This window comes from Paenibacillus sp. SAFN-054, assembly GCF_051966755.1.
Lineage (GTDB): Bacteria > Bacillota > Bacilli > Paenibacillales > Paenibacillaceae > Paenibacillus_AQ.
On record NZ_JBQCKS010000001.1, the window covers coordinates 516,268 to 631,610 of the forward strand.

General features: G+C 51.5%; 111 protein-coding genes and 2 pseudogenes. 98 read left to right on the plus strand and 15 right to left on the minus strand.

What is annotated here, in order from left to right:
- Window positions 1-16 precede the first annotated feature (16 nt).
- From ACTHPM_RS02525 to ACTHPM_RS02630, 22 genes and pseudogenes are all read left to right on the plus strand, one after another.
- Entirely contained in the window at window positions 17-451 is a 435-nt protein-coding gene (locus tag ACTHPM_RS02525) for a GNAT family N-acetyltransferase (protein WP_440393605.1), read from the plus strand.
- A gap of 52 nt (window positions 452-503) precedes the next feature.
- Complete coding sequence (locus ACTHPM_RS02530; protein ID WP_440393606.1) at window positions 504-995, plus strand: hypothetical protein; 492 nt, start codon at window positions 504-506, stop codon at window positions 993-995.
- A gap of 271 nt (window positions 996-1,266) precedes the next feature.
- Complete coding sequence (locus tag ACTHPM_RS02535) at window positions 1,267-2,292, plus strand: LacI family DNA-binding transcriptional regulator (RefSeq protein ID WP_440393607.1); 1,026 nt, start codon at window positions 1,267-1,269, stop codon at window positions 2,290-2,292.
- Window positions 2,293-2,657: 365 nt separating this feature from the next.
- Window positions 2,658-3,632, plus strand: a complete 975-nt coding sequence (locus tag ACTHPM_RS02540) for a serine hydrolase domain-containing protein (RefSeq protein WP_440421418.1) — start codon at window positions 2,658-2,660, stop codon at window positions 3,630-3,632.
- Window positions 3,633-3,935: 303 nt separating this feature from the next.
- On the plus strand, window positions 3,936-4,190 hold the full coding sequence (locus ACTHPM_RS02545; protein ID WP_440393610.1) for a DUF2164 domain-containing protein: 255 nt from the start codon (window positions 3,936-3,938) through the stop codon (window positions 4,188-4,190).
- A 52-nt stretch (window positions 4,191-4,242) separates the two neighbouring features.
- Complete coding sequence (locus tag ACTHPM_RS02550; RefSeq protein WP_440393611.1) at window positions 4,243-4,701, plus strand: VanZ family protein; 459 nt, start codon at window positions 4,243-4,245, stop codon at window positions 4,699-4,701.
- Window positions 4,698-5,438: a class I SAM-dependent DNA methyltransferase gene (locus ACTHPM_RS02555; RefSeq protein ID WP_440393612.1), complete on the plus strand. Its 741-nt coding sequence runs from the start codon at window positions 4,698-4,700 to the stop codon at window positions 5,436-5,438. The genes ACTHPM_RS02550 and ACTHPM_RS02555 overlap by 4 nt, the downstream gene beginning before the upstream one ends.
- A gap of 36 nt (window positions 5,439-5,474) precedes the next feature.
- Window positions 5,475-5,831 (plus strand): YrdB family protein, encoded by a 357-nt coding sequence (locus ACTHPM_RS02560; protein ID WP_440421420.1) that lies wholly within the window; start codon window positions 5,475-5,477, stop codon window positions 5,829-5,831.
- A gap of 237 nt (window positions 5,832-6,068) precedes the next feature.
- Window positions 6,069-6,545: a GNAT family N-acetyltransferase gene (locus ACTHPM_RS02565; RefSeq protein ID WP_440393613.1), complete on the plus strand. Its 477-nt coding sequence runs from the start codon at window positions 6,069-6,071 to the stop codon at window positions 6,543-6,545.
- Window positions 6,546-6,769: 224 nt separating this feature from the next.
- Window positions 6,770-7,333: a nucleotidyltransferase domain-containing protein gene (locus ACTHPM_RS02570; protein WP_440393614.1), complete on the plus strand. Its 564-nt coding sequence runs from the start codon at window positions 6,770-6,772 to the stop codon at window positions 7,331-7,333.
- A gap of 57 nt (window positions 7,334-7,390) precedes the next feature.
- A complete protein-coding gene (locus ACTHPM_RS02575; protein WP_440393615.1) occupies window positions 7,391-7,786 on the plus strand; it encodes a VOC family protein in 396 nt (131 codons plus the stop codon).
- 37 nt (window positions 7,787-7,823) lie between these two features.
- Entirely contained in the window at window positions 7,824-8,351 is a 528-nt protein-coding gene (locus ACTHPM_RS02580; protein WP_440393616.1) for a GNAT family N-acetyltransferase, read from the plus strand.
- Window positions 8,348-8,923: a GNAT family N-acetyltransferase gene (locus ACTHPM_RS02585; RefSeq protein ID WP_440393617.1), complete on the plus strand. Its 576-nt coding sequence runs from the start codon at window positions 8,348-8,350 to the stop codon at window positions 8,921-8,923. Before ACTHPM_RS02580 ends, ACTHPM_RS02585 begins: the two co-directional genes overlap by 4 nt.
- Before the next feature lie 10 nt (window positions 8,924-8,933).
- Window positions 8,934-9,458, plus strand: a complete 525-nt coding sequence (locus ACTHPM_RS02590; RefSeq protein ID WP_440393618.1) for a GNAT family N-acetyltransferase — start codon at window positions 8,934-8,936, stop codon at window positions 9,456-9,458.
- 26 nt (window positions 9,459-9,484) lie between these two features.
- Window positions 9,485-9,769: pseudogene (locus ACTHPM_RS02595) on the plus strand (antibiotic biosynthesis monooxygenase family protein); the annotation flags it as partial.
- Between the two features lie 250 nt (window positions 9,770-10,019).
- The gene (locus ACTHPM_RS02600) at window positions 10,020-10,376 is read left to right on the plus strand and encodes a hypothetical protein (RefSeq protein ID WP_440393619.1); all 357 of its coding nucleotides are present in this window, start codon (window positions 10,020-10,022) and stop codon (window positions 10,374-10,376) included.
- A 36-nt stretch (window positions 10,377-10,412) separates the two neighbouring features.
- Window positions 10,413-11,027 (plus strand): HAD family hydrolase, encoded by a 615-nt coding sequence (locus ACTHPM_RS02605; RefSeq protein ID WP_440421422.1) that lies wholly within the window; start codon window positions 10,413-10,415, stop codon window positions 11,025-11,027.
- Window positions 11,024-11,509, plus strand: a complete 486-nt coding sequence (locus ACTHPM_RS02610) for a hypothetical protein (protein WP_440393621.1) — start codon at window positions 11,024-11,026, stop codon at window positions 11,507-11,509. Before ACTHPM_RS02605 ends, ACTHPM_RS02610 begins: the two co-directional genes overlap by 4 nt.
- Window positions 11,510-11,523: 14 nt before the next feature.
- Entirely contained in the window at window positions 11,524-12,042 is a 519-nt protein-coding gene (locus tag ACTHPM_RS02615; RefSeq protein ID WP_440393622.1) for a DUF6886 family protein, read from the plus strand.
- A gap of 24 nt (window positions 12,043-12,066) precedes the next feature.
- Window positions 12,067-13,074: a C45 family autoproteolytic acyltransferase/hydolase gene (locus ACTHPM_RS02620; protein WP_440393623.1), complete on the plus strand. Its 1,008-nt coding sequence runs from the start codon at window positions 12,067-12,069 to the stop codon at window positions 13,072-13,074.
- A gap of 380 nt (window positions 13,075-13,454) precedes the next feature.
- Entirely contained in the window at window positions 13,455-17,543 is a 4,089-nt protein-coding gene (locus tag ACTHPM_RS02625; protein ID WP_440393624.1) for a glycosyl hydrolase family 8, read from the plus strand.
- A 219-nt stretch (window positions 17,544-17,762) separates the two neighbouring features.
- Window positions 17,763-18,158 (plus strand): hypothetical protein, encoded by a 396-nt coding sequence (locus ACTHPM_RS02630; RefSeq protein ID WP_440393625.1) that lies wholly within the window; start codon window positions 17,763-17,765, stop codon window positions 18,156-18,158.
- Here the strand turns inward: ACTHPM_RS02630 and ACTHPM_RS02635 are convergent.
- Window positions 18,155-19,645, minus strand: a complete 1,491-nt coding sequence (locus ACTHPM_RS02635; protein WP_440421424.1) for an ATP-binding protein — start codon at window positions 19,643-19,645, stop codon at window positions 18,155-18,157. The two genes, ACTHPM_RS02630 and ACTHPM_RS02635, sit on opposite strands and share 4 nt — an antisense overlap.
- 198 nt (window positions 19,646-19,843) lie before the next feature.
- Here ACTHPM_RS02635 and ACTHPM_RS02640 point away from each other — a divergent pair, with 198 nt between their 5' ends.
- The 11 genes from ACTHPM_RS02640 to ACTHPM_RS02690 all read left to right on the plus strand — a co-directional run bounded on the left by ACTHPM_RS02640 (window position 19,844) and on the right by ACTHPM_RS02690 (window position 31,016).
- Window positions 19,844-20,302 (plus strand): RidA family protein, encoded by a 459-nt coding sequence (locus ACTHPM_RS02640; protein WP_440393627.1) that lies wholly within the window; start codon window positions 19,844-19,846, stop codon window positions 20,300-20,302.
- A gap of 117 nt (window positions 20,303-20,419) precedes the next feature.
- Complete coding sequence (locus ACTHPM_RS02645; protein ID WP_440393628.1) at window positions 20,420-21,031, plus strand: histidine phosphatase family protein; 612 nt, start codon at window positions 20,420-20,422, stop codon at window positions 21,029-21,031.
- Complete coding sequence (locus ACTHPM_RS02650; protein ID WP_440393629.1) at window positions 21,028-21,174, plus strand: hypothetical protein; 147 nt, start codon at window positions 21,028-21,030, stop codon at window positions 21,172-21,174. Before ACTHPM_RS02645 ends, ACTHPM_RS02650 begins: the two co-directional genes overlap by 4 nt.
- Window positions 21,175-21,377: 203 nt before the next feature.
- Complete coding sequence (locus tag ACTHPM_RS02655) at window positions 21,378-23,666, plus strand: AraC family transcriptional regulator (RefSeq protein WP_440421426.1); 2,289 nt, start codon at window positions 21,378-21,380, stop codon at window positions 23,664-23,666.
- A gap of 259 nt (window positions 23,667-23,925) precedes the next feature.
- Window positions 23,926-24,798 carry an ABC transporter permease gene (locus tag ACTHPM_RS02660; RefSeq protein ID WP_440395330.1) on the plus strand — a complete coding sequence of 291 codons (873 nt, stop codon included), beginning with the start codon at window positions 23,926-23,928 and terminating at the stop codon, window positions 24,796-24,798.
- Between the two features lie 31 nt (window positions 24,799-24,829).
- On the plus strand, window positions 24,830-25,711 hold the full coding sequence (locus ACTHPM_RS02665) for a carbohydrate ABC transporter permease (RefSeq protein WP_440393631.1): 882 nt from the start codon (window positions 24,830-24,832) through the stop codon (window positions 25,709-25,711).
- Between the two features lie 53 nt (window positions 25,712-25,764).
- On the plus strand, window positions 25,765-27,444 hold the full coding sequence (locus ACTHPM_RS02670; protein WP_440393632.1) for an ABC transporter substrate-binding protein: 1,680 nt from the start codon (window positions 25,765-25,767) through the stop codon (window positions 27,442-27,444).
- 27 nt (window positions 27,445-27,471) lie between these two features.
- Window positions 27,472-28,752, plus strand: a complete 1,281-nt coding sequence (locus ACTHPM_RS02675; RefSeq protein WP_440393633.1) for an alpha-L-fucosidase — start codon at window positions 27,472-27,474, stop codon at window positions 28,750-28,752.
- 283 nt (window positions 28,753-29,035) lie between these two features.
- The gene (locus ACTHPM_RS02680) at window positions 29,036-29,410 is read left to right on the plus strand and encodes a MerR family transcriptional regulator (protein WP_440393634.1); all 375 of its coding nucleotides are present in this window, start codon (window positions 29,036-29,038) and stop codon (window positions 29,408-29,410) included.
- 14 nt (window positions 29,411-29,424) lie between these two features.
- Complete coding sequence (locus ACTHPM_RS02685; protein WP_440393635.1) at window positions 29,425-30,243, plus strand: SDR family oxidoreductase; 819 nt, start codon at window positions 29,425-29,427, stop codon at window positions 30,241-30,243.
- A gap of 119 nt (window positions 30,244-30,362) precedes the next feature.
- On the plus strand, window positions 30,363-31,016 hold the full coding sequence (locus ACTHPM_RS02690; RefSeq protein WP_440393636.1) for an HAD hydrolase-like protein: 654 nt from the start codon (window positions 30,363-30,365) through the stop codon (window positions 31,014-31,016).
- Between the two features lie 64 nt (window positions 31,017-31,080).
- Here the strand turns inward: ACTHPM_RS02690 and ACTHPM_RS02695 are convergent, their stop codons facing one another.
- Window positions 31,081-32,352: an MFS transporter gene (locus tag ACTHPM_RS02695; RefSeq protein ID WP_440393637.1), complete on the minus strand. Its 1,272-nt coding sequence runs from the start codon at window positions 32,350-32,352 to the stop codon at window positions 31,081-31,083.
- Window positions 32,353-32,569: 217 nt separating this feature from the next.
- On the opposite strand from ACTHPM_RS02695, the gene ACTHPM_RS02700 reads away from it, so the two are divergent.
- The 9 genes from ACTHPM_RS02700 (at window position 32,570) to ACTHPM_RS02740 (ending at window position 38,263) form a co-directional block, all read left to right on the plus strand.
- Window positions 32,570-33,025, plus strand: coding sequence for an AraC family transcriptional regulator (locus ACTHPM_RS02700; RefSeq protein ID WP_440393638.1), 456 nt, complete (start codon window positions 32,570-32,572; stop codon window positions 33,023-33,025).
- A 69-nt stretch (window positions 33,026-33,094) separates the two neighbouring features.
- Window positions 33,095-33,604 carry an N-acetyltransferase family protein gene (locus ACTHPM_RS02705; RefSeq protein ID WP_440393639.1) on the plus strand — a complete coding sequence of 170 codons (510 nt, stop codon included), beginning with the start codon at window positions 33,095-33,097 and terminating at the stop codon, window positions 33,602-33,604.
- A gap of 182 nt (window positions 33,605-33,786) precedes the next feature.
- Window positions 33,787-34,548, plus strand: a complete 762-nt coding sequence (locus ACTHPM_RS02710) for an enhanced serine sensitivity protein SseB C-terminal domain-containing protein (RefSeq protein ID WP_440395331.1) — start codon at window positions 33,787-33,789, stop codon at window positions 34,546-34,548.
- Between the two features lie 15 nt (window positions 34,549-34,563).
- On the plus strand, window positions 34,564-35,133 hold the full coding sequence (locus ACTHPM_RS02715; RefSeq protein WP_440393640.1) for a putative glycolipid-binding domain-containing protein: 570 nt from the start codon (window positions 34,564-34,566) through the stop codon (window positions 35,131-35,133).
- Window positions 35,134-35,305: 172 nt separating this feature from the next.
- A complete protein-coding gene (locus ACTHPM_RS02720; protein ID WP_440393641.1) occupies window positions 35,306-35,590 on the plus strand; it encodes a hypothetical protein in 285 nt (94 codons plus the stop codon).
- Window positions 35,591-35,829: 239 nt separating this feature from the next.
- Window positions 35,830-36,240 carry a GNAT family N-acetyltransferase gene (locus ACTHPM_RS02725; RefSeq protein WP_440393642.1) on the plus strand — a complete coding sequence of 137 codons (411 nt, stop codon included), beginning with the start codon at window positions 35,830-35,832 and terminating at the stop codon, window positions 36,238-36,240.
- A 247-nt stretch (window positions 36,241-36,487) separates the two neighbouring features.
- On the plus strand, window positions 36,488-36,982 hold the full coding sequence (locus tag ACTHPM_RS02730; protein WP_440393643.1) for a hypothetical protein: 495 nt from the start codon (window positions 36,488-36,490) through the stop codon (window positions 36,980-36,982).
- Window positions 36,983-37,155: 173 nt separating this feature from the next.
- Complete coding sequence (locus ACTHPM_RS02735; RefSeq protein WP_440393644.1) at window positions 37,156-37,656, plus strand: DUF6141 family protein; 501 nt, start codon at window positions 37,156-37,158, stop codon at window positions 37,654-37,656.
- Between the two features lie 232 nt (window positions 37,657-37,888).
- Entirely contained in the window at window positions 37,889-38,263 is a 375-nt protein-coding gene (locus ACTHPM_RS02740) for a hypothetical protein (RefSeq protein ID WP_440393645.1), read from the plus strand.
- Window positions 38,264-38,351: 88 nt separating this feature from the next.
- Here the strand turns inward: ACTHPM_RS02740 and ACTHPM_RS02745 are convergent, their stop codons facing one another.
- The gene (locus ACTHPM_RS02745) at window positions 38,352-40,718 is read right to left on the minus strand and encodes a X2-like carbohydrate binding domain-containing protein (RefSeq protein WP_440393646.1); all 2,367 of its coding nucleotides are present in this window, start codon (window positions 40,716-40,718) and stop codon (window positions 38,352-38,354) included.
- A gap of 79 nt (window positions 40,719-40,797) precedes the next feature.
- A complete protein-coding gene (locus ACTHPM_RS02750; protein WP_440393647.1) occupies window positions 40,798-41,646 on the minus strand; it encodes a helix-turn-helix domain-containing protein in 849 nt (282 codons plus the stop codon).
- A 245-nt stretch (window positions 41,647-41,891) separates the two neighbouring features.
- On the opposite strand from ACTHPM_RS02750, the gene ACTHPM_RS02755 reads away from it, so the two are divergent.
- From ACTHPM_RS02755 to ACTHPM_RS02770, 4 genes are all read left to right on the plus strand, one after another.
- A complete protein-coding gene (locus ACTHPM_RS02755) occupies window positions 41,892-42,440 on the plus strand; it encodes an O-acetyl-ADP-ribose deacetylase (RefSeq protein ID WP_440393648.1) in 549 nt (182 codons plus the stop codon).
- Window positions 42,441-42,553: 113 nt separating this feature from the next.
- Window positions 42,554-43,312 (plus strand): threonine/serine exporter family protein, encoded by a 759-nt coding sequence (locus tag ACTHPM_RS02760; protein WP_440393649.1) that lies wholly within the window; start codon window positions 42,554-42,556, stop codon window positions 43,310-43,312.
- Between the two features lie 12 nt (window positions 43,313-43,324).
- Window positions 43,325-43,768: a threonine/serine exporter family protein gene (locus tag ACTHPM_RS02765; RefSeq protein WP_440393650.1), complete on the plus strand. Its 444-nt coding sequence runs from the start codon at window positions 43,325-43,327 to the stop codon at window positions 43,766-43,768.
- A 115-nt stretch (window positions 43,769-43,883) separates the two neighbouring features.
- Window positions 43,884-45,032, plus strand: coding sequence for a glycerate kinase (locus tag ACTHPM_RS02770; RefSeq protein WP_440393651.1), 1,149 nt, complete (start codon window positions 43,884-43,886; stop codon window positions 45,030-45,032).
- 130 nt (window positions 45,033-45,162) lie between these two features.
- Here the strand turns inward: ACTHPM_RS02770 and ACTHPM_RS02775 are convergent, their stop codons facing one another.
- Both ACTHPM_RS02775 and pepT read right to left on the minus strand, forming a co-directional pair.
- Window positions 45,163-45,999 carry a class I SAM-dependent methyltransferase gene (locus tag ACTHPM_RS02775; protein WP_440393652.1) on the minus strand — a complete coding sequence of 279 codons (837 nt, stop codon included), beginning with the start codon at window positions 45,997-45,999 and terminating at the stop codon, window positions 45,163-45,165.
- Window positions 45,996-47,231 carry a peptidase T gene (gene pepT, locus ACTHPM_RS02780; RefSeq protein WP_440393653.1) on the minus strand — a complete coding sequence of 412 codons (1,236 nt, stop codon included), beginning with the start codon at window positions 47,229-47,231 and terminating at the stop codon, window positions 45,996-45,998. The genes ACTHPM_RS02775 and pepT overlap by 4 nt, the downstream gene beginning before the upstream one ends.
- A gap of 329 nt (window positions 47,232-47,560) precedes the next feature.
- Between pepT and ACTHPM_RS02785 the strand changes: the two genes are divergently transcribed.
- From ACTHPM_RS02785 to murI, 6 genes are all read left to right on the plus strand, one after another.
- Window positions 47,561-48,094, plus strand: coding sequence for a GNAT family N-acetyltransferase (locus ACTHPM_RS02785; protein WP_440393654.1), 534 nt, complete (start codon window positions 47,561-47,563; stop codon window positions 48,092-48,094).
- A 210-nt stretch (window positions 48,095-48,304) separates the two neighbouring features.
- Complete coding sequence (locus tag ACTHPM_RS02790) at window positions 48,305-49,042, plus strand: MerR family transcriptional regulator (protein ID WP_440393655.1); 738 nt, start codon at window positions 48,305-48,307, stop codon at window positions 49,040-49,042.
- 111 nt (window positions 49,043-49,153) lie between these two features.
- Window positions 49,154-49,783: a pyridoxamine 5'-phosphate oxidase family protein gene (locus tag ACTHPM_RS02795; RefSeq protein WP_440393656.1), complete on the plus strand. Its 630-nt coding sequence runs from the start codon at window positions 49,154-49,156 to the stop codon at window positions 49,781-49,783.
- A gap of 497 nt (window positions 49,784-50,280) precedes the next feature.
- Window positions 50,281-50,781, plus strand: coding sequence for a DinB family protein (locus ACTHPM_RS02800; protein WP_440393657.1), 501 nt, complete (start codon window positions 50,281-50,283; stop codon window positions 50,779-50,781).
- 23 nt (window positions 50,782-50,804) lie between these two features.
- Window positions 50,805-51,311: a GNAT family N-acetyltransferase gene (locus tag ACTHPM_RS02805; protein WP_440393658.1), complete on the plus strand. Its 507-nt coding sequence runs from the start codon at window positions 50,805-50,807 to the stop codon at window positions 51,309-51,311.
- A gap of 169 nt (window positions 51,312-51,480) precedes the next feature.
- Window positions 51,481-52,296: a glutamate racemase gene (gene murI / locus ACTHPM_RS02810; RefSeq protein ID WP_440393659.1), complete on the plus strand. Its 816-nt coding sequence runs from the start codon at window positions 51,481-51,483 to the stop codon at window positions 52,294-52,296.
- A 13-nt stretch (window positions 52,297-52,309) separates the two neighbouring features.
- Here the strand turns inward: murI and ACTHPM_RS02815 are convergent, their stop codons facing one another.
- Together ACTHPM_RS02815 and ACTHPM_RS02820 are read right to left on the minus strand one after the other, a co-directional pair.
- Entirely contained in the window at window positions 52,310-53,074 is a 765-nt protein-coding gene (locus ACTHPM_RS02815) for an MBL fold metallo-hydrolase (RefSeq protein WP_440393660.1), read from the minus strand.
- Between the two features lie 296 nt (window positions 53,075-53,370).
- Entirely contained in the window at window positions 53,371-54,420 is a 1,050-nt protein-coding gene (locus ACTHPM_RS02820) for a 2,3-butanediol dehydrogenase (protein ID WP_440393661.1), read from the minus strand.
- A 297-nt stretch (window positions 54,421-54,717) separates the two neighbouring features.
- Between ACTHPM_RS02820 and ACTHPM_RS02825 the strand changes: the two genes are divergently transcribed.
- The 12 genes and pseudogenes from ACTHPM_RS02825 to ACTHPM_RS02880 all read left to right on the plus strand — a co-directional run bounded on the left by ACTHPM_RS02825 (window position 54,718) and on the right by ACTHPM_RS02880 (window position 66,676).
- On the plus strand, window positions 54,718-55,749 hold the full coding sequence (locus ACTHPM_RS02825) for a LacI family DNA-binding transcriptional regulator (RefSeq protein ID WP_440393662.1): 1,032 nt from the start codon (window positions 54,718-54,720) through the stop codon (window positions 55,747-55,749).
- Between the two features lie 47 nt (window positions 55,750-55,796).
- Window positions 55,797-56,015, plus strand: a pseudogene (locus tag ACTHPM_RS02830) (VOC family protein); the annotation flags it as partial.
- Window positions 56,016-56,031: 16 nt separating this feature from the next.
- A complete protein-coding gene (locus tag ACTHPM_RS02835) occupies window positions 56,032-56,616 on the plus strand; it encodes a histidine phosphatase family protein (protein WP_440393663.1) in 585 nt (194 codons plus the stop codon).
- A gap of 336 nt (window positions 56,617-56,952) precedes the next feature.
- Window positions 56,953-57,885 carry a 1-phosphofructokinase gene (gene pfkB, locus ACTHPM_RS02840; protein ID WP_440393664.1) on the plus strand — a complete coding sequence of 311 codons (933 nt, stop codon included), beginning with the start codon at window positions 56,953-56,955 and terminating at the stop codon, window positions 57,883-57,885.
- Window positions 57,886-58,025: 140 nt separating this feature from the next.
- On the plus strand, window positions 58,026-58,439 hold the full coding sequence (locus ACTHPM_RS02845; protein ID WP_440393665.1) for a GNAT family N-acetyltransferase: 414 nt from the start codon (window positions 58,026-58,028) through the stop codon (window positions 58,437-58,439).
- On the plus strand, window positions 58,369-59,169 hold the full coding sequence (locus ACTHPM_RS02850) for an HAD family hydrolase (protein WP_440421428.1): 801 nt from the start codon (window positions 58,369-58,371) through the stop codon (window positions 59,167-59,169). The genes ACTHPM_RS02845 and ACTHPM_RS02850 overlap by 71 nt, the downstream gene beginning before the upstream one ends.
- Before the next feature lie 210 nt (window positions 59,170-59,379).
- A complete protein-coding gene (locus tag ACTHPM_RS02855) occupies window positions 59,380-60,429 on the plus strand; it encodes an ABC transporter substrate-binding protein (RefSeq protein ID WP_440393667.1) in 1,050 nt (349 codons plus the stop codon).
- A 71-nt stretch (window positions 60,430-60,500) separates the two neighbouring features.
- Window positions 60,501-61,418 carry an ABC transporter permease gene (locus tag ACTHPM_RS02860; protein WP_440393668.1) on the plus strand — a complete coding sequence of 306 codons (918 nt, stop codon included), beginning with the start codon at window positions 60,501-60,503 and terminating at the stop codon, window positions 61,416-61,418.
- Complete coding sequence (locus ACTHPM_RS02865) at window positions 61,411-62,205, plus strand: ABC transporter ATP-binding protein (protein ID WP_440393669.1); 795 nt, start codon at window positions 61,411-61,413, stop codon at window positions 62,203-62,205. The genes ACTHPM_RS02860 and ACTHPM_RS02865 overlap by 8 nt, the downstream gene beginning before the upstream one ends.
- 114 nt (window positions 62,206-62,319) lie before the next feature.
- Entirely contained in the window at window positions 62,320-63,084 is a 765-nt protein-coding gene (locus tag ACTHPM_RS02870; protein WP_440393670.1) for a class I SAM-dependent methyltransferase, read from the plus strand.
- A gap of 144 nt (window positions 63,085-63,228) precedes the next feature.
- Window positions 63,229-66,009: a CHASE3 domain-containing protein gene (locus tag ACTHPM_RS02875; RefSeq protein ID WP_440393671.1), complete on the plus strand. Its 2,781-nt coding sequence runs from the start codon at window positions 63,229-63,231 to the stop codon at window positions 66,007-66,009.
- Between the two features lie 142 nt (window positions 66,010-66,151).
- A complete protein-coding gene (locus ACTHPM_RS02880) occupies window positions 66,152-66,676 on the plus strand; it encodes a PadR family transcriptional regulator (RefSeq protein WP_440393672.1) in 525 nt (174 codons plus the stop codon).
- Window positions 66,677-66,759: 83 nt separating this feature from the next.
- On the opposite strand, the gene ACTHPM_RS02885 is transcribed toward ACTHPM_RS02880, so the two are convergent.
- On the minus strand, window positions 66,760-68,904 hold the full coding sequence (locus ACTHPM_RS02885; RefSeq protein WP_440393673.1) for a YhgE/Pip family protein: 2,145 nt from the start codon (window positions 68,902-68,904) through the stop codon (window positions 66,760-66,762).
- A gap of 127 nt (window positions 68,905-69,031) precedes the next feature.
- Entirely contained in the window at window positions 69,032-69,559 is a 528-nt protein-coding gene (locus tag ACTHPM_RS02890; protein WP_440393674.1) for a YfiT family bacillithiol transferase, read from the minus strand.
- Between the two features lie 242 nt (window positions 69,560-69,801).
- Here ACTHPM_RS02890 and ACTHPM_RS02895 point away from each other — a divergent pair, with 242 nt between their 5' ends.
- Entirely contained in the window at window positions 69,802-71,073 is a 1,272-nt protein-coding gene (locus ACTHPM_RS02895) for an oligosaccharide MFS transporter (protein WP_440393675.1), read from the plus strand.
- On the opposite strand, the gene ACTHPM_RS02900 is transcribed toward ACTHPM_RS02895, so the two are convergent.
- Complete coding sequence (locus ACTHPM_RS02900; RefSeq protein ID WP_440393676.1) at window positions 71,025-71,771, minus strand: polysaccharide deacetylase family protein; 747 nt, start codon at window positions 71,769-71,771, stop codon at window positions 71,025-71,027. The genes ACTHPM_RS02895 and ACTHPM_RS02900 overlap by 49 nt on opposite strands.
- Before the next feature lie 169 nt (window positions 71,772-71,940).
- Here ACTHPM_RS02900 and ACTHPM_RS02905 point away from each other — a divergent pair, with 169 nt between their 5' ends.
- From ACTHPM_RS02905 to ACTHPM_RS02930, 6 genes are all read left to right on the plus strand, one after another.
- Entirely contained in the window at window positions 71,941-72,777 is an 837-nt protein-coding gene (locus tag ACTHPM_RS02905) for a sensor histidine kinase (RefSeq protein WP_440393677.1), read from the plus strand.
- 2 nt (window positions 72,778-72,779) lie between these two features.
- Window positions 72,780-73,457 (plus strand): response regulator, encoded by a 678-nt coding sequence (locus tag ACTHPM_RS02910; RefSeq protein WP_440393678.1) that lies wholly within the window; start codon window positions 72,780-72,782, stop codon window positions 73,455-73,457.
- 158 nt (window positions 73,458-73,615) lie between these two features.
- Window positions 73,616-75,310, plus strand: coding sequence for a spore germination protein (locus tag ACTHPM_RS02915; RefSeq protein WP_440393679.1), 1,695 nt, complete (start codon window positions 73,616-73,618; stop codon window positions 75,308-75,310).
- Between the two features lie 6 nt (window positions 75,311-75,316).
- Window positions 75,317-76,525 carry a Ger(x)C family spore germination protein gene (locus ACTHPM_RS02920; protein WP_440393680.1) on the plus strand — a complete coding sequence of 403 codons (1,209 nt, stop codon included), beginning with the start codon at window positions 75,317-75,319 and terminating at the stop codon, window positions 76,523-76,525.
- Window positions 76,526-76,630: 105 nt separating this feature from the next.
- Window positions 76,631-76,882 (plus strand): hypothetical protein, encoded by a 252-nt coding sequence (locus ACTHPM_RS02925; protein ID WP_440393681.1) that lies wholly within the window; start codon window positions 76,631-76,633, stop codon window positions 76,880-76,882.
- A complete protein-coding gene (locus ACTHPM_RS02930; protein WP_440393682.1) occupies window positions 76,875-78,032 on the plus strand; it encodes a GerAB/ArcD/ProY family transporter in 1,158 nt (385 codons plus the stop codon). The genes ACTHPM_RS02925 and ACTHPM_RS02930 overlap by 8 nt, the downstream gene beginning before the upstream one ends.
- A 27-nt stretch (window positions 78,033-78,059) precedes the next feature.
- Here the strand turns inward: ACTHPM_RS02930 and ACTHPM_RS02935 are convergent, their stop codons facing one another.
- Complete coding sequence (locus ACTHPM_RS02935; protein WP_440393683.1) at window positions 78,060-79,370, minus strand: TrkH family potassium uptake protein; 1,311 nt, start codon at window positions 79,368-79,370, stop codon at window positions 78,060-78,062.
- Window positions 79,371-79,465: 95 nt separating this feature from the next.
- Entirely contained in the window at window positions 79,466-80,476 is a 1,011-nt protein-coding gene (locus ACTHPM_RS02940; RefSeq protein ID WP_440393684.1) for a LacI family DNA-binding transcriptional regulator, read from the minus strand.
- A gap of 412 nt (window positions 80,477-80,888) precedes the next feature.
- Here ACTHPM_RS02940 and ACTHPM_RS02945 point away from each other — a divergent pair, with 412 nt between their 5' ends.
- The 11 genes from ACTHPM_RS02945 to ACTHPM_RS02995 all read left to right on the plus strand — a co-directional run bounded on the left by ACTHPM_RS02945 (window position 80,889) and on the right by ACTHPM_RS02995 (window position 94,456).
- Window positions 80,889-82,679, plus strand: a complete 1,791-nt coding sequence (locus ACTHPM_RS02945) for an L-fucose isomerase (protein WP_440393685.1) — start codon at window positions 80,889-80,891, stop codon at window positions 82,677-82,679.
- A 30-nt stretch (window positions 82,680-82,709) separates the two neighbouring features.
- The gene (locus ACTHPM_RS02950; RefSeq protein WP_440393686.1) at window positions 82,710-84,209 is read left to right on the plus strand and encodes a rhamnulokinase; all 1,500 of its coding nucleotides are present in this window, start codon (window positions 82,710-82,712) and stop codon (window positions 84,207-84,209) included.
- Window positions 84,210-84,267: 58 nt separating this feature from the next.
- Window positions 84,268-84,936: a class II aldolase/adducin family protein gene (locus tag ACTHPM_RS02955; protein ID WP_440393687.1), complete on the plus strand. Its 669-nt coding sequence runs from the start codon at window positions 84,268-84,270 to the stop codon at window positions 84,934-84,936.
- Window positions 84,937-85,024: 88 nt separating this feature from the next.
- Window positions 85,025-85,156 carry a hypothetical protein gene (locus tag ACTHPM_RS02960; RefSeq protein WP_440421429.1) on the plus strand — a complete coding sequence of 44 codons (132 nt, stop codon included), beginning with the start codon at window positions 85,025-85,027 and terminating at the stop codon, window positions 85,154-85,156.
- Between the two features lie 373 nt (window positions 85,157-85,529).
- Window positions 85,530-86,636, plus strand: coding sequence for a sugar ABC transporter substrate-binding protein (locus ACTHPM_RS02965; protein ID WP_440393688.1), 1,107 nt, complete (start codon window positions 85,530-85,532; stop codon window positions 86,634-86,636).
- Between the two features lie 106 nt (window positions 86,637-86,742).
- Window positions 86,743-88,257: a sugar ABC transporter ATP-binding protein gene (locus ACTHPM_RS02970; protein WP_440395332.1), complete on the plus strand. Its 1,515-nt coding sequence runs from the start codon at window positions 86,743-86,745 to the stop codon at window positions 88,255-88,257.
- A 2-nt stretch (window positions 88,258-88,259) separates the two neighbouring features.
- On the plus strand, window positions 88,260-89,258 hold the full coding sequence (locus ACTHPM_RS02975) for an ABC transporter permease (protein WP_440393689.1): 999 nt from the start codon (window positions 88,260-88,262) through the stop codon (window positions 89,256-89,258).
- Window positions 89,259-89,276: 18 nt separating this feature from the next.
- Window positions 89,277-90,506: an S-methyl-5-thioribose kinase gene (gene mtnK, locus ACTHPM_RS02980; RefSeq protein ID WP_440393690.1), complete on the plus strand. Its 1,230-nt coding sequence runs from the start codon at window positions 89,277-89,279 to the stop codon at window positions 90,504-90,506.
- A 65-nt stretch (window positions 90,507-90,571) separates the two neighbouring features.
- Window positions 90,572-91,639, plus strand: a complete 1,068-nt coding sequence (gene mtnA, locus ACTHPM_RS02985) for an S-methyl-5-thioribose-1-phosphate isomerase (RefSeq protein ID WP_440393691.1) — start codon at window positions 90,572-90,574, stop codon at window positions 91,637-91,639.
- Between the two features lie 485 nt (window positions 91,640-92,124).
- On the plus strand, window positions 92,125-93,843 hold the full coding sequence (locus tag ACTHPM_RS02990; protein ID WP_440393692.1) for a proline--tRNA ligase: 1,719 nt from the start codon (window positions 92,125-92,127) through the stop codon (window positions 93,841-93,843).
- 52 nt (window positions 93,844-93,895) lie between these two features.
- Window positions 93,896-94,456 carry a GNAT family N-acetyltransferase gene (locus ACTHPM_RS02995; protein ID WP_440393693.1) on the plus strand — a complete coding sequence of 187 codons (561 nt, stop codon included), beginning with the start codon at window positions 93,896-93,898 and terminating at the stop codon, window positions 94,454-94,456.
- Between the two features lie 103 nt (window positions 94,457-94,559).
- Here ACTHPM_RS02995 and ACTHPM_RS03000 read toward each other — a convergent pair whose 3' ends face one another.
- The gene (locus ACTHPM_RS03000) at window positions 94,560-95,117 is read right to left on the minus strand and encodes a GNAT family N-acetyltransferase (protein ID WP_440393694.1); all 558 of its coding nucleotides are present in this window, start codon (window positions 95,115-95,117) and stop codon (window positions 94,560-94,562) included.
- Between the two features lie 215 nt (window positions 95,118-95,332).
- Between ACTHPM_RS03000 and ACTHPM_RS03005 the strand changes: the two genes are divergently transcribed.
- The 16 genes from ACTHPM_RS03005 to ACTHPM_RS03080 all read left to right on the plus strand — a co-directional run bounded on the left by ACTHPM_RS03005 (window position 95,333) and on the right by ACTHPM_RS03080 (window position 114,436).
- Entirely contained in the window at window positions 95,333-96,940 is a 1,608-nt protein-coding gene (locus ACTHPM_RS03005; protein ID WP_440393695.1) for an S-layer homology domain-containing protein, read from the plus strand.
- Window positions 96,941-97,099: 159 nt separating this feature from the next.
- Window positions 97,100-98,155: an ArsR/SmtB family transcription factor gene (locus ACTHPM_RS03010; RefSeq protein WP_440393696.1), complete on the plus strand. Its 1,056-nt coding sequence runs from the start codon at window positions 97,100-97,102 to the stop codon at window positions 98,153-98,155.
- Window positions 98,152-99,399, plus strand: a complete 1,248-nt coding sequence (locus tag ACTHPM_RS03015; RefSeq protein ID WP_440393697.1) for an MFS transporter — start codon at window positions 98,152-98,154, stop codon at window positions 99,397-99,399. Before ACTHPM_RS03010 ends, ACTHPM_RS03015 begins: the two co-directional genes overlap by 4 nt.
- A 290-nt stretch (window positions 99,400-99,689) precedes the next feature.
- Window positions 99,690-100,553 (plus strand): MBL fold metallo-hydrolase, encoded by an 864-nt coding sequence (locus ACTHPM_RS03020; protein WP_440393698.1) that lies wholly within the window; start codon window positions 99,690-99,692, stop codon window positions 100,551-100,553.
- Window positions 100,554-100,705: 152 nt separating this feature from the next.
- Window positions 100,706-101,632 (plus strand): DMT family transporter, encoded by a 927-nt coding sequence (locus tag ACTHPM_RS03025; RefSeq protein ID WP_440393699.1) that lies wholly within the window; start codon window positions 100,706-100,708, stop codon window positions 101,630-101,632.
- Between the two features lie 284 nt (window positions 101,633-101,916).
- On the plus strand, window positions 101,917-102,561 hold the full coding sequence (locus tag ACTHPM_RS03030) for a metal ABC transporter ATP-binding protein (RefSeq protein WP_440393700.1): 645 nt from the start codon (window positions 101,917-101,919) through the stop codon (window positions 102,559-102,561).
- Entirely contained in the window at window positions 102,542-103,426 is an 885-nt protein-coding gene (locus ACTHPM_RS03035; RefSeq protein WP_440393701.1) for a metal ABC transporter permease, read from the plus strand. Before ACTHPM_RS03030 ends, ACTHPM_RS03035 begins: the two co-directional genes overlap by 20 nt.
- The gene (locus tag ACTHPM_RS03040) at window positions 103,423-104,481 is read left to right on the plus strand and encodes a metal ABC transporter substrate-binding protein (RefSeq protein ID WP_440393702.1); all 1,059 of its coding nucleotides are present in this window, start codon (window positions 103,423-103,425) and stop codon (window positions 104,479-104,481) included. Before ACTHPM_RS03035 ends, ACTHPM_RS03040 begins: the two co-directional genes overlap by 4 nt.
- Window positions 104,482-104,625: 144 nt before the next feature.
- Window positions 104,626-104,877, plus strand: coding sequence for a YolD-like family protein (locus ACTHPM_RS03045; protein WP_440393703.1), 252 nt, complete (start codon window positions 104,626-104,628; stop codon window positions 104,875-104,877).
- Window positions 104,878-104,989: 112 nt separating this feature from the next.
- Window positions 104,990-106,126, plus strand: a complete 1,137-nt coding sequence (locus tag ACTHPM_RS03050) for a zinc-dependent alcohol dehydrogenase (RefSeq protein WP_440393704.1) — start codon at window positions 104,990-104,992, stop codon at window positions 106,124-106,126.
- A 208-nt stretch (window positions 106,127-106,334) separates the two neighbouring features.
- On the plus strand, window positions 106,335-107,837 hold the full coding sequence (locus ACTHPM_RS03055; RefSeq protein WP_440393705.1) for a sugar ABC transporter ATP-binding protein: 1,503 nt from the start codon (window positions 106,335-106,337) through the stop codon (window positions 107,835-107,837).
- An 83-nt stretch (window positions 107,838-107,920) separates the two neighbouring features.
- Window positions 107,921-108,868, plus strand: a complete 948-nt coding sequence (locus ACTHPM_RS03060) for an ABC transporter permease (protein WP_440395333.1) — start codon at window positions 107,921-107,923, stop codon at window positions 108,866-108,868.
- A gap of 88 nt (window positions 108,869-108,956) precedes the next feature.
- Entirely contained in the window at window positions 108,957-109,931 is a 975-nt protein-coding gene (locus ACTHPM_RS03065) for an ABC transporter substrate-binding protein (protein WP_440393706.1), read from the plus strand.
- Window positions 109,932-110,062: 131 nt separating this feature from the next.
- Window positions 110,063-111,667, plus strand: coding sequence for a response regulator (locus ACTHPM_RS03070; RefSeq protein WP_440393707.1), 1,605 nt, complete (start codon window positions 110,063-110,065; stop codon window positions 111,665-111,667).
- Window positions 111,664-113,466: a cache domain-containing sensor histidine kinase gene (locus ACTHPM_RS03075; protein WP_440393708.1), complete on the plus strand. Its 1,803-nt coding sequence runs from the start codon at window positions 111,664-111,666 to the stop codon at window positions 113,464-113,466. The genes ACTHPM_RS03070 and ACTHPM_RS03075 overlap by 4 nt, the downstream gene beginning before the upstream one ends.
- Complete coding sequence (locus ACTHPM_RS03080; RefSeq protein ID WP_440393709.1) at window positions 113,435-114,436, plus strand: substrate-binding domain-containing protein; 1,002 nt, start codon at window positions 113,435-113,437, stop codon at window positions 114,434-114,436. Before ACTHPM_RS03075 ends, ACTHPM_RS03080 begins: the two co-directional genes overlap by 32 nt.
- Window positions 114,437-114,479: 43 nt before the next feature.
- Here ACTHPM_RS03080 and ACTHPM_RS03085 read toward each other — a convergent pair whose 3' ends face one another.
- Window positions 114,480-115,259: a class I SAM-dependent methyltransferase gene (locus ACTHPM_RS03085; protein ID WP_440393710.1), complete on the minus strand. Its 780-nt coding sequence runs from the start codon at window positions 115,257-115,259 to the stop codon at window positions 114,480-114,482.
- Window positions 115,260-115,343: the final 84 nt, after the last annotated feature.

Genomic DNA, 115,343 nt, shown 5'->3' on the forward strand with positions numbered 1-115,343 from the left:
ATAGAGAGGGGATATGATGATTCACATTAAACCGATTATAGAACAAGATCTTCCGGCGCTAAGCCGTCTTTACGAGGAATTAATGGGCATGCCGACGGACGAAGAACGGATGACAGAAGTCTTTCAGTCTGCGAAAAAGCTTGGCAGCTACCACATCCTGGGCGCCTTTCACGAAGGGGAATTGGCTGGATCCGTTATGGGCATTATCTGCTTGGATTTGGTGGGCCGTTGCAAGCCATTTATGGTTATCGAGAACGTGATCGTATCCGACCGGATCCGCAGACAGGGCATCGGGAAGAAGCTGATGGCCGAAATCGAACGAATCGCAATCGAAAAGGACTGCGCCTACATGATTTTGGTATCCGGAGAGAAACGCAAAGAGGCACATGTTTTTTACGAGAAGCTGGGCTTCAGGGATGAGCAGGTCGAAGGTTACCGCAAGCATTTATAAATGGGCGTAATTCCGTCAATCTTTTATCCTACATTACATAAGGGGATTAACAATGAACACACTCACTTTATATCGCTTTAATGGCACAGAGCAGTACCGCCTTTCCGAAGCATCAGCTTACGCAGCTCTGGTAGGCGAAGGGCAAGAGCGCAGCGTCATGCTCTGGTTTGAAACCGAGACGGACACGGAACCTGTGGTGCGTTTACCGGATCCGGATGAAATATATAACAACCCGAGCGCTGAAGTGACCGTATACATGGATGTCCTGAATCTGAATGAGCCCGGCGTACGGGAATTCAGCTTTGAGTCGGGTTACAACAAAGACGGAAGCAGCCTGGATGCAAGACTTTATTATTTTGAGCATCAAGAGGTATGTCACAATCAGGTTCGGTTGGAATACAAGGGAGAAGGCATATTTCATGTCTGGTGGAGCGGAACGACGATGGACGTAAATTATTATGATGGCAGCAAGCCGGATACCCGCATCGAAGTGGAAGGCGAATTCTTTTTCGCCGAATATAAGACATGGCAGGCTGAAACGTGATGAGTGAAGAATGCGAAGCATTGGAATTCATAGAACCGTGGGAAGCGGAAGGATTGGACCGATTGCTGCATGATGCCCGATCTTAGGGCGTATGCCGACGACTAAGATGGAATCATAGAAGAGAAAGGGCCCGCCGATGACGGCAGGGTCTTTTTGTCGTCTTAACACAAACTTTTCGTTCCTTTGACGCAGCGAAAACACTCATTGTCTAAGATGAAATCAGAATGGAACGGAAACGTTTTTGGATAGTATTCTAAAGGAGCGATGCATGATGACCAACATTAAAGATATAGCCAAATATTTAGGCATATCCGTTTCGACCGTTTCACGGGCTTTGAATCATTATCCGGACGTGAGTCCGATCACCAAGATCCAAGTCATGGATGCTGTCCAGCATTTAAATTATCGGCCGAATGCCGTTGCCAAGGGCTTGATTCAGAAAAAGACGTTTACGGTTGGGCTCATGCTCCCCGATATTTCGGAGCCGATATGCTCGCAGCTCGCCGCTTCCGTGGAAAGAACGTTCTTGGATCAAGGTTATCAGGTGGTGTACAGCAGTATGTATGGGGAACCGGACAGAGAAAAGCAGTTTATCCTGAATGCGATGTCCCGGCAGTTCGACGGTCTGATCGTAAGCCCCGATGTTCTGGACGATGAAATGATATCGCTGCTATCGGATGTGCGGATCCCGATTGTTTTCCTCCGGCGAAGAACGCCTGAGGGGCTGCCATATCCATATATTGATATAGACCATTATCACGCAGCCTCGGCAGCGGTGAGACATTTGATTCTACGGGGTCACCGGCATATCGGAATGATCCATTGGCCCGCAGGTTCGTTGGCAGAGTCCGAACGGGAGCGAGGATATCTGGATGCGATGTCGGCTTACGGGCTAATGCCCGAGACGATAGGGGAGTTAGGGGGAAATACCCGTGAACAGGGAAGGGCAGCGATGGAGGAGCTTTACCGCCGATGCCCGGACCTGACGGCTGTGTTGGCCGGTAATGACATGCTGGGCCTCGGCGCACTGGAATGGCTGCATCAGCATCAGATCCATGTCCCGGGGCGGATTTCCGTCATCGGATTTGATCATTTGGCTTGGGCAGCTCTTCCCTGGCTTCAATTAACCACCATGGAGCAGCCGACTGCGGACTTGGGAAGAAGGAGCGCACTAACCCTGCTCCGAATGATGAGGGATCCCAAATTACTGCCGGTCTCGGAGCTTATGGAAGCGAAGCTGGTGGAGCGCGGCTCGGTGCTTAACCTGAATGTCGTTCCAGCCCAACCATTGAATTGATGAGAGCCTTGAACAAAAGGTATAAGAACATCCTTGGTGACAAAGGGTGTTTTTTGGCGTGAAGGAATCTTGGGGAATATCCCCTACAGCATATACAAAAAGCATAATATATGGAATAATCCGGGTAGGTATTCGGGAGGAAAGAAGACGGATGGAAACCAAGGATTCTTGGTACCGGCTGTTTGCTTTAAACGAATGGGGATTCAAAATCCTCGGCATGTTGATTATACTTGTTATTGTAATCGGTATCATTGCGATGCTTAAAAGATTAATCCGATCCAAGCCGGACCAACCCGGCATCTATCATTCATACAATCTTAGAGAAAGCGGTGACCGTAGTGAAAGGAATCGAACGAATTCATCAATTGATCGAAAGCTGGGTGGAGGCCGGGAAAATCCCCGGCGCAGTGATCGGCATTCAGGCAGGCCATCGGCACAAATGGCAGGCGGCTTACGGAAGCGCCTCGCTCGATACGATTTTTGATGCCGCGTCCTTAACGAAAGTCGTGGTTACGCTGCCGGCTATCATGCAGCTCGTCCAAACCGGTAGACTGTCTCTGCAGGATTCCATTCAGCAATATATTCCGGAGTTTCGTCACTCCGAAGTCACCATCGAGCACTGCCTTAGACATGTATCGGGCTTGCCCTCGGTCCTGCCGGATTTCCGGGAGCGCTACAGCCCGATCGACATTCAGCAAATCTTTGCCCTGGAGCTTGAATTCAGCCCAGGTGAGCGCGTCCAGTACAGTGACATCGGGATGGTCCTTGTCGGATGGATTGTTTCGAGGTTGACACAGCAATCTTTGGATGAATTCGCGCATGAATCTATTTTTCAGCCGCTTGGCATGACGGATAGTTATTTTAACCCGCCTGCCGCGCTGCGTGAGCGGATTGCTCCCACCGAGTGGGATGGCGAGAAGTATCTGCTTGGCGAGGTGCATGATGAGACTTGCTATCGTCTTGGCGGTGTGGCGGGCAGCGCCGGTCTATTCACTACGGTGGAGGACCTTGCCAAGTATGCGAAGGCGTGGCTGGACCCCGAAGGCAATCCCTTGTTAAGCAAATCCATCATGGATGCCTGCACCCATTCCGTGTACAATGGGCGCGGGATTGGCTGGCAGGTGCAGGAGGGTCCGGAATCAATGCTATCCTGCGGTCCCCACTGGCCGATCGGCAGCTTTGGGCATACTGGCTACACGGGAACGAGCCTGTGGATTGACCCGGTACATGATCTGAGTGTCGTCTTTTTGACGAATGCGGTGCACTTGGGAAGAGACAATGAAATGCGCGAGATGCGTCCGATTTTGCATGAGACGGTTAGAGCCGTTTTCGCGAAATAGGGGAGGCACAAAGATGGGAATCGACGAATTGATCTCCGTGGGTCCATATCATGAACAGTGGACCAACAATTAGATGAATCGCGACTACTTGCGAGCTCATCCCGAAGAAGCACAGAAGGATGCGGAGCATTAAGCAGAAGAACGTGCAAAAGGGAGTTACCATATTGCTTGCCTATTCCGTTGCGAAGGCTGCATTTATGCAGAACTTATTGGAGCGGGCCAAAGAGTACAACAGACGATGATGAGGCCCTGATGTATGGATTGTGTTGTAAGAAATATTCAGAACACCTAGGAGGTATGGCAATGTTGTCCATCAAACTGCCGAAAGAACAAAAGGAAGAAATAGTCCGAAGCGTGCAGACTTATTTTGAGGAAGAGCGATCCGAAAGCATCGGACAGCTGGCCGCGGAACAGTTGATCGATTTAATGATCGGCGAGCTTGGACCCTACATATACAACAAGGCGATCGAGGATACGAGAATGATGATTACCGGAAAAATGGCTCAGATCGATGATGAACTCTACGCACTTGAAAAACCGCTTCGGAATCGCAGGTAGATCGATTGGCCAGGATTGCGGGTCAAGACGGTAGCGGAAGGGGTGATGGCATTTGCGCGAGCATCATTCGGTAATTGTGAAGGTTCTGGCCTGGGCATGCCTGATCGGATACGGCGCGTGTTTGTTGTTCTGGATGTTCCGCGGTTTCGGCCGGACCATGCATACGGAATACAGGTATAACCTGATCCCCCTGCATACCATTCTCGGGTATATGGCGAATGCGAATTCACATAACATGAAAACGACGGTCATCAATTTGGCCGGAAATATCGGTGTTTTTGTGCCATTCGGGGTACTGATTCCGATTCTATTCGATGGATTGAAAAGATTCGGCCGTTTTATTGGGTGGTTTACCGCATCCGTGATCGTCTTGGAGCTCCTGCAAACGTTTCTCAGAGTGGGAACCGGGGACGTGGATGACGTGATTTTAAATGGGATCGGCGCTTCTTGCGGCTATGTGCTATACAGAAGATTCGCGCCCGAACATCGGAATGGGGGAGGCGTACGATGAAACCAAGAGGCTCGGATTTTTATGATGATCCATCTATCTTTCGTTCTTATCAGGACAGAAGGAGCTGGAATGAAAATGCCAACGATACGATCGAAAAGCCGATTATTATGCAGCTGCTCGGGGATGTAGCCGGTAAGCGGGTGCTGGACCTGGGCTGCGGGGAAGCCGTGATCGGTAATGAACTTCTCGCGGCGGGGGCGGCATGGTACGCAGGAATCGACGGCTCGGCGAATATGATCGAGGCGGCAAGGCAAAGGCTTAACGGCACGGACACGGAAATTATACATACATCCCTTGAGGATTGGGAGGCTCCGACCGCTCAGTATGACATCGTGCTCTCCAGGCTGGTGCTGCATTATATTGAGGACATCGAAGCGGTGTTCAACAAAGTTAACCAAGCGCTGGTTGGCGGGGGAAGTTTTATTTTCTCGGTCGAGCATCCTGTCATCACATCCTCTTACGGGCTGCCGAGGGGGGAGGGCGCGAAGAAGGACTGGACCGTTGACAACTACTTTCATACGGGTGCCCGTAATCAGGAATGGCTTGGCGGCAGGGTAGTCAAATATCACCGCACGCTTGAGGACATCTATTCGTCTCTTCTAACATCGGGCTTTCGGATCATGAGCCTAAAAGAATCCAAACCAGAAGAAGGAAACTTCCTGAACCGGGAGACCTACCTGCGGCGAATGAGAATCCCTCTGTTTTTGCTGATGAAAGCCGAGAAACCGCTTGAATAACTGACTCGTTAACCTCAGTACCCATTGAAAGTGAGCGTGATTGCGACGATAAAAGGATCCAATCTTTTGCTGCGGTTTATTCTCGAGCTTGTCCTGCTGTTTGCTTTAAGCTACTGGGGATTTCATGTTCCTTCCGGCTTGTTAGTGCAGATTCTGCTCGGAATAGGCCTGCCGCTGCTTGCGGCAATCGTGTGGGGAATATACATATCGCCCAAAGCTCCGGTCAAGCTGCCTCTTCCCGCGGTGCTGCTCATAGAGGCGTTATTATTTGCTGCAGCCACCATGTGCCTGATCCTTTCGGGCTTCGCAATCTTTGCCGTCATCTTCGCCTGCGCGGCAGCGATCAATCGGTTTATCATTTTGAGATGGAAGCACCAGGATTTCAATATATAGCGGGTCGTGTAAACAAAAAGATCGATCCCCTCTAAAGAAAATACAGATGAAATGTTGCTGAACGCCTGTAAAAAAGCAAAATTCACGACTGTAATTGAGATTAGAAATGAAGTATTTTATAAATATGTCTTACTTCACGATCGGGGCAGGTTAGTGAAAAGATCTATAATTCTAATTCTTGGTTTTGTTTAAAAATATGAGCTAATATCATAGTATGAGTTTATGGAGGAATAACAAATGAATAATACGGATTCTTTAGAGTTAGTACACTTCTCGAATGAGCATATGGATATTTTAGATTCTTTTGAACTTCCTAAAGAGCAAGCTCAATTCACATCGTTGCCAAGCAACTATAAAGAAGTAGTGGAAGGTCAGCATCGAATTATTATACTTAATGATAGGGAACCCGTTGGATTCTTCTTATTACACACAACTGACAGGGTGAAAGATTATTCCGACAACCCACAGGCTATGTTACTAACAGCATTATCAATTAATCAAGTTAAACAAGGAAAAGGTTATGCTAAGAAAGCTATGTTATTACTAAGCAAATTTGTTGCTGATGAATTCCCTGACTGTAATGAAGTTGTTTTAGCTGTTAATCACAAAAATATAGCTGCTCAAAAACTGTATCAAAAAGTTGGATTCCGAGATACAGGACTTAGAAAAATAGGTATAATTGGTGAGCAGTACATCATGAATTTAATGATATAAAATACATATTAAATAGTTCAGTTTCAACTAACGGAAGCATTTGTTCAATGGAGACAGCCAAAAAAAGAGCTGTCTCTATTTTATTAAGGTATTAGCAACAGTCTTTACGAACAAAGCCTTTTTTTATTGCAATCGTGCAGAAGACAAGCGATATATCCTACACAGGTTCCTTGATGTTGGCATTAAAGGTATAATCAAGAAAATGGAAGGGGATTAAGAACTGCATGAACTTGCGTAAACATATGAACCCGGCCGCTAACCCGGCCGCGATAACGGATACTCAGACGCAGGAGCAGCTGGATATACTTCTTGAATTGAACCGGATCTTTACGCGCATCGAAGGGCAATTTTGGCTTCGTGGCGGATGGGCTATCGATTTTTTGCTGGGGGAAATCACGAGACCGCATGAAGATCTGGACCTTGTCACTTGGATCGATCAACGGGAGGCGCTTGAAAAGTCACTGCTGGATGCAGGCTACGAGCGATTTCCGGTCAGCGGCAGGCAGACGGATTTCAAGAAGGGAAACGTCGATATCCAGTTCCTTTATTTGACGCATTCGGAGGATGGACATTTGATTCCTAACGGCCTTCCGGAATGGGTGTGGCGTCCCGACGCTTTGCAGTCCGAACGGCATCATCTCGGCGGCATGGAAATCCGTGTTCTGAGTCCGGAGCAGTTACTGGAAGAGAAGGAAGTCTATGAGCAGATCGGAAGAACGCCTCGTCCGAAAGATCTGAACAGCAAAGAGATATTGAAGAGAATCATAGAACGTCGGCAGGTGAAATGAAAATCATGCAACAAGGATCATTCAACAAATCAATAGGCTAAGGGGAGGGGGAGCTTTATGGCAGAAGGGCGTATTTTAGGCATTGCGTACAATGTGATTCCCGTTCAAGACGTGGAGCAGGCGGCAGCTTGGTATGTGAAGCATTTCGGCTTCAATATCCGGCATCGCAGGGATGGCTATTTGAGTTTGTTTCGTGATAACCGGCCGATTTTGGATTTGATCCAAAGCGACCATGACTCGCGCGCCACCTTTGAAGTGAATCATCGCAAACGGTGGGTGATCACCTTGTTTACCGATCATATGGAATCCCTGCATGCTTACTTGGCATCGGAACAGGTGAAGGTAGGGAATATCGCCGATGAAGGTCAATACGGCAAGTTTTTTGTTCTTGAGGACCCTGACGGTAATCTGTTCGATGTGTGGGAGCATCATGACTGCGAACTTATCTATTAAACCTGGTTGGATTTATAGCAATGGGGGAGGGGTTTCGGTGATCATTCGTTTATGCGGGCAGGAAGATCAGCACATGATTTACGAGATTATCAATGATGCAGCTCAGGCTTACAAGGGTACGATTCCGGAAGATCGATATCATGAGCCCTATATGACGGCAGAAGAGCTGAGAAATGAAATGGAAGACGGCGTCGTATTTTGGGGAATGGAGATCGAAGGTCGACTCGTCGGCGTCATGGGGATACAGGACAAGGGCGACGTGTCCCTGATCAGGCATGCCTATGTCAGAACGATGCAGCGTAGTGGCGGGATCGGAACGAAACTGCTGGATCATCTGATCTCGCTCACGGATCGGCCTGTTCTGATCGGAACCTGGAGTGCGGCGGATTGGGCGATACGGTTTTACGAGAAAAATGGCTTTCGCCGCGTAACCACCGCGGAAAAAGAAGAGCTTCTTCGGCAGTACTGGAACGTTCCTGAACGCCAGATCGAGACGTCCGTCGTTTTGTGCGATAGCAGATGGACTGCTCGCAGCGAATCCAACGAAACGAGTGTCGGCACATGACCTTTCCTCAATTATTCGAACATCCGCCTGTATTCGAGACACCCCGTTTAATATTGCGTCGATTGCATATGGAGGATGCAGAAGATTACTTTGCCATGGCTTCCAATCCGCTGGTATCCAAGCATACGGTTTGGGATACTCACCAATCTGTTCAGGATTCCATTGCGTATTTGTCTATGCTTCAGAAGAAAATGGATTCGAATCAGTGCTTCCACTGGGGAATGATTGATAAGGAGAGCCATAGATGGATCGGTAGGGTCGGGTGGATACATCTGGAGCCTTTTCACGGACTTGCCGAGGTCGGATTTGCACTTCATTGCGGCTGGTGGGGGCAGGGAATCATGTCGGAAGCGGCAGGTGCCGTGATCAGGTACGGATTTGAGGATTTGGATTTAAACCGGATTGAGGGACGATGCAACGTCGGCAATGGGGGTTCGGAACGTGTGCTTCAGAAGCTGGGCATGTCTTTTGAAGGCATTTTGCGGAAACAGCTGAGAATCAAAGGGTATCATACGGATCAAAAAATGTATGCAATTCTCAAAAGTGACTTTCAGAATCAACAGGAAGCTTAGGTGATGAGCTATGTCTACAACGCGCATTCGAACAGAAACACCAGCAGACTATGATCAGGTTGCCGCCATGCTTTTTCATGCTTTTGGAAACCGGGCGGATGAAGCCGAACTGGTGAGAAGAATTCGGGAAACAGAAGGCTTTGTACCTGAACTGTCCGTTGTTGCGGAACAGGATGGGGTCGTTGTCGGACACCTTTTATTAAGCAAAGCATGGATTGTGAACGGTAAATCCCGCCAGGATGTACTCGTGCTCGCACCGCTCGCCGTCAGTCCAGACTGCCAACAGCAGGGCATCGGCAAGCTATTAATGCGAGAGGGCTTGAAAAGGTGTCAGAAATCCGGCTATGCACTGGTCTTATTAATAGGCCATCCGGAATATTATCCTAAATTCGGGTTTACACCCGCCCGTGCCTATGGATTGGAGCTGAAGCAATTCGATGTGCCGGACGATGTCTTCATGGTATGCGAGCTGCAGGAAGGAGCGCTGGGCCGGATAACAGGCGAGTTGGTTTATCCGCAAGTCTTTGTCGAATAAGCAAGTCTACAAGGAGGACCGAAAAAATGATACTTGAAGCTGCCATGTTACAAGTGAAGCCGGGCATGAAAGCGGATTTTGAAAAGAGCTTTGTTCGGGCATCTGCAATCATCTCCCGCATGAAGGGCTATATCCAGCATGAATTGCAAAGGTGCTTGGAGGAAGAAGGGAAATATATTCTGCTGGTGAAATGGGAGACGCTTGAAGATCATACGATCGGGTTCAGGGGCTCGGACGAGTACCAGGAATGGAAGGCGCTTTTGCATCATTATTATGATCCATTTCCGACCGTGGAGCATTTTGAGACGGTATATGAAAATAAAGGGAATGAAATAAGCCTTCGGAATAGGCGTTTTGACGATGCTTATGAACCGAGAAGGCGCAGCAATTCCGGAAGGTTTGTCGCTGTGTTCTTCGTTGTTGTGCTTGTCCTGCTTGCTCTCATCGGGGTAATTCAGTTTGTGTCTGCTGGCTGATGCCTATCTGTCATTGGGGATATGGAAGCTATGCTTCTCGGAGGTAGAAGCCAAGCCAATACTATAGAACCGAGGGTGATCAAGCATGAAACGGTCTTTATTTAAAAAAATTCATAGTGAGGGAAACGCAGGGACATGGCGAACCAAGTCTAGTGCTGGCTTTTCGTATGCACTCATCTTATTCGGATACCTCTTTAGTGTGAATATGACACGGGAGTTTTGCTTAGGTGACCAAATCATTGAATCCATGGGGCTGGCAGCATGGAGCAGCAAAACAGGACTTCATGTATCCGTTTTTTATGGAGTCGGCTTTATGATTTGGGGCTGGCTGCTGGCAAGATGGACGATGAAACAGCATCATCCGCAGCTCTTTAAATCCATTCCTTATGTCATCCTTTTCCTTTTACTGGCGGGCCCCTTGATATTTCGTATGGCTTTTTAAAGCAGAAGTAATTCGCGAAATGTGAGGTTTACAGAAATGAAAAGCAGGAAAACACAATTGGTTTTGGATGCGGCCGGGGTTCTGATCGGAAATCTTACGCCCCTATTTTGGGAGGCTGTTGCTGTCCGCTCAAAGATCGATGCAAGAGGTATAAAGCATCGTTTCAAGCTGGAAATGAGACAGGAACTATGGACGGGGCAGGCCCGGGAAGAAGATTTTTGGGTTTGGATGGAGAACTCATTTCCCGGTTCGGACAGAAACGAACTGCTGCCGGTACTGCAAAGAGCTATACAACCGCTGCCTGCATGGTACCGTCTGGAGGATTGGAGCCAAGTGACAGACCTTCATCTGCTGAGCAATCATCGCTGGGAGTGGCTTGCTCCCATGCTGGAGCCGATGGAACCCTTTATACGGAGCGTTACGATTTCCAGTCGAACGGGATATTGCAAACCCGACCCGGCTATCTTTCGAATCGTAGAAACATACTTTCCTTCGGGAGCACAAGTCATCTATGTGGATGATCAGAATAAGAATTTAGAAGCAGCGCGCAGCATGGGATGGGAAACGATACTAGCCGATTCCGGGCAGCACTGGCTTAACTCAATCGAAGAATTATGCACTGCTAAACAGAAAACATCGGAGGATTCATGACTAATCAGAGAGTTCGGATGGACAAATACCTGATTCGTAAAATCATCGCCGCATTGCTGTCTGCCGTCGTATTTTGTGGTTTCCTGGCAGCTTACTATTGGATTTCTCGTCCGTCGTCGGCATCCGCTCCGAGCACGTACTCGTATCGCTTCAGGGAATTGTTTGTGATTTATATGATGTATGCGGTGCCTGTCTATCTCGTATTTGGTACGGGAGTATCGATGCTGGTGGACGTGTGGCGCAGCCGGTGGATTCGGAGACATGAAGGCCGGAGACTTGGTCTTGCCGTTGCCGTGCTGCTGCATGCAGCAGCAGGCGCGCTTTTATTTATACTGTTCATTGGCTATGCTGACACGGGTTCTGTGTCAGGGCTAGGTCTGGTAACGATACTGAGGTCGGGGCTTTTCGGTGCCGCTGCCGCTGTGATTTACTGGGCGCTGGATGCATTGCTGGCGGCCTTTTTTCGAACAAGAAGGCGTTAGCCCAAGGAGGCAGTATGAAGTTATATCATTTCAGTGAAGAGGCGGATATAGAAGTGTTTCATCCGCGGGTCAAAGCCAACCGCACCGATATGCCACCCGTCGTATGGGCGATCGACGAGATGCATGCGTTCACGTTTTTCGCCCCGAGAAATTGTCCGCGCATCGTGTATGCCAGGCATGAAGGACTGCATGAGGATGACGAAAAGCGGTTTTTCGGCCATACGTCCTCCAAAACGGTGATCGTCTTTGAGAATCGCTGGTACAACCGTATCCTTGTAACAACCTTGTTCCGTTATGAGCTTCCACCCGAAACCTTTGAGCTTTTTGATGCAACGGCTGGATATTTTATTTCCAGGGAAATGGTAAAACCTGTCGAAAAAACAGAGATTAGCGACCCTCTTTCGAGGTTGATGCGCATGGGCATTGATGTGCGATTTACGCCTGATCTGTACCCGCTGCGGGATGCCGTTCTGAACTCGTCGCTAACCCAGTTTGGCATTCACCGGTTTGAACATGCGTTACCGATACTTTGAGATCTAATGTCAAGGAGGGCTATGATGGAGCAAAATTGGCGTGAAGAGAAAGCCGCTGATTACCAGGTGTATACAGCCGAAGGCAGTCATGAAGAGATTGGCCGAAGCACGGCTTTGCGCGGGAAGTTCGCGATTCACCCGCAAGAGGAATGGAATGCCGAACAGAAGGCGTATGCTTTGAAATGCCGGGATGTCGTACAGGACATCTATCCCGAAATCATTGAAGAATTTGAGGGCTACGCCAAGGCACTCGACCTATCGGAAGAACAGTGCTTATGGCATTTCACCTTGGGCGTGCAGGGCGGCTGCAGCGCGATTGCGCTGCGGACGGGGGAAGGCATGATGGTGGGACGCAATTATGATTATTATTACTTTGAGAATCGCCGTCATCTGATTCATACCAAGCCAAACAAAGGATTATCCCACATCGGTATGCATGAAGGCTTGATCGGCGGGCGTTTCGACGGGCTGAATGAGAAAGGATTGTTCGTCAGTTTTAACGGGGCGGGACCCCATCCCGATCCGGCACCGCCGGGGATGGCTTTCCATCTCATCGTCCGTTACTTGCTGGAAACCTGCAGCAGCGCGGTGGAGGCGCTTGAGAAGCTGATGAAGCTGCCGGTCAAAGAGCCGAAAAGTTATTTGCTGGCGGACTCGAATACCGCGTTTGCGGCGGAAATCCACATCGACCGCAGGGAGCACAGAGAGATGACGGATGAGGATATCCTTGTGGTCACCAACCATTTTGTGCATCCCGAAATGCGTCCGTACCAGCCGGAGTGGCCGAATTCCGCGAGCCGATACCGGAGGCTGAGCGAGCAAGGGAGGGGGTTATTAACCGCAGCGAACCCGTCAGTGCAAGCCCTGCAATCGTTAATGGCCGATCATGAAGCTCCCGTTTGCGGACATACGGAAGGCTTGGCGACATTCTGGTCCTGTACGGCATTGCCGGGAAAGCGTCAAATTCAATACAGTCTTGGAGCCCCGTGCCGAAACGAGTATACCTCCCCATTGGATATGAGCTTAGCTTGATTGCTCCTTGGACAGCGGCATAAAGCCGCTGTTTTTGCTGTTTCTCCAAAATAACAACAATAAACGTAGAAAAGTTCCGTAATTGAAACGGATATATCGAGAAACGAATGAAATCTTGAGCTATATTAAGCAGTAACGGGACCTGAGTGTCCCAATCGGAAAGGAGCGTGGCTGCTATATAGATGGAGGGATTTTGCCGGTCCGAAAGTTAAAGCGCTTTAACTATTGCCAGGGGAAGGGGTAAAACGATGAGGACGAGGAATAAAAGCAGGACCCTATGGAACAAAGCGGCCTTACTTACCGTAGCTATAGCGCTGCTCGCATGGCCATTCCACCAGAATGTTGATGCGAGCGATGTTGGCAGTGCTTCAAAGGAACCCTTGAACAAGAAAGCCGTAATGCTGGCCGAGTGGAAATTCAAGGATCAGGGGAAACAGGGGATGCACCCGGCAACGGGGGGAGTATATCAACCTGCGTCCACCCTGCAGCAGGCCGGAGGCACATTTGAGAATTATGATGAAGAGTCGCAAGATATCAGCTATCAGGGATGGGATGAGGCGAAGACGCCGAAATACTGGCTGGCGACGCTCTCTACTGCAGGCTACGGCAGCATCAAGCTTTCTTCCGAACAGAGCTCATCCGGTTCCGGGCCGAGCGAATTCAGGCTGCAGATCAGCACGGACTTGACGAATTGGTCCAATGTGCCGAATGGAACTGTAAAGATTCCCACCGTATCAAGCTACGATTGCCCGAAACAATCCTGTATGCTGAAGAACATCTCCCTGCCTCAAGCCGGCGACAAGGAAATTCTATATATTCGCTGGCTGGTCCAAGCCAACAAGGCAGTGGATAGGAAGGAGAATCCGTCCGGCATTGGCGGAGGCGGCTCCAGCCGGATTCGTAACATCGTGGTAACAGGCGAGCCTTTAACGGGAAAGGCGCCCGTGCAGCCGACGCTGGATGTCACCCGTTCTCCTCTCCATCAGGCTGAGAATGTGCCTGCTGCCGATCCGCTGTCCGTTCGGTTCAGCAAAGAGGTGACGTTATCGGATGAAAATGCGATCCGGGTCACGGACGAACAAGGACACCCGGCGGCAGGCTTCCATGCAGAAATTGTGCAAGGGCATACCCTGCAAATTCAGCATGATCCGTTCGGATACAGCAAGCAATATAAGGTTTCTATCGGCAAATCGGCCATCCAAGGAAAGGACGGGGTTCCGCTTGCCCGCAGCGTATCCTGGAGCTTTGCTGTTCAGGATTCGCCCACGATGCCAAAGCTGATGAATATGACGTTTCATGGAGATCCGCGAACGAGCCTTTCTTTTGCCTGGTATACGGAGTCCAAGACCGGAACGAAAGTTCAGGTGATTGAAGCGACCCGCGTGAAGGGAGATAATTTTCCGGAGAAATCAGCCCATGAATATTACGGCACGGCCGATGAGGTTGCAACCTTCATGGATGGAAAAGACAGAGAAACCGGCCATAAAAGCAAGTTCTACAGCCACAAGGTAACGGCAGATCAGCTGAAACCGGGCACGACGTATAAGTTCCGCGCCGGAGATGGAACGGAGTGGAGTCCGGTAGGCTCTTTCACCACGGATTCCGAAACGCCGCAGCCCTATCACTTTATCGTAGGCTCGGACTCCCAGGCTTCGAATCAGGCCGAATTCGAACCTTGGGCGGATACGTTCCGCAAAGCAATCAAGCACATTGGCAGCCCTAAATTCCTCATCAACGCAGGCGATCTGGTCGATAACGGCGATCTGGAGCAGCAATGGCAGTGGCTGCTGGGCACCGCGAAGGATTCGCTGCTGAACGTGCCTTTCGTCCCTGTGCTCGGCGGCCATGAGGTCAACGACTGGGATGGGGATGAAACCACGCCGAATAACAACTTCTACAATCATTTCAATCTTCCGCGTAACGTTGTGAAAGCGACCCATGACGGCTCTGTGTATTCCTTCGAATACGGCGACGCCTTATTCATGGTTTTCAATTCGGAGTTTGACGGGAAGCTGAAGGCAGACGGCTCCGTCAACTGGGATGACGACAAGCACGAGCAATTCTGGAACCAAGTGGACTGGATGCGCAGTACCGTTGCCAAGAGCGACGCCAAATGGAAGTTCGTCACCTTCCATAAATCGCCGTACGCTGCCGGAGACAATTCAGCCCAGTGGGAAGATCAGCGCGTGAATTTTTACAAGGACCATCTGATTCCCGTATTTGACGAGCTTGGCATCGATATGGTGTTCGAAGCCCATGACCATATGTATATGAGATCCTTCCAGATGTACGATGACAAGATCGTTGATCCTGAGGATTTGCAAAAGGACGGGGAAGGCAACGTCATCGATCCGAAAGGGACAGTCTATCTGATGTCCAATGCGCTTGGGAATAAGTTTTATTACAAAAACAACCAGTACAAAATAGGCGCGGACGGTGAGCCGGAGGAAAAGATCGGACCGGACGGCAAACCCGTTCCCTATGACGATTATTTTGCCGCGATTGACGAGCAGCCGGAGAAGAAGATGTTCACCGATGTTTCCGTCTCGGATAAAATACTCAAATTTGATGCGATGACGGCGGCGGTAGAGGATGAAGGCAAGCCTGGCTTCACTCCAGAAGGGCTCGGCGTGTATGATCAGTACGGCATCAAACGTACGGACACGAAACCGAATCCGGTCGAACAGGCAGCAGTCGTGATGAAGGACGGGCAAGCGGTCATCTCGTGGAAAATGCCGTCGTCAGGGGAAACGGTAAGGGGATTCCGTATTTATGAAAAAGACGATAAGATCGGCCGTTACTGGAGCAAATATGTGCCGGTTGAACCGAACAAGGAACAGTACAGTCTCATGCTTGGCGAATTGGACCCTGCGATACAGTATCACATCGTGATCCGGGCCGTGGGAGCCCGCAACAATTCTGCCAAAGTGGAGTTAACCACGCTAAAAGGCCTTTCGGGATATGAACCGCCATCCGCGCCATCTCAACCGGAAGGTCAAGGAACGTCACCATATCGGATTCAATTGTCCTGGGATTCCCCGAGCGGACCGCCGCCTTCAGGATATCGTGTGTACCGAGACGGCAAGCTGGCGGGGACGAGTGAAGGCACCGCCTACGAAGACAACGGTCTGGAACCGGATACGGTGTATGAATACACGATTAGGGCGATCAGCGAGCATGGGGCTGAATCGCTTCCTGCGGCAGCCATCGCCGTCAAGACCCAGTCGTATCTCAGCGGAGCATTAAGACCGTTTCCGCAGCACACGGAATATGCGGCAGGATCCATTACGCCAAACCATGTGAGCAAGGTACGAATCGATATGACCGTAACGCGGCTTTATGACGAATGGAAAAAGAAGTACTTGAAATCCAATCCCTATATCAAAGCTTCCGACCCTGCTCAGTACTATGTGTGGTACGCCGATGGAGACTGGTTCGAAAAAGAGCATGATGATGCGCTGAATCTCGATTACGACGCCATCACCGTTTCGGAGGCCCATGGATACGGCATGCTGATCACGGCCTATATGGCAGGTCATGATCCGCAGGCCAAAGCATACTTCGACGGGCTATACCGATACTTCCGGGCCCATCCCAGCAGTATTAACCCGGATCTGATGGCCTGGAAGCAGGGGGATACCGGAAAGTCGATCGTAGATGTGGATGGCGTGGATTCCGCGACCGACGGCGATATGGATATTGCTTACGCGCTTCTGCTGGCGGATCGCCAGTGGGGGAGCGGCGGGAAGATCCATTATTTGGCCGAAGCCAAAAAGGTCATCCAGGCGATCATGAAGAATGACGTGAATCACGCGGAATGGACGTTAAAGCTGGCGGATTGGGCGGATGACAACGACGCCAAGTACGGCAAAGCGACTCGCCCGTCCGATTTTATGCTGCAGCATATGAAGGATTTTCAGCGGGTGACCGGAGATCCAGCATGGGGCAAGGTCGTCGATAAGACGTACGCCGTGAGCAGGGAACTGTTCACCAAGTACAGCCCGCAAGCCGGAATGCTTCCCGATTTTGCCGTGAAAAAAGGGGCCGGTTACGCCCCGGCTGAACCGGAATTCCTGGAAGGGGTGACCGACGGGAATTACAGCTACAATTCGTCACGCACGCCATGGAGAATCGGCACGGATGCTCTGATGACAGGTGATGAGAGAGCGAAGGAACAGCTGAACACGTTTACAAGATGGATCCGCATGACCGTCAATGATGACCCATCAAAGGTGCTTGCAGGCTACAAGCTCGATGGTTCGGCGCCGCTAGAGGATTACCCGGATTTAACCTTTACGGCTCCCATGATGGTCGGTGCCATGCTGGATGCCTCGAACCAAAGCTGGCTAAACCGCCTATGGGACCATAACGCCTCGATATCCACGGAGGAAGACGTTTATTTCGGGAATACGCTCCGGCTGCTCAGCATGATCGTGGTTTCAGGAAACTGGTGGTCGCCGGGTGCTTAACCCGGAAATAGCAGGTTTTTCCCGATTGACCGACCTCTTGCCAGCCTTCTGAAGCCGGATGAGCGGATGAGAAACAAAAAGACCTTGGCGCAGCCAAGGTTTTTTTGTTCTGTTTTGAAGAATATGCTTGGAATATATAGAGTAAGAGTCCTAAGTGGCTTATAATAAAAATATGTAAAAGGTTACAAGTGCCGGTGACAATGAGGAGGTTCGGGTCTGATGATTCAAAAGTCTCCTGGTGGATCGTATTATCCATACGGCTACAAGGGTGGGGAACTCCACTGTCTGAAGTATGGAAGCTACTATGCGGATGCAGCAGCACTTCTGCAGACGATGCGTGCGGAAGAAGCATTCGTTTTATCCAAAAAACGGATTCTGCCGTTCTGGGTCGATCTGTATCACACCCGCTGGACGGAAAATGCATTAGAGGAACTGCTGGTAAGTCTGGAAAGGATTCAACATCGTATTTCCAAATTGGCTCTTGTCGGACTGCGTTATCGTGATCGGATACGTCTGAAGAGAATCCAAAAACGGCTCGGGATAAAGCTTGTTCTCCAGGTGCATTTTTTTCGGGATCCGGAGGTTGCCAAATCCTGGCTCGTAGGTGAAGCCTAAGCCTGCACTTCCTCAGGGGAAGGGGTCATAGGCAGCTTAACCGTGAATGTCGTTCCCTGATCCGGAACACTTTCGACCTGGATGGATCCCCCATGGTTATGAATAATATTCTGGGTGATCATGAAACCGAGCCCGGTGCCGGTATCTTTGGTCGTAAAAAAAGGCTCGCCCAGCCGCTCAATCTGCTCCGCTGTCATCCCCCGGCCCTCGTCCTTCACATTGATCAGCGCCTCTTGATCGCCTGAGCGGGCGGAAACACGGATGGTCCCGGCAGCATCCATGGCGTCCATGCCATTTTTGAGTAAATTAATGAATACCTGCTTTAATTGATTGGTTTCCCCGATGATCCATAGGGAAGATTCCGGACGTTCCAGTTCAATTTCGATATTTTTGAGCGCGGACTGAACCCTCATTAACGTGATGACCTGGTCCAGGACGGGCAGGATATCAATGGGTTTGCTGTGGTGTTGGCCTTGAGGCTTGGACAGTGCAAGGAGTTCATTAACGATCAGCTCGATTCGTTTAAGCTCGGATTCGATAATGTCATAATAGGTCTCGGAGCTTTGCTTGGAAGACCGCATCAGCTTCATGAAGCCGTTGATAGAGGTGAGGGGATTTCGGATTTCATGAGCAATGCCCGCTGCCAGCTGTCCGGCCATCGTAAGCTTTTCGGACTGCATCATATATTCCTCTTTTTGCCGTTGTTCCGTTATATCCTTAAAAACGCCTACCGCTGCAGGCTCGCCTTCATAGCTGATGATCAGCGTAAAGCCGTCCACGAATTTCTGCTGTCCATCCAAACTGTTGATGAGATACGTGATGGTGGGCAGGGCTTGAGATTCTGCGAATTTCTTGCGGCGTTCCGATAACGCGACATGATAGGAATTATCCACGACGTCAGAAGTGGGGATTCCGATGACTTCGCTTGAATCCTTCGCATGAATCAGACGCAGTCCAGCCGGATTGACATATTGGATAATACCTTTTTTTGTAATCAGCACGGCAAGGGGCATCTTTTCCAATAGTTGGTGATAGGAATGCTGCGTGTCTTGCAACAGCGTTTCGGTCGCACGGATCCGGCTTTCGATATCCATCCAAGGGGTTCGATCCTCGAATTGCGCCAAATAGTGGAGAGGGTCTCCATCCTCCTGAAGAATGAGATGCAAGTGAATCTTAATCTGCAGAAGCCTGCCGGCCAGATGCTGCATAGGCTGTTCCAACGTACCCGAAAGAAGCTGTCCGGATCGGAGCGTTTGACCGAATTCCTTGATCGCAGTTAACACGTCCGAGTAGGCATCGTCCAGGTGGGAAATAGAGTGAAGTTCATGCCGAGGATGTCCCAGAAGATCACAAAAGGCCGAGTTGATTTGTAAAAAGGTTCCGTGAAGCGAAATAAGAGCCATACCTATAGCAGCATGCTGAAAGGCAGGATCAAGACGCTTAAAATGATCACGAAGCGGCACTGTAAATCCCCTCTCTTTTTCCATTTGTCTGTCGGATTTTTAAACATATTATAATCATGTTCCGTCGTCCTCTTCAATGAAAGAATCAAAGTTTACTGCCGTTATTCGGTCCGGATAGAAGATTAGAATCAGATTGCATCATTTCCAAGAGAGGGTTTTATTGGAATATTGGCGAATGAACAACATATAACCTTGTCAGAACACAATAAAGGAGTGAATACCATGACATTAGGCAACACGGAGTCCAGACTTGAATCGCTGGGCATTGTGCTACCGGAATCAAGCACACCTGCGGGGAAATACGTCAATTGTGTCATGATAAACGGTTTGATGTTCGTGTCTGGAAAAGGTCCGTCCGGCCACCCGAGCGGCAAATTGGGAAGCGATTACTCGACAGAGGAAGGATACCGCTTTGCCAGGAGTACCGGTATTGAAATTTTGGCTGCCGTGAAGTCTGAGCTTGGCTCGCTTGATCTAGTGAAGCGTGTAGTGAAGCTGCAGGGCTTTGTAAATGCACAGCCTTTTTTTGAAGAGCATCACAAGGTGCTGAACGGCTGCTCGGATCTGATGATCGAGGTGTTCGGCGAGCGGGGCAGCCATGCCAGATCCGTGTTCGGGGCCGTGTCCGTCAGGGACAATCTGCCGATTATCATCGATTCGATTTTTGAAGTGGAAGCGTAATGCAGAGCCGATGAAGGCAGGGAATACATATAGGTTCACGTCCGGTTCACGAAAGTGAGGACGATGCATGAGTCGCCTATTGCTGAAGCTGGAACACACGAATAAGGAGATGAACGGATGCAGACAATTCTTTACCTGGTGAGGCATGCAGATTCGGCTTATACGCCTGGACGGGAAAGGGAGCGAGGGTTGTCGGATCAGGGATTTGAAGATGTGCATAGAGTCCAAGAGCTTTTGCGGAATGAAGAAATGGATGCTTTCTATTCCAGCCCGTACCGAAGAGCGGTGCAAACCGTGAACGAAGCCGCCCTTGCAGCGGGCAAACAGCTTGTTCTCGTGGAGGATTTGAGGGAAAGATCCTTGGCAGAAGAACATTTTTGCGTCAAAGGCGAGCATTTTCAGGACATGAAAAAGCGGCTTTACGATAATTTTGATGATGCATATCCCGGGGGAGAATCGAGTGCTGAGGCACAGCGCAGGGGAGTGCAGGCTATACTCGGTATATTGGACCGTCATGCCGGCCACCAAGTGGTGGTCGGCACTCATGGCGACATCATGACGCTCATCTTGAATCATTTTGACCGGTCCTATGGTTACGACTTTTGGAGATCGACTTCTATGCCTGACATTTACAAACTGGAGTTTGAAGCACAGCAGTTAAAGCGTGTCACCCGATGCTGGGACAGTGGAAAGCCATATGATCTGAACACAGAGGTGCTGTCCGGATGACCGCGGCTGCGATGATTGTGCTGCTGCTCCTGAACCTGGCCGTTCTGCTGCATATCAATCATAAAATACCAAAGCGAAATTATGCCAAGGAGGCCTTGGAGTGGGATCGGCAGCAGAGCGAAGGCAGGAATGAAGATGCCTGAACCAAGAACCTTTCACGCAGGTTGGCCTTCCGAATCGTACAAGAAGCTGTGACGGATGATGCATCCCGTCCGGCTTCTTTTTTTTGCCTTTGAACCTATCGATGTAAGGACGGCGAAACGCAACTCTGCTATATTGAGATTATTATAATTGCAAACATTGCTAAAGGGTGGGAATTGTTGTGAGGAATGCTTCCGTCGCTACATTGATTTTTCGCTTTTTCGTGCCTTATGCCCTGATCTTGCTCGGATCGCTGCTTGTCGGCTGGTTCGCATACCACAAGACATCGGCTCTTGTGGAGTCGGAGACGATGAAGAGCAACGGGGCGGCCTTGGGGCAGATCAGGGAAGCGCTGGACCGGCGTTTTGCCGAAGTGGAGACCATTGCCGAGCAGATGTCCAGCGAATCCAAGATCCAATCCTTTCAATTCGTCAAGGCTCCCTACCGGGACACGAATCCATACCGCTTGTGGGATTTGGAAAAGAGCTTGTTCGATTACCGGATGTCCAACCATTTCATCGTCGATTACTACATCGCCTACAAAAACAGCGGCATGTTTATTTCCCCCCGCAAAGTATACAATGCGCGCCAGTTTTACAGTCTGCAGCTCCATTACGACGATATGACATATGAGGACTGGTATAACCAGCTGTTCGGTACTTATTACTACAAAACCTACAAGCCGGGAATGCCGGTTACATATGAAGGCAAGCCGTACTCGGTTGTGAGCTACATGCAGTCCTTCGGAACGAAAGACAGCGGCGGCGTGATCACCGTCCTGATCAACAACAAGCAAATTCAGGAAATGCTGCAGAATATCGACTCAGAACAGGGGGGATTCGCTTATGTGGCGGACCAGAACGGGAACCTGATCAGCCAGGTGGGGATGGAACCGGAGTCCAACCAATTGAAAGCGCTTCCTGTACGGGAAGGGTTTTCGCAAATCCAATGGAACGGACAAAGAATGTTGATCACGCGAACAACTTCCGGCTATAACGGATGGTCCTATGTATCCGCTCAGCCGGAATCCGTCGTTCTCGAAAAAGCGAACTATATCAAGGAGCTTACGCTCACCGTGTTCATTCTGGCTTTGGTCGCAGGCTTGTTCGTGGCGGCTCTGCTCGCCTACCGGAGCAGCAGGCCGGTGTTCAAAATGCTGCAGCTGCTGCCGCTCATGCCCGGCGCCAACAGGAAGCGCCCGCCGCTCGGCAATTTGATGGACGATATCCGCAGCTCCGTGTCGGCGCTTGTGGAAAGCCATGACGCTTTGAACAGCCGCTTGGATGCACAGCTGCCGCTGCTGCGGAGCGTTTTTTTCGATAGGCTGCTGCAGGGAGGATTTACGTCCAAGGAAGAGGCCGAGGCGGCAATGGAGCATTCCCGGATCGAGATATCAGGGGATCTGCTTACTGCCGCCGTGATTCAGCTGCGAGGTTACCATGCCCCCTACAATGAGGCGATGCTGATGGAGCTGGACATCGTCAAGCTGAGGATCCGGGACGTCATTTCGGCGATCGGACCCGAGGAATGCGGGTGCGTTCAGATCCACGACTTGAGGGAAAACAAGCTGGCGCTCCTGTTCCACGGCGAAGGACGGTCCCGTGTCCATTTTATGGAGGCTGTGAAGCAGCTGCTTAACAAGCTATACGGAAGCCTAAGGGAAGCCAGTAATGCGGGGCTGCTGATCGCCGTCGGCACCTGCCAGACGAGATTGACGGAAGTGTACCGTTCCCATGGCGAAGCAGAGTTTCTGCTGCTTCATGCCGCCTGGAGCGATCAGCAGCCGATCCTGTATTACGATGACGCCGAAGTGCCTGTTCCGGCTTATTTTTATCCGTTCGATGTGGAGCAGCGCTTGATTCAGCTCGTAAGATCGGGGAACAAGCCGGAAACGGCGCGCCTCATCGGCCAGATCCGGGAGAAGAACGGGGGAGCAGCCCGGGCGGCCGTCGTCCAGCGGCTGCTGGCCCAGGAGCTGTGCGGTACGCTGATGAAATGCTGCGAGCCGTCCGGCACCGGAGAGGATGCTCTGAATGAAGAGGTAGAGGTGGTTCTCAAGGCTTCCGACCCGGCACTGCCGCCTCCCGAGGCGCTTCACATGCTGTTTCAAGCAATGCTCGACCTTTGCCAGAAGCAGGAGGATCGCAAGCGGAGCCATAATGATTCCCTGGCGGGCAGGTTGATCGAATATATCGACCGAAATTACTCGGATCCCGATTTGAGCCTCTCCGTCCTGGCCGGCGAAGCCGGGAATTCGGAAGCTTACGTCTCGTATTTTTTCAAGGAGCAGACGGGCATGAATTTTTCGGATTATCTGGAGCATGTGCGGATGGGAGAGGCAAAGCGCCTGTTGCAGCATGGCGGCATGCCGGTCAGCGAAATTGCTGCCCTTACCGGCTACCTGTCGCTGAATACGTTCAGCCGGGCTTTTAAAAGGGCAAACGGGATCAGCGCGACGGAGTTCCGCAAGCAGCAGCAAGTCCGGGAAGCTTGATGGGGGCTTGAAGAAAATCCGCAGCGGGCAGGCTTGTAAAACAGCTGACTGCCTGTGCGAATCACCTGCTATCTAAATAAATGAATAACGTCTGAAACCGGAATAATCCCTATTCTAAAGCAGGGCATATCGCTAAAAACATGCAGATTTACCCCGGTCTTGGGCAGCGTCTATACTTCAGTCACCGGCCGGAAATGCAAATTAGAATTAGGGGGTGACCGGGCTGAATCTTTGGAAGGACATCACGCGCAAATGGCAGCTGTACGCGCTGTTTGCTTTGCCGCTGCTCTACATCATTATATTCAAGTACGTGCCGATGTACGGCGCACAGATTGCGTTCAAGGAATTCAACGTAACCAAAGGCATCGGAGGCAGTCCATGGGTAGGGTTTGCGCAGTTTGAACGTTTTTTTCATTCGCACGAATTTTGGAGACTGCTGCGGAACACGCTGGTGATCAGTTTTTATGCCCTGCTGGCGAGCTTCCCGTTTCCCATTATTCTGGCGCTCGGTCTCAACTATGTGAAGAATCGGCGCTTCAAGAACACGGTTCAAATGATTACGTATGCGCCGTACTTCATATCGCTCGTCGTGCTCGTGGGACTTCTGCTGCAGTTTCTCGATCCGCGTACCGGACTGATCAACTCGATGCTCGGCTGGTTCGGCATCGGGCCGCTCCATTTCATGGCGCAGGCCTCCTGGTTCAAGTCGATCTACGTCTGGTCGCATGTATGGCAGAATACGGGCTTTGCCTGCATCATTTATTTGGCGGCGCTATCCGGCATCGATCCGGCTTTGCATGAAGCAGCCGTGATGGACGGTGCGACCAAGGTACAGCGGATGCGCCATATCGACATCCCGGGTATTCTGCCGATTGCGGTCATCCTGCTGATCCTGAATACGGGGCAGATGCTGGAAACGGGCTTTGAAAAAATACTGCTCATGCAAAATGCGCTGAACCTGCGCTCATCCGAAGTCATCGATACGTACGTGTATAAGGTTGGACTCGTCTCGCAGGCGATGAATTTCTCTTATGCGACGGCCATCGGATTGTTCAAGGCGGTGATCGGCTTCATTCTGCTGATTATCGTGAACCAGACAGCCAAACAATTAAAGCAGGAAAGCTTATGGTAGAAAGGCGGCGGAAACCTTGCACAAAGCGAAAATGAAAGAAGCCGGCTCTGACCGTCTGTTTACGATCGTGAATTACTTCGTGCTGACCCTCATCATGATTATCGTGCTTTATCCGCTTGTATATGTTGTAAGCGCTTCATTCAGCTCGAGCAGCGCGGTTCTGTCGGGACGCGTATGGCTATGGCCCGTCGAACCGACGCTGGACGGTTACAAAGCCGTATTCAAGAACGGCATGGTGGTCCGGGGCTTCATGAACACCCTGTTCTATACGGTGGCCGGGACGGGCATTAATCTGCTGTTTACGGTTCTCGCGGCCTACCCGCTGTCCCGAAGGGACTTCCGCGGTCGCAGCATGTTCATGCTGTTGTTCGTGTTCACCATGATGTTTAACGGCGGGCTCATCCCGACCTATCTGCTGGTCAAAAATCTCGGCATGATCGACACTGTCTGGTCGATGCTGATTCCGTCGGCCTTGTCGGTCTGGAACGTTATCATCATGCGGACGTATTTCCAAACCACGATTCCGGGCGAGCTGCTGGAAGCTTCCCAGCTGGACGGATGCACCGACTTCCGGTTCCTGCTTCGCATCGTGCTGCCCCTGTCGGGGCCGATCCTCGCCGTTATTGCCCTGTTCTATGCGGTGGGGCACTGGAATCAATATTTTAACGCGATGATCTTCTTGAAGCGGGCGGATCTGTATCCGCTGCAGCTCATCCTGAGGGATATTCTCGTGCAGAATGAGATCAACATCGACATGCTTGGAGACGCCAAAACGGCAGCGGCGCGCCAAGGGCTCCGGGAGCTGCTGAAGTACTCGCTGATCGTTGTCACGTCGGTGCCGCTGCTCGTGGTTTATCCGTTCGTGCAGAAGTTTTTCGTGAAAGGCGTCATGATCGGCTCGCTGAAAGGCTAAAGACAGTCGAAGAGTTCATTAACATTGAAAATTCATGGAGGGTTGTTATGTTCATGTTCAACAAAGCCAGCAAAATCACGGGTTTGGTTCTCGCTGTCAGCCTGCTGCTCGCAGGATGCTCCGGCGGCACGAAGGAGGGAAGCGGGGAAAAGACAGAGACCCAAGACCCCGCTGCCAAAACGATTGAGTTATCTGCGCCGGGCACGTACCCGCTCGTCAAAGAGAAAACGACGCTGAAGATCATGGTGCGCGGCAACCCGCTCGTAGAAAATTTCGAAACGAACGAATTCACCAAATGGTACGAGGAAAAAACGAACGTCCATATCGAATGGGAGGTCGTTCCCGAACAAAGCATGCAGGAAAAGCTGAACCTGGTGCTGGCAAGCGAGGACTATCCGGATGTCATCATGGGATTGAACGTATCGCCGACACAGCAAATGATCTACGGCTCGCAGGGCGCGTTCCTGCCGCTGAACGATCTGATCGAAAAGGAAGGCACGCAAACGAAAAAAATGTTCCAGGACAATCCGGAAATCAAGGATTCGGTGACTGCGATCGACGGCAACATTTATGCGCTGCCCGAGGTGAACGACTGCTATCACTGTTCGATGAGCCAGAAAATGTGGATTTACGAGCCTTGGCTCAAAAAGCTTGGCCTTGAAATGCCAAAAACGACGGATGAGCTGTACAACGTGCTGAAAGCCTTCAAGGAGCAGGATCCGAACGGCAACGGCAAAAAGGACGAAGTGCCGCTATCGATCACGCAAAAATCATGGCGCTCCACGATCGACTCGTTCCTGATGAACTCCTTCATCTATAATCCGGTGTACGGATCCAGCAGCAAGCATATGTACATCAAGGACGGCAAGCTGGACGTCGCATATAACAAACCGGAATGGCGCGAAGGGTTGCGCTATCTTAACAAGCTCTATAAAGATGGTCTTATCGCGCCCGAATCCTTTACGCAGGACGAGAATCAGCTGATCCAGCAGGGCGAAAATCCCGGCACAGTCATCCTCGGGGCATCCACTGGCGGTCATGAAGGCGTATTTACGCAGCTGATGGGCGAAAGCGGGCGCTGGAAAGAGTATAAAGCCGTTCCTCCGCTGAAAGGGCCGGGAGGCGTGCAGTATGCCGCCGTCGACACCACCGCACTCACGCCGGGCTCCTTCATCATCACGAAAAAAGCCAAGAATCCGGAGCTTGCACTCCGCTGGGCAGACGGGTTATACGAGAAGGAAATGACGCTCCGCAGCGTCTACGGACGTCCCGATCAGGAATGGCGCGATGCCAAGGAAGGCGAGATCGGCATTAACGGCAAGCCGGCGGTGTGGTCTGAGCTGAAGTCGTTCGGCACCGTTCAGAACGTCAACTGGGCTCAAACCGGCCCGGCCCTCCGTTCCAACGATTTCCGCCTGTCGGCCGTAGCTAAAGGCGACGACGATTTAGAGGTGATCCTGTACAACGAGACGAAGAATAAATATGAGCCGTATAAGCCGACAGATGTCAGCACGGTGCCGCCGTTGTTCCTGACGAACGAGCAGGCGTCCGAAGTGGCCGACCTGGCGAAGACGATCAATGACTACGTGGATGAGATGATCGCACGCTTCGTCATTGGCGACGCCAGCCTGGATGCGGAGTGGGACAGCTACGTGAGCCAGCTGGACAACATGAATCTGAAGGGTTATCTGGAAATCTATCAGAAGGCTTACGACGACAAGAACAAAAAATAAACACGCAAATGGAGGTTCGGACAGCCAATGAATCCGCGTTTTGAAAGAACGCTTCCGCTGATGGACGACCGCTTCGGTTTGTTCATTCACTGGGGGTTGTACGCCATCCCGGCCAGAGGAGAATGGATCCGCAATAATGAGCGCATTCCGAATGGGGACTACCAGACGTTTTTCGAGGAATTCAATCCGGTTCATTACGACCCGCGCAGCTGGGCCAAGGCGGCGAAGGCTGCCGGCCAGCGTTATGCGGTACTTACCACCAAGCATCATGACGGCTTCTGTCTCTTCGACAGCCAGCTGACGGAGTACAAGGCGACGAATACGCCGGCGGGAAGGGATCTGATCCGCGAGTATGTGGACGCATTCCGTGAAGAAGGCATAAAAGTCGGCTTCTATTATTCCTTGATCGACTGGTATCATGACGATTATCCCGCTTATAACGACCGTCATCACCCGATGCGCGGCAACGAAGCCTACAAGGATAAAGCGATCGACTTCGACCGCTATCTCGACTACATGCACGGGCAGGTTCGTGAGCTCCTGACGAACTACGGCAAAATCGATATCATCTGGTTCGATTTCTCTTATGACGACATGACCGGCGAGAAGTGGCGGGCAACCGAGCTGATCCAGATGATCCGTTCCCTGCAGCCGGATATCGTGATCGACAACAGGCTGGGCGGCAACATCATGGCCGAGGAGCCAGAAATCTACGCAGGCGACTTCTTCTCGCCCGAGCAGATCATCCCGCCGGAAGGCATCGTGAATGCGGTAGGCGAAGCCATTCCTTGGGAAGCCTGCATCACGCTGAATGATCACTGGGGGTACCATGCCACCGATAAAAATTACAAATCCCCGCGCCAGGTTGTCCGAGCGCTGGTGGAATGCGTAAGCAAGAACGGCAATCTGCTGCTGAACGTCGGGCCGGATGCGAAGGGCGAAATACCGCAGGAATCGCTGGATATTCTGGATGCGGTAGGCAAGTGGCTTCACCGCAACGGCGACAGCATCTACGGCTGCGGCATCGCCGAGCTGCCGAAGCCGGAATGGGGCCGCTATACGCAGCGCGGCAGCAAGCTGTATGCGCATGTGTTCGACCGCGGCATCGGGCCGATCTATTTCCAGGGGCTGAAAGGCCGGATCAAGAAAGCAAGGCTGCTGTCGGATGGCAGCGAGCTGCACGTACAGACGCCGTGGATGGCGGATCAGTACTCCGATACGGAGAGCGGAGCCTTCATTCACCTGGCCGGCGGGGATCTGCCGGATGAGCTGGATACGGTGATCGAGCTGGAGCTGGTGGAGGAATAGGATAGTTAGGATGAAACACGGCCCAAGGCAAATGCCTTGGGCCGTGTTTTTTTATTTACTCAACTTTCACCTGGAAATCAGCTTAAACCCTTAGGCTGTGTCCAAGTATCCACTACTTCGCTAAGAGTATGATGAGCTTGGCTACATAAAACTCGCAGCAAAACACTGATTATATTTCCTCGCCTAATAATTTACTGTCTTATCCCCCTGAAAGCCTTGACATAGAGTGCACTCTAGTTGATATGCTTTAAACTAATTTCATCGGAAAGGAGTAATGTCAGATGTGGAGCATCTTATGAGTCTGCAAATTAGTCAACTCGCCAACGAGACTGGATTATCCATTCATACCATTCGTTACTATGAGAAGGAAGGTATTTTTCCGCCCGTAAAGCGTAATGAAAACGGTATTCGTATTTATGATTCCGAAGACATGGAATGGATCCAATTCGCTTGCCGCCTTCGCGAAACGGGAATGAGTATTGCTGAAATGAAGAAATTCGCACAACTCGTCATTCAGGGAGACGAATCTAAAAACGAGCGTATTCAACTGCTTCAACAACAAAACATGCGAATCCAAAACCAAATGGAGCAACTAACACGCTGCATGGAACTCATCAATCGCAAAATCGAGTTATATTCTTCCCAAGCAGGGGACTAGAGGAGAAACGAAGGATGAAGACGATATTAATTACGGGTGCATCGGCAGGAATCGGGAGAGCAACGGCATTATATTTCGCGCACAAAGGATGGAATGTAATTGCAACCATGCGGTCTCCTGAAAAAGAAACGGAATTGACCAAGGTTAAGAACATTGTTGTCACCCATCTCGACGTTGAAATCAAAGAATCCATCCACAACGCGATTGAGCAAGGGATTTCGACATTCGGAAATATTGACGTGATTGTAAACAATGCAGGTTACAGCGCATTTGGTATTTTTGAAGCTGCAACTGAAGAACAAATCCAGAGACAGTTTGACGTGAATGTTTTTGGCCCGATGCGGGTCATTAAATCGATCCTGCCTCATTTCAGAAAGAATGGTCAGGGACTTATTATCAATATTAGCTCCGGAGGAGGAAGGCTCGCACTTCCGTTGTTTTCTCTTTATAATGCTTCCAAATTTGCCCTAAACGGACTTACGGAAGCTCTATTGTACGAGTTAGCCCCACTCAATATTCGGGTAAAGATCGTGGAGCCGGGACGAACGAATACCGATTTTGCCGGCAGATCTATGGACCCGCTGCAGGATGCCCAATTGACGATGTATAGTGAAATCGAGCAAATCATCGGATCCGTGTACCAAAGCTTATTTGACCCTCAACAAATCGATTCTCCGAATCTTGTCGCCGAATTGATTTACAAGGCGGCAACCGATCCTTCCAGCCAATTGAGATACCATACCGGCGAAGAGTTAATGAAGGCACGTGAAGAACTGAACGAAGATAAATTTATTAGCAATATGGCACAAAGTTTTGGTATCCATATCCCATAATATCGCAGTAAAAAGATTTCGTTGTACATCCCATGGTAGCAAGGACAAAGACGAACAGTTTCCTGTAAATCGTTCTGTTCGTCTTTGCAATAAACGACCTGCAGGAAAGGATGATCTAAATGCAGTACCCAACCGTTCTATTCGACCTTGACGGCACGCTGACCGATCCAAAGACCGGGATCACGAAGTCGGTGCAGTATGCACTATCCAAAAGGGGGATTCATGTGGAGGATTCGGATACGCTTATCCCGTATATCGGTCCTCCGCTCGCGCGGTCCTTTCAAGAAATCCACACCCTTACGGAGCGGGATTCCATACAAGCGGTTGAAGATTACCGGGAATATTTCAAGGATCGGGGCATCTATGAGAATGAACTGTACCCCGGCATGAAAGAATTGCTGGATCTGTTGAAGCGGCAGGGGAGGAAGCTCATCGTGGCAACTTCCAAGCCAACGGTATTTGCACGAGTCGTGCTGAAGCATTTTGAGATCGATACGTATTTTGATGAGGTCTGTGGGAGTAACCTGGATGGAACGCTCTCGGATAAGTCAGAAATTATTGCTTTCATACTTGATGAGTGCTGTGTGGATAAGCGGGGGGCCGTAATGATCGGCGACCGGAAGCATGACATCATCGGCGCGCAAAATAACGGTATGGATTCCATCGCAGTTGCCTACGGATACGGCAGTGATGAAGAATTAACGGCCATTCACCCGACGTATAATTTGAAGAGTGTTCAAGAGCTGCAACAGTTTTTTGAGGGGGATGAATAAAAGAAAACGGAAGGCCAAGGCCCTCCGTCATCGGTTAGCGTTCTGATCTTACATAAAAACAGTCTTATACCGAAACCGCAGCCTCCGCAGCTGCGGTTTTGCGCTCTTTAAACATGAAATAATAGATTCCCGAAGCGCTGATGTACAGCACGCCGGTCATACTGAACGTAATGGCATAGCCCCAATACGTCCCATAGGTGGTCAGCAGGAAGGACTGCAGCGGTCCCATCGTCGCCCATCCGAGCATGAACGCGGTCTGCGTCATGGAATTGGCGATGCCTCTGCGGGCATCCGATACCCTGTCCACCATGATGGACGACTGAATCGGGTTCGCGGCATTCATCAGGGCCTGGCGGAACAGGAAGCTGACCGAAGCGATCATGAACAGATTCGTGAAGCCGGTCAGCAGAAGGAACGGCAGCGACATCATCTGGAACAGTACGACAGCCTTCACCGGGCCGACCCGGCTCACGAGCGACGGACCGATGAGCATCGATACGATCGTCATCACCTGACCGAGCGATATTAATATGCCCACGGCCGACAACGATACGGCGAAGCGGTTCGTAAAATATAAATTCAAATACGGAACGACCAAGCCGGAGCCCGTGCCGACGATCAGCTGCGCAAGGGTGAATTTCCAAATGGCTGTCCAGTCATCCTTGGCCCGGACCGGCAGCTTCGCGGGTTCTTCGGTCACAGAAGTCTCGATTCGTATTTGTTCTTTCGCCGGCTTCTTCACGAACAGCAGGGGAATAAATGCCAGTACGCTCGCTGCTCCACCAGCAAAGAGTACGGCCTGAAGGCTGTGGATTTTGCTCCAGCCGGCCTGCTGCAGCAGATCCGCGAGGAAGCCTCCGCCGCTGCTGCCAAGCACCTGGGCGGCAAGCACCAGCGAGAAATGATAGCTGAACATTTTGAGCCGCTGCGCTTTGGTCGTATTTTCTGCAAGAAAGGGTACGGCGATCACCTGAAAGAAGGCGGCGAAAAGCCCGGCCGCAACCGAGAGGAGGATCAGTCCTGATTCCCCGCTGACCCAAGCTCTGCCCATGAAGCTCAGCCCCGTCAGCATGGCCCCTAGCAGAAGCAGCAGCCGATGGCTGACGCGGTCCGCGATCAGTCCGATGGGAATGAACACGAGCGCCGTGGCCAGGGACTGCATGCTGACAATCGTACCGTTCATCGTATCCTCGTAACCGAGTGCTTGAATATATAAATTGTAAAGCACCGAGAACATACCTGTTCCAATCTGGTAAAGCAGGTTTGCGAGAAAAAAGAGTTTAATATTGCGTCCAAGCTGTTTCCAGCCTGATGTTACAGCATGCCATACATGCATGGTGTCAGATCCTCCGTTTGTCTATGGTGTAAAGTGACCGTTTGGAAAGCATTCTTTCCTATTGTAGCAAGGGAATCTACGGGAGGAAAGCAAAATTTGGAAGATGTCCTTCATAGGGGGACAGTGAAGGTTCTTAAAGAAATGAATGAATATCATTTTATATCATGTTAGCATCTCAAGAGTAAGGATGAACTGTATATGAAAGGATAATCCATTCATGGATGCTAAATTCGAAACGCTCCCAAGTTATCGTCTTGCGTATGTGCGTCAGACCGGTCCTTATGGAGCTGGCAATGTTTCGGCGATGGAGGCGCTAAAGGATTGGGCTATGGGCAAAAATCTGCTGACAGAATCGGCTGTTTTGTTCGGCATTCCGCAAGACAATCCCCAAACCACGTCGCCTGAACAATGCAGGTATGATGCATGCATCGTCATTGCAGAAGGTGACGTCGTGGATGATGCGGTCCGCAAAGGCGTGTTGAACGGCGGCGACTACGTGGTGTTTACGATCAAGCATACCGCTGAAGCGATACAAAACGCATGGGCAAGCATTTTCCCTATCATACACAGCATGGGGTTCCAGGTGGACGACAAACCGGTGTTAGAGAGGTACACTGGCATTTTGCTAACCGAAAATGACTGCGAAATCTGCGTGCCCGTCAAGCCGATTTGAAAGTACCGAAACATTTTGAATCTGCTGCTCGTACAAAAGATGAAGAATACTCAGGAAGGTGTGAAAATTTTGACCGAACCATTGACGATTGTAGAAGTCCGCTCCATGGAGCCGATGCTGAAGGAACAGCTTATTCCCCTACTCATTGACGTGGTGCATGCAGGAGCTTCGGTCGGCTTTTTGCCTCCATTGTCCCGCGAGGAAGCCGGCCGTTACTGGGAGCAGGCGCTTGAACCGGGCGTCCGGATGTGGATTGCGATGCGGGAACGGGATATCGTAGGCACCGTGCAGCTGCACTTGGCTTTGAAGGCGAACGGCTCGCACCGGGCTGAAATCGCGAAGCTGATGGTGTCGCCGGGATGCCGGCGCAACGGAATCGCAAGATTTCTGATGCAAACGGCGGAGCAAGCAGCCTCATTTGAGAACCGGTCGCTGCTGGTGCTGGACACCCGCGCTGGTGATCCGTCCAACCTGCTGTATCAATCCATGGGATATGTGGAAGCCGGACGCATTCCGCGCTATGCGCAATCGGCGGACGGCTCGCTGGATGACACTGTATTCTATTATAAAGAAATATAAAAAATTGCTGTTATCAAAGGAATGATCGCGGATGGTCGATGTCTTTCAGGCAACTGCCGACGAGCTGGAGGATTTGGCTCCCTTGTTTAATGAGTACCGGATGTTTTACAAGCAGGCATCCGATGTGGACGGGGCGCGGGGCTCTGTAAGGTACGAATCTGGAGGAAGGAGGACAAGACTTGATGGAATTTGAACCGCAAAACCGCCTGGAGGAGCTGCTGGTGATGGCTGCGCAGGATCCGGGAGCAAGGCCGGATTTTTACCGAGAGCTGCTTGATTCGGACATCTATACGATTCAAGTCGGCGTAGAAGCACGGGGGCTTGACCCTCATATGCTGGACCGGGGGGATCGAGTCCATTTGATCCACGTCCAGTTCGATGAAAAAGAGTACGTTCCGATCTTCACGTCGCTGCTGCGGCTGCAGCAGTTTATCAAGGAGGAAGCGCATTACATATCCATGAACGCAAAGGATTTGTTTGAGCTTACGCTTGGCTCGGAGGCTCTGTTGAACCCTGGGTCCGGCTACGGCAAGGAATTTTTGCAGGAAGAAATCGCATCACTGCTTAACGGCTCGATCTTTGGCCCGGTCACGTCCCGAGAGATTAAGAAGGATACGCAGATCATGATTGGTCAGCCGGCGACGGTACCCACGGAGCTGCTTGAAGCGCTCACGAGCCGGTTCCAGACCATGAAGCAGGTTACATCCGCGTATAGCGCTCATTATTACGATCCCGAAACGGATGAGCGCCCGCATACCTTGATTGCGATCGAGTTCACCGGGGAATGCGAACAAGTGATGAGAGAAGCCGGAAGCATTGCGGATACAGTCAGGGTGCCCGATCCGCCGGTCGATTTTATCGAGCTTTCCAAGGACTCGGGGCTGTACGATTATTTCATGTCGACCCGGCCTTTTTACCTGAAGAAGAAATTCAAACTGTTCTAAAAGGAGCTGCCGAACATGGAACGGACCATGATATGGAAACGGCTGGACGGAACCGGTATGGAATACTGCACGCACAGCTGGGGTAAGCGCACGGAAATCCGCGGAAAGGTCATCCGATCGGATGAAGACGGGGCAGCTTTCGTCGAATACTCCGTTCTATGCGATGAGCTAGGGAACACCGAGCAGGTGGACATTGAATATGTCAGGACGGACGGCACGCAAACGATGATGCTGCGAAAGGATGCAGAGCATCGCTGGACGCGTAACGGTGTTCGGTTGCCCGCACTGGACGGTCTGAAGGATATCGATATCGGCGTGACGCCGTCTACGAATTGGCTGCCGATTCGCCGCTTGCGGCTCGGGGTCGGAGAGTCGGAGGAAATGACCGCCGCTTGGGTCTGTTTACCCGAATTCGAGGTGCAGCCCCTGCAGCAAATGTATGTCCGCATCGATGAAACCACGTATGAGTACCGTTCGATAACCGGGTTTAAAGCACTTCTGCGGACGGATGATGAAGACGTGGTCCGGAATATGAAGCGGCTTGGGCCGAAGTGGACGAAGCGGGCTCCGCAATCTAGCGTTTGACGGATGGTGTTTTGCCCGAGTGGTAGAATATATAGCCATAAAAGACAGGCGGCGCAAGAAAGATTCATTTTCCTTCTCTATGAAATGGGTGCTGTTCCTACGACATTCATCGTTTCGATTTAGTAGATTCGGCATAGAATACAGTATCCTTCAGAGAAGGGAGGTGATCGGCATGGCGATTTTATTGCCTCAGCAGTTTTTTAACCTGGCGCCAAATGTCGGCAAATCCTACTACGAGAACCTATCTGGCGGGGTAAATGCGGCTGTCACGGTTCAGAACAACGCGGCGAACGCGGTGAGTCTGGTCATCACTCGCGTCGACGCTCCGGTAATTACGTACGTGATACCAGCGTTCAATAGCTTGACGCTTTCGGTCAGTCATTTGCTCGTGGCTGCGCTGCTGTCTGACGCAGGCGCCGTATTCGGCACGATCCAGATCGCGACGTCCGATTTTTAATAATGGATGGACAGAGCCGAAGAGACGAATGAACCATAGCAACATAAAATTACGGATCGGCCGATAAGGGGCTGGTTCGTTTTTTTATTGCAAAAATGAAGGTAACTCGCGGTTATTTGTCGAACAGTTATGATTTGGGCAGGACGAGTACGTGCTGGACATGCTGAAAAGGTGGTATAAGGGCCATGGATAAATTAAGAAAGCACTCTTCAAAATAACCATTTTGAGGAGGACAAAATATGCCAATCGTATTTAAAAACAGCAAGCATATTGATGCCGGGCAATTGAACGAATTGTACGACGACGTTCAGTGGTATGCGTATACGAAGGATATGCAGCTATTGCAGCAAGCCGTTCAGCAGTCGCTAGACGTAGTGACGGCCTGGGATGGGGAAGTGCTTGTCGGATTGATTCGCGTCGTCGGGGATGGATTAACGATTATTTATGTTCAGGACATCCTGGTGCGGACCGCATATCACAATCAAGGCATCGCCACGCAATTGATGAAACAAATGATGGACAGATATCCGGATGTTCGGCAAAAGGTACTGTTAACGGAGGAAGCGCCTGACGTCAGGCATTTCTACGAAAAGAACGGCTTCCAATCCTGCGATCAGGGATCTTTGGTGGCATTTGCCAGGTTTAATTAGAGTGACACTGCTCAGGCATGGCAAGTCATGTTATGGAGCACAAAAGGGTTGGCCTCTGGATGAGGCCGCCTTTTTTTATTGTAGAATGACCGGTTGAGTGATACGTGAAATCAAAAACCGCCCAATATGCGCCTGGTTTAGATTTCGCGTCAAAAAAAGCTGGAATTCATGGCGGGAAGAAGGTATGATATAGAAAATTCTTATATATCCAATGAAAATACTATGGATTGAAAGGGGAAGTGCCGCCATGAACTTAAAAAAGCTGGTTATCCCGTTCATCCTGTTGATCATTCTGCTGATTCCGGTTGGCAACAGTTACTTCTCCTATCAATCGCAGCAAATAAGCAACACAGGTGCAGAGGCATTTGCCAACAATCTGAAGGCAGCCGTCTCCGGCAATAAACCGTTTGAAATGTCAGACTTGACCCCGGTTGATTGGGATACGATATATGTATTTCACCCTTATGCAACGAAAAGCGAAATGGAAAAGACGACGGGCAGCACCTGGACGACTCGGAGCTCCTATGTTGGCTATTTGCTGGAGCGGACCTTCCTCGGCGAATACCCGCTGGATGATGATTCCCTGAACAAGCTCGTGTTTATGAAGGATGGCCACGTAGTAATGGACGTAACCTTAAACCGTTCCCTGGCCGATTTTACGGCGATCCGGGAAATCCGGCATGATCAGGAACTGAAGTTGGAAGGGGCGGATGGGCAAAGAATCGTGATCTCGAAACCATGACAAAACTGAATAAAGGATAGATGCTTAGATCAGATGCCTTAGCAGGTGGTCTGTCGTGATGTGCAGGGGATTTCTGCAGAAGGTATATTCTCGCTTTTTCTGATATGCTAGAATGAAGATCATTGATAAGCACTTATACATACGAAGAAGAAGAGATAGAAAGGCAGGAGAGAATGTCAGAAGAAATCCGTTACCGCGAAGTCAGGCATGTGAGTTTTTGGCTGTGGCTGATTCTGGTGCCTGTGGTGGCCTTGTTCTGGTACGGGGCGTATTCACAGCTTATCCTTGGCCGTACTTTTGGAGCAAAGCCCGCTTCGGACGGCGCGTTACTCATGCTTTGGGTGATTGCAGGCGTCGTTCTTCCGATTCTGCTCGGCATCACGACATACCGTGTCAAACTCAACGAACGACACTTGTCGCTCGCATTTTTTCCGTTTTACCATCAGAAAATACCCGTACAGGATATCAAGTCGGTTGAAATGCTCAGCGTGCGGCCCTTCATGGATTACGGCGGCTGGGGTCTCAAAAAATATGGAGACCGGACCGCGCTGATGGTTAAGGGCAGGCAAGCCGTTCAAATTAGGCTGCACAATAAGAAGCTGTATGTGATCACCATACCGACAAGCCGCAGGCTGCACGATGATTTGCAGGCTCTGATGGATGGCGGGGCGTGAAAGGCGATATCGCAGAATAAGTAAAAGACGAGGAGAAGGAAGATACTCCTTGTCTTTTTTATTTGTAAACGATGAACCTGTTCGAGATTGTATCTGTTTCTTCTGGATTTCTTCACCGGTATGTCTTTTTCCTCAAAATCTTCTTCTCTATCAAAAAATGCGCTTGCGGCTATAACAAATGCTAGATTCCCCACATAGCATGTATGGAAATGACGAAAGGAGATGAAGCTCAGTGCTGGAAAATGCATTAGATAACCGTACGCAAGGCGACGGTACAAGAGGCGACCGCACAAGAGGTGACAACACAAGAGGCGACCGCACAAGAGGCGACCGCACAAGAGGCGACCGCACAAGAGGCGACCGCACAAGAGGTGACAACACAAGAGGCGACCGCACAAGAGGTGACCGCACAAGAGGTGACAACACAAGAGGCGACCGCACAAGAGGTGACCGCACAAGAGGTGACCGCACAAGAGGTGACCGAACGGAAGGATCGCGTGGCAACCGTACTCGTGGTCCGCTCGGCAACCGCACGAGAGGCTCGCGTGGGAACCGCACAGGCGGTTCACGTGGCAACCGTACCGGTGGTTCACGCGGCCGCGCCTAATCGGCAGCAACTTAAAAACAGCAGCTCCTGGATTATTCAGGGAGCTGCTGCTTTTTTATCAAATCTTTGTTTCTGTGCCTGTTTCCTCTTATTGCGCGGCAGAAACGTTGTGAAGCGTCAGGAACGCATCATTACCAGCAGAGAACGAGAAGACAAGCGGATGATATCCCGTCGCCAATTTGGACAAGTATGTTGTCGTGAACCAGACAGAGGATTCCTGCACAACGTAATCCTTCCCGCGTCTCAGCAGACCTGAATCATCCTGGACGGAAAGGAGCTTGTTGCCATTAAGCGTTAACTTGACGCTTGGAATGTCCGAATTCTGCTTGAACGCAATTAATTTGGCGGACAATACGGATTGGGAAGCAGGCAGACCGCTCGCTTTGATGCCGATTTCGTTGAAAGGGATCGGCTTGAACTCAGGCAAGCGATTCGCTAATGCGTTCAGTCCCGCATCTGTGATCCCCGCTTCTCCGTTTGCAGGATTCAGTAGCCCGGATATTTCCTTTACTTCCGTATTTAGCGTCAAGTTGTTTTCAAAGGTGCCGAGCTGCATATTTTGCGGGTCTCCGGTAATCGGACCGCTATTAATGAAGATGTTGTTGCGAACCACGTTCCGCTTCGGCAGCAGCGGTTCGTCATTCAAAATATTCGGCAGCGACGGATAGCGTTTGCTCCATAGTTCGCCCTGATACGGCACCTGATCGAATTTGCTCATCAGGGAATCGTAATTTTTTTCACCCGGCTTATAATTTCGCGTCATGAATGCGATAGCCGTACCGGAATTGTTGACGATATTGTTCTCCACGACATTCTCACGGCCATTCGCCAGTTTGAAGGCCTGTTTGCCGATATTCGAGAAAACGTTGCCGCGCATCTCGACGCCGCTCATGTAATCATCAAGATAAATGGCTGCCGTGGATACCCGCAAATTGCTGGCCACGATATCGTGAATGAAGTTATAGTTAATGGCATTGCCGCGCCATACAAAGCTTCTTCCCGAATAAATGGCCGAAGCGTCGGCTGTCTCCTTCACGACATCGTAAATGTCATTGTATTCGATCTTATGGTCATTGCCCCGGAACTGGATCGCAAAATGGGGAGCGTTATGCATTCGGTTATGCGTCGCACGGTTGCCGACCCCGTTCACCTCCACGGCTGAAGCATAGGTCAGCTTGACCCGCGCGTAATTGGAAATATCGTTGTTGTCTGCGAAGTTGCCCGCTGGCGTTAACGTCGCGGCATCGCCGCCGTTCAAGGAAATTGCTCCGTTCCCCATGCCATAGATCGTGGAGCCGAAGATGCCGTTGTTGCTGCCGCTGTTTACTTTGAGCGCGTAACCGCCCATATTGCTGATTTCGCAGTAACGAATCAAATTGTTGTCGCCGCTGCTCATGTCGATGGCATTGCCGCGGCTGACTTTCATGGACAAATGGCTGAAGGTGATGTTGGAAGCGCCGTTCATCGTGATCAAATTCTGATCGAAAAGGGATAACCGAATATCTGCACCCTCAAGCGTCGTCGGCGGGTAGAGATAGAGCATGCCGCTGCTCCGGTCCAGATACCATTCTCCCGGGGCATCCAGCTCTTCCAGGATGTTGTAGAAATAAAACCGCTGTCCGGCTTTCATGCCGTAGCTGGTTCCTTTATAGCTTTCGATTTGTTTCTTGTTAAAGTCGATCGATTTGATCTGCAGGTCATTGGTTGCCCAATCATTCCCCCAATACCCGAGCATCCAGGTGTCATCGCTCTGCTTCCAAGGATGAAGTCCATCCTCATTGTACGTAAAGGTGAAGCCTTTTCCCGCCGCGTCATCCGCCTTATCAATGACATCTCCGACGGTGGCGAATCCGTTATTCGGCCAACGGGCCAGGTTCATTACGTTACCGCTCACGAACAGCTCAGGCGCCACCTTAAGAATATTGCCCAGCATGCCGTAATCCGTGATGCCGAGGGTTTTCAGGTCCAGCTGCCGTACCTTGCCCTGAGCTTCCTGCGGAATTCTCGCCAGGGTCTCCGAATCCGAGACGGCGTGGAATGCGGATGGATCCAGCGTGATACCGCCGGTAAACGTCACCTTTTCACCTGGATAAGCTTCGTAAGTGACAGGGGATTCCACAGTTCCGGAATCTTCTTCATTCAGCTGGAAGGTTTCGGTAAAACGGTATTCCCCGCCGCGAATCAAGACGGTAGCGCCGCCGGCGGGAAGGGCTCCTTCTTTTTTCATGGCCCTGATGGCATTCCGGGCCTTTTCGAGCGTCGCAAAAGGCTTCTTAAGCGAGCCGTCGCCTTCATCGCTGCCCCCGACGGACACATACAGCTTTGCCGCAGTGCCGGGTTTGCTTCCGGCTGCCATCCCGTTCACCGTCAGGGACAAGCTGCCGCACAGCATGATGCTCATGGCCAGAAACCATTTGAAACCGGTCTTTACTCTCACATTTCCCACCTCGCGCATGATAGAGTCCGCTCCTAAGGAGAGCGGTTCCCACCATCATACAGCGCTTACATTTTGACTTGGAATGTGCCATGCTAACTTACATTGTTGTAAAACTAACATCGTACATCCCCTGTCTGTATTCGGTCGGGGACAGCCCGTATCTTTTCTTGAAGGCTTGCGAGAAATGCGATACATCTTTGAATCCGCTCCGATAGGCGATTTCGCTCACACTTGAATCGGTGGATTTGAGGAGCTGCTGTGCTTGTTCCAGCCTGCGTTCATGGATGTACCGCATCGGGGTCATGCCCAGATGCTTTTTGAACATACGGATAAAATAATTCGGGTGAAAGTGGGCATTGCCGGAAAGTTCCTGAATGGTCAGTTCCTCCGATAAGTGCCTGTCGATATAACGGATCGTTTCGAGCAAATTGAGCGGGGCAGCCGCTGCTGCATCTGTTCGGTCGTTCAGCTCTGCATGATCCATAAAATATGCGATGATGGACAGCAGTGCGGATTGAATTTTGAGGGAAGACGCAGGACCGCTCTCCGCCAGGCTCTCAGTAAGCCGCTGGAAATCATGGTGAAGCTCGGGAGAGTGACCTGCTTGAACGACTTTGGGTATGCCAAAGAGCTGAAACAGTCTCGTGAAATCAAGGTTCGATTTAAAATGGCACCAGTACTTGGTAAATGGCGGGCCGCCAGTAACAGAGTAAGATTGCAGCGTTCCCCCCGGGATGAAGACAAGCTCGCCCGGCTTGGGCCACAGCTGCTCGCTCCCTACCTGAATCCAGCCTTCACCCTCCGAAATATAATACAGTTTGTCATAACAGGGAATAAATTGGTGCCTTCGCCACTGCGGACTGCAAATGGAACGTTTGGCCAAGAGCAGCTGTACGCGCAGGGCCGATAGCTGGCTGTTTATGAAATGCTTGTTGTCATGATCCATCTCCCATTCTCCTTTGCTGTCTTATGCGCTGGATATCGCTGTAAGGTCCGGCCACCTCCCGGTAAATGAGATTCTTTTTTTGATGTATTCGTGTCATGAAACCCAAAACCTTCCTGGCCGAGGAAACGGAGGACGCAGGATCGCTCTCTTGATTTTCCTGCCGACGGTGACTATAGTCGAACATAATAAGCTAAAAGAGAATTTTATTAAAGGGAAGAGAGAGTTACCTTGAAGGAGGAGTCCATATGAGGATCGTAATCCATGGCGTCACGCTTGAAGCAGTGGAGGGAGATATTACGAAAATCGCGGCCGATTGCATCGTGAATGCGGCCAACAGCAGCCTGCTTGGCGGCGGTGGCGTTGACGGGGCTATCCACAGGGCCGGGGGTCCGACCATTCTTGCCGAATGCGTTCGGATTCGGGACCGGCAGGGTGGCTGCCGGACCGGCGATGCGGTTATCACGGGAGCAGGGAATCTGGACGCGAAATACGTCATCCACACCGTGGGACCCGTATGGAATGGAGGGAGTCACGGAGAGTCGGAGCTGCTTCGCAGTTGCTATGAAATATCGCTTAAGATTGCAGAGAAACATCAGGCTGCAAGCATTGCTTTTCCGAATATCAGTACGGGTATTTATCATTTTCCGAAAGAAGCAGCATGCGAGATCGCCGTTGATACATCCATAGAGCTGGCAAAGGACTTCCAGTTCATCAAGCATATTCAATTTGTATCGTTCGATCGGGAGAGCTATGGAATCTACAAGCAGAAACTGGAACAATGTATACGCGCATAAACTGCTACAATAAATGATGCCGCCAAAGGCTTTTTCCATGCTTTTATCCGCATAACGCATTATACTGATAGTAATTCGACAATCATGCAGGCAAGTGGCGAAAGGAGCAGGCTTTGGAAGATTCATTACAGAAGGAACGGGAAGTCATGAAGCTATGTCTGCTCGCAGGGCAGATCATGCTCCAGAGCGGGGCAGAAACCTACCGGGTGGAGGATACGATGATGCGCATCGCCTCGTCCTACGGTATCGACCATACCCATAGTTACATGACTCCCACGGGTATCATTTTTTCTCTGGAAGACCCGCAGCCGATGACGCGGCTGAACCGGATCACGGAGCGGACAACCCATTTACATAAGATCGACAAAGTGAATAGCCTTTCCCGGCGCATCAGCGAGGGCGGGCTTTCCATTGAGGAAGCTTACCGGGAGCTCGTGGAAATCGACCGTACGCAGGCCATTTATCCATTATGGCTCAATGTATTGATGGCCGCCGTAGCCAGCGGATGCTTCCTGATCATGTTCCGCGGCACGTGGCCGGATTTCGTACCGGCGATGCTGGCCGGGGGGATCGGCTATTACTGCTCGGTACTGCTGCACCGACTGATTCCGGTCAAGTTCTTCGCCGAATTTTCGGGTGCGCTGATGATCGGGTTATGCTCGGTTTTATTTGTGAAATACGGGTTTGGCAAGGCGCGGGACATCATCATTATCAGCTCCGTCATGCCGCTCGTGCCCGGGCTGCTCATCACGAATGCCATTCGCGACCTGATGGCCGGTCACCTGGTGTCCGGCTTGTCCAAGGGGGCGGAAGCGTTCATTACATCTTTTGCGATCGGCGCGGGCATCGCGTTCATGCTGTCGTTTCAATAAGGGGGCATCAGGATGATGTATGTAGAACAAATCGTAACCAGCTTCATCGCTTCTGCCGCGTTCGGCATGATATTCAACGCCCCGAGAAAAGCATTGATCCAGTGCGGCTTGGCCGGTATGGTCGGCTGGGTGCTGTACATCTGGCTGCAGGATATCGGTGTCCAGAGATTGACGGCGACCGTCGTTGCCGCCTATTGCGTGACGATGATCAGCTATATTTTCGCCAAAAAATACCGCACGCCGATCATCGTATTCAGCGTCTCGGGCATCATTCCGCTGGTCCCCGGGGGACTGGCTTATGACGCAATGCGCAATGCGGTGGAGAATCAGTATGATCAGGCGGTGCAGTCGGGGGCTGAGGCGTTCATGATGTCCGGAGCCATCGCGCTCGGGCTGCTGTTATCCGAGGTGACCAACCAGGTCATACGGAAAATTCGCATGTCCAGGCTGTCATGACAGTCGTCCGGTCTAAGCGCCGGGCGTTTTTTATGCGATTTGCCGGGGGGAAGCAGAGGTCAAGATGTGCGTTTACATGAAACTATAAATGCCTGGGAATTGGAGGACAACGCATATGGAAAAGAGGATGGTCATCGTGCTCGCTCCGGATTCATTTAAGGAGAGCATGACGGCAAAACAGGCATGTGAGGCCATGCAGCGGGGAATTCATAAGGCGAATCCATCTGTTCAGTGCATTCAGGTCCCGATGGCTGACGGTGGCGAAGGGACGATGCAGTCCCTCGTCGATGCTACATGCGGCACCGTGTACAGAGCAGTGGTCAAAGGCCCCATGGGCCACGAGACGGAGGCATTGTACGGAGTGACCGGGGACGGCAGAACAGCCGTGCTGGAAATGGCAAGCGCAAGCGGAATCGGCCTCGTCCCGGCTGCGGAACGCAATCCCATGCTGGCTTCCTCCTACGGCACAGGCCAATTGATCCAGGCGGCGCTCGGGCAGGGGATCGAGAAGCTGCTGATCGGCATCGGCGGCAGCGCCACGAATGACGGCGGCGCAGGCATGCTGCAGGCACTGGGCGGAAGGTTGCTGGACGAGGAAGGAAGGGAGCTCGGTCCCGGCGGAGGGGAGCTGGGTAGACTGGCTCAGATCGACCTTCAGGGTCTGGATTCACGAATTCAGCGTGTCCAGATTGAGGTGGCATGTGATGTCACGAATCCGCTGTGCGGTCCTGAAGGGGCTTCCTATGTATTCGGACCGCAAAAGGGGGCTACGCCGGAGATGGCCGGCAAGCTCGATGACAATCTGCGGCATTACGCGGCAAAGATCAGCTCGCACCTTAACAGGAACATTGCGGACGTTCCAGGTGCGGGAGCTGCCGGAGGACTCGGGGCCGGATTAATGGCATTCCTGAACGGTACGCTGAGGAAAGGAATCGAGCTCGTCATGGATTATACCGGTCTGGAGGAAAAGGTAAAACGGGCGGATATGATCTGGACAGGCGAAGGAAGCATGGATTTCCAAACCCGATTCGGCAAAACGCCATTTGGCGTGGCCCAGGTGGCACATAAGCACGGTAAACCGGTTGTGGCGCTGGCCGGACGCATCGGAGATGGCGCGGAGACATTGCATGTCCATGGAATCGATTCGATATTCGGCATCATGCCGGGAGCCGCATCACTTGAGGAAGCCCTGCTTCAAGGGGAGAGAAACCTGGAACGCACTTCGGAAAATGTGATGAGACTGATGATGTCACTTGGAAAATAAGAATAATGCGCGATGATCTAAAGGAATGGTTCGTGATCGATCCATTCATCAAAAGATGATATCACCAAGCCCGGTCATGCAGGAATAAACAAGGCGGATCAAGTCTCTTCTTGATCCGCCTTCTTGATGTTCATTTGATTCCAATCCGCATTCTGTAGCTGAACAGCACTTCCAGCTTCCGGTCGTGAAAATGCTCGTTGACCAGCGCGTTGAACTTCCGGATTTCATTGTCCAGGTCGTCATAGCCGAGCTTCAGCACGGTTTGCAGGCCGCCTTGGCTAAGCGCGAGGCCAATATATCTGGCAGCGTCACATGACTCTATGTTATGAAATACGATTTCTCTCGCATATCGGAAATGGCCGCTTTCCTTGATGCGCGCAAGATGCGACTCTTTATCACGCTTCACGGCTCGATCCTCCGCTTCTTGCCTTTTGGCCAACAGCTCGTCGGCATGGGCAAGGAGTTCGACGTAAGCTTTCTCAACCGGCCATGAGGCGGATGGAGGCCAGTCGCAGTCATAGGCCGCGAAAATGCCTCCTTTTTTGAGAATCCGGGCCACCTCGTTCAGCGTGCTGACAGGCTCCATCCAATGGAAGGACTGCGAGCAGGTAACGAGGTCTGCGGAGCCGTCTGCAAATTCCAGCTGATTGGAGTAGCCGCTCATGAAACGTATGCTGCCACGGACCTCCGGATCCCGGAGCTTCCCAAGCTTGGATTCGGCTTTGCCCCGCATGTCGTCGTTCGGCTCGACGCCAACGATATGGTCCGCATGTCCGGCCCATACGAGGGTGGAGAGTCCCGTACCGCAGCCCACGTCCACGACAAGCTCGGGCCTGTATTCCAGATACCCCGTCAGAATCTCCACAACCTTTTGCGGCGCAGCCGGCCGATGCCGGTCATAGGTATCCTCGTAGCCTGAGAAGCGTTCGATGTTGCTGAAGCGGTTCCCTTCCGGTACACGGCTCATTCGCCGCGCTGCTCGAAGCGTTGTACGATTTCCACGATGACCTGAACCGCTTTGAGCATATTGTCGACAGAGACATATTCGAACTTGCCATGGTAGTTTTCGCCACCGGTGAAGATGTTCGGCGTAGGGAGTCCCATATAAGACAGCTGCGACCCGTCGGTACCGCCGCGGATCGGCTTCACGATTGGCTTGATGCCGAGGCTTTCCATCGCCGCATATGCGATGTCTACGATTTCTTTTACGGGCTCGATTTTCTCCTTCATATTGTAGTACTGGTCCCGCATCTCCAGAACGATGCGTTCCTCGCCGTACTTCGCCTGCAGTTCCTTCACGATGCGCTTCATATTCTCTTTTTTGTTCTCGAATTCGGCTCTGTCAAAGTCACGGATGATGTATTCCATGCGCGTGCGCTCGGTGTCGCCGTTCTGGCTGAGCAGGTGGTAGAACCCCTCGTAACCGTCGGTATGCTCCGGGGCTTGTTCGGCAGGCAGCATGCCATTCAGCTCCATGGCGATTTTTACGGAATTGACCATTTTGTTCTTGGCCGTGCCGGGATGGACGTTGGTACCGTTTATGATGATGCTTGCTTTGGCCGCGTTGAAGCTTTCATATTCCAGCTCGCCCAGCGGGCCTCCGTCCATCGTATACGCGAATGTGGCGTCAAAGGCTTTGACGTCGAACTTCTCGGGACCTCTGCCGATCTCTTCATCCGGTGTAAAGGCCACTCGGATTCTTCCATGCTTCACTTCCGGATGGGCGATCAGATACGCCATGGCGGTCATAATCTCGGCGATGCCGGCTTTATCATCAGCCCCGAGCAAGGTCGTTCCATCCGTCGTAATCAGCGTGTGGCCCTGATATCCGGATAGCTCCGGGAATTGCTGGGGTGACAGCACGACGTTAAGCCCGGAGTTCAGGACAAGGTCGCCGCCATCATAGTTTTCCACGATTTGCGGGTTGACACCGGCACCTGTGAAATCGGTTGCGGTATCCACGTGAGCCAGGAAACCTATGGTCGGCACGTCGCGGTCCGTATTGGCAGGAAGCGTAGCCATCACATAGCCGTACTCGTCCATGGAGACCTCCTGCATGCCAATCGTTGTCAGCTCCTCGACCAGCTTGCGGGCCAACGTCAGTTGTCCCGGCGTCGAAGGACAAGACGGGCTGTCCTCGTTCGATTGCGTTTCAATCCTCGCGTAGGCAATAAAGCGGTCCATAATCTCCTGTTTCATATCGTTTGTTCAGCTCCTTGAATGTAATGTCGTCATTTATGTAAAAAATCTACTTGATTTCTATGATATCACGTCATGAAAGTAAAATCACAGGGAGGCAAGTAACGAAAGGGAGACGAACGTGTCAAGAGAATGTATCATTCACACAACACCGAACAAAAGGAATAGGTTAGTCTCTTCATGCTTGTATTCTGCCTAGGAGACGAACGAAATGCTTCAATTGAGGATTTAATGACAGTTTTATACAATGAATATTGCCAATTTTTACTTGATGGATATAATGAGGACATATGTTCTTGTATGGTGAAGCGAGAAATGGAGGGATGGAGATGGCGAAGCAACCACGTGTAACTCAGATACGTCTTGAGTCTTGGACAGATGAAGATGCCAACGTAGAATTACTGCGTCATACAAATGTTCCAGAAATGACAAAGCACTTAGGGGGTCCAGAAACCGAGGAGCAGCTCTTGGCACGCCATAAGCGATATCTGAAGGTCAACAAAGCGGGGGCTGGACGGATGTGCAGCATCGTGTTGCTCCCGGGTCACGAAGTGGTTGGCGCTATCGGTTATTGGGAAACGCTCCACCACGGTGAGACCGTGTATGAGATGGGGTGGAGTGTAATACCACCGTTTCAAGGAAATGGCATCGCTGTTGCAGCGACCGAAGCAGCGATATCGAGCGCCAAGTCAGAGCAGAAACACAGGTTTGTTTACGCATTTCCATCCGTCGACAATCTTGCTTCAAATGCAATTTGCAGGAAGAATAACTTCTCGTTCATCGGTGAGTGTGAATTTGAGTACCCGATAGGGAGTTTTATGCGGTGCAATGAATGGCGTCTGGACTTAAACGCGACAATATGAGTCAGAGTCGCATTATCGTCAGTGTATTATTGAATTCATGGTTACATTGGTTTAAATTCCGCCTTTTATCTTAGGCGGTTTTCTTTTGGTTAAAAATCAACATGAGAATTAAACATAGCCATAAACAAGTTGCAGAAAAATCGTTGGGAATGCTGTTGACTCTCACGTTACGTTATTCTCTATAGTGAAGATGAAAGGAGGAGAACATCCATGATGGTTAAGGAAGTCGCGGAGCTGGCAGGCATCAGCGTGCGCACGCTGCATCACTATGACGAGATCGGCCTGCTCCACCCAAGTGCGACGACGGAAGCCGGATACCGCATCTACACGGATAAAGATCTGGCGCTTCTGCAGCAAATTTTGTTTTTCCGGGAGCTCGATTTTCCGCTCAAACAGATCCGCGAGATCATGGGGCGTCCGGATTTCGACCGCAGGGAAGCGATGGAGCTTCATCACAAGCTGCTGCTGGAAAAGCGCGTCCGGCTGGAGCGGATGATCGATACCTTGGAGAAGACGATGAAACATGATAAAGGAGAGATTGAGATGACGAACCAGGATAAATTCGCGGGATTTGATTTCAGCAGTAATCCCTATGAGCAGGAGGCCAGAGAACGCTGGGGCGACAAATCGGTAGACGAGTCGAATGAACGGTGGAAGAAGATGTCCCCGCAAGGTCAGGAACAGCTGGGCGAAGAGATGAACGCCATTTACAGGAAGCTGGCCGGGCTGCGGCACGAATCGCCAAACGGAGAGGAAGCGCAGAAAGCGATAGGGGAATGGTATGCATTCCTGAACCGGATGGGCCATTATTCGCCGGAAGCTTTTAAGGGGCTGGGGCAAATGTACGTTGATGACGTGCGCTTTACGCGCAACATCGATCAATTTGGCGAAGGGCTGGCGGCGTTCATGCGGGATGCAATGGCCGAATATGCGGACAGACTTTCATAAATAGAACGAAAGTGCGTTCATTGTTCAATTACAGCCTATACCGACAAGGTATCGGCTGTTTTTTCGCCGCATAGCGCATATAATTGAGTCATACAACGGAGGTGGAATAATATGGGAATTTTTAAGGATATCATACATACGGAGGAAGCGCTGGAGCAGCTTGCCGGGCGACCGAAAGAGCTTGTGAACCATAAGGTTATCGGTCATTTGGATCATCATTGCCGGAATTTTATATCGTTATCTCCGATCGTTTTCGTGGCAACCAGCGGCGAAGGGGGGAAGTGCGATTGTTCTCCGCGGGGCGACGCGCCGGGCTTTGCGTATATTGTAGACGATCATCATCTCGTGCTTCCGGAGCGGCCTGGAAACCGGCGTTATGACTCTCTCCGGAATTTGCTTGACAATCCGCAAATCGGATTGATATTCATCATTCCCGGCATGGAAGAAACCTTGCGCGTCAATGGCCGGGGATACGTGATCCGGGACAGCGATCTGCTTGAGCACATGGCAGCCCAGGGTAAAGTGCCGGCAGCCGGAATCGGTGTCGAGGTCGAGGAATGCTACATGCACTGCGCCAAGGCGTTTAAAAGGTCGAAGCTATGGGCACCGGAAACATGGCCCACTGCCGATGTTCTACCCGATCCGGCTGCGATCATCGCCGAGCATGCAGGAAGGCTTCGGCTCTCCAGGGAAGAGGTACGGGCATCCATGAAGGAAAGTTATGAGAAGCGGCTTTATTAGATATGAAAGGATAGTTAGGCGGAGTAGGGAGTTCACCGAATCCGGTAAATCGCTGTAGAGGGCCGCATGAATTCATTGCGACTAAGGAGCTGGCCTCCTTCATCCGAAGGGGAGGGTTACCCGGGCGGAATTAGCCAAAATGATCTATCTTTTGAATCAACGGTAATACCAGTACGGAAGAAGCTGGGTGCGCTAAGCCCCCGGCTTTTTCGTCACCTGGCTTCTTTTTTCATGGTATACTATTTTCAATCGCAAATTCGCATTTACATGGATACGAGTAGGGATTGTCCTTCATGAAAGGAATGCGGGCAGAGCGGAATTATGCGCCCATTCTGTGAATACGGAAGCTTGCGGAGAGAACGCTCGTTATTTTTGGCATACGATGAAAGGCGGACTGCAAGAGGACGGTCAATACACCACAATCGCCAAGCTTCGTCAACGGATAAGGAACATCTCTGGAAGAATAAAGCTCAGAGCTATCAAAGGAGTGAATCCTGTTGCTAACCTGGTTCGAATATAACTGGCAGGTCAGGAATGAATGGTTTGATGTATTGTCGTCGCTGCCGCAAGAAGAGCTTGTCAAGGAGCGGTCCGGCGGCGTCGGCTCGATCCTGAAGACTTTATTTCACATCGTGGACGTAGAGCTTAGCTGGATTCGTGCCATCGAGGGGATGGAGGATTGGGAACCGCTTTACGAAGACTATCCAACCTTGAATGCGGTCAAGCAGTTCTCTGAAGAAGGACGTGCACAAATTCAAGCGATGTTGTCCGTGGCGGATGCGGGTAAGCTTCGTTCCACCGTTCGGGTCAGCTGGCATCAGGAACCACTCGTTTACGAAGAGGTCCTTCGTCATGTCGCTGCGCATGAAATCCATCATATCGGCCAGATTTCCATCTGGGCCAAAGAACTGAACATCAAACGGGTCTCGGCAAATTTTATTGACCGCGGTCTCGGAAGCGCCTTGCAGAAAGAAGAAGAAATGCATACGATACTCTAATACGAAAGTAGGTTTGAGACGCCATGCAGCGAATTCGGCGCATGAGCCGCGAGGATGCCGCAATCATTGCAGAGTGGATCTATCCTGAACCTTATAGTCTGTACAGCATGGATGGAAGTGAAGAGGATATAGCAGAGCTGATGAACGGTGATTATGTATCCTGCCGGGATGAAGAAGGCCTTATCATCGGGTTTTATTGCTCAGGCATTTCGGCACGTGTTCCCGGTGGTTACGAAGCGGGAATTTATCACAATGACAAACAAGTCGATATGGGTTTGGGCATGAAGCCTGAGCTTACCGGACAGGGGCAGGGTGCCCGTTTCGTGGAAGACGGCATCAAGTATATGCAGGCTGCCTTTCCGGGTAAGGGGATCCGGCTTGTCGTCGCCACGTTCAATGTCAGGGCCATTCGCGCTTACGAAAAGGCAGGGTTCGTTCAGACCTGCACATTTCCTTCCCATGTCAACGGGGCTTCGGTCGAATTCGTCTGCATGATACAGCAGGAGAAGGACGACGCCAGCTGGAGTTAATAACGTGGTGGCCGGTTTCAAGCAGGAAGCCGGCAGTGTATTATTTTACCATGAGCGATCTTCTTGACTTTTGGCAAAAATTTGGTTTTCATCATATAGGGGAATAAATAAACATCATGCGTGTAATGGGCAATAATCATGAATCTATGAAAAAATCAGGTGAACAACAATGCGAATTGCGCTTTTTGATTCAGGGCTAGGCGGATTGACCGTCCTTTCTGAAGCCGTGAAGCAGCTGCCCAGCGAGGACTTTTTATTTTTTGCCGACACGCTTCATGTACCTTACGGCACGAAAACGAAGCAGCAGGTGCAGAATTATGTGCGTGAGTCGCTGGACCACATCTTAAAGGAAGACATCAAGGCGCTGGTCATTGCCTGCAATACCGCAACCAGTGCCGCGGCGGAGGAGCTGAGGCAGGAATACAGCTTTCCGATTATCGGCATGGAGCCCGCGGTTAAGCCGGCCGTTGAAATGAACAGGAACACGGGAAAAAGAGTGCTGGTGGCCGCCACGCCGCTGACGCTTCATCAATCGAAATATACCCAGCTGGTATCCCGCGTGGACGACCACAGCATTGTGGACTCCCTTCCTCTGCCGGAACTGGTGACGTATTGCGAGGAAATGCAGTTTGATCCGGAAGTGATGACGGCTTACTTTAACGACAAATTTGCAGCTTACAATATGGAGGATTACGGTACGCTGGTACTGGGATGCACCCATTTTCCGTTTTACAAGCCGCTGCTTAGCCGTATTTTGCCTGGGCATATCGAGATTATCGACGGCAGCCCGGGCACGATCCGCAGGCTCCGCCAGGTGCTTAAGGAAAAAGGCCAGCTAAGCGATGAAGGGAGCGGGAATATCCGTTTTGCATGCTCCAGCCAAGATCCGGCTTATGTGATGAAAATGAGGCAGGCATTTGAGCTTTTCCATAACCGCAAAGAAGCTGCTGCTGTACAGCAGGAGAAAGCGAACGTAAACGGATGAGCGGTTAAACCGATCAGTCCAAGCTTTGAGCCAATTCCCGTAGGGCTTGGCCGGCATGGTCCGGGTAAATTCCGCCATGATAACAGATAACGGTGCGGGCATCATAGGCAGCGAGCTTTTTGATGGATTCCGCGGCTTGAATCATATCCAGAGATTGCTCCGGATCAGGCCCGCACAGCCGGCCGTCAACGACGCGCAGGGCATCGGCGGCAATCAGCGTCTTGCTGGGAATGTGGTACAGACTCATATGACCGGGGGTATGGCCCGGCGTAGCAATGACCTCGATGCCGCCGCATAGGGGCAGTATTTCTCCGTCTTGAATCACACGGTTAACGGGTGATTTGGGCGGATTTTTTAATGTGGAGAGAAAAGCCTGCTTCCACGCCTCCGGAACATCGCGCGGAAGTATGGATTCCGCTGCGGCAAGAGCTTCCGGCGTGATTTTGAGAAGCATTCGCTCACCCTCGATATAGGGCTTCTCTTTGTCGCTTGCCAGCACTTCGATCGGCTTCTCCGCCTGTTCGAGCATGGCAGGCAGGCTGCCGATATGATCGATGTCTTGATGCGTGAGGATGACATGGGTCAGATCGTTCAGCGTGCAGCCAAACGATTCGAGCGCCTCGGCAAATCGAAGGACTTGACCAGGATAACCCGTATCGATCAACACGGCATGCTGGCCATCGTGAATCCATGTGGGATGAATCGTATCGGTGCGACCCATCACGACCGAGGAGATGCTCAGCATGTGAATCTGGCTTGCGTTGTTTGGTTGGTTCATGATATACCCTCCAATTATTATTCTCGTTAAGCAAGGTATATCATATCCCCACACCTATTAACTGTCAAACGTAAAAGATTTAATTATAACACAAAATTATTTATTTGTCAATATAAAAATTATAGGCATACAACCTCCCGGTCCTGCTCCATCCTGACCAAAAAAAGAGCCTGATTTCTCAAAGAGAAATCAGGCTCTGCCATAGGAAGATGAAACTGGATGAGTTAAATCGAATTAAGCTTAAATTCTGTCCTTACATTAATTCAATGGATAGGATAGATAGATGGAGAACACGATTATTCCGGTTTAACGAGAATTTTAACCTGGTTCTTTTCCTTAAGCAGGGTTTCGAAGCCTTCGGAAAGAACCTCCTCCAAATGAATGCGTTTCGTGACAAGCTTATCAGCCGGGAAGTAGCCTTTGGCCATCAGGCTGATGACCGCTGGAAATACGTCACGGTAACCGATGATGCCTTTGATGGTGCGTTCCATCATGACAACGTTGTTCGGATGGATCGGAGCTTCCTTTTCAAAGATGCTGACGATCATAAGCTCGCCGCCCATTTTAGTAGACTCCAGGGCCTGCGTAAGGACAGGAGGAACGCCGGTCACTTCATAGGCCACGTCCACGCCGCCATTCGTACGTTTGTGGATTTCCTTCACAGCGTCAAATTCCTTCGGATCGATGACAATGGCGCCGAGCTCGGCTGCCTTTTGCTTGCGTTCCGGGGATAGTTCAACCGCGTAAATCTCGGATGCTCCGGAAGCCTTCAACGCCTCAATAACGAGCAGGCCGATCGGACCAGTACCGAACACAGCCGCTTTGTCGCCGACCTTCAGCTTGCTGGAGCGAACGGCGTGAAGCGCAACCGCCGACGGCTCCACGAGAGCACCCTGCTCATAAGACACGGAATCCGGGATTTGGTGTACCATGACTTCATCCGCAGCCACGAAGCCAGAGAATCCGCCGCCACCGCCTGCAAGGCCCAAGAAGCCCATTTTTTCGCAAAGATTATACTTGCCCTGCTGGCAAGCTTCACATTCACCGCATGCATAGATCGGTTCGACAACGACCCGGTCTCCGACGCTGACTTTCGTTACGCCTTCACCGATTTCAACAACTTGTCCTGAAAATTCATGGCCCATCACGACCGGAGCTTTCTCGCCTGTTAGAGGATGAGGGGCTGCTTGCGGGATGAAGATCGGACCCGAAGTGTACTCGTGCAGATCGCTGCCGCAAATGCCGCACCATTCCACTTTGATTTTGACTTTGCCTTTGGCAGCTGCCGGTTCTTCGATGTTATCGAGCCGCAAATCTTTTTGTCCATGCCATCTTAGTGCTTTCATGAAGTCATCTCCAGTTCAAATATTGAGTGCTTGACTATGATTAGATGAGCTATTCACGCTCATAAAAGGAAACGTTTCCGAAAACTAATATGTCACATCTTCACGAAATTGTCAAACTATAAACTGTGATATTTTTGCATGATAAAGCTATGACGGATAAGTAATCCATCAGCTCTGCGGCAGTTGTGTTCCCCGTCGGATTTATGGAAAAAAACATTAATGGTATAATAGAATTAAGTCATTGAAAAACGCAATTAAACGGGAAACGATTCCGGAACAGAAAGGGACTCAGGCATCTTGTCTAACAAATCCAAAGTAACGATCGAAGATGTCGCTGCCAAAGCGGGTGTAGGGATTGCGACAGTATCCAGAGCGATCAACAATTCAGGAGGCATCAGCGAAAAGACCAAGGCCAAAGTGCTCCAGGCGATCGACGAGCTCGGATTCATTCCCAGCATAGCGGCACAAAGCCTTAAAGTCCGTAACACGAACCAGATCGCGCTCGCCGTGCCGGATATCCGCAATGCATTCGTGCCCGAAATTGCCTGGTCGGTCGAGCAGGCGGCCAAGCAGCATGGCTACCGGGTCGTGAATATCAACACCTCGGGGATTGGTCAGTTGGAGCTGGAAACCGTCAGGGATGTCAAAAAGCTTCATGTTGACGGCTTGATCATTCTTCCGCTCGCCTACCCGAAGACATTCGTAGAGCTCGTCAACAAATCCCCCGTTCCAATCTCTGTCATCAACTATGGGAAGAGGCTCTCGGAGGATATCAAGGCGGATGTCGTCTGCCTGTCGCAGCAGGAAGGTCGTCTGGCGATGGAACATCTAAGGAGTATTGGCCGGACGCGGATCGCTTATGCCGGGGCGCCCAGGGACATTATCGAGGAACGGTATAACGCCTATGTGAACTCGCTGAGCCATGTGGACGTGTCGCTGGCCTATTTCGGCGAGGATTTTTCATTGAACACGGGGGCGAAGGCGGCCGACTATTTTAAAAGTTTGAAAAACATGCCGGACGCGGTGTATGCCGGAAACGACATGGTAGCGATCGGTCTGATCAACCGGTTCAAGGAGCTAGGCGTCCGCGTTCCTGAAGACGTGGCGGTCGTGGGCATTGACAACAATATTTGGACGACGATCACAACGCCGCAGATCAGTTCGGTATCGATCATGGGGGTCGAGGTCTCAAGGCTCGCGACCGAGCTGCTGCTGAAGAGAATCCGCGAAAACGTCAAGGGTGTGTACGAGAAAGTTCAGTTCGAGCCGAGACTCATCGTCCGGGAATCGACGGTAAAAATGAAGCGGAGCCTCACGTATTTGGAATAGAGGGGTAGCCGCAGCAGGCAATAAGGAACAAATAAATGGAGATGGGGACGGTCGAGGAAAAGGAGTTTGCTGAATGGCTGGAACATCTTCGGACATCAGGTGTACGCATACTTCCCGGACGCGAACGGGACGAAAAGGATAAACGCTCCGTTTATTTCCTGGATCCCGACGGACACCGTTTCGAACTCCACACAGGCAGCCTGCAGGACCGCTTGGAGTATTACAGGGCAGACAAAAACCATATGATATTTTATTCTGAATCCTAAAAACAGGGGGAAATATATGACAACGATCGGTTGGGTCAGACATGGCATTACAGATTGGAATGTGGTAAGACGGGCGCAGGGACAAACGGATGTGCCGCTGAACGAAACGGGGCGCGCCCAGGCGCGGGCGCTCGCTGAACGGTTCAAGCATGAGCAATGGGATGCCGTGTATGCAAGCGACCTGTCGCGTGCCAGAGAAACGGCTGAAGCCATTGCGTCGGCGCTGGACATTCCGCTCCACGTGGATGCACGCCTCCGCGAAATGGCCTGCGGCAAAATGGAAGGCACAACAGAAGAAGAGCGCATCCGCATGTGGGGCGAGGAGTGGCAGGACATGGAGCTTGGTATCGAGTCCGGCGAGTCCATGGTTTTGCGAGGTATGGAGGTTGTCAGGGACATTTGTCTGTCTTATCCAGGTAAACGCGTGCTGGCCGTAAGTCACGGAGCGCTCATATCGACGCTGCTGCCTGCGCTGGTTCCGCATATGAATATCCGCGAGCATCTGCATAATACCTCGGTAACGCTGGTCCGCCAGCTGGATGAGGCGTGGGTGTGTGATCTCTATAACTGCCGCCGTCATCTGGATGCGGCGAATCTGTAAGAATATACAACGAACCGGATCGCTGCCCGAGGCCTGACAAAAAGCCCTGAGCGAAAATTGTAAGCATTGTCATACAGCGTACAGCGTCTCTAACGTCAATCTCGTTCTTTGCATGTTGCAGCGTTGTGCAATTCGGGCAGTGAAGGTATACTTTGGATATTGCCGGTGTGTTCATGGCTTGGGCGAATCATGCAGCGTTCGGGTACGGACAAGAGGGGGCACCGAGAAGACATGGCGTTGAGTGGGCGAAGGATAGAATGGAGACCGTCCCCGGGTCATTCGGGCAGCAAAAGCGCTTTTACATACTCACGCTTGGGATGGGATGACAAGAGACTTATGATTACTACCGTAACACTGAATGCAGCCATCGATAAGACATATTATCTTCCCGCTTTTCCGCTCGGCAAGGTTTCGCGCGTTCAGCGTTTTCACGCCGCGCCCGGCGGCAAAGGGATCAACGTAGCGAAGGTTGTGACCCAATTGGGCATACCTGTCATTGCTACCGGTTTCACGGGCGGAATGAACGGGGAAATTATCAAGCAGCAATTAACGCAAATGGGGATTGCGCATGATTTCGTGGACGTTGAAGGGGAGTCCCGGATTTGCCTGAACATCCTCGACGAAGGAAACGGCACGTCTACGGAGCTCCTAGAGCCAGGGCCGATGGTCTCCGAAACGGCGCTGAAGCAAATGGAAGAGAAAGTCCGTGAACTTGCTGCTAAATCCCGAATTGTCTGCTTTAGCGGCAGCCTGCCTGCAGGTGCGCCCAAGGATTATTACGTGGGACTAGTCCGGATCGCCAAGGAAGCCGGCGCTTATGTCATTCTCGATGCCAGCGGCGACGCACTGCGCCTTGGCATCGAAGCCAAGCCTGACATGATCAAGCCGAATGAAGAAGAAGTGGCAGCTCTGCTCGGCATCGAAGTGTCTGATGAAGAAGCGCTTCGGACAGCGGTTGAAACGCTTGTGCAAAAATACGGCATGGACCGCATCAGTGTATCTTTGGGTGGAGCCGGTTCTTTGACGGCTGTCAAGGGCAGCAGCTACCGGGTTACGACGCCGAAAGTGGATGTGGTCAACACGGTGGGCTGCGGCGATTCTTTTGTGGCGGGCATGGCCGTATCATTGGCAAAGGGCTTGTCCGTGGAGGAAGGATTGGCGATGGCATCCGCGGCCGGAACATCCAACGCGATGACCGATCAGGCCGGGCAGATTGATCCCGTCATGTTTGAAGAGCTTCGTCAACAAGTACGGATAGAGCAGTTATAATCCTATATGTTGTGGTGGAATAAGATATGGCCGGGCGCTTGGCGTCCGGCCTGTTTGAACAGGTGCTCTGAGCGTATAGAGGAATTCGTGCCGTTTCGAAGAATCCTTCTAGTACCGAAGAACAGGGGGAGGGCGAAATCATGCTGCTTGAAGAACAAGGAATAACGATCAGCGACCGCAAGGATCTGCTCCAGCCGGACCGGATCATCGCATTTCTGAAAGGCAGCTACTGGGCCAAAGACCGGCCCGCGGAGCTGATTAAGGCATCGATTGATCAATCGATTTGTTTCGGCGTATACGAATCCGGATTGCAGGTTGGCTTCGCCCGCGTCGTAACGGACCTCAGCACCATGTATTATCTTTGCGATGTCATTATTGATGAAGGCTGCCGCGGGCGCAGCCTTGGCAAAAAGCTGGTCGACGCCATCGTGAACGACGACAGATTCGCAAAGCTGCACGGCATTCTGGTGACGGCAGACGCCCATGGATTGTACGAACAGTATGGCTTCGTCCGCGATCCCGACCGGACGCTTCGCAGGACGCGCCGGCAATGAAGCAGGCGGTAATGACAAACGACAACTCGATGAAAAGGTGAGCAAATTGATTAAGGCAGTGGTTTTTGACTTTGACGGCTTGATGGTGGACACCGAAACACCGGCATACCATGCTTTTTGCAAGGTGTACGGCGAATACGGCCAACAGCTTCCGCTCGAAACCTATGCACAGTGCGTAGGAACCTCTTTTGACGTGTTTAACCCGTATACATACTTGGCGGAAATATTGCAGCATTCTGTGGACAGCGATGTCATACGCAAACAGGTCGACGTCCGGTATCGCGAGCTGCTGCAGCATATTGAACCGAGACCCGGCGTGATCGATTATTTGAAGGATGCCCGCAGACTGGGACTGGGAACTGCCCTGGCTTCAAGCTCTTATTTCAACTGGATTGAGCCCTATCTCACGAAGTTTAATCTACACGGGTACTTTGATTCGATCAATACGGCGGATCTGGTGCAGCAGGTGAAGCCGGACCCCGAGCTGTATATGCTGTCACTCCAAAAGCTGAACGTGCGACCTGAAGAGGCCATCTCCTTTGAAGATTCCTTGAACGGATTCACCGCTGCCCGAAAGGCAGGACTTCGTACCGTGATCGTGCCGAATGAAATGACCAGCACATTCCCTTTTGAGGCGTATGATCTGAAAATAACAAGCATGTCCACCACGTCCTTGGAAGAGGTTATTGAGCGGCTCGAGCGGCAAAACCGGGTGGAGACATTGGAATAATTACCATTATATAGTGGATAAAAAGTTTCATATTTTTTGTCGCAGACCAATTGACGGATGCGGGAGCGCCCATATATGATTATGAATAATCCATTGATAGTATGGAATCTTGCATTCTGTACCCAAAGCGGCGCTTCTTTTTTTTATCTTGCTGCTTTAGCGCTTTCGAACACAAAAGCAATGTAGAGGAAAATTTTGGAGGGGTCTAAGATGCTGAAAAAGAAATCATTGTTAACGGTAGTGATGTCTGCGCTCCTCGTCACGGCGCTGGCCGGCTGTGGAAGCACGGACGGAAAGAAAACCGAATCGGAAAGCGCGGGCTCCGGCAGCGGACAAACGGAATCGAAAACGTACAAAGTCGCAATCTCGCAAATCGTCGAGCATCCTTCCCTGGATGCCACGCGCGAAGGGTTTCTGGCGGCTTTGAAGGATGCCGGTTTGACGGACGGCGACAATCTGAAAGTGAACTACAAAAACGCACAGGACGATCAGACCAATAACTTGTCCATTGCCAAGACCATTGCATCGGAAAAGAACGATTTGGTGCTCGCCATCGCGACGCCTTCCGCACAAGCCGTTGTGAAAGAAGTGAAAGACTCGCCGGTCCTGTTCGCGGCCGTGACCGATCCGATGGATGCGAAGCTCGTATCGAATCTGGACAAACCGGGCGGCAACGTATCCGGAGTATCCGACACAAATCCGGCTGCGGTACAGAAGTTAATGGAATTCATTGCCAAGAACTTCCCGAACGTCAAAACGGTTGGAGTTGTCATCAATGAGGGCGAATCGAACGCGGTCGTCATGTCCAAAAACGCCGAGGAGGCGCTCAGCAAGCATAACATCAAGCTGGTGAAGGCGGCGATTACTAACACCTCCGAAGTGAAGCAGGCTGCTGAGTCACTTGTGGGACGCGCGGACGCCATATTCATTACGCTGGATAACCGAGTGGTCAGCGGCGTAGATACCATCATCCAGGTAGCCAACAAAAACCATATTCCGTTCTTCTCGAGTGATCGTGACACCGTCGAGAAAGGCGCATTTGCCACCGTCGGCTTCAAGTACTACGATCATGGTTACCAAGTGGGGCAGATGGCTGTGGATATTTTGAAAAACGGAAAAAATCCGGGCGACATGAAAGTAACGATGCAGGAGAAGCTGGATTTAATTCTGAACCTGAAAGCTGCTGAGGCCCAAGGTATTACGGTGACTGACGAGATGAAGAACGAAGTGCAGGACAAAGAGAACAATATCATTCAATAACAGTAAGGATTGGTTAGGGGAGTGGCGATATCCTTCGTCCACTCCTTTCATGTCATAAGGAGGAATTCATCATGTTAAGCTCTCTCTTGGGTGCGATTGAACTCGGCTTGCTCTATGCTTTGATGGCACTTGGAGTATACATTACGTACCGTATCCTCGATTTTCCGGACTTGACGGTAGACGGCAGCTTCACGACGGGCGGCGCGATCGCCGCAGTGATGATTGCCCATGGCTATAACGCCTGGATTGCAACGCTGGGAGGCTTCCTTGGGGGAATCGCCGCAGGAGCTTGCACAGGATTGCTGCATACCAAAGGCAAGATCAACGGTTTATTATCGGGGATATTAATGATGATTGCCTTATATTCCATTAATATGAGAATTCTAGGCAAACCGAATGTCGCCATCATGGAAGAGGACACTTTATTCACAATCAATCCATGGATCTTGATTCCGCTTGTCGTGATTATCGTCCTGCTGTTAATGAATTGGTTTTTGCATACGGATCTGGGGCTTGCGCTGCGTGCGACGGGCGACAATGACCGGATGATCCGGAGCTTCGGTGCGAACACGGACACGACCAAAATCATCGGCGTCAGCCTTGCCAACGGATTGGTAGCGCTCTCCGGTGCCCTGATTACGCAGTCGTCCGGCTTTGCGGACAGCAGCATGGGGATCGGCATGATCGTGATCGGACTCGCTTCCGTCATTATCGGCGAAGCGATTTTCGGTGCCCGGAACGTGATCCATGCCACGATTGCCGTCGTATTGGGCTCTGTCGTTTACCGTATCGTGGTCGCCTTCGCCCTCCGGGTGGAATGGCTGGATGCTTCCGATTTGAAGCTGATTACCGCCATTATCGTTATTTTTGCGCTCGTATTCCCGACCGCAAGCCGTGCAATCAAGCAGAAGAAGCTTGCCAAAAGACGCACCGCCGAATTGACGGGCGTTCTTCCGAAAAGCACCGCAGGAGGTGATCTCCATGCTTGAAATCAACCAGGTCTCCAAGCTGTTTAATCCGGGTTCTCCCGATGAGAAGATCGCACTGAATCATATCAACGTGAACCTGCGCCCCGGAGATTTCATCACCTTGATCGGCAGTAACGGCGCCGGCAAATCCACATTGATGAACATCATTTCCGGCGTTATGAAGCCGGATGCGGGCGATGTCAAGATCAATGGAAGGACCATAAGCCATCTCCCTGAATATCAGCGCAGCCGCTGGATCGGCCGTGTATTTCAGGATCCGATGGCCGGTACGGCGCCGCACATGACGATCGAGGAAAATCTGGCGATGGCCTTTGCCAGAGGCAAACGCAGAGGTCTGAAGATGAGTCTCAAAGCAAGCCGGCGACAGATGTTCCGCGAGTCTCTCGAACGTCTCGGCATTGGACTCGAGAACCGCCTGCGCGCGAAAGTCGGCCTGCTGTCAGGCGGAGAACGCCAAGCGCTAAGCCTGCTCATGGCTACCTTTACCCAGCCGGATATTCTGCTGCTGGATGAGCACACGGCTGCGCTCGATCCGGCTCGCGCTGAGCTGATTACGCGATTGACGGAATCCATTGTCCGCGAAATGAACCTGACCACGCTGATGGTCACGCACAACATGGAGCAGGCGATCCGTCTGGGGAACCGTCTGATCATGATGGATAAAGGTCAGATCATCCTGGACATCGACGAACGCCGCAAGAAGGACCTGACCGTGGAAGAACTGCTAGGCGAGTTCGAGCGGATCAGCGGACACAAGCTCTCGGATGACCGGATGGTGCTTGCATAGGATGTACGTTCCGTAACGCTCAAACCCGCTTCGGGCTTTTCCCCGGGCGGGTTTTTTTATATGATGAATAGGAGATTGCTGAGATCGAAAATTATGGAAAAGGTGGCGTTTCATATGGTATCACTTGCAAGTCTTTCATTTGAAGATATCATTCAGCAGACGGATATGCGTTTTAGCGGCTGGGATTTTTCATACTTGGGGAACACAGGGAGATTAAGAGAGTTCCCGCTTCGCTGGAATTATTTTAATCTCATAGCGGAGGCTTTACGTCATAGCGACAGCCTGCTTGATATGGGCACCGGCGGCGGGGAGTTTCTATCGAGCTTATCGAGGCTTCCGGCCTATACATGTGCAACCGAAGGATATGAACCGAACGTGGAGGTGGCCCGTCGGCGTCTGGAACCGCTTGGTGTAGCGGTATCGTTCATCACGGAAGACGAACGCCTGCCATACGAGGACGGGACATTCGATTTGATTATCAATCGCCATGAATCTTACAGTCCGCGGGAGCTACACCGAATCCTGAAGCCCGGAGGCTGGTTTATCACCCAGCAGGTCGGCGGACAGAACGATCAAGAGTTTAACGAGCTTCTGGAGGCTCCGAATGATGAGTTTGCACACTGGAATCTGAGCTATGCGACCGCCGAGCTTCAACCTTATTTTGACATCAAGAGAACAGATGAAGAGGTGACGGTCTCCCGATTCTATGATTTAGGCGCTGTCGTGTACTATTTAAGCGTCATTCCGTGGCAAATTCCGGACTTCTCGGTAACGAAGTATGAAGCCCAGCTTCGAACGATTCATGCCATGATCCAGCAAAAGGGTTTCTTGGACACGAAATGTCACCGTTTTGTGATCGTCGCTCAAAAGAAGTTATAAAATAGGCTTGCTTCATGAACCGTGATAGACCTTCATTACAGCCGTTTTAAGCTCAAACTTGACCGGGTGGTTGATTATTCAGGCGACAACTACTAAAATATTGCAGTAAGCTTTTTGTGGATTCAGGGGACGGGGGGGGTACTATTGCGGAAAAGATTAAAGTTGAATATCGGCTCCAAAATTACGCTTGGCTACATATTAATTTTAGTCTGCGTCGGTATATTTTTGCTGGTTGTCACGAACCGGGTTGCATCGCTGCAGCAGGAGGCAGATTTCATCAGCCAGCATGATATAGAAGTCCATGACTTGGCGAGCAGTGTGGAAAAGTCACTTTTGGACATGGAAACAGGCCAGCGGGGCTATGTCATTACCGGGGATGCCGCTTATCTTGACCCCTATAATCAGGCGAGTTCCAAGTGGGAAACAGATTATAACAAGCTGTACCAGCTGCTGACGGATAATCCTTCGCAGCAGGAGAACCTGAAGGATATCCAGGCGAGCATCAACCGGTGGATTCAAATTGCCGGACAGCCTGTAATTGAATTGAAGAAGAATGGGAACACCGCTGAGGTGGACCAGTACTTCGCCAAAGATCCCGGTAAAGAAGAAATGGATGCGATTCGAAGCAAATTCAGTTCTTTTATTAACACGGAAAAAACACTGACGAACGAACGGGTCCAGACACTGGAGGAGCGGAATAACAGGCTCATTGCAACGATTTATATTTTGTGGATTGTCGCTGCGGTGCTGTCTGTATTGGTGGCTGTGACGATTTCCAGAAACATTGTGACGATCATAAAAGACGTGACCCGCACCATTAAAGGCATGGCTGCGGGCGGCAGTCTGGATACGAGGATACAGGTTCGCACGAACGACGAAATTGGAGAGCTCGGGCGTTCGACCAATGAGTTGCTTGATGTGGTGCAGAGGCAGGGAGAAGTTAAGGACGAAGTTGCAGCCATGTCAAGCCTCCTTCAGAACGAGACCGGCATCCGCAGCTTGAACGAAAAGTTCGTGCACCGATTGGCGGAAGTGCTGAAAGTTCCTTATATTGCGCTCTATTCCGCCGAGAATGGCGAGCTTGAGTTAGCGGCATCTTATGCTGCCGGCCATGACGCCGTAGGGAAACGGAAAATCGCCTTCGGAGAAGGCCTTGTGGGGCAATGCGCGTTAGATGGCCGGATCATTACGCTGGATCAGCTTCCGGCCGATTATATTCAGATTGCTTCCGGTCTCGGCAGCACAGCACCTTCTTTCATCGTGTTAGCGCCATTTATATATGAAGGAAACACGTTGGCGGTCATTGAAGTCGCTGCCCTGGACAAGCTTGACGCACACCAGATGGAAATGCTGAAGCAGCTGGTGGCTGCCGCAAGCGGCACGATGCACAGTGTGATTACCCGGATGGAGATCCAGCGTCTGTACATGGAAGCTCAATCCTTGAATGAAGAGCTCCAGGCCCAGTCGGAAGAGCTTCAGGTCCAGACCGAAGAATTGCAGGTGCAATCCGAGGAGCTGCAAATGCAGACGGATGAACTCCAATCTTTGAATGATAAGCTGGAAATCCAGAAGGACCAGGCCGAGAGTGCCGCAATTGAGCTGGAAAAGTATGCGGGGCAGCTGGAAACCAGCTCGAATTACAAGTCGGAATTTTTGGCCAACATGTCGCATGAACTCCGCACGCCATTGAACAGCATGCTTATCTTGTCTCAAATATTGGCGGAGAACCGCTCCGGCAACTTAACGGAAGAAGAAGCGAATTACGCATCGGTAATCCATACATCTGGAACAGACCTTCTTCATTTGATTAACGATATCTTGGATTTATCCAAGGTCGAAGCGGGTAAAATACAGCTTGAAATTTCCGCCGTGAGCATATCCGAGCTGCCGGAATCGATGGAACGCTATTTTGGAAAAGCGGCAGAAAACAAATCGATTCAGTTCACATGCAACATTGCTCCGAATGTTCCCGATCTGTTCTACAGCGACGAGCTCAGGCTCCACCAAATTATTCGGAATTTGCTGTCCAACGCCTTCAAGTTTACGGAACGCGGTGAAGTCAGCTTGAGCATCTACAAGCTGGATTCGATCCAGACAGCGGAATTCACGATTCCGAGCGAAACGCTCGCTTTTGCGGTCCGCGACACGGGAATCGGCATTTCGGAAGACAAGCAGAAGCTGATCTTCGAAGCCTTCAAGCAGGCGGATGGAGCAACGGCCCGCAAGTTTGGCGGAACGGGGCTCGGCTTGTCCATCTCCCAGCAGTTTGCCAAACTGTTGGGCGGCGAACTCATGGTCCAAAGCGTGCCAGGTATCGGAAGCACCTTTACACTGTATCTCCCGTGCCGAACGGAGCATGTGGATGTCTCGCCTATGATCCTGATGCAGTCTGAAGCGGCTGTAGGAGCTGCGTCCGGAGCCGCATCGCAAGCTGCGTGGCTTGGCAGCGGCACTTATCAGCCGGAAAACGTGGGTAGCCGGGCCATTTCACAGCACGGTGCGGAACCAGAGCCGTTATTCTTAGAGGAGACGGAACTGTTCGAGGGGAAAAAGGTGCTTGTCGTAGACGATGATATACGAAACGTATACGCGTTAGCGAACGCTTTGGAGCGCTATAATATGCATGTTCTGACGGCTCAGAACGGTTATGAGTGCCTGGATATCCTGCAAACAGAGAAGGATATCTCCATCATTTTGATGGATATCATGATGCCGGAGATGGATGGCTACCAAACGATGAGAAACATCCGCGGCACGCTCGAGCTAACCGATTTGCCGATTCTTGCCTTGACGGCGAAGGCCATGAAAGAGGACAGAGACAAATGTCTGGCTGCAGGCGCTTCGGATTACCTGAGCAAGCCGCTGAATATCAACGAAGTCATCTCACGGATGAAGGTCTGGATGACCAAAACCGAAATAGAATAGGATGTAAGAGACGCGCGATCCGGTAATCGGCGTCTCTTTTTCTTTGACTGTTGAAGCCGCATATCAAACAATACATTTTGACCTTCTAGTCAGGTATGACTATACTAGTAGTTAGGAAATGAACCGAAGGAGCTTTAACGATATGGATGAACGTGAACTGCTTGTTTTGGGGCTGCTCATGACCCAGAGCCAACATGGTTATCAGATTAACGATTTTATCGAGCGGAATTTGGGACAAGTGTCCGATATGAAAAAGGCAACGGCATATTCCATTCTGAAACGTTTGGACAAACAGGGCTGTGTGGATGTAACTACCGAACAGGAAGGGAATCGCCCGCCCAGACAGATTTATTCCATCACCGAGCAGGGAAGGATGCTCTTCTTTGATTTGCTGCGCGCTTCATTGGCCCATGCCGAAAATGTCACGCCCGCTGGAGATATCGGCCTCATGTTTATAGATCATCTCTCCCGAAAGGATGCCAAAGAGCTGCTCGAAATCAAGCTGGATAAAATGAACCGGTTGATCGAAGCTTGTTCCTCCATCCCTCTGCATGATGAGGGAATCGGAGTGAATCTGTCTTTTCGGCACCGGCTGGCCCTGTTGGAATGCAACCGGAAGTTTCTGCTGGAGACGATTCAGTTACTTGAGCAGGAAGAGATTTCTTAACGTAAAAATGGAAAGACCTCTGACAACGTTATAAAACATATTCAAAGACGCATTCCGCGGGGAATGCGTCTTTTATGCTTGAATCAATGGATCAATTTGCTTTCTTTCGCTTTTTTGACCAAGCCGGCGGAGAGTTGGTTGATAACGCCTTTCAGGGCGACGCCGATCATCAGGGTAACGGCAGAGAATATGGCCATGATAAGCAGATCGTTCCTGACGATGCTCCAAATGATTCCGCCCACCGATTCGCGCATCATGCTGATGCCGTACGTAAACGGCAGAAAGGGATGAATCGCCCGGAAAAAGGGCGGCGTAGTCTGAATCGGGAACGTGCCTCCCGAACCGGCAAGCTGGAGCACGAGGAGGACGATGGCCAGCGCTTTGCCGACGTTGCCGAATACGGATACGAGTGTGTATACCATAAGCATGAACACGGCGCTGTTAATGAGCCCAAAGACGATAAACCATGGTTTATCGACGACATAGGTGCCGAGCAGGAACATATCTCCCGTGGTTACGCAAAGGGACTGAAGCAGAGCAAGCGTCAGAAAGGTCAGGAACCGGCCAAAATAAATTTCGTAGCTCTTGTAGGGATGCTCGCCGTGCACCTCCGTAGTAATCAGCGATACCAATAGAGTTGCCCCCACCCATAAAGCCAGCGTGGAGAAGAATGGCGACATGGCAGATCCGTAATTCGGAATCGGGTACAGCTGATTCTCCTTCAGAACGACCGGCTCGGCAAAAAACTGGCTTTCCAGCTGAAAATTATTTTTGAGCAGACCGATGACCTCCTGCAGGCTGCCCTCGGATTCGAACTCGCGCATCCGCTGTGCAAGCTCGGATATCTTGGCCTCGACCGCGGGCAATTCTTTTTGGATCTCGTTCACCTTTTGCGTCCCGATCGTGAGTCCCCTGGAGGCGTCCCCCAAAACCTTCTGCACGTCCGGGATGCTCTTCAGAGCGTTGTTGAGAACCGTCCGGCTCTTCTCGGCCGTTTGCTGCGCCTTCTGGAGTCCGCTCAGAATGGCCGGCTGGATCTCGCTGTCATACCTGCCGAGAATGTCGCCGAGCAGGCTCGACGCGTCCCCGGATACTTGATTCAGGCGGTCAACCAAATCAGAGGCGGGCTTTTCGCCCTTTTTGACGGCGCTGCTGATGCTATTCACGAGTGTCTGCTGCTGTTTCATCTTCTCTTGAACCTGTTTCAGCTTGGAGCTTACAAAACCGATCCGGTTGCCTGTTACCTGATTCAGCTGGTCGAACCAGTCTATAAGCCGGCTTTGAACTTTAAGTCCAAGCTCAAGCCTTGAAGAAACGTGATCCAGCGTATCCGTCACCACGGATGGATCTACATTCGGATCCTTCAAGACAGCGGTGAGCTGCTGGGTCGATAGGGCAGTCTGCTGAAGGAGCAGCAGGTCCTGCTTCACGCCTGGACCGATGTCTTTGGCCGCATCCGACGCCGAGGATAGGAATGTATCAAGTCCTCCGGCGAATTCCTTGCCGTTCTTGGCGATATCCGTCACGATCGGCAGGTTTTTCTGTGCCTGATTCACCAGCTGGTCGGTCTTGTGGATATCGTCCACCGCGGTGTGAACCGCATGGTTGATCTCCGGGAAGTTTTTCTCCAGCTTAAAGACGAGCGCCCGAACCTTCTCGATGGTCGGGAGCTGCTCCTGCAGTTCGATGCCAAGCTCGTTGAAAATTTTGAAAATGGTTCCGTTCGCGGTCTTTACGAAATTTTTGCTGACCTCCTGAATGATGCCGCTTGCTCCCGAAGACGTGATTTTCGGGGAAACGGCGTTAACCTTTTCATTGACGTAGTACAGAATTTCGGCTTTGCTGGGATTGTCGGATAAGACGGTGGCGATCGTGGCCGAGAAGCTTTCGGGAATGACGATGCTTGCGTAATAGTCGCCGCGCCGCACGCCTTTCATCGCGTCCGCCTCACTGACGAAACGCCATCCGAGCTTATGGTTGTCTTTAAGGGACTGGACGACCTCATCACCAAGGTTGATGGCTCTGCCTTTCATAGTCGTGCCCTTGTCGTTGTTGGCAACCGCGATGGCAATATCGCCAGTGTTGCCGTAGGGGTCCCAAGATGCCTTGATATTAAACCAGGCATACAAAGAAGGCAGCATCACCAGTCCGAGAATGATGATGAGCGCTGCCCAATTGGTTACGATATTCCGAATGTCTCTTCCAAAAATAAGTGCAATATTTTTCATTGGGTCGCCTACCTCGCCTGTGACTCAGGTTTTTGTTAGTATTTCATGGGACAGGAGGGAGCATACCCCTGATCTGAAATTCCCATAGTTAACCACAAGTTAACCCTCACAGGCGGGAACGAAACGATTACCAGTCCATCCGGCGGCTGAGCGACGTGATATGGGCGAGATGATGGCGACCGTGCCATGCATAGAGTCCGAGATGGCGATCCAGTCTCGTTTTTCCGTTCACCGGATGCACATACGCACGTTCCCAATCGCTCGGCTTGAAGTTTCTGAATAGCAGGACCATGCGGGCGTGGATGCCATCCAGCATCTTGAGTGAAACCTCCGGAGCCGGGGTCAGGGAATCGGGAAGCTCTGCCCATAAGGCCTCTTCGTACGGCTTGATGACGGGTTCATCTTCGGTCAGCGCCAGCTTGATCCGCAGCAGCGCGTTCATGTGACTGTCTGCCAAGTGATGGATGACTTGGCGTACGGTCCACCCTCCGGGGCGGTAGGGTGTATCCAGCTGTTCCTCGGACAGGTTGCCGGCAGCATCCCTGACTTGGCTTGGAAGCGCGCGGAGTTGGTCGATCCAATAGCTGCGGTCGGCCGGACTGATCGCGTCAGATGCCGTGAATTCTCCAATCGGATAACGTAAATCAGAACTCATCATATGTACCTCCTTAATAATGTCCAACGCGTTTTCGGATGCCTCGATTGGTCTTGTTATTACTATATGGCCGAATCGCGCATAAAACGAACTTTTTCACAACTTTAACATAACAGTAGGTGAATCTACAGGAAATTTTTTGGGGCAAACCTGACGTATACCGCTTTGAAAGCAGCTATATCCATATAGCCCCGCCTCCGTTATAATAGGAGCAACATTCAGGAATGAACGGAGCGCGGCATATGAGATGGAACCGAGCGTATTGGACTTTCAGCTTGTTTTTCTTTGTTCATTTTTTCGGCTTTTCGTCCGTCATGTCATTGTTCGGGATTTGGCTTGGACAGGCGGTCGGGCTGGACGGTACCGAAAAAGGTGTCGTTTTTGCGATCAATTCGCTGGGAACGCTTTGCTTTCATCTGCTCTACGGCTACGTCTCCGATAAAATCGGCCTGCGCAAGCATCTGCTGTCTGTCATTATCGGGTTGCTCGTACTCGCAGGGCCTTATTTTCAATTTGTATATGGCCCGCTCCTGCACAGCAATCTATGGCTTGGCGCTTTTGCAGGCAGCATCTACATGGGGGCAACCTTCAGTTCCGGCAACGCCGCGATGGAATCCTTTATCGAGAAGATCAGCAGACTGAGAGCCTTCGAATATGGAAAGGCAAGGATGTTTGGTTCGCTGGGATGGGCGGTGGCTACCTTTTTTGCAGGCCAGACCTTCAATCTGAATCCGAACTGGAATTTCTGGATTTGCACCGCAACGGCCTCGGTACTCGCGATTCTGCTGATCCGCACAAAACTTCCTGCGCAAGGGACGGTGCCGGAAGAAGGGGGCGATGAGGCTTCCAAATCTCCAGAGCCCTTCCGCTTCTCGGATATGAAACGGCTTGTTCAGAATCCGAGGTTTTGGGCGTTCATACTCTACATCGTTGGGGTGATGTGCCTGGTCCCGGTATACGATCAGCAATTTCCGGTGTACTTCTCCTCCCTCTTCGAGACGAGCGAAGCAGGTAACCGCATGTATGGCTACCTGAACAGCGTCCAGGTATTCGCGGAAGCGCTGTGCATGTTTCTGGCACCGGCCCTGATCAATAAAATAGGCCCCAAAAGGGGCCTGCTGCTTGGCGGATTGCTGATGTTCATCCGAATTTCGGTATCCGGCATTGCCGACGGACCGCTGGAGGTAGGAGCGACAAAGATCATCCAGGCTTTGGAGCTTCCGGTCATGGTCATTTCCATCTTCAAATACATCCGCGTGAACTTTGACTTGCGGGTTGCATCTACCCTTTATCTTGTGGGCTATCAATTTACCGGCGCTCTCGGAGGTTCCATCCTGTCTCCGCTTGCCGGAAGACTTTATGATCATATCGGCTTTGCCCAAACCTATTTGTGGATGGCCGGATACGTTCTGCTCTTTACGCTTATCTCCGTATTTACACTCTCCGGCAGTCCGCGACGGTCGGATCAAGGAATGTTGTACTGCGCAAGCTCGGAGACGGTGACGAAACGGTAGCCTCTTTTGGCTAACTCGGGCAGTATTTCTTTTAAAGCATCGATGGTTTGCGATTTCCCCTCCACGTGATCATGCATCAGCACGATGTCGCCGTTGCGGGCGTTCCCCAGTACTTTTTTGACGATTTTGCCGACTCCGGGCCGGTTCCAATCCCAAGTATCCTGATGCCAAGACCACATGACCACCAAATAACCTTCTTTTTTGCAGGTCTCAATCATCCGGTCGCTGTAATAGCCCCCAGGGGGACGGAAGAGATAAGACCTTTTTCCTGTTGCATTAAAAATGGCATCCTGTGTCCGGCTGAGCTGGCTTGTGATGCTGTCGACCGAGCTTCTGCGGTTAAAATACGCATGATCATAGGTGTGATTGCCAAGCTCATGGCCTTCTGCAGCGATTCTTTTGGCCAGATCCGGGTTTTTCTCCACCTGTTTGCCGACGACGAAAAAGGTTGCCTTGGCGTCATATTGCTTGAGCAGATCCAGAATATGCGTCGTTTCTTCCGGATCCGGGCCGTCGTCAAAGGTCAAGGCAATAATTTTTTCCTTATTAGGTATTTCCCAGATGACGTCTCCGCGCTGTTCATAGTATTCACGTCCTTTATTTCCTGAAGGAGCGGCAGAGGAAGCTGAAGCAGCCGAAGCCGCCACTAGCCATCCTGCGCAAGCTGCCAGCAGAGTACGTCTTAGGTAAATATGCATTATTCAACCTCCATCTTGCATGAAATGGTACATGGGTCCGTCCGTAAAGTCCGTTGGTAGTATGCGACGGAGCTTGAGTAAACATACATAGCCTGCCTATCGCAGGCATTTTTCCCGGCTTCATGCTACAATGTTCAGGAACGAAAGGCGATTTCGGAGGGATACACGCATGTCAATGTCTTATAAGCAGATCAAATGGATGATCTTAATCGTGCCGACCTTGACGGTAGGCCTGTGGGAATATGTGCGCCATACGCTGTTGATGCCATATCTATCGATGGAAGCAGGCAACTTTTTAACGCCGGTGTTCGTGTTTCTGATCAGTATGACCTTGCTCAGCCAGCTTTTTCACCGGTTGGAGCAGGTGCAGGAGGAGCTGAACCGGGAACGGGCGGAGAATGCGGCGCTGGCAGCGAGGGATATGCTGGCACGCGAGCTTCATGATGGAATCGCACAGTCTCTGTTCCTTCTCTCCGTAAAAATGGATCGTGCAGAAGCACAGCAAAAGAGTGCACAGGGAGAGTCTTATCTGGAGGAAATGCGCAAGCTGGTGCATGAGGTGAACCGGTATGTCAGACAAGCCATTGCCAACTTGAGGTTTCCTTCGCAAGGCGATGAAAAGGAGTACGAGGATTCCATCAAATCAAGAATCGAGCACACGGCCAGCGAAGCCTTTATCGAACCGGTCCTTGCTTGGACCATTCCGGATACAGGCTTTACAGCCAAAGAAAAGGTAGAGCTGCTCGCGTGTATCCGCGAAGCGCTCCTCAATATCCAGAAGCACGCACAGGCGAATCAGGTAAAGATCACGGGACATGCGGAGGGGAACTCGTGGATCGTGCGCATTGATGACAATGGAAGAGGTACGTCAGAAGATCCGTTTCGCATGCAGGACCGGTATGGGCTTCGGATTATGAAGGAACGGGCAGAAGAGCTGGATTGGCAGGTTAACTTTATTTCCCTGGAGCAAGGAAGCAGGGTCGAAATCCGGAAAGGGGATGGATAGACGTGGAAAGATACCGTGTCCTGATTGCTGATGATTCCGCGCATGCTCGCGAGGCTGTTAATGAAATATTGGCCGCAGACGATCTGTTCGAGATCATCGGTCAGGCCAGAAGCGGTGAAGAGGCAGTAACCATGACCGAAACCCTGATGCCGGACCTGATATTAATGGATATCCAGATGCAGGGTATCGGAGGGCTTGAAGCCACTCGCCAGATCAAGCTGCAGTATCCGTATGTCAAAATCGTCATTATCACCGTTTCTGATGATGCATCCCATCTGTTCGAAGCACTTAAACAGGGAGCGCAGGGCTACCTTCTCAAAAATTTGTCACCGTCGACCTGGATCGAATATCTTCGTGCCATCATGAGTGACGAGGCTCCTTTGAGCCGTGAGCTGGCTACGCAAATTCTCAGAGAATTCCCGCTCGCATCGAAAAGTCCGGAGCACCATGAGACCCTGACCAACCGGGAACGGGAAATCCTAAACTGGGTTGCATCCGGCCTGACCAATAAAGAAATCGCGGCTGAACTGCACATCTCGGATCAAACGGTCAAGAATCATTTGAAGAACATTTTGCAGAAGCTTCATCTGGAAAACCGGGTGCAGCTGACACGATATGCTTTGGAAAAGGGGCTTGTGGGACGGAAGCAGGGCTTGTTTACCAAGCTCTGGAAGGAGTAAGCGGGAAGTCATATTTTTTACAAGTTCTATTTAAGAGGTGTCACATTCGTACGGGCGGGGAGCGCAGGCTTCCCGTCATTTTTTTGGTTTCCTGCAACTGGATGAATCGGATTAAAAATGGTAATAATGAACTCATCAAACAGCAGGGGTGCAGACACATGTCCGGCAAAATCAGCTTCGGAACCAAAAGACAACAAGATGCGAATCCGAAAGCGGAGCCGATGCAAGAAGCGATGAACGGCTCCCTGTCGGCTGACATGAAGGAGAATCTGCAAAAAATCCAGGACGATATGGGGAACAGCCAGGATTTAATTATCCGCCAGCTCGAAACGGAGCGGCTGGAGCTCCAGATGGCGTTTGTGTATATTGAAGGCCTCGTAGATAATACGGCTGTTTCGGAATTCACGATCCAAACGGTCCTGGATGAGACCAGCAGCATCTCTGATTCTGTGAATAAACCCGGCCTTGATGAACTGGGGAGGGTCTTCAAGCATCAAGCCTTTTCCGTCGGCCAAATCAACAAATCCTCCGAATGGAAAGAAGTTTATATGCATCTGCTGAGCGGAGATACGATCCTTTTCCTGAATGGCAGCGATGAAGTGATTATCGCGGGGACCCAAGGGGGAGAAAGGCGATCCGTCACGGAACCCTCCTCTCAGACCGTTATCCGCGGGCCGCGCGAAGGATTTACGGAATCGATTCGCACGAACACTTCCCTTCTGCGCCGAAAGATTAAGAGTCCGAATCTCTGGCTAGAAGAGATGAAGATCGGCCGAGTGACGAAAACCGATATCGGTGTGATGTATATTAAGGGAATCGTCAGCGAGGAGATCGTGGATGAGGTCCGTAAGCGGCTCTCCCATATTGATATCGACGGCATTCTCGAATCCGGGTATATCGAAGAACTGATTGAGGATACCAATTTCACGCTGTTTCCAACGGTATATCACAGCGAACGCCCGGACGTCATCGCAGCCAACCTGCTGGAAGGCAGGGTGGCGATTTTGGTGGACGGGACTCCGTTTTCGCTGGTCGTGCCGAGTACGTTCAACATGTTTTTTCAAGCGGCGGAGGATTATTACAACCGCTTCGATGTTGGCAGCCTGATTCGGCTGCTGCGCTTTCTTTCATTCTTCATCGGCCTTCTTTTGCCCTCCCTGTACGTTGCGATTATCACCTTTCACCAAGAGATGATACCGACGCCATGGCTTCTCAAGCTGGCGGTCCAGCGGGAGGGCGTTCCGTTTCCTGCTTTTGTCGAGGCGATCATCATGGAGACGGTGTTCGAAATTTTGCGTGAAGCTGGCGTCCGTATGCCGCGAAGCGTCGGGAATACGATATCGATCGTCGGGGGTCTCGTGCTCGGCCAAGCAGCCGTAGAAGCCGGGATCGTATCTCCCGCGGTGGTCATCGTGGTTTCCCTTACGGCCATTGCGAGCTTCGTCTCACCGGCCTATAACATTGGAATTACCGCCAGAATGCTGCGTTTTTTATTTTTGTTCGCTTCGTCTTTTATGGGCATATACGGCATGGCTTGTCTGCTGCTCATCATGCTGCTTCACATGTGCAGTCTTAAATCGATGAATGTTCCTTACATGGCGCCATACGGGCCTGCGATTCTTTCGGATATGAAAGACACGCTGCTTCGTGTGCCGATGAAGGTCATGAGGACAAGACCAAAAATGCTGAGTAAAAACAATCCGGTCCGGCTAAAGCCGCATCCATCCAATAAACAGAACAATGATTCCGAAACCGGAAATTCAGCCGGTTCCCCTGCTCATGCAGAGGAATCCTCCCATTCCAATGAGGGCAGTCAGGGGTCAAATCCGTCCACCACGGGCGGCAAGGAGTGATACATCATGCAAAAGCGATTATGGCTGCTGGGTATATGCCTGCTCTTGATGCTGACGTTGAGCGGCTGCTGGGACAGCAAGTACCTGGATGATCTGGCGATCGTCGTCGCCATCGGAGTGGATACAGACCCGAAGAATGATGATAACATTCGGGTTACGATACAAGTCGTTGTGCCCAATCAGGTATCCGACTCGCAAAGCGGCGGAGGGAAAGAGGGCATACCGGTGACCAATTACACGGGAACCGGCCAAACGCTGCTGGAAGCTTTCCATAATATGACTGTGCTATCCCCGAGAAGAATCTACTTCTCCCATAATCAAGTAATGATCATTGGAGAGGAGCAGGCGAGAAAGGGGGTTAAGGATCTGTTTGACCTGGTGGACAGGGACCCGGAAATTCGGACGGATTTCGACATGTTGGTTGCGAAGCATGATACCGCCGAAGATATCTTAAAAACGGTCACCTCCATGGAAAAGATTCCGGTACAGCAAATTTACGGCATGATCAAAACGTATCATCAACGCGTAGGCGCGATTTATCCGGTCCAGGCCAGAGAATTCATAGATTTGCTGCATAGTGACAAGGGGGATCCGGCCATACCGAGCATTGAGCTGATCGGAGACGCGACCGAAGCCCAGAAGAAATCCAATACGGATCAGATCGAGCCTGAGAATTATCTGCGCATGAGTTCCATGGCTGTTTTCCAGAATGGAAAGCTCTCCGGCTTTTTGAATAGAGATGAATCCAAGGGGTTAACGATTGTCCGGAACAAGCTGGATCGAATGGTTATCGAAATCCCGGTAGGAGAGAACGGCAGGGTATCCGTATCCCCCGTCCATAACCAGACGAAAGTGAAGGCTGGTTTTTACCATAATAAACCGGTCATCTTTATCAACGTCGAGCATAAAGCCTTTGTGCTTGAAAATAACAACGCGATCATTCAACTCCAGGATGAAAAGCAGATTCGCTGGCTGGAACGTGAAGCTGAGAAGTATCAGCGCAAGCGGATTCTGAAGAGCATGTCGAAGCTCCAGGAGATGAACAGCGATGCAGCCGGGTATGCCAAATACGTGTACCAATCCAGCCCGAAGTACTGGACCCGAAACAAAGGCCATTGGGACGCCATTTATCCCGAAATACCAACCCGGGTTCAGGTCACTGTAGACATCGTTGGAACGGGAATCCGTACGAGAAGCTATATCGGCGAAAAATAAGAAACACGTCTATCGACTTGCGATATCAGGAAGGTCTAGCTTCAAATTTTATACTTTCTGATATCTTAAAAAGGAGTAGCGAAGAATGCATTCAGAGGTGGACGCGTGAACTCATGGATCGGAATCGTCTTTGCGGGATTGTTGACAGGCATCATTCAGGCCAATTATTTGAGAAGGCAAGGCATGACACGTGACGTCCTTGTCGCGACGGTGGTTCTTGCAGCCGGATTGGTGCTTTACTTGCTGGTGTTATTCGAAGCGCCCATTTCGACGTTAACGCATTTAATCGAGTGGCCTCTGAAGCCTCTATATAAACCGCTCGCGAGATGGATGATGAAAGGGACGGACAATGGATAAAGCTAAAATCACCTCGACTCAATTTGCCATCATGATGTACATGTACATTCTGGGGACGGCAGCGATTATACAGCCGCATACGATAGCCATGATAGCCAAATCGGACGAGTGGTTCTCCATGATTCTGTCCATCTTTATCCAGCTCGGCTTCGCGTGGCTATATATGAAGCTGGCACTGAAATACCCCGATGAGACCGTCATGGAGTATAGTCAGCGCATTTTAGGGAAGAAGGCGGGATGGCTGGTCGGTCTGGTTTATTTGCTTTTTTTCTTGATTCTCGACGCTTTCATATTACGGAATATCAGCGGCTTCTTCAGCTCAGTCATTTTGCCGAGAACTCCACTCGATGTAATCAGCATTGTGTTCATGCTCCCTGTCGTGTATGGCGTGTTCCTGGGCCTGGGCGTGATCGGCAGAATGACGGAAATTTTGCTGCCCATAGCGGTAATTGTGTTCATTCTCTCTTCCATGCTTCTCATACCAAAGGTTGAATTGAGCAACCTTTTGCCGATTTTTCCGGAGGGTGTTATGCCTGCCATCAAAGGGGTGTATCCCATTATCGGTTTTCCCACGATGGATTCCATTGTGGTCCTGATGCTGGTGCGATTTATCGTCGACAAGGAAAAAACGAGAACCTATTTCTATATCGCGAGCGCAGCGGCGCCGTTTACGCTGGTCCTGATCTCGCTGTACACCATTGCGGTGCTGGGGATCGATGAAACGATGCGTGCCACATACCCCGTGTACGATCTGGCCAAGGAAATCCGGGTCGAACGGATATTTGAACGGGTAGAGGCGCTGGTCGGCATCATCTGGATGAGTACGACGTTTGTCAAAATCACCCTTTGTTTCTATGCGCTGACGATCTCGGCGCTCGAGCTGTTCAAGCTGACCGCCTACAAGTACTCCATCATCCCCTTCCTGTTCCTGCTGCTTCCCATGTCGAAATGGGTGTTCGACAATCCGGCGGAAATGGAATATTTCCTCGGCTTTGTATATACGATGTTTGCTTTTATTCCAGCTTTGCTGATCCCGCTCATCTTACTGCTGGTGAGCAAGCTTCAAACCAAGAAAGGGAATAAGGGCAGCTCTGAAACCGATACGCAAACGATGGACCCGCATAACAAAAAGAGCCCGACTGCCGAATAAACGGCAAGGAGCGGACTCTTTTTGTGTTCAGCCGATAATAATCCGGCCTTCAGGGTAGTTGTACAAATCCTTCTTACGGTCTCTGGACAGCGCGTACACGAGCGTAAGCGGGCCGATCCGCCCAAAAAACATCAGACAGATGATCCAGACCTTGCCCAGTGGAGACAAGTGCGTCGTCATGCCCATTGAAAGACCGGTCGTTCCGAAAGCCGAGGTGGATTCAAACAGGATGGTCATAAAGTCCTGATGCTCGGTAACGGACAGCAGCATGGAGAACAAAATGATGAGAAGCAGCGACAGCAGCGTCAGCGTGATCGCTTTGTAGACGACATCCTTGGCAATTCTTTTCCGGAACAGCACCACATCATCACGGCCGCGGATCATGGCAAGCACAGCGCCGAGCAGAAGGACAAAGGTCGTTATTTTGATGCCGCCGCCGGTCGAGCCCGGCGCAGCCCCGGTGAACATCAGCAGGATCAGCATGAACTGCGTCGATTGACGGAACAGACCGATATCCAGAGTCGCCACGCCGCCGGAGCGGGTCGTTACCGACTGGAACATGGAGGCTAGGAATTTCCCTCCGCCATGCAGCGGTTTAAGCGTATTCGGATTGCTGAACTCCATGACCAGAATGACGATCGTACCAATGCCCACGAGCAGCAGCGTTGCGGTCAGAACAACCTTACTGTGAAGCGACAGTTTGCGTGTCTTCGGGAAATCTATGATATCCGATAATACGATAAAGCCGATGCCGCCCAGAAAAATAAGGCCCATCATCACGATGTTGATATAGGGATCATTGACGAAAGGTACCATTCCGCTGAAGGGGCCGTTTACGGTTCCCATCAGATCAAATCCGGCATTGTTAAACATGGAGATGCTGTGGAAAATGCCGAAATAGACAGCCCTGCCCAGCGACAGCTGGAGTGAGAAATAGAAATGGACAGCGAGCAGGAGCGCGCCAGCCAGCTCTACGAGCAGAGAATACAGTATGACCTTCTTGACCAGCCGCACCACTCCCTCGATCGTGCCATGGTTGAGGGCTTCCTGCAAAATCAGCCTTTCCCTTAAGGAAATCCGCTTATTCAGCACAAGCGCAATCAGGGTGGCCATGGTCATAAAGCCGATTCCGCCGATCTGGACCAGCATGATTATCACGGCTTGTCCAAAAGTGGAGAACGCCGTTCCGGTATCCAAAACCGTGAGTCCTGTGACACAGGTGGCGGAGGTCGCCGTAAACAAAGCGTTTAAGAACGGAATCCGGTCGCCGCTCACAGAGGAGATGGGCAGGGACAGCAGGAACGTTCCGAGCGTAATAATCAGCAAAAAGCCGATCACCAAAATTTTGGCGGGAGTCAGTATGTTTTTCGTAATTTTCTTGGACTGAATGGAACTTCACCTTCTTCATCAAGCGCTCCTCATATTGTACCCAATTATTCTGCAATTGTCTTGGCTGAAGAACGGATGATGAGCTCGGACGGCAAAATGACTTTTCGGGCGTCGGGTACGGCGCTGCCTTGAATGCGTTCAACCAGCAGCTGAATACCCATGGCGCCAAACTGGTATGCCGGCTGAGCGGCTACCGTGAGAAACGGATCGAGGGCGGAGGAGAGGTCCAAATCGTCAAAGCAGACGACGGACATGTCCTCCGGTACGCGAAGTCCGCGTTCCCTCAGCGCGTTAATGACGCCGACCGCCAGAAAGTTGTTGGCCGCGAAAATGGCCGTCGGCGGTGCTGTCAATTCAAGCAGGCGGCTGAGCTGATCTTCATCCTTGTAATCACGGTAGCTTTTATGAACGACAAGCTGATCATCAAGCTCGATTCCATGGAGCTGCAATGCTTCGGCATATCCCTGGTAGCGCAGCCGGGCGGTGGATACGTCCAAAGAACCGTTGACAAGCGCAATGCGGCGATGCCCGAGGCCGATCAAATAATCGACGAGATTGCGCGCACCCTGCTTGCTGTCTCCGGAGACGATATCCGATTCGATGCCGGGAACCGCCCTGTCCATGATGACGAATGGGATATTGTGGGCACGAAGCTTCTCGAGATGCTTCAGGGAATGGTCGCCTGCCGGAGCGAATAATACCCCGTCCACGCGGGTGGACAGAATCATGTCCACATAGTCCTGCTCCTTGTCGTAATCCTCGTCGCTGTTTCCGAACAGGAGGCGGTAGCCAAGCTTTTTGGCGCTGTCTTCCGCACCGCGGGCCAGACTGGTGTAGAACGGGTTGGTGATATCCGTGATGAGTAGGGACAAGATTTGCGTCTGCTGCAGCACCAGGCTGCGCGCATTGGAGTTCGGTATGTAGTTTAATTCCTCCATAACCTTTTTGACGCGTTTTCGCGTCTGTTCGCTGATTCGTCCGGTATTGTTGATGACTTTCGACACGGTCATCGCGGACACATTGGCCTTCGCCGCAATATCATAAATGGTAACCATATGTAACTCCTTCTTCTACATAAAATAAAACAAAAGTTCATCAAGTTCCCTTGAAAGGGTTCAATAACAGGAGATGACCTCAAACATTCTTTAGTTGCTTCACCTGATCAGATGACTTCAGATTATATATCGGCCAAGTTCCGATTCTCATAGAAAATACGGATTGACAGCAAGCGTTTTCATTGCTATTTTAAAGTTATCGATAACTCATTATACAACAGGTAACTCCGAAAAGACCACGGATATCCATGCAGCCCATTTTATTGTAATGATTAAGAAAAAACCAGGCACAGGTAATTTCTCTCAGCATAAATGACGGCTGCATTCTTTTTTAGCAGTAGGGTTATCGATAACCCTAAATGTTATAGGCATGATATTCATTGAATTTTAATCCCTGAGGAGGAAGAAGCAGATGACCACAAAAGATGCAAGATGGAAGCAGGATTTTCCTAAAATCGGTATTCGTCCGACGATAGACGGAAGAAGGAAGGGTGTCCGCGAGTCGCTTGAGGATATGACCATGAACCTGGCGAAGTCGGTTTCGTCTTTTCTCAGCGAGAACCTGCGCTATCCGGATGGCTCCGAGGTGGAGTGCGTTATCGCGGATACATGCATCGGCGGCGTAGCCGAGGCGGCCGCCTGCGCCGACAAATTCGCGAAAGCGGGGGTTGGCGTGTCCATTACCGTAACTCCTTGCTGGTGCTACGGCACCGAAACGATGGACATGGATCCGGCGATACCGAAAGCCGTATGGGGCTTTAACGGTACCGAAAGACCAGGCGCCGTTTATTTGGCAGCCGTATTGTCGGCACATGCGCAGAAGGGCCTTCCGGCTTTCGGCATTTACGGCCGGGACGTGCAGGACCTGAATGATCCGTCCATTCCGGAAGATGTACAGGAGAAGCTTCTCCGTTTTGCCAAGGCAGGTATGGCTGCAGCTCTGATGAAGGGCAAATCGTATCTGGCGATCGGCTCGGTATCCATGGGGATTGCAGGCTCGATGATCGATCCGGATTTCTTCCAGGAATACCTGGGCATGCGGAACGAATACGTCGACATGTCGGAAATTACGCGCCGCGTCGAAGAGGAAATCTATGATCCGGAAGAATATAAACTGGCATTGGCCTGGGTGAAAGAAAACTGCGTCGAGGGACCGGACAACAATCCGGAAAGCATCCAAACGTCCCGCGAGAAAAAAGACAAGGACTGGGAAATGGTTGTCAAAATGACGCAAATCGTCCGGGATCTGATGGTGGGCAATGAGCGTCTGGAAGAGCTCGGCTTTGCGGAAGAGGCGATGGGTCATAACGCGATCGTATCCGGTTTCCAAGGGCAGCGCCAATGGACGGACCACTTCCCGAACGGCGACTTCCATGAAGCGATCCTGAATTCCTCCTTCGATTGGAACGGAATCCGCGCGCCTTACTTGGTTGCGACCGAGAACGACAGCCTGAACGGCGTATCGATGCTGTTCGGCAACCTGCTCACGAACACGGCCCAAATTTTTGCCGATGTCCGTACATACTGGAGTCCGGATGCGGTGAAGCGCGTGACGGGCTACGAATTGACGGGTCTCGGACAGAATGGATTGCTGCATCTGATCAACTCCGGCCCTGCGGCCCTCGACGGCACCGGCGAGCAAATGAAGGACGGCAAGCCAGTCATGAAGCCTTTCTGGGAGATCACGGAGGAAGATCGGGACAACTGCTTGAAAGCAACCTCCTGGCGTCCGGCCGCGGTGGAATATTTCCGCGGAGGCGGCTTCTCGTCCGACTTCCTGACACGCGGCGGCATGCCGGTAACGATGTCGCGACTCAACTTGGTGAAAGGCCTTGGACCGGTGCTGCAAATTGCCGAAGGCTTTACGGTCGAGCTGCCGGAAGAGGTTCATGACAAGCTGGATAAGCGTACGGATCCGACTTGGCCGACGACCTGGTTCGCGCCGAATTTGACGGGAGAGGGTTCGTTCAAGGATGTGTATTCCGTCATGGATAACTGGGGAGCCAACCACGGCTCGATCAGCTACGGCCATATCGGCGCCGACTTGATCACGCTGGCTTCCATACTCCGCATACCGGTCAGCATGCATAACGTGAATGAGGAAGAGATCTTCCGTCCTAGAGCCTGGGGACTGTTCGGAACAAACGACCCGGAGGGCGCGGATTACCGTGCGTGCAAGAACTTCGGACCACTGTACAAGTAGGGCTTAAACGGCATAGATGGGGTGAGTGACTTGAGTACAGAATCATTGCGGATGATGGCGGTGGATTTTGGCGCGAGCAGCGGCAGAGCGGTTATCGGCAATTTTGACGGCGAGCGGTTGTCCATTCAGGAGGTTCATCGTTTCGATAACGAGCCGGTTCAGCTCGGAGAGAGGCTCCATTGGGATTTTCTTCGGTTATTTCACGAGCTGAAGCGGGGGATCATGAAGGCCAGGCAGCAGCTTGGTGCTTCCCCTGCCTCAATTGCCGTGGATACGTGGGGTGTGGATTACGGCCTGGTGGATCCGAAGGGGCGGCTGGTCGGCAATCCTTACCATTACCGTGACTTACGGTCTGAGCCTGCGATGCGTGAAGCCTTGAAGCTGATACCGGAAGCAAGCTTGTATGCCATAACGGGCGTGCAATCGTCCAGCATCAATACGGTATATCAATTATTCGCCGATGAGCAGCTGCGGCTGAACCAAAATGCGGATGATCTGCGGATGCTGCTCATGCCGGATTTGTTTCATTATTATTTGTCCGGAGACATGGCCAGCGAATACACGATCGCCAGCACAAGCGGTCTGCTGGATCCGGTCAAGCGGGAATGGAGCCTGCCGGTGATCGAGGCGCTCTCGATTCCTGCATCGCTGTTTAACCCGGTCATCATGCCGGGAACGCGTCTTGGTGCACTGCGGACGGATATCCGCGAAGAGCTGTCTGTGGACGCGATGCCAGTCATCGCAGCTTCAGGACATGATACGGCAGCTGCCGTCGCGTCCATTCCGGCGACATCCGGCCGATATGCCTTTATCAGCAGCGGCACTTGGTCGCTGATGGGCATCGAGCTTGACGAGCCGATTCTGACCGAGCGCAGCCGGGAGCTTCTCTTCAGCAATGAGGGAAGCGCCGAAGGAAAAACGCGCATGCTCAAAAATATTATGGGACTCTGGCTGCTGCAGGAGTGCCGGCGCAGCTGGGCGATGGAAGGAACGCAGCTGGGTTATTCGGAACTGACGGAAATGGCGGAGCATGCCCCGCGTAATGCAAGCTACGTGGATGCCGGAGATGCCGTGTTCCTGCCGCCCGGCAACATGCCGGAGCGCATCCGGGAATACTGCCGGGCAAGCGGCCAGGCGGTGCCACAGTCCCGTCCGGAAATCGTTCGCTGCATACTCGAAAGCCTTGCCTTTAAATACAGACAGACCTTGAGCGAAATTGAAGAGCTGACAGGGGAACGACTGGAGCATATTCATATGGTCGGCGGTGGCATACAGAACAGCCTGCTCTGCCAGTTGACCGCTAATGTCACGGGCCGTACCGTTATCGCGGGTCCCGTGGAGGCGACTTCGATCGGGAACTTGATGATGCAGGCGAAGGCGCATGGGGAAGTCAGCGATCAGGCTGACATTCGCGAAGTGGTCCGTCAATCCTTTCCCCCGGAAATTTATGTCCCTCAGGATGCGGACGAATGGGAAGAACGCTACCAGCGTTTTTACCGGCTGCTCGTGCTTCAGAAAACGAAAGGTTAACGCGGCTATGGTTCGGTTCATACCGCTGGCAATCACAGGATAGGAGAGTGCATGGGAGATGACTGAATTACTGGAACAAAAAGTACGTGAGGAATTGACGCTATATGCCCGCAGAACGGTAGCCAAAGGGCTTGTTGTCGGACCGGGAGGCAATATCAGCGCCAAAGCAGGCGATATTATGCTGCTGTCTCCAAGCGGTTTCGCGCTGGAGGATATCGAACCGCATCAATGGATCCGGGTGGAGATCGAATCCGGCAAGGTGCTCGATAACGAAGTCCGTCCATCCTCCGAAGTGCTGATGCACTTATACGCTTACCGCGAAAATCCTGACATCCAGGCGATCGTGCATACGCATCCGGCTTATTGCATTGCTCTGACACTTGTCGCTCAGGAACTTCCGATGCTGTTCCCGGATCAGGCTGCGCTCGTTGGCGAAGTGACCTTCGTCCCGTACGTGCTGCCAACGACGGATTTGCTCGCAGATGCGGTCGCTGCCAAAGTCGGACAATTCAATTCAATTTTGCTCGAAAACCACGGGCTGGTGACCACAGGCAAAAACCTGCGTGAAGCTTATTACCGTACCGAGGTTGTGGAAGAAAGCGCTAAAATCTATCTTGCCGCAAAGGCCGTTGGGACTCCCAAAGCCCTGACTGACGCAGAATATAAAGAGATTCAATCGCTCGAGAGCGAAGCGTACCGGGTACAGCTTTTACAGAAGCTGCAATAAAATAAATTATTCATAGCTGAATACTTGACATTAAACCTTGTTATCCTGTAATGTATGGAAAAACAAACCTTCGGGTTTGCCATACATCATGAAAAGCGGACCAAGAATGCCAGAGCTGCATTGCCCTTGCGAGCTGTCGGATGAAAGAATCTGCGGATTCGGACCTTTCGGCCGGGAGAAGCCCGTTATGCTGCATGATATGCTGCTCTGCACGAGTTGATCCATTCGTCCTTGCTGCGAGAATAACAGGGTGATACCACAAGCACATTCATCCCTATAGGGAGGATGTGCTTTTTTAATATAAATGCATAATGTTACATAAATAGTAATAATGTTTGCTAGATTTTTTGAAGTGTAGTGAACGAATGGTAATAACATTTCCACAAATGTTCGTGATTTAGTCTATTATTAGCATTTTATTTTAAATGAAACGCCGATTTCATCTTGATAATCTTTAAAATAAGAAAGAACTGCGTGAATTTTGTATTGTATATTATACAGTGCGATGCTAAAATGCTAACAAGCTTGGCTGCTATTCTTACAGATTCATATAGAGAGTAAGCGGATGTTGATTTGACGAAGGGGTGGTGGACATGAAGAAAAAGACGTTTAGCAAGCTGCTGATCAGCTTATTTGCTGTGGCGGTGCTGGCGACCGGATGCTCTAGCGGGGGAAGCGAAAGCAAGCCAGAGAAAAAAACGGTAGAAGGCGTACCTGACAAAATTGCCAAGGACGATCAAGTGAAAATCATGGTCGTACGCAAGATCGGCGGCGATGACCACACGGCACAGTTTTTGGCTGGTGCGAAGCAGGAGGGAACATCGATGGGATTTACCGTGGATACCTTCTCGGCTAACGGGGATACGGCCAAGTTCCATGATGCGATCTCGCAGGCTCTCGAAAAAGACTACGACGGATTTATTATCTCTCATGGCGATGATGCGGCAACCGTGGAGGACGTGAAGAAAATTACGGCGAAAGGCATTCCTGTCGTCGCATTTGATTCCAATCCCGACCTGAAAAACGTGGACGGCGTTACGCTGACTTCCCAGGATGACGAGAACTTGGCGAAGCTGGCTTTGACGCAAATGAATGAAGAACTGAAAGGCCAGGGCAATATCATCTATTTGTGGGTGGACGGTTTCCCGCCGATGGTGAGACGTATGGCCGTTTACAAGGATTTCCTGGCAGCAAATTCCGGGATTAAGGAAGTTGAACGCTTCGGAATCGCGTCGGGGGATGTTTCCGTACAAACGCAAAACGCCGTTTCGGCGATGCTTACCAAACATAAAAAAGGTGAAATCAGCGCGATCTTCGCTACCTGGGATGCTTTTGCCATCGGCGCTGCGCGCGCAGTCAAAGAAGCTGGGCGAGACGAGATCAAAATTTACGGCATCGACGTTTCCAATGCCGACCTGCAGATGATACAGGAAGACAAGAGTCCGTGGGTGTCCACCGCAGCGGTGGATCCGAAGGTGATCGGACAGGTTGACGTTCGCATGCTCGCGAAGAAAATCGCCGGCGAAGACGTTCCGCAAACCTATGACCTTGCTGCCACACTCATTACGCAGGACAAACTGAAGAGCGCTGCGGAAAGCATCAACATGGTTAATCTTGCAGCGGTGCTGCCAGGCTGGGGAGTCAGCGACGCATTTGAAGAGGCTTGGATGACAAAATTGAAGGAAGCTTACGCCAAATAACTCTAGTGTATTGTAACGGGGCTGTTCAGCGGCCGCAGGTCAAGGGAAGTGCTGCATGACAGCACTTCCCATCCTTGCGATGAAATCCTTTTTGGAAGGTGACGGGATGGGTGAAGGCAAGCCAATAACATTGCAAATGAAGGGTATTTCAATTGAATTTCCCGGCGTGAAGGCGCTGGATCAGGTGGATTTTATGACGACGACGGGCCGTTCTCACGCGCTGATTGGCGCAAACGGTGCGGGCAAGTCGACGCTAATGAAGGTGCTCTCCGGTGCATACGGCCACTATACGGGCCAAATCTACATCGATGAGGAGCCTGTACATATTCGGAACCCGAAAGACGCTAAGGATTTGGGCATCCAAATCGTGTATCAGGAAGTAGATACCGCTCTTGTGCCTTATTTGACGGTTGGAGAGAACATCATGCTGGATCATACCGTAAACGACATGGGGAAAAGGCAGATCGTTTCTTGGCGAGGCATTCATGCACGCTCGAAGGAGATCCTCGACAAAATGAACGTGGCCGTTTCATCTAGAAAGCTGGTCAGCGAGCTGACGCTGGCAGAAAAACAAATGGTTCTGATCGCCAGAGCCATCTCCAAGACGTGCCGCTTTCTCATACTCGACGAACCGACGGCGCCCCTGAGCCATACGGAAACGGAAGAATTGTTTCGGATCGTCCGGAACCTTAAACAAGACAACGTCGGCGTGATTTTCATTTCGCATCGTCTGCCGGAGCTGTTCGAGATTTGCGACGATATTACCGTCATGAGGGACGGGGAGCTTGTCGTCCGCAACAGCATCCGGGATGTGACGCAGAATCAAGTCGTTGAATATATGCTGGGACGGAAGCTGGGGGAGCAGTTCCCGAGGCTGGACGTCGAGAAAGGCGAAAAGGTGTTTGAAACGATCCATTTCGGCGATGGGGAAAAGCTTCATGACATCCATATCCATGCCAAAAAGGGTGAAGTCGTCGGCATCGCCGGACTTGTCGGGGCGGGGAAGACGGAGTTATGCAAGGCGCTGTTCGGAATGGGCAAAGCTCCTACGGGAGAAGTCATCCTGCATGGGAAGAAGCTGCGTTTGCGAAGTCCGCATGAAGCGGTCAAGCAGGGTCTGGCCCTCGTTCCGGAAGAGCGGCGCAAGGAAGGCATCTTGGTCAGCGAATCAGTCGCTACGAATATAACTGCGGTCAACCTGGTGAAATTTTGCCGAATGAATCTGTTTTTGGATTTTCGCAAAGAAAAGGAAGCGGCCCGCGAGCTGATTCAGAGCCTTGACATCAAAACGCCGGGGGAACAGGCCAAGGTCCAGAACCTTTCCGGAGGCAACCAACAGAAGGTCGCGATCGGAAAATGGCTCATCACGGACGCCGAGGTGTATATCTTTGATGAACCGACCAAAGGCGTAGACGTCGGAGCGAAAAAAGATATCTTCGAGCTGATCTTACAGCTTGCGAAGCGCGGCAAATGCGTCATTTATGCATCCTGCGAGCTGTCCGAAATGATCGGGATCACCGATCGGATGTACGTGCTATATGACGGTAAGATCGCCAAAGAGCTGGAGACAAGCCGGACGAGCGAAGAAGAAATATTGTTTTATTCCACGGGAGGAAGGTAAGCATGCATACAACCAAAACGATCCGGACTTCAAAAGCTCCCAAGTCATTCGGCTTTTTCGATTTCTTATATAAATACGGCACCCTGATCACCATCGGACTGCTCATCGCCGTCTTCGGGCTGATGTCCGACAGCTTTCTATCGCCGTCGAATATCATCAACATTTTGCGTTCCATTTCCATTGTGACGATCATCGCGATCGGGATTACCATTTCGTTGTCCGTCGGCGGATTCGACCTCTCGGTCGGCTCGGTCGCTTCTTTGGCCAATGCCCTTGTCATTTCCATGTTCGTATGGCATGGTCAAGGCGTATGGATGAGCATTATTTTAACGATTCTCATCTGCTTGTCTGCAGGGATCATCAATTCCTTTATGATCGTCAAGCTGAAAATACAGGATATGCTGCTTACGCTGGCCATGATGTTCGTTTTCCAGGGCATTGCGCAGACCTATACCAAGGGGGCGACTTTGTCCCAAAACATGATTATGCCGGATGGCTCCTTCTCCACGGGAGTGATCAGTCCCATTTTCGCCAAAATCGGGCAAGTGCCATGGATCATTATCATCATGCTTGTCGTTGTCGTGCTCGTGCATGTGTTTCTGACATATACGAAGCATGGCCGATATATGTATGTGATCGGGGGCAACAGGGAGGCCGCGAAGCTGTCAGGCATCCCCGTGAATAAGTATCGCGTTACGGCATATCTGTTATCCGCCGCGTTCGCGGCCATCGGGGGAATTATGCTCGGTGCCCGCGTCATGACGGCGGAGGTGAATTCAGGCGCTCCATATCTGATGGATTCGGTTGCCGCAGCCTATATCGGTTTTGCCGTGCTCGGGGCAGGTAAACCCAATGCCATCGGCACGTTTGTGGGCGCTGTTCTGATCGGGATTTTGCAGAACGGACTGGTAATGCTCAGCGTTCCTTATTATGCGATGGATATCGTTAAGGGCATGGTGCTGGCCTTTGCTCTTGCGATCACGTATTACAAATCCAAATAACCGGGAGGCGTTTTGACGATGCACCAGTTTGAACGGTATTTCACGATGAATGAGAACGATGCTATGGATTATGCCGCAACCCAGTTGGATATTTTTGAGCAAGGTGCCTCATTGACCTGCAAGGAAATCGGAGACGGCAATCTGAACTACGTGTTCCGGATTGCGGACGCCGCAAGCGGGAAATCGGTCATCATCAAACAGGCTGGCCCGGTCGCCCGCATCTCCGCCGATATCGAGGTATCCACGGACCGAAACCGGATTGAAAGCGAAATCCTGAAGCTGCAGCATGAGCTTGCTCCGGGGCTTGTACCGCAATTTTTCCATTATGATCCCGTGATGAACTGCTGCGTCATGGAAGACTTGTCGGATCACGACATCATGAGAAAAGCACTGCTGGAACACAGGCAATTTCCGTTGTTCGCAGACCATATTTCCACGTTCATGGTGAATACGCTGCTGCTCACCTCCGATGTGGTGATGAATCACAAAGACAAGAAGGATCGGGTCAAAAGCTTCATTAATCCCGATCTGTGCGAAATTTCGGAGGACTTGGTCTATACCGAGCCTTTCTATGACTGTCCCCGGAACGATATATTCGAGCCGACACGTGATTTTGCCAAAGCATTCCTATGGGAAGATGAAGCGCTGCTGCTTGAGACGGCCAAGCTGAAGTTTGAGTTTATGAACCATGCGCAGTCGCTGCTGCACGGGGATCTGCATTCGGGCTCCATATTCGTGAAAGAGGACTCAACCAAAATTATCGACCCGGAGTTCGCCTTCTATGGCCCTGCGGGTTATGATATAGGCAACGTGATTGCGCACCTGATTTTTGCATACGTCAATGCGGACTATGAGTTGAAGGACCCCAAAGCGAGGGAAGCGCAGAAGGAATGGCTGCTTTCCTGTGTGGAGGACGTCATTGATCTGTATCGCGGGAAATTTCTGGACTTGTTCCGGGAGAAGGCTGCAGACCGCTCGGCATGTATTCCCGGCTTTGACCAATATTATCTGAATCAGATGATTCAGGACGCATCGGCCGTGACGGGACTGGAGCTGATTCGCAGAATCGTGGGGCTAGCCCATGTGAAGGACATTACCGGGATTGCCGATGCAGATGCGAGGGCCCTGGCGGAGAAGCTGTGCCTGCGGATGGGCAAGGCTTTCATCATGGACCGCGCGGGCATGGTAACGGGCGAGGACTTTGTCCGGGTCGTGACCCTTTACTCGGCTGCAGCCGAATCCAGGTAGATCCATAACCCCATAGACAATCACAGGATGAAACAGCTAAACCTACTGAAGGAGTGGGACGGAAAATGGATAATAAAGCGTTCAAGATGATTCAGTCTGTCCTGTTGGATGATGCCCATGATACGCTGATCCTGCTGGATCAAACCTTGCTGCCGAATGAGAAGGTATTTTTGCACTTAAAGGAAATGAAGGATATCTGGGACGCCATCTATCAGCTGAAGGTTCGCGGGGCTCCGGCGATCGGAATCACGGCGGCATACGGCCTTTACCTTGGAACCAAAGCTTCCAAGGCGGCAGCGTTCGAGGAACTGCATGAGGATTTTATGAAGGTGAAGGCATATCTTGCTTCATCCAGGCCTACGGCTGTCAATCTGTTCTGGGCGCTGAACCGCATGGAAAACCGCCTGCTTCAAGAAGCAGAGAAATCCGTTACCGAAATCAAAGACGCCCTGCTGCAGGAGGCCGAACGGATTCGCGAAGAAGACGAGCAGGTCTGCGAGAGCATCGGCAAACATGCGCTGTCCCTGCTGAAAGAAAACTGGGGCATTCTTACCCACTGCAATGCCGGAACGATTGCCACGGCCAAGTATGGAACGGCACTGGCACCGATTTACCTGGGTCAAGAGCAGGGATACAACTTTAAGGTATATGCCGACGAAACCCGTCCGCTGCTGCAGGGAGCCCGCTTAACGGCATGGGAGCTGCAGGAGGCCGGCGTCGACGTGACATTGATTTGCGATAACATGTCTTCCATCGTCATGAAGGAAGGCAAGATCCAGGCCGTTCTGGTCGGCTGCGACCGCGTTGCGGCGAACGGCGATACCGCCAACAAGATCGGTACCTCGGGGGTTGCCATTCTGGCAAAACACTACGGCATTCCTTTCTATGTATGCTCGCCACTATCCACGATTGATCTGGCATGCAAGTCGGGGGACGATATTCATATCGAGCTGCGTCCGGACGAAGAGGTGACGAGCCAATGGTACGCGAAGCCGATGGCACCGAAGGACGTTCAGGTGTACAATCCTGCCTTTGACGTGACGGACCATTCCCTGATTACGGCCATCGTAACGGAGAACGGCATTGCATATGCACCGTTTGAGGAAAGCCTGCCGAAAATGTTCCAGCTCTAGAGTGTCCGATATACAAGGCCTTATCATCAGAATCGTGGAAGCAGGCGGCTCAAGGGTTCAATCTTGGGCGGCCTGCTTTGTTGTTATTCAATGAAGTTTTGGCCGCGAGTCCGCTTGACACGCTTCCGGCTAATCCTGTAATGTATGGACAACAACATCAGGCTTGGCGCCTGGATAATATCGAAAAAAGCTGTGACCAAGACCAACCGTTCATTGCACAACGCGATGCAATAGAGAAGGAACCCTTAGGCTGAAAGGTTTCGCATTGCGGCATGAGCTTCCTACCTTGCGAGCTGCCGGGGAACGACTCTGAAAGCCGTTCCTTACCGGCCGGGTCTTTCCCGTTATTGTATGATGAGAACGGCGTTTCCCTGCAAGCCAGCGGAGGAGCCGTTGAATATGGGTGGTACCACGAACACATTCGTCCCTGAGCCGGGTTGAATGTGTTTTTTTGTACCCCAAATAACTTATAGGAGATGAACGGTATGAGACAACAACAGATGCTGATTCCTACGCTGAGAGAAGCCCCTTCGGAAGCCGAGGCCAAGAGTCACAGACTGATGCTGCGGGGAGGCTACATCCGGCAGCTGGCTGCCGGAATGTATACGTATATGCCGCTTGGCAACCGGGTTCTGCACAAGCTGCAGCAGTTGATTAGGCAAGAAATGAACGACGCCGGGTTTGATGAGCTGTTGATGCCGGCGATGCAGCCTGCCGAGCTGTGGGAACAGTCGGGCAGATATTCGGAATATGGTCCCGAACTGATTCGGCTCAAGGACAGACATGACCGCGAATTCGTGCTCGGACCGACCCATGAGGAGGTGATTACCGCGTTCGTGGCGGCAGAAGTGGATTCCTATCGGAAGCTTCCGCTTCGCTTGTACCAAATTCAAACCAAATTCCGGGATGAGCGCCGTCCCCGCTTTGGACTCCTACGCGGACGGGAATTCCTGATGAAAGATGCCTACTCATTCGATACAGATTGGCAGGCGCTCGACGTCTCTTATCAGAGCATGCTGAGAGCATATCACCGGATCTTCGAACGATGCGGCCTTGAGTTCACCGCCGTTGAAGCCGAAGCCGGCTCGATTGGCGGGGAAGGGGAGACGATCGAATTCATGGCACTCGCGGATATCGGCGAGGATACGATTGTTACCTGTCCTTCCTGTCATTACGCCGCGAATCTGGAGAAGGCGGTTTTCGGGCAACCGGAGTCCACATCGCCAGCGGAAACGGGAATTCCCGCCATGGAGGAGATGTATACACCCGATATCCGTACCATTGAAGAGTTAAGCGGCTTTCTCAAAATTGCACCGCAGCATGTTCTGAAGACGATGATATATTGGGTGGATGCCAAGCCGATTGCCGTTGTCGTGCGCGGCGATCATGAGGTGAACGAGTTTAAGCTTAAGAATGCACTCGGCGCTTCGCAAGTCGAATTGGCTGATCTGGAATCTGTTGAGAAATGGACCGGAGCGCCGCACGGATTCGCGGGCCCGGCAGGTCTAAGGATTCCGGTATACGTCGATTTGGATGCAGCCGCAGTTCCCGATGGCGTTGCGGGAGCGAACCGCAAGGATTATCATTTGCGCCACGTGAGCATCGGCCGCGACTTCGAGCCTGCGCAAATCGGAGATTTCCGGAACGCGGCCGAAGGAGACCGCTGCAGGCACTGCGGAGAGAGTCTGGCGTTTAGCAGCGGCATTGAGGTTGGCCATGTGTTCAAGCTCGGAACCAAATACAGCCAGTCGCTGGGCGCAACCTTTACCAATGCGGAAGGAAGAGAAGAGCTGATGATCATGGGCTGTTACGGCATCGGGGTATCGCGGCTCATGTCGGCTGTAGCAGAGCAGCACTGCACAAATACCGGCATCGTCTGGCCGCTCTCGCTTGCACCGTTTCAGGTTCATATCATACCCGTATCGGTCAAGGATGAGACACAGGTCAGCTTGGCGGAAGAACTTTACAACAAACTGAAGGCTGCAGGTATTGCGGTGCTTATAGATAACCGTGATGAGCGCCCGGGCGTGAAATTCAAGGATGCGGATCTGATCGGAGCGCCGCTGCGAATCGTCGTAGGCAAAGCGGCTGCAGCAGGCGAAATCGAATGGTCCGATTTGCGCGGCGGTCAAGCTAAGGAGCAAATCCGCTCCGAAACAGCGATCGATCATGTGCTCGCTATTTGTTCCTCTCTATCCGGGTAGATTATAATGAAGAGATACGCAGTATAACAGGTCATACGGGAGGAATTACATCATGATAATCAGACCGGCTTTACGCAAGGATGCACAACAGGCAGCAAGACTGCTGTACGATGCCCTGCATGACGTGGCCCATCAGCTGACGGGAGAAGAAAGCGAGGCGGATGCGGTCCGAGTGCTTGAGCAGTATTTTGATAGTGAACAGGGACGTCTTTCTTACCATCAGGCCATTGTAATGGAAGTGGAAGGAGAGGTAGCCGGCGTCATCGTCGTTTATGGCGGGGACGAAATCGGAGCATTGGACCGTCCTATATTAGAACGGCTGCGGTCCATGAAGAATGACCCGGGCCTTACTTTGGACAAAGAATCGGATGAGGACGAGTTTTATATCGACACGTTATCGGTATCCCCCAAATTCTCCGGTCAAGGCATCGGCACGAAGCTGATTCAAGCAGCCGAAAAGCGGGCGAAAGATCGCGGTTACCCTAAAAGCGCAATGGCCGTCGTAACTGACAATACGCGGGCCTATTCCCTTTATCAACATCTCGGATATGAAGTTGATAAGGAAATCATGATTAATGGCCACGTCTATTACCATATGATTAAGCATGTATAGAATAAAAGACGACGATCGACATTAAACGAAAGTAAAAACCCGGTCTTCTCAACGAGGCTCGATGCTAACCATGCATCGGGCTCCGCTGATCCACAGATCCGGGTTATTTCTTTGCTTGCCACTCCTCGCTTGTCACCCCAAATAAGATGTGATCTTCCCACAAGCCGTTAATCCGCAAATAACGCTTGGCGATACCCTCTTCACGGAAACCTGATTTTTCCAGAACCTTCCTGGAGGCTGAATTCCGCGGCATGACACCGGCCTGAATGCGGTGAAGTCCGAGTACGTCGAAGGCATATTGAACGCTGAGACGAACGGCGTCCGTCATATAACCCTTGCCCTGCTGATTCTCCGCGATAAAATATCCGAGATTGGCGTTTTGAAACGCTCCCCGGGCAATGCCTGTTAATGCAACTCTGCCCACCAGCTCGCCAGTGTCACCGAGGAATATTCCGAACAACCTGGCGGAAGCATTGTCCTTGTCGCCGATCCCTGTCATGATATCCTGAATCTGGCCTTCCAATGTGAAATACGCCGGATCGCGTATGGGCTCAAAGGGCTGCAAATAATCGTGGTTTTGGAGTCTGAGCTCGAGTAAGGCTTGTGCATGTTCCGTATGTAACAGCTGTAAATATAAACTTTCATCCGGGTTTGTAAGCATGAAAATCTCCTTTCGTATTCCTGAAAATAGGTCGGAGTAAAATTGTATGCTTTTGCCGTGCGTTTAGCAATCTTGTCATCCTGGAATTTATGAACTTCCATTCCACCATTTGGGCATCTACCTTGCGTGGTCTTTTTGATAGGATAGAGGAAGTGAGTCAAGAATTTATCGATCTCTATTCTTTTATTCTATTATAAAAAGCGAGGCATTTCCCGTTGAAGAAACTTGATAAAGCTTTGGCCGTGTGTATGGCATCCCTCCTCTTGTTTGGCTCGTTCAAGAGCGGCGTTTCCGCTGCCGCATCCGCTCCCTCGCTGCCGTTTGACGATATCCGCAGCAGCTTCGCCAAGGACGAAATCGTCGAGCTTGTGAAGGAAGGCGTGGTGGAAGGCACAGGATACCGGACATTCGAGCCGAAGAAGAACGTCACGCGCGCCGAATTCGTGGCGATGACCGACCGTTTGTTCAAGCTGGAACCCGTTAATGCGAATATGGCTTCCTTCCATGACGTTGCGGCAAAAAGCTGGTACTACAGTTGGGTAGAAGCTGCCGTGCAGCTGGAAATCGTCGATGGCAAGAGCAAGACCGAATTTATGCCCACGGCAAAGATTACGCGGCAGGAAGCAGCCGTCCTGATCGTCCGTGCGATGAAAGTCGATCCGGGGAACCGTACGGCGAATGATCTGCCGTATGCTGATGCGAATCAGGTTGCATCATGGGCCGCTCCTTATGTACTGGCTGCGCGAAGCCTGGGGCTGATGGACGGAGCAGGCGGTAAATTCCGCCCCAAAGACGCGATGAGCCGTGAGGAGACGGCTGCCGTACTCGACCGGGTGCTGAAGGATAAGGTATGGTCTAAAGCGATTCATCAACCCACCAATCTTCGCCTCCAGCTTGGCTGGCAAAATGGATTAACGACGTCGCAATTTCAGGAGAAGATCAAGAACTCGAACGTCAACACCTTGATCCCGCGCTGGTTTTTCCTCGAGAGCGCTCAAGTGCCGGTTTCAAATTATGCAGATTCCGGCCTGATCGCCTGGGCCAAGCAGAATAACAAAAAAATATGGGCGATGCTCGGGAATCATTCCGATTCGGCTCTAACGCATCAAATCCTCTCGGATACGAGCAAACGCAAAACCGTGATCCAAAAGCTCACCAGCTACGTCAAAGCCTACGGGTTGTCAGGGATCAACGTGGATTTTGAAAATGTAAGCCCGGAGGACCGCTTGCCGCTCACCGCTTTTATCTCCGAGCTGGGGACAAGCCTGCGCGGTGCGGGAGCCGTGTTGTCCATCGACGTGTCGCCTGATCTGGGTACGGATTGGACCGAGGCTTTCGACTATGAAGCGCTCGGGCGTTATGCCGATTATGTTATCTTAATGGGCTACGATGAACACTGGGATGGAGACCCGGTGGCCGGTTCGGTGTCCTCCTTCCCGTGGGTTGAATCGGCATTAAATCGAATGCTATCCGTGGTACCGGCTTCCAAAACGATTCTGGCGCTCCCGTATTATACGCGGGATTGGACCTTGAAATCCGGCGGAGCCGTCTCCGAAGAGCTGTCTTTGATTCAGCAGGGTCAGCGTATGCGATCCGTGTATTATAACCGGGAATGGGATGAACAGCTCGGGCAGTATGTCGTAAGCTACATCCGTCAGGGTTACGAGCACCGGATCTGGGTGGAGGACGGACGTTCCCTGGGGCTGAAAACGATGATGGCCGTGAAACGCGGCGTTGCAGGTTTTGCATACTGGTATATCGGCGCAGAAACGGAAGACCTATGGACAAGCTTATCGAACGCGACCCGTTATGCGTCGTATTAAGCGTGATTCGAAAGCTTATATAAATGGAAGTGATGATCAATCCGATCCGAGAGGGTCGGATTTTAATATACTTATATGTTATAAATTTGTTGAATTAATCGTTCTAATAAAATAGAATAAAGATAATAATGGAAAATTAAGGTGTTTGGAGGACGTCGGATGCAGCTTCTGGATATGTCGTTTAAGGGAAATTCCTTTCAGGTCGAAGGGCAAAGCTCATTGCTGTTTGAAAGCGCGCTTGGCATCGCCGCTATGACTCACAAGAAGCTTCATGATGCGCTGGACAAGCCGGATGCCTATTGGAAGCAGCTTTGGGAGAACGTTTCGGGCTCATTAAGACGGGAGCTGATTTACTGCGAAGAGCATCAAACCTGGAAGATGCTGCTGCAGCTGCTGCATATGCAGGCGTTTGCTTCGGTGGCTGCGCTAGAATCCTATGTGGAGCGTCTTGAAAATGAGGATTTTAAATTTATCGTCCTTCCTTATCTCGGCCGTACGCTGCAGCCGACGCGAAGACTTGCGGCAGAAGGAGACGCAGATGCTGCTGCGAAACTGATCGCGGCTTGCGCCTCCCATGAATTTTTTCCTGAAATGATACGAACGGTTAGCCAATCCGAAGCTGAAGGCTTAAAGAGGCATCTCCTATCATTGCTTAAGCTATGGGATGTAGAGGTAGCGGCCGCCGAAGCGGAAACGAAATCCGCCATTTTGAAGAGGGACCTTGCCAGGATAGAAACATGGACAAAGACCTGTTCACCGGAGGAAGTTGTCCTGCGCGCGGCTGGAGTTGAATACCAAGCGGAAGCTGGCGTCAGCCGGGTCCTATTGATTCCGCATGTCATTTACCGTCCGTGGACGATCGAGGCCAACATGGAGGGCGTGCAAATTTTTTACTATCCCGTCAGCAATGAAAGCCTTTCGGCGGACAATGATCCGTATCAGCCACCCGGCCGGCTCGTGCAATTGTACAAGGCTCTTGGAGATGAAAAAAGACTTCGTGCGTTAAAACTGATTGCTGAGAAGGAACGCTCCCTGAAGGAACTTACCGATCTTCTGGGCTTGGGTAAAACGACGGTGCATCATCACCTGGCTATTTTGAGAGGAGCGGGACTGGTTCGGGTCAAAGAGGGCAGCTACTCCTGGAACACCCATTCCTTGAATCATCAGGATTGTGATCTCCGCTCATTTTTGGGTCTGGAGCCGACAGACTCATGATTCCCATGAACCGAAGCGGGAGGAGTGAGAGCCGGACCTGGAATACGAGTCTAAGATGGCTATGCGCAGACCAGATGCGCGGGGTTCTTGCAGGTACGGCGGGAACGTTCGTTTTATCCTGGATGCTGTACGAGCTGACCGGCTCCAAAGCGGCGATGGGCGGGTTATGGCTGCTCAGCTTATCCGGACAATGGCTTGTGCAGTGGATTGTCGGCCCTTTTATAGACCGGTGGAAAAGGATTACAGTGATGAAAGTTTCCGAAATGGTCAGGGGAACTGCCTATTTATTCGTATTTCTGATGTGGATCACGGGTAATAAAGAAGCATATGTTTTAATGCTAGGATCCTTTCTGAGCTCCGTGCAAATCTATGATGCCGCAGCGGGAGCACTTCTGCCCAAGCTGGCACCGGCCGATCGGTTGGTCCGGGTGAACGCTGCCATATCGGGCTCCGTACAGCTGATCAGAGTACTGGCAATGCCGGCAGCAGGCCTGCTGACGAGCGTGCTTGCGACGGAGATCCTACTGCTGATGTTGTCGCTGTTATTTTGCGGCGTATGGATTACAAGCGCTTTCATACAGGAGGCACCGCAAGCCTCATTGGAGAAAAGAAGCTGGAAAGCGAGCTTTCACAATGGGATACAAGTGTATCAGGCAAACCCCGTATTGTACGGACTCGCGCTGCTGGTTTCGGTAACAAGCTTCGGTGTGTTTGCCACCCAATCGATGAATATCCCTTATGTGTCGGATGTGCTGGACGGGGGTCCGATCGATTTCGGATTGTTTTCAGCGTCTTTTCCACTGGGTTACGTGCTTGGATCTATCATCATCGGACGGCTGCGCGAACCGGGTCCTTACCTGTATGTCGTGATGAGCGGGGCTCTGTTTGCCGGTGGCGTAACATATCTTTTGCTTGGCGCTGTAACCCAGTTGACGGCTGCGCTCCTCATTGAGATGGCTGCAGGTATGATGATGCCGTTCTGGAATGTTTACAGCAGCACTTTATACTATCGAATCGTGCCCGAGACGGTACTTGGACAAGTCCTATCCGTTCGATCGCTCCTAACCAAAGCTATTACTCCCTTGGGAGTGATGTACGGAACGTATTGCGCTTCCGCCTATGGGTTGCCGCAGCTGTTTCAGTCGGTGGGAATCCTCATCTGCATCATCTCTGGGGCGGGCATGCTGGTTGCCGGAAGGTCAGCATCTAAACGGCAGGACGACGCATGGACTGCAGGGGAATGAACTTCTTTCTACTGTATACAAGCTATCCGTATAAAATGATACAGAGTAGCCTTGCTTCTTCTTAATTTTCATCTGGGAATAGGTGGGGAAGTACTCTCCTTGTCTTTAGTCCGAACATTGTAAAAAACATATACGGGTGCTAAACTGGGCCCATATCGTTTTGTGACATAAATAAGCAATATGCCACACATGAAGGCGTTTCTTGATGGTATGTAAAGTGTAAATCTCTGAGAATAAGGTGTTTCAATGAAACAAGGATATAGAGACAGAATAGCGCAAGGAGGATGAATATGAACGTTGCAAAGAAAGGAGCCGCGCTTATTCGTGAGGTTCATCAGACGCATGTTCCGTATGGAACTTTGGCGATCTGGTTCCTCGGACAGGAAAGCGTGATTGTTAAAGGGGATGGGGTTACGGTCTATATTGATCCATATGTATCCGATTTTCTGGACAGGAACGGACCGGTTCGCTCCTATCCTGCTCCAATTTCTCCCGAGGACATTACTGGAGCGGACGTGTGCCTGATTACACACGAGCATGACGATCATATGGATGAAGGTACACTTACAGTATTCAACACTCAGAACAGCAACGCTTTAATAATGGCACCTGCATGTTGTCGTCAAGAGCTGCTTCGCATGGGTTTTGATCGTGCCTCCTTGCGGACAGCAGATATCGCTGAACCGATGGAGGTGTTCTCCAAGTTGCACCTCACGGTCATCCCTGCCGCTCATGAGGAATTGGAGCAGGATGATAGGGGGCATTACCGTAGTGTAGGGTATGTATTGCGCCTAAATGGGGTCACCCTATACCATGCTGGAGACACGGTGATATATCCAGGTTTGAAGGAACGTCTCATGGAAATCTCACCCGATATTGCGATGCTGCCGATCAATGGTGGAGATTATTTTCGCAGGGAGCAAGGCATCGTAGGCAATATGAGCTACAGGGAAGCAGCTGAATTGGCCGTCCAAATTGGGGCTGAAACCGTCATTCCGCTACATTATGATGTTTTTGCGGGGAACAGCGAGAAACCCGGTTATTTTGTCGATTATTTATATGAACGGTATCCTGAACAGAAATGTCATGTCATGGCACGCGGAGAACGCTTTGTGTACGTGGCTTCGAGAACTTTTTTAAAAGAAGATAACTGAAGCAAAGGTGGACGGGGAGAGTTGGGAACGAAGTTCCTATTATTTGGATGGGCTTATTCATATAACGGAGTGGCAGAAACGAAGGATGGCGGGCTCAGCTGGACCGTGCTACAATGAATTGTTCGAAGTAATAGCACGGGAGAGGAAGCATCATGAGAAAAACCGCACCTATACCAACCGCCATACCGTTAACGATCGGCATTATCGCCGTTTCGTTTTCATCGATATTCGTCAAGTGGTCTTCGGCTCCGGCATCCATCCAGGGCATGTACCGGCTGTTGTTTACCGCCTTGCTGATGCTGCCGTTCATCAAACCGCATCTCGCGGAACTGAAATCGCTGCCTCTCAAGAAAGCAGGCATGCTGTTTGCTTCCGGATTTTTTCTGGCGCTGCATTTTCTGCTGTGGATGGGATCGCTGAAGCTGACGACCGTATCAAGCTCGACGATTATTCTCTCGCTGGAGCCCGTATTTATCGTCATTGGTGCCTTTTTCATCTATAAGGAGCGGACATCCTCCTTCGCCATGTTCGGCATGGGCGTGGCCATGATCGGAGCGGTCCTGATCGGGTGGGGCGATATCGGTGTGTCACGCGAGAATCTGATCGGCGATCTGCTGTCGGTGTTCGGTACGCTGGCGGTTTCCGTCCATATGCTGCTCGGTCAAAAAATGGTGACCCAGGTGTCTTCTTTCATATACAGCTTTGTCGTATTCTTGTCTGCTACCGTCGTGTTCGCCTTGTATAACCTGATTGGCGGTATTTCCTTTACGTCCTATCCGGGAAAGGATTGGGGCATGTTTGTGCTTCTGGCCGTGGTGCCGACGGTATTCGGACATCTGCTCTTCAATTGGCTGCTTCAGTATGTATCGGCTTCCACGATCTCCATGAGTATTTTGGGAGAGCCGGTAGGGGCGAGCCTGCTCGCTTTTCTGCTGCTGCATGAACAGATGACATGGTTTCAGATCGCCGGCGGCGTTCTTGCGATTTCCGGCTTGATCGCCTTTTTGAACGCGAATCGGATCCGATGGAAACCGCGAAGACGGAAGACCAACGAGCAGCCATTGAAGTCTGTCTCGTAATGCAGTAAGCCTGTGTGCAGGGCACCCTTAGGGGTGCCTTTTTTGTGCTGGTGACGTATGTATCCACGCAGAAAAGCATTTTATCGGCGAAGATTTAATAGTAATAATTACGAATAACTTGCCAACTCGAAAAATCTGTGTTTTAATTTTAAACGTAATGATTACGAATAAAACTTATGTAAGTCGTTTAAAAGGGCTTGGGGGCATACAAGGAAAAAATTTTAAGTATTTTTAAATCGTAATAATTACTATTAGGGAAGGAGATACATATGATTCTATGTTCCATGAAAGATATTGTATTCGGATTCGAACAAGAGCCTGTCATCCGGAACGTTTCCTTGGATGTCCATGCAGGCGAATTCATCGCCGTCAGCGGTCCCAACGGGGCCGCCAAAACGACGCTCCTGAAGCTGCTGCTCGGTCTCGTTCAGCCATGGCAAGGCAGCATTCACTATTCGCCGGAGATCCGCCAAAGCTCTGTCGCCTATGTCCCTCAGCAGGTGTCAGCTTTTAATCCCGGATTTCCCAGCAAAGTCATTGAGCTGGTGAAATCGGGCTGTTATCCCGAGCTGGGTCTATTCCGCCGATTTCGGAAGGAGCAGCACGTTCTGGTGGAGGAAGCGCTGAAGGAAATTGGCCTATGGGATCTGCGGCACCGTAAGGTCGGCGAGCTTTCCGGAGGCCAGAAGCAGCGGGCATGCATCGCAAGGGCCATGGTGCAGCAGCCGGATCTGCTCGTGCTGGATGAACCGGTGACAGGCATGGATGCCGCCAGCAGAAGACGGTTTTATCAATGGATGCAAAGGGTGGTCAGGAAGCAGGGCAAAACGGTGATCATGGTGACCCACGATCTGGAGGAAGCGAGCGATTATTTGGACAGAGTGATTGATTTGAAAGGGAAGGAGGTGAATGGCGATGCTTCAATATGAATTTATGCAGCGAGCCTTCCTGGCGGGAGGACTTATCGCTTTAATCGCTCCAATCTTAGGTGTGTTCCTGGTATTGCGCAGGCAGTCCTTGATGTCCGATACCCTTTCGCATGTATCCATGGCTGGAGTTGCCCTTGGGAGTGTGCTCCATGCAAGTCCGGTGTTATTCGGGTTTGCGTTTGCCGTTGCGGGCGGCTTAACAATCGAGCAGCTCCGGCGGACCTATAAAACATACAGCGAGGTCCCGGTCGCCATTATCATGACCTCGGGCCTGGCATTAGCCATGGTGCTGATGAGTCTCAAAACCAGCCTGAACAAAAGTCTCAGCTCCTATTTGTTCGGCTCGATCGTTGCGGTCAGCAGTTTCCAGCTCTTCGCCATCGCAGGGATCACCGTGCTTGGACTATTGTTCTTCATCATCCTCCGGAGGCCGCTCTACAGCTTGACGTTCGAGGAAGACACCGCCGCTGTCAGCGGGGTACCGGTCAGGCTGCTGTCGTTTGCATTCGCGGTGATGACGGGCGTGATCGTGGCGGCCGCCATGCCGATTGTCGGTGTACTGCTCGTCTCCTCGATGATCGTGCTGCCATCGGCGTTCGCGCTTCGCTTGGCAAGCGGATTTGCTTCGGCTTCGACCATTGCCGTGATAACCGGCCTGGCCGGCGTTTGCGGCGGCTTGACCGCTTCATATTATACCGACACCCCTCCGGGAGGCGCCATTGCGCTAATTTTGCTCGCGATTCTTCTGACAGGAGTCTGCACTCAGCGAATCGCGAAGCAAGGAATCAAGCGGCGAGGCCGCAAAATCAAAACCGATGTTCAGCTGACCCGGCAAACGATGAATGAAGGAGGATTCAAGTCTTGAAAAAAAGGAGTAAGCAAATGATGAAAAAGTGGGTTCCAATGGTATCCGCATGTACTATCGCCGCTCTTGCCGTTTCGCTCGCTGGCTGCGGTCCTGGACAAGAAGAAGGCACTGAAGCCTACGCGCCTGGGGGAACAGCTCCGGCACAAAACAGGCTGCAGATCGAGGCAAGCTTTTATCCGATGTACGAATTCGCAAGCCGGGTGGCCGGCGATCTGGCGGACGTACATCTGCTGATTCCGGCCGGCGTGGAGCCGCATGATTGGGAGCCGACACCGAAAGACATCGCATACATACAGCAGGCGGACATGCTGGTGTACAATGGTGCGGGCATGGAAGGCTGGGTTGAGCAGGTTCTTGCCGGCGTGGATCGTCAAAACCTCAGCGTCGTTGAAGCAAGCAAAGGCTTAGAGCTGATGGAAAGAAGCGAAGATGACGAAGAACAGGAAGCGGGGCATGAGCCTCATAACGAATCGGAAGGGCATGAAGAGGCGCATTCCCATGAACATGATCATGAACATGTTCATGGCGAACTAGATCCGCATGTATGGCTGTCGCCCGAGCTGGCCATCCTGGAAGTCCGCCGAATTGAGAAGGCTCTGAGCGAGAATGCGCCATTATATCAAGAGGCATTCGCCAAGAATGCGGATGCTTATGTCGCTGAACTGAAGCAGCTGGATGCGGACTTCCGCCATGCACTCGGGAATGCAAAGCGAAAGGATTTTATTACGCAGCACGCCGCATTCGGATATTTGGCCAAATCCTACGGGTTGACGCAAATTCCCATTGCCGGGCTGTCCCCTGAACAGGAACCGTCCGCAGCCGCCATGTCGGAAGTCATTGATTTCGCGAAAGAGCATCAGGTCCAAACGATTTTTTTCGAGACGCTCGTATCCTCGCAAGTAGCTGACACGATTGCAAGCGAGCTTGGCGCAGCTACGGCCGTACTCAATCCGCTGGAAGGGCTCTCCGAAGAAGATCAGGCGAACCATCTCGATTACATCGCGGTGATGCGTTTGAATTTGGAAGCGTTGAAGAAAGCGCTAAATGAATAAGAAGCGAGGGGCGATATGTCCTTAACCATTTTCAGGGTGATTTGCGACTTGAAATGATTTCTTTCTCTCAAATGTTGCTATTATTCTTCCATTCCTTCACACTGAAGATAATGGTTTGAAGAAATGACATCTGGGAGGATCGAAATGGCGAAACAAAAAGTAGCGAAAAGGCCGACTCGGGATGAGTTTGTGCTGGAAGAGATGGGGAATCAATTGAGCGAAGCCTTTTATGAGGAATCCGAGATCGTGCTGACTGTCTGGGGCCGGGAAGAAACCGTGCGGGGGCGGATTGATCGGATGGATTCACGGACAGGCAAAGTGCATATCATTCAGGACGGAATCATCACCAAAGTCCCTTTCATGGATATTATGTCGGTTAATTATCCTCGCGACTAAATAACATAAACGGTTCAACGTGTTTTTCATACTGCCAGCTTTTGGGCTGACGTGTCATGAGCTTTCCATATTCCGGACAAACTAAGAGAAAACGGCTATGGAGGATTATGACATGAAGGCAGTGACGTACCAAGGACGCAAGAAGATTGAAGTGAAGGACACGCGGGATCCGGGACTTGAGAAGAAGGATGATATTCTGGTCAGGGTGACCACGACCGCGATTTGCGGTTCAGACCTGCATATTTATCATGGGCTCATTCCAGGCATGTACGACAATTACGTCATCGGTCATGAACCGATGGGTATCGTGGAAGAGGTGGGCCCGGACGTGACGCGCGTCAAAAAAGGAGACCGGGTCATCATCCCATTCAATGTTTCTTGCGGGCAGTGTTTTTTCTGTCAAAATCATATGGAGAGCCAGTGTGACAACACAAACGACGCGCGGGATACAGGGGGATATTTTGGATATTCCGATACGTATGGAGGTTATATGGGCGGGCAAGCGGAGCTGATGCGCGTTCCTTACGGTAATTTCGTCCCTTTTGCCGTGCCCCGGGAAGCCGAGCTGGAAGATGAACAGATTCTTTTCCTGTCCGACATCATGCCGACTGCGTTGTGGGGAGTGGATAACGGAGGCGTTAAAAAAGGGGATACCGTGATTGTGCTGGGATGCGGACCGGTGGGGCTGCTCGCGCAAAAGTTCGCCTGGAAAAAAGGGGCGAAGCGGGTTATCGCAGTCGACAACGTGGACTACAGGCTGGATCATGCTTGGAAGCACAACCATGTGGAGACGTATAATTTCGAAACGGTAAAGGATCTGGATCAGTACTTGCTGGAGCTGACGAAAGGCGGAGCTGATGTGGTGATCGACTGCGTCGGGCTGGATGCCAAACGCACGCCGATCGAGAAGATCGAGACCAGCCTTAAGCTTCAAGGCGGCTCGCTTGGCGCATTCGACATGGCCGCGAACATGGTCCGCAAGTTCGGCACGATTTCGGTCGTCGGTGTCTACGGTTTGACGTATAACATGTTTCCCTTCGGACATCTGTTTGAACGGAACATTACGCTGAAAATGGGGCAAGCCCCCGTAATCCATTACATGCCGGAGCTGTTCAAATCGATTCAAGCCGGAGAGATCGACGCGACCGACATCATTACCCATCGCCTGCCGCTCTCGAAAGCGGAGCATGCGTACAAGATATTTGATGAGAAACAGGAAAATTGCATTAAAGTGGTTTTGAAACCATAACGCGTATTTGTTCAAACGGATGTTCCCGAGGAAGCGGGACATCCGTTTTTTCGTTTATTCGTGTTTTAGCCATAACATAGATCATAGATTTTTTAACTTTTTTGAAGAGATTATTCCATATTCGTGCTCCGGGCGTCCCGGTACAATGAAGCTACAATGATGTAAACGCTTCCCACGCAGATCAAATCAGCAGAAACGGGGGACTAATGTGAATGCTTTGTTAAGTCTCGAAGGAATCGAAAAGAGCTTTCCCGGCGTGCATGCCCTAAAGCAGTGCAAGCTGGAGCTGCGGCCGGGCGAAGTACATGCACTGGTCGGCGAGAACGGAGCCGGCAAATCGACGTTGATGAAGATTGCTACCGGCGTATATACGAAGGATGCCGGCCGCATTGTGTACAAGGGCGAAGACATCGAACTCCCGAATACGCGTGCGGCAACAAATCTCGGAATCAGTATGATTCATCAGGAACTGAATCTGCTTCCGCATTTGACGATCGCCCAGAATATTTATCTCGGCCGGGAACCGAAGAAGCTTGGCTGCCTGGTTGATGACCAAGAGATGAATCTTCGGGTCAGCAGGCAGTTCGAGCAGATGAACCTGAAGCTGGATCCGAGGATGCTCGTTTCGCAGCTGAGCGTGGCCAAGCAGCAGATGGTGGAAATCGCGAAGGCGCTTTCCTTTCAATCGGAAGTTCTGATCATGGATGAACCGACGGCGGCGTTAACGGAAACCGAGATTCAGGATTTGTTCCGGATCATCGCCCAATTGAAGCAGCAGGGAGTCGGCATAATCTATATTTCGCACCGGATGGAAGAACTGAAGCAAATATCCGACCGGATTACCGTGATGCGGGACGGAGCGTATGTCGATACGGTGGAAACCAAGCATATGGACGTCGATCATATCATCCGCATGATGGTTGGAAGAGAACTGTATGAGACGGAGTCGCTTGCGCCCGTCGGTCCCGATGCGGAAACGGTACTTGAGGTCAAAGGATTGTCCCGAGGAAGGGAGCTGAAGGATATCCATTTTCACTTGAAAAAGGGAGAAATCCTCGGCTTCGCCGGTTTGATGGGCGCGGGCCGGACGGAAGTGGCAAGGGCGATTTTCGGGGCGGATCCGGTAGATCAAGGCGAAATTTATATCCGCGGCGAGAAGGCCAAGATCAAAAGCCCGCACGATGCGGTGCGCCAGGGAATCGGCTACCTGTCCGAGGACCGCAAACGGTTCGGGGTACTGGTGGATATGGACGTTGCCAGCAATATCGCTATTGCTTCCTATAAGTCATACCGGAATCTGGCGGGCTGGATGAAGGAGGGGCCGATTAACCGGACGGCGGAGCATCTTGTCCAATCGCTGTCGATCAAGACGCCAAGCATCGGTCAGAAGGTGAAATTCCTGTCCGGCGGCAACCAGCAGAAGGTCGTGATCGGCAAATGGCTGACGCGGGATTGCGACGTGCTGATCTTCGACGAACCGACAAGGGGCATTGATATCGGGGCCAAAAGCGAAATTTATAAGCTTCTTGAAAACCTTGCGGCTGCCGGAAAGTCGATCATCATGATCTCCTCCGAGCTGCCTGAAATTCTAAGGATGAGCCACCGGGTTATCGTCATGTGTGAAGGCCGGATCACGGGAGAGCTCAGCGCAGAGGAAGCGACGCAGGAAACGATCATGAAATACGCGACGATGCGGTCGCGGGTTATGTAGAACGAGGTATAGGGGGATTACGCATGAAAGGTCATTCAACACAGACAGCAGCCGCCGGGAAACATCTGGTGAAGAGTACAAGAATGAAAGGTGCTGCGAGGCAGAAAATACTCGCCTTTGCCAGCCTGATTATATTAATTGTGGTGTTCAGCGTCATGTCCGGAAATTTCTTCCGGTTTGATAATTTGGTCGGTATCATGCTTTCGACGGCCGTCATCGGCGTCCTGGCGCTTGGTTCCACCTTCGTCATTATTACGGGCGGCATCGACCTTTCGGTCGGAACCGTCATGACCTTCTCCTCGGTCATGGCAGGCGTGTTCATTACGTATTGGAATGGACCCGTGTGGATCGGTGTCATTGGCGGGATTCTTGCGGGGTCATTTTGCGGACTGGTCAGCGGTTTGATGATCGCCAAAATGAAGATTCCGCCGTTTATCGCTACGCTCGCGGTCATGATGGTCACCAAGGGGTTGTCGCTCATCATTTCCGGAACGAAGCCGATTTATTTTACAGACAAACCGCTATTCAACCAGCTGACCATGGGCACGATTCCTGCCCTCGAGATTCCGAATGCGGTCTGGATCTTCCTGATTGCCTCCGTCCTCGCAAGCTTTATTCTGTCGAAAACCATCGTCGGCCGTTATAACTTTGCGCTTGGCAGCAACGAGGAAGCAGCGCGGCTATCCGGCGTGAACACCGTATTCTGGAAAGTCATCATCTATGTCATTACGGGTACCTTCAGCGGAATTGCGGGAATTATGATGGCTTCCCGCCTGAATTCGGCACAACCGGCACTCGGCAGCGGTTACGAGCTTGAAGCGATCGCAGCGGTTGTCATCGGCGGCACGTCGCTCAGCGGCGGCATGGGCTCGATCCTGGGAACGGTTATCGGGGCTCTGATCATGAGCGTACTGACGAACGGACTTCGTATTCTGTCGGTTGCCCAGGAATGGCAGACCGTCATTGTCGGAATGGTCATCATTCTCGCAGTGTACATGGATATTCTGCGGCGCAGGAAAAACAAGTCGTAGCATCGCGGTTAACGTGCGGTATCGCCTTCCTAAGGGGAGTTTGCATACGAAAAAGCGTTCAATTTAATGAAAATGAGGGGGAATACGGATGAAGAAAAAACAAAAGAAATTGATCCTGATCAGCGGGGTGCTGGCGGCGGTCATGATGCTGAGCGCATGCGGCAGCGGAGGAGACAAGGAGGCAAGCTCAGGCAAGCCTTACATTCCGGTCGTATCTAAGGGATTCCAGCATCAATTCTGGCAGGCAGTCAAATCCGGCGCCGAGAAAGCGGCCAAGGAATTCGACGTCGAAATTACCTTTGAAGGCCCGGAAACCGAAACGCAGGTCGATAAGCAGATCGAAATGCTGCAAACCGCCCTCGACAAAAAGCCGAGCGCGATTGCTTTCGCGGCGCTGGACAGCAAGGCTGCGGTTCCGCTGCTCGAAAAAGCCAAAGCGGGCAATATTCCGGTCATTGGCTTCGATTCGGGCGTAGACAGTGACATTCCGCTTGCAACGGCAGCGACGAATAACAAGGCAGCCGCCGCGCTTGCGGCCGACAAAATGGCGGAGTTGATCGGCGGAGCCGGCGAAATCGCGCTTGTCGTCCATGACCAAACCAGCCGCACGGGCGTAGACCGCCGCGACGGATTCAAGGAGCAGATCGAGAGCAAATATCCGAATATCAAGATTGTCGATATCCAATACGGCGGCGGGGACCAATTGAAATCCACCGACTTGGCCAAAGCGATCATGCAGGCCCATCCGGACCTGAAGGGCTTCTTCGGCGCCAATGAAGGCTCGGCCATCGGCGTGGCGAACGCGGTCAGCGAAATGAAGAAGAGCGGCAAAATCATCGTCATCGGCTATGATTCCGGCAAGCAGCAAACGGATGCCATCCGCAATGGCACGATGGCCGGAGCCATCACGCAGGATCCGATCGGCATTGGCTATCAAGCCGTCAAAGCAGCCGTTCAGGCCATGAAAGGCGAAAAGGTAGAGAAAGACATCGATACCGGATTCCACTGGTACGATAAAAACAATATCGATTCCGACGAAATCAAGCCGCTTCTTTACGAATAATTCCCAGAAAAGGAAAGGAATAATCCGAAAATATAGCATAGCGGAGACTGCGCAAAAGCGCTTGTCTCTGTTATGCTATTTACAGTTACTGCATGCCAGCGGAAGCGAAGCCTAAGGAAGGGGGGAGCCCGGTGTACAAGGTGATATTGATCGATGACGAAGACGAGGTTCGCGAAGGGATCCGCAACAAAATTTCCTGGGAAAGCTGCGGCTTCGAACTGGCCGGTGAATACGACAACGGGCACGACGCGCTGGATGCCGTCGACATCGAACGTCCAGACCTGATCGTGACCGATATATGCATGGCGTTTATGGACGGGCTTGAGCTTGCACGCATCGTGAGCGAGCAGTACAGGGATATCAAGGTCGTGATCATTACCGGCTACGAGGACTTTGAATATGCGAAGCAGGCGATCACATACCGGGTTCAGGAATATTTGCTGAAGCCGATCAACGCCCGTGAATTTACGTCCCTCATGAATCAAATGAAGACAGAGCTGGATGCCGAACGGGAACAGCGGCGCAATTTAAGCCAGCTGCGTATCCAGCTGAATGAGTCCCTGCCGCTTCTGCGCGAACGGTTTATGGAAAGGCTTGTTTTTACGCGGATCGCCCCCGAGATGCTGCAGCGGAAGCTTGATTATTTTCAGATCCGGCTGGAAGGGCCGTCCTATATTGCTCTGGTTATGGATCTCGGTCAGGCGGGCGGCAGGCGGGAGCAGCGTGACGAGCAGGAGCTCCTGCAGTTTGCTGCCTATAATATCGTCCAAGAACAGCTCGAGCAGGACGGAAGCGGCATCGCTTTCCGCACCCGGGATGACCGACTGGCAATCATTTTGCAGGGCAGGCCGGAGCATTTGGAGCTGAAGGCTCAGAGGGTGGCGGATCAGGCGCGGAGCAGCCTCGATAAATTTATCAGGCTTCCTTCTTCCATCGGCATTGGCAGGAGATGTGAAGCGCTCGAGGACATTTCGTCTTCTTATCAGGAAGCGCTCTCATCGCTGGATTACACCTTTTTGCTGGGGGAAGGCAGGATTATTTCCATTCAGGACGTGGAGTACGGGCACGCGGCACCGGCTTATACGGAGGCCTGGGAAAAGCGGCTGATCAGCTCGCTGAAAACAGGACATATGAGTGAGGTATCATCGGTATTCCGGGAATGGTTCAGCGAATTGAAGCAAGGCGGCGTTTCGGTGCAAAGATGCCACAGCATCCTGTATCAAATCCTGATTGCGATGATGAAGCATGCGGAAGAGACCGGTCTGGGCGATGCGAGCCTGATTCCGTCCGATGCTTTCACCAGGGTAGCTTCATTTCGAACCCTCGATGAGGCGCATGCGTGGATTGAGGGCATGAGCAAAGACATACTCGTTAATCTAACAGAGCAGCGCTCCTCTCATATCCGTTCGCAAATGGATACGGCGGAAGCTTACATCCGGGCGAATTATCACGATGAGGGGCTGTCCCTTCAGCAGGTCTGCAGTCACCTTTTCATGAGCGCGAGCTATTTCAGTTCGTTGTTTAAGCAGCATACCGGCGGAACCTTTGTGGAGTACGTGACCCGAATCCGCATGGAGAAGGCCAAGGAGCTGCTCGTTACGACACGTCTGAAAAGCTACGAAATCGCCGAAAAGACGGGGTATGGCGACCCTCAGTATTTCAGCGTGCTCTTCAAAAGGAATACCGGGAAAACACCGAAAGAATACCGAATGCAGCAGGAGAGCGTTCAATCATGAATTGGATGAGGTTGTTCAGCCGCCGCAGCATTCACATGAATATCGCCATTGCATTTTCCTGCCTCATCCTGTGCACGACAGCCATTTTGAGCTTTTCGTCATACCGGTTGTCTTCGAGTGCGGTCACCAGCAGCTCCATCCAGAATACCTCCCAGCTCATCGAGCAGGTGAAGGTCAACATCCAGACCTATATCGGAAATATGGAAAGCATCGCATCCCTGGTCATATCGAGCCGCGACGTCATGCGTTTCGTCGACGCCACGGCGGCCGAGCGAAATTCGGATGAATCGTTGAAGCGGGGCGCGAGCCAGTATTTGCGATCCGTGGTCCAGTCGAGGAAAGATATCGCGTCCATTCTCTACGTCAACAAGGACGGGGATTTCGTATCGGATCAGGTCCACGCCATCATGAAATCCAAATCGGAGTGGATGCAGCAGGACTGGTATAAGCTGGCATTGACCACCTCCGAGGAGGTCGTATCTCCTTCGCATGTGCAGCATATTTTCGAAGACGAGTACCGCTGGGTCGTATCCATCAGCCGAAAGCTTCCGGCGGCAGGCCAGTCGCAGGAAGGCGTGCTGCTCGTCGATCTGAACTATAACGTCATTAACGACCTGTGCAGGCAGATCGAATTGGGAAAGCGGGGGTATGTGTTCATCGCTTCGCCATCAGGCGATCTGGTATACCATCCGCAGCAGCAGTTGATTCACTCGGAGCTGAAGTCCGAACAGATGCAGACCGTGCTGGACATGCAAGAGGGCAGCATTAAGCTCGGTAAATCGGAAGAAAGCAAGATTTACACCGTAGCCACCACTTCTTTCGGCTGGAAAATCGTCGCGGTAACCTATCCGGATGAACTGATCGAGAATAAGCGCCAAATGCAGACTTCTGCGGCTTTATGGGGCGTGCTGTGCCTGATTTTTGCATTGACGATCTCCATTATTTTGTCCTATGCACTGACCAAGCCGCTGAAAAATCTGGAGATGCACATGAAAAAAGCCGAGCGAGGCAATTTCGACATCCGGGTAGATATTGAAGGTACGCATGAAATCGGCAAACTTGCCCGCACGTTCAATCTGATGATTGCGCGTATTAAAGAACTGATGAACCAGATCGTGCAGGAACAGGAGATGAAAAGGCGCAGCGAGCTGAAGGCGCTTCAATCGCAGATACAGCCGCATTTTCTCTACAACACGCTGGATTCGATCATCTGGATGGCCGAGTCGGGAAAGGTGGATGACGTGGTCGAGATGACGACAGCGCTTTCAAGGCTGCTTCGGTCCAGCATCAGCAAAGGCGAAGAGCTCGTTCCCGTGTCGGTCGAATTGGAGCATATCCACAGCTACCTGACGATTCAAAGCAGACGTTACCGAAAGAAATTCACCTACTCGATCCTGGTGGAGGACAGCATTCTGGAATCGCCAATCCTGAAGCTGGTACTGCAGCCGATCGTAGAGAACGCCATTTATCACGGAATCAAGCCGAAACCCGATCAGGGCCATATTCAGATCCGGGGATGGCGGGAGGCAGATACGATTGTCATTACGATCTCGGATGACGGCGAAGGCATGGATGCCGATAAGCTGCGCACGGTGCTGATGGATAAACCCAAAGACAGCAGCGGAACCGGCGTCGGCGTAGCCAACGTCAATCACCGGATACAGCTGTACTTTGGACATCAATACGGTCTGCATTACGAAAGCGAGCGGGAGGAAGGAACCGTTGTCACGCTGAGGATTCCTTATATGGAAGGAGAAGTGGGAAACGATGGGGAAATGGGTAAAATGGACGCTGGTTAGCCTGCTGTTGGCAGCTCTGGCCATGGCAGGCTCGAGCAGCTACAAAGCGATGTCCCGAACGCTTCATCCGAAAAAGCCCTTCATCGTTTACATTCCCAAATCTGTGGATCCTACGATCGAATTCTGGGTTGTCATGCAGCAGGGAGTCATGATGGCCGCCAAGGAATTCGGTGCCGACGTGAAGATCATGGGCACACGAACGGAGCGGGACGTGGAAGGTCAGATTCGGATCGTGGAAGAGGCCATCGCAAGCAAACCAGACGCAATTCTGCTGGCAGCCAGCGATTATATCAAGCTCGTTCCGGCGGCACAAAAGGTTGAGGATGCCGGTATACCGCTCATTATGGTCGATTCCAACGTCCAAGGCGACATGCCGAGGAGTTTTATTGCGACAGACAATTACGAAGCCGGACGCAAATCCGCGCAGCTGTTGAAAGAACATGTCAAGCCTCATGAGAAAATTGCGATCGTCAGCTACATTCAGGGTACGGGAACTTCTCTGGACCGGGAAAAGGGAGTAAGGGACGAGCTGAAGAAAGGTGGGTACGACAACATTTTTGCCACGATTTTCAGTGACGGAGAGGTACAAAAATCCTACGAACTAACGCGGGATTTGTTGATGATTCAACCGGACATCCGCGGTATCGTCGCCTTGAACGAGCCTTCGACCGTCGGCGCAGGCAAAGCTATTTACAATCTGGGGCTTCAGAGCAAGGTGAGCCTGATCGGCTTTGACAACTCCAACAGCGAGATCCGGCTGATCGACAGGGACGTCATCCAGGCAACGATCATTCAGCGGCCTTTTAATATGGGGTATCTGAGCGTCAAAACGGCCATTAATATTATCAAGGGACAGAACGTTCCAAAAATGCTGGATACGGGTTCCAAAGTCATCACCAAGTATAATATGTACACGAACGAAAACCAGAAGCTGCTGTTCCCGTTCGAAGATGAGCTGCCCGAGAATTGAAGATGGCAGGCGGACATTCCTCTTCACGTATCCGTGAACTGACTCAAGCCTTAGCGAGCCAAATCGTCCAAGGATCCTTCTCGATGATCGGGGCGGATCCTTTGATTTGCGCCGAGATATAAGCGATCAGGTCTTCCAGCTCTGCGTCACTGCATTCATGGAGGATGGAGCGGCCGGTACGCCGGCGCAAATCCTCGAATAATTCTCCGGTATTCTCATATATAGCCCGCGTTTCCCAGAGCTTCAGCTCCCGGATTTCATCGAATCCGCTGGCCTTTAGGGCAGCTGAGGTGGCCTCGGAGGTGTGTCTCCGTGAAACTTCAGACTCCGCCAAGCGGGGATATTGTTCGAAAAAGTAGCCGCGGATGTTCGTAACAGATCCAGGCAGCAAGCTATCCTCGGGTGTCCGGTCTTGAACGATGAGCGTTCCGCCGGGCTTCAAGATCCGCCGCGCTTCCGTAAAGCAAGCCCGCAAATCCCGGAGATGGTGAATCAGCGCCCGTTCGAGCACGACATCACCATATTCGGAAGGCAGTCCTGACCGGCATGCATCTCCCTGATGCCAGGTTACTTTCGCCGAGTCATCCGCTGACAGGCTGACTTCCGCACCTTTCAGCATTTCCGCCGAAAAGTCCACGCCCGTGACATGCTCAGCGCCCAGCGCAAGCAGTGCCCGCGTATAGATTCCTCCCCCGCAGCCGATATCTATGGCTTGTTTTCCTTCAAGGTCCACGTTATCTGCAATCAAATCCAGCCAAGCGGCATCCGCTGTGCGAGTTGTATAGGACTTGCGATTATTCGGATCATGAAAATTCATCGGCATGCGTATACCCTCCCTATTTAGTTCCGTATAGTGAAACCTAGTCTTGTATTATGGGATGATTTGATTTGTATTATAAGGCATTCA

Coding starts and splice junctions, on each gene's coding strand:
- ACTHPM_RS02525 (WP_440393605.1), top strand. CDS start 17: ATGATTCACATTAAACCGATTATAGAACAAGATCTTCCGGCGCTAAGC.
- ACTHPM_RS02530 (WP_440393606.1), top strand. CDS start 504: ATGAACACACTCACTTTATATCGCTTTAATGGCACAGAGCAGTACCGC.
- ACTHPM_RS02535 (WP_440393607.1), top strand. CDS start 1,267: ATGACCAACATTAAAGATATAGCCAAATATTTAGGCATATCCGTTTCG.
- ACTHPM_RS02545 (WP_440393610.1), top strand. CDS start 3,936: ATGTTGTCCATCAAACTGCCGAAAGAACAAAAGGAAGAAATAGTCCGA.
- ACTHPM_RS02555 (WP_440393612.1), top strand. CDS start 4,698: ATGAAACCAAGAGGCTCGGATTTTTATGATGATCCATCTATCTTTCGT.
- ACTHPM_RS02565 (WP_440393613.1), top strand. CDS start 6,069: ATGAATAATACGGATTCTTTAGAGTTAGTACACTTCTCGAATGAGCAT.
- ACTHPM_RS02570 (WP_440393614.1), top strand. CDS start 6,770: ATGAACTTGCGTAAACATATGAACCCGGCCGCTAACCCGGCCGCGATA.
- ACTHPM_RS02575 (WP_440393615.1), top strand. CDS start 7,391: ATGGCAGAAGGGCGTATTTTAGGCATTGCGTACAATGTGATTCCCGTT.
- ACTHPM_RS02585 (WP_440393617.1), top strand. CDS start 8,348: ATGACCTTTCCTCAATTATTCGAACATCCGCCTGTATTCGAGACACCC.
- ACTHPM_RS02590 (WP_440393618.1), top strand. CDS start 8,934: ATGTCTACAACGCGCATTCGAACAGAAACACCAGCAGACTATGATCAG.
- ACTHPM_RS02600 (WP_440393619.1), top strand. CDS start 10,020: ATGAAACGGTCTTTATTTAAAAAAATTCATAGTGAGGGAAACGCAGGG.
- ACTHPM_RS02605 (WP_440421422.1), top strand. CDS start 10,413: ATGAAAAGCAGGAAAACACAATTGGTTTTGGATGCGGCCGGGGTTCTG.
- ACTHPM_RS02610 (WP_440393621.1), top strand. CDS start 11,024: ATGACTAATCAGAGAGTTCGGATGGACAAATACCTGATTCGTAAAATC.
- ACTHPM_RS02615 (WP_440393622.1), top strand. CDS start 11,524: ATGAAGTTATATCATTTCAGTGAAGAGGCGGATATAGAAGTGTTTCAT.
- ACTHPM_RS02620 (WP_440393623.1), top strand. CDS start 12,067: ATGGAGCAAAATTGGCGTGAAGAGAAAGCCGCTGATTACCAGGTGTAT.
- ACTHPM_RS02630 (WP_440393625.1), top strand. CDS start 17,763: ATGATTCAAAAGTCTCCTGGTGGATCGTATTATCCATACGGCTACAAG.
- ACTHPM_RS02635 (WP_440421424.1), bottom strand. CDS start 19,645: ATGGAAAAAGAGAGGGGATTTACAGTGCCGCTTCGTGATCATTTTAAG.
- ACTHPM_RS02640 (WP_440393627.1), top strand. CDS start 19,844: ATGACATTAGGCAACACGGAGTCCAGACTTGAATCGCTGGGCATTGTG.
- ACTHPM_RS02645 (WP_440393628.1), top strand. CDS start 20,420: ATGCAGACAATTCTTTACCTGGTGAGGCATGCAGATTCGGCTTATACG.
- ACTHPM_RS02650 (WP_440393629.1), top strand. CDS start 21,028: ATGACCGCGGCTGCGATGATTGTGCTGCTGCTCCTGAACCTGGCCGTT.
- ACTHPM_RS02665 (WP_440393631.1), top strand. CDS start 24,830: ATGAAAGAAGCCGGCTCTGACCGTCTGTTTACGATCGTGAATTACTTC.
- ACTHPM_RS02670 (WP_440393632.1), top strand. CDS start 25,765: ATGTTCAACAAAGCCAGCAAAATCACGGGTTTGGTTCTCGCTGTCAGC.
- ACTHPM_RS02675 (WP_440393633.1), top strand. CDS start 27,472: ATGAATCCGCGTTTTGAAAGAACGCTTCCGCTGATGGACGACCGCTTC.
- ACTHPM_RS02685 (WP_440393635.1), top strand. CDS start 29,425: ATGAAGACGATATTAATTACGGGTGCATCGGCAGGAATCGGGAGAGCA.
- ACTHPM_RS02690 (WP_440393636.1), top strand. CDS start 30,363: ATGCAGTACCCAACCGTTCTATTCGACCTTGACGGCACGCTGACCGAT.
- ACTHPM_RS02695 (WP_440393637.1), bottom strand. CDS start 32,352: ATGCATGTATGGCATGCTGTAACATCAGGCTGGAAACAGCTTGGACGC.
- ACTHPM_RS02700 (WP_440393638.1), top strand. CDS start 32,570: ATGGATGCTAAATTCGAAACGCTCCCAAGTTATCGTCTTGCGTATGTG.
- ACTHPM_RS02710 (WP_440395331.1), top strand. CDS start 33,787: ATGGAATTTGAACCGCAAAACCGCCTGGAGGAGCTGCTGGTGATGGCT.
- ACTHPM_RS02715 (WP_440393640.1), top strand. CDS start 34,564: ATGGAACGGACCATGATATGGAAACGGCTGGACGGAACCGGTATGGAA.
- ACTHPM_RS02720 (WP_440393641.1), top strand. CDS start 35,306: ATGGCGATTTTATTGCCTCAGCAGTTTTTTAACCTGGCGCCAAATGTC.
- ACTHPM_RS02725 (WP_440393642.1), top strand. CDS start 35,830: ATGCCAATCGTATTTAAAAACAGCAAGCATATTGATGCCGGGCAATTG.
- ACTHPM_RS02730 (WP_440393643.1), top strand. CDS start 36,488: ATGAACTTAAAAAAGCTGGTTATCCCGTTCATCCTGTTGATCATTCTG.
- ACTHPM_RS02735 (WP_440393644.1), top strand. CDS start 37,156: ATGTCAGAAGAAATCCGTTACCGCGAAGTCAGGCATGTGAGTTTTTGG.
- ACTHPM_RS02745 (WP_440393646.1), bottom strand. CDS start 40,718: ATGCGCGAGGTGGGAAATGTGAGAGTAAAGACCGGTTTCAAATGGTTT.
- ACTHPM_RS02750 (WP_440393647.1), bottom strand. CDS start 41,646: ATGGATCATGACAACAAGCATTTCATAAACAGCCAGCTATCGGCCCTG.
- ACTHPM_RS02755 (WP_440393648.1), top strand. CDS start 41,892: ATGAGGATCGTAATCCATGGCGTCACGCTTGAAGCAGTGGAGGGAGAT.
- ACTHPM_RS02765 (WP_440393650.1), top strand. CDS start 43,325: ATGATGTATGTAGAACAAATCGTAACCAGCTTCATCGCTTCTGCCGCG.
- ACTHPM_RS02770 (WP_440393651.1), top strand. CDS start 43,884: ATGGAAAAGAGGATGGTCATCGTGCTCGCTCCGGATTCATTTAAGGAG.
- ACTHPM_RS02775 (WP_440393652.1), bottom strand. CDS start 45,999: ATGAGCCGTGTACCGGAAGGGAACCGCTTCAGCAACATCGAACGCTTC.
- pepT (WP_440393653.1), bottom strand. CDS start 47,231: ATGAAACAGGAGATTATGGACCGCTTTATTGCCTACGCGAGGATTGAA.
- ACTHPM_RS02785 (WP_440393654.1), top strand. CDS start 47,561: ATGGCGAAGCAACCACGTGTAACTCAGATACGTCTTGAGTCTTGGACA.
- ACTHPM_RS02790 (WP_440393655.1), top strand. CDS start 48,305: ATGATGGTTAAGGAAGTCGCGGAGCTGGCAGGCATCAGCGTGCGCACG.
- ACTHPM_RS02795 (WP_440393656.1), top strand. CDS start 49,154: ATGGGAATTTTTAAGGATATCATACATACGGAGGAAGCGCTGGAGCAG.
- ACTHPM_RS02805 (WP_440393658.1), top strand. CDS start 50,805: ATGCAGCGAATTCGGCGCATGAGCCGCGAGGATGCCGCAATCATTGCA.
- murI (WP_440393659.1), top strand. CDS start 51,481: ATGCGAATTGCGCTTTTTGATTCAGGGCTAGGCGGATTGACCGTCCTT.
- ACTHPM_RS02815 (WP_440393660.1), bottom strand. CDS start 53,074: ATGAACCAACCAAACAACGCAAGCCAGATTCACATGCTGAGCATCTCC.
- ACTHPM_RS02820 (WP_440393661.1), bottom strand. CDS start 54,420: ATGAAAGCACTAAGATGGCATGGACAAAAAGATTTGCGGCTCGATAAC.
- ACTHPM_RS02835 (WP_440393663.1), top strand. CDS start 56,032: ATGACAACGATCGGTTGGGTCAGACATGGCATTACAGATTGGAATGTG.
- pfkB (WP_440393664.1), top strand. CDS start 56,953: ATGATTACTACCGTAACACTGAATGCAGCCATCGATAAGACATATTAT.
- ACTHPM_RS02845 (WP_440393665.1), top strand. CDS start 58,026: ATGCTGCTTGAAGAACAAGGAATAACGATCAGCGACCGCAAGGATCTG.
- ACTHPM_RS02850 (WP_440421428.1), top strand. CDS start 58,369: ATGGATTGTACGAACAGTATGGCTTCGTCCGCGATCCCGACCGGACGC.
- ACTHPM_RS02855 (WP_440393667.1), top strand. CDS start 59,380: ATGCTGAAAAAGAAATCATTGTTAACGGTAGTGATGTCTGCGCTCCTC.
- ACTHPM_RS02860 (WP_440393668.1), top strand. CDS start 60,501: ATGTTAAGCTCTCTCTTGGGTGCGATTGAACTCGGCTTGCTCTATGCT.
- ACTHPM_RS02865 (WP_440393669.1), top strand. CDS start 61,411: ATGCTTGAAATCAACCAGGTCTCCAAGCTGTTTAATCCGGGTTCTCCC.
- ACTHPM_RS02870 (WP_440393670.1), top strand. CDS start 62,320: ATGGTATCACTTGCAAGTCTTTCATTTGAAGATATCATTCAGCAGACG.
- ACTHPM_RS02880 (WP_440393672.1), top strand. CDS start 66,152: ATGGATGAACGTGAACTGCTTGTTTTGGGGCTGCTCATGACCCAGAGC.
- ACTHPM_RS02885 (WP_440393673.1), bottom strand. CDS start 68,904: ATGAAAAATATTGCACTTATTTTTGGAAGAGACATTCGGAATATCGTA.
- ACTHPM_RS02890 (WP_440393674.1), bottom strand. CDS start 69,559: ATGAGTTCTGATTTACGTTATCCGATTGGAGAATTCACGGCATCTGAC.
- ACTHPM_RS02895 (WP_440393675.1), top strand. CDS start 69,802: ATGAGATGGAACCGAGCGTATTGGACTTTCAGCTTGTTTTTCTTTGTT.
- ACTHPM_RS02900 (WP_440393676.1), bottom strand. CDS start 71,771: ATGCATATTTACCTAAGACGTACTCTGCTGGCAGCTTGCGCAGGATGG.
- ACTHPM_RS02905 (WP_440393677.1), top strand. CDS start 71,941: ATGTCAATGTCTTATAAGCAGATCAAATGGATGATCTTAATCGTGCCG.
- ACTHPM_RS02915 (WP_440393679.1), top strand. CDS start 73,616: ATGTCCGGCAAAATCAGCTTCGGAACCAAAAGACAACAAGATGCGAAT.
- ACTHPM_RS02920 (WP_440393680.1), top strand. CDS start 75,317: ATGCAAAAGCGATTATGGCTGCTGGGTATATGCCTGCTCTTGATGCTG.
- ACTHPM_RS02930 (WP_440393682.1), top strand. CDS start 76,875: ATGGATAAAGCTAAAATCACCTCGACTCAATTTGCCATCATGATGTAC.
- ACTHPM_RS02940 (WP_440393684.1), bottom strand. CDS start 80,476: ATGGTTACCATTTATGATATTGCGGCGAAGGCCAATGTGTCCGCGATG.
- ACTHPM_RS02945 (WP_440393685.1), top strand. CDS start 80,889: ATGACCACAAAAGATGCAAGATGGAAGCAGGATTTTCCTAAAATCGGT.
- ACTHPM_RS02955 (WP_440393687.1), top strand. CDS start 84,268: ATGACTGAATTACTGGAACAAAAAGTACGTGAGGAATTGACGCTATAT.
- ACTHPM_RS02960 (WP_440421429.1), top strand. CDS start 85,025: ATGAAAAGCGGACCAAGAATGCCAGAGCTGCATTGCCCTTGCGAGCTG.
- ACTHPM_RS02965 (WP_440393688.1), top strand. CDS start 85,530: ATGAAGAAAAAGACGTTTAGCAAGCTGCTGATCAGCTTATTTGCTGTG.
- ACTHPM_RS02970 (WP_440395332.1), top strand. CDS start 86,743: ATGGGTGAAGGCAAGCCAATAACATTGCAAATGAAGGGTATTTCAATT.
- ACTHPM_RS02975 (WP_440393689.1), top strand. CDS start 88,260: ATGCATACAACCAAAACGATCCGGACTTCAAAAGCTCCCAAGTCATTC.
- mtnK (WP_440393690.1), top strand. CDS start 89,277: ATGCACCAGTTTGAACGGTATTTCACGATGAATGAGAACGATGCTATG.
- mtnA (WP_440393691.1), top strand. CDS start 90,572: ATGGATAATAAAGCGTTCAAGATGATTCAGTCTGTCCTGTTGGATGAT.
- ACTHPM_RS02990 (WP_440393692.1), top strand. CDS start 92,125: ATGAGACAACAACAGATGCTGATTCCTACGCTGAGAGAAGCCCCTTCG.
- ACTHPM_RS02995 (WP_440393693.1), top strand. CDS start 93,896: ATGATAATCAGACCGGCTTTACGCAAGGATGCACAACAGGCAGCAAGA.
- ACTHPM_RS03000 (WP_440393694.1), bottom strand. CDS start 95,117: ATGCTTACAAACCCGGATGAAAGTTTATATTTACAGCTGTTACATACG.
- ACTHPM_RS03010 (WP_440393696.1), top strand. CDS start 97,100: ATGCAGCTTCTGGATATGTCGTTTAAGGGAAATTCCTTTCAGGTCGAA.
- ACTHPM_RS03015 (WP_440393697.1), top strand. CDS start 98,152: ATGATTCCCATGAACCGAAGCGGGAGGAGTGAGAGCCGGACCTGGAAT.
- ACTHPM_RS03020 (WP_440393698.1), top strand. CDS start 99,690: ATGAACGTTGCAAAGAAAGGAGCCGCGCTTATTCGTGAGGTTCATCAG.
- ACTHPM_RS03025 (WP_440393699.1), top strand. CDS start 100,706: ATGAGAAAAACCGCACCTATACCAACCGCCATACCGTTAACGATCGGC.
- ACTHPM_RS03030 (WP_440393700.1), top strand. CDS start 101,917: ATGAAAGATATTGTATTCGGATTCGAACAAGAGCCTGTCATCCGGAAC.
- ACTHPM_RS03035 (WP_440393701.1), top strand. CDS start 102,542: ATGGCGATGCTTCAATATGAATTTATGCAGCGAGCCTTCCTGGCGGGA.
- ACTHPM_RS03045 (WP_440393703.1), top strand. CDS start 104,626: ATGGCGAAACAAAAAGTAGCGAAAAGGCCGACTCGGGATGAGTTTGTG.
- ACTHPM_RS03050 (WP_440393704.1), top strand. CDS start 104,990: ATGAAGGCAGTGACGTACCAAGGACGCAAGAAGATTGAAGTGAAGGAC.
- ACTHPM_RS03060 (WP_440395333.1), top strand. CDS start 107,921: ATGAAAGGTGCTGCGAGGCAGAAAATACTCGCCTTTGCCAGCCTGATT.
- ACTHPM_RS03065 (WP_440393706.1), top strand. CDS start 108,957: ATGAAGAAAAAACAAAAGAAATTGATCCTGATCAGCGGGGTGCTGGCG.
- ACTHPM_RS03075 (WP_440393708.1), top strand. CDS start 111,664: ATGAATTGGATGAGGTTGTTCAGCCGCCGCAGCATTCACATGAATATC.
- ACTHPM_RS03080 (WP_440393709.1), top strand. CDS start 113,435: ATGGGGAAATGGGTAAAATGGACGCTGGTTAGCCTGCTGTTGGCAGCT.
- ACTHPM_RS03085 (WP_440393710.1), bottom strand. CDS start 115,259: ATGCCGATGAATTTTCATGATCCGAATAATCGCAAGTCCTATACAACT.